A 108,322-nucleotide genomic window follows, 5' to 3' on the forward strand; every position below is an offset into this window, starting at 1 on the left:
GGTTGCTCGAGACCTCCGACCCAGCTGTCGCTCAGCCCTCGGCGGGCCGCGACCTCGTCGGGAAGGGGTCGTTCGGGCCGGGCGCCGGAGTGCCGTGCGTGTCCTCCTCGTCCTGCGAGTGGCCCGAGGCGGCGTCGACGAAGCGCGCCCCGCCCACGGCCGCGGTGCGCCGGACGAGCTCGGCCACGAGGGCGTCGTCCTCGGGCTGCAGGGCGTCCTCGGGGGCGACCTCGACCATGACCTGGCTCGCCGGGCCGAGCAGCAGCTCGGCCGTCACCGCCACGCCGTCCTCGTCCGCGGTCGGCACCTCGACGATGTCCGTCGTGCCGTTCTGGCCGAGGGCCGCCGCGTACGCGAGCACCGCCTCCGCGATCGCGTCGCCGGTCATGACGCGGTTCTCGCCGTAGACGATGTACTTCACGTGGGGGTCCTTTCGTAGACCACGCCACTCAACCCCCTCGACCCTGGCAGGGCTCGGCCGGCCGCCCGGCGACCTCCGAGGGGCGGAGGAGCAGTCTCGACCGATGACCGGCAGAGACGACACCTTCACCGCCCTCAGCGTCCAGCGCGCCCTCGAGAACGTCGAGGCCGGCGGCAAGCCGTTCGCGTGCCTCCTCGTCCGTGACGGCGAGGTCGTCGTCGAGGCCGTGAACCACGTCGCCCAGACCGGCGACCCCACCGCCCACGCCGAGATCCGCGCGATCCGGGCGGCCGCCGAGCAGGGCATCACCGACCTGCGCGGCGTCGTCGCCTACGTCACCGCCTACCCGTGCCCGATGTGCCTCGGTGCGCTCTACTACGCGCAGCCCGACCGTGTCGTCTACGCGGTGTCGCGCGAGGAGGAGGGCGAGCACTACGAGGACGGCAACCGCCTCATGTCGCTCGCGACGTTCTACGACGAGTACACGAAGGGCATCGAGGAGCGGGCCCTCCCCGCCGAGCACGGCACGGCCGACGACGCGACCGCCCCGTTCGTCGCGTGGACGGCGCGGCACGCGTCCTGAGCCCGCGCGGGCGCCGCCCGCCCCGCCGCCGTCAGCCCCAGTAGGCCTCGAGCTCGGCGGCCGTCAGCTCGACGGCGCCGACCAGCCGTGACGACACGGCACGGAGCAGCTCCTCGTGGCGGAGCGCGTCGAGGGCGGTGGTCACGAGAGGCCGAGGACGAACAGCACCCCGGCGACGAAGGTGCCGCACGTGGCGACGGCCGACGTGGCGACGACGAAGAGGGTGACCTGGCGGTCGCGGTCGCGGACCTCGGTGAAGGGGCTCCTGGCGGTGTGGAAGCTCATGAGCTTCTCGTCTCCGGCAGCCCTGCGGCGCTGCCTGTTCCTGCGGTGTCTGCCCGCCGTGAACCGGGCATGTGCCGGCGTCGCGGGCACGGCCACATCGTCGCATCGATGGGGGTCCGGATGGTTAACGACGTGAACTACTGCGTTCCGCGGACAGTCACAGCTCCCATTCACGCGCATCGATCGTTGACAGGCCCCTGACAACCTTGTCAGGATCGCTGTCGATCACCTCGCACTTCCCCTCACACCCCTCGGACGACGGAGTCCTGCATGCCCTCATCCCCCCGGCGCCGCACGGTCGCCACCACCTCGATCGTGACGGCGGGCCTCCTCGCCGCCCTCACCGGCCTGGGCACGGTCGCCCCGGCCGCCGCGGCGCCGACGGCCGGGGAGGTGGCCGCGGCGCAGACGGTCACCGAGGGCGACGCCCGCTTCCAGGTGCTGTCGCCCACCCTCATCCGCACCGAGTTCGCGCCGGGCGGCGCGTTCACCGACGCCGCGACCTTCAACGTCGTCGGCCGCGACTCCTTCGCGGCGACGCCGTTCACCACGACGCGCGACGACGGCTGGCTGACCATCGACACGGGGGAGGCGCGGGTCCGGTACGAGATCGGCTCCGGCTCGTTCGACCAGGGCAACCTGGAGCTCAGCCTCACGACGGGCTCGGGCCAGCAGGTCGTGGCCGCGCCCTGGCAGCAGGACGACCCCGCGCGCTGCGTCGTGGGCGTCCGCTGCGAGGCCGAGACCCTCGACCTCGTCGGGCTCGCCCCCGCCACGAACCACACCGGCGCGACCGGCGACGGCTTCGTCGCCGGCTTCGAGCGCGTCGGCGACGCCGCGAGCTTCTCGGTGGCCGCCGAGCAGGCCGGCCCCCACGACCTCGTCCTCCGCTACGCGAACTCGCAGGGCGGCGACGGCCAGGTCACGACGCGCACCCTCAGCGTCACCGTCGACGGCGGCGCCGCGCAGACCATCTCGCTGCCGCCGACCGCGGGCTGGGACGACTGGGCGCTGGCCCGGGCGACCCTCGACCTCGCCGAGGGCGAGCACGACGTCGTCGTCGAGCGCGCCTCCGGCGACTCGGGCAACCTCAACCTCGACGGCGTCGCCGTCGTCGAGCCCGGCGCGGCGTACCCCGCCGAGGCGCCCGCCGCCGTCGAGACCGTCGACTGCGCGTACGGTGCCCCGTGCGAGGCCGAGACGACGGCCCTGGCCGGCGGCGCGAGCGTCGGCGACGACCACGACGGCGCCTCCGCCGAGGCGTTCGCCGCCGGCCTCGGCCGTGGCGCGTCGTTCACGGCGCACGTCACGGGCGTGCCCGCGGGCGAGCACGTGCTGCAGATCCGCTACGCGAGCGCGCAGCCCGACGCGCGCACCGTCTCGGTCAGCACCGGTGCCGGCACCGTGACCACCGCCTCCCTCGAGCCCACCAGCGGCTGGGACCACTGGCGGACCGTCAGCGTGCCCGTCACCCTGTCGGAGGGCGAGGACGACGTCACCGTCGGCTGCCCCGACGACGCGAGCTGCCAGCTCAACGTCGACACCGTCGCCGTCGCCTCGGCCGCCGCGCCGCTGCTCGCCCCGCACGCCGCGCTCGGCGGCTACCGTCGCGACCTCGACACCGCGAACGGCACCGTCGACACGAACGCCGGCCTGCTCTACCAGGACGGCTGGTCGCTCGTCGACGACAGCGCCTCGGCGCAGTACGACGAGGCCACCGAGACCCTCACGCCGCGACCCGTCGCCGACGTCCAGGACGGCTACCTCTTCGCCGCGGGCGACGACCACGAGACGGCCCTCGGCGACCTGGCCACCCTCACCGGCCCCTCGGTGCTGCTGCCCCGCTGGGCCTACGGCGTCTGGTACTCCGAGTACTACGACCGCACGCAGTCCGACTTCACCGACACGATCGTGCCGCGCTTCGCCGAGGAGGGCGTGCCGCTCGACGTGCTCGCCGTCGACACCGACTACAAGGCGCCCGACAAGTGGAACGGCTGGGAGGTCGACGAGACGAGGTTCCCCGACATGGCGGGCTTCCTCGCCGGGCTCGAGGAGCAGGGCGTCCACAACACGCTGAACGTGCACCCGAGCATCACGCAGGGCGACCCGCAGCTGCCCGCGGCCCAGGCCACGGCGCAGGGGAACCTCATCCCGGACGGGGAGCGCTTCCTGTTCGACTGGTCGGACCCGGCGCAGCTGCAGGCGTACTTCGACCTGCACGACGAGATCGCCGACCAGGGCGTCGACGTCTTCTGGCTCGACTGGTGCTGCAGCGACGCGTCGCGGTACTCGCAGCCCGGCGTCACGCCCGACGCCTTCATCAACGAGCAGTACGCGCAGCGCACGGCCGACCGCATCGGCCGCGGCTTCGCCTTCTCGCGGGCCTACGGCGCCCTGACCGCGGGCGGCTACGGCAACCCTCAGCCGGTGCCGACCGGCCCCTGGGCCGACAAGCGCACCACGCTGCACTTCACCGGCGACACCACGTCGACGTGGCAGATGCTGCAGGCGCAGGTCGGCTACACCCCGGGCGAGTCGGCGGCGACCGGCCTCTCGGCGATCAGCCACGACATCGGCGGGCACACCGGCGGCACCACCTTCCCGGGCGCGGAGACCGAGAGCACGAAGCTCGCCGACGACCTCTACGCGCGGTGGGTGCAGTTCGGCACGTTCCAGCCGATCGACCGCCTGCACAGCAACCACAGCGACCGGCTGCCCTGGCAGTACGGCGCGGCGGCCGACGCCTCCGCGACCTCGTTCCTGGACCTGCGCGAGGCGCTGATGCCGCTCACCTACACGCTGTCGGCGGAGGCCACGCGCACCGGCGTGCCCGTCGTCCGGCCGCTCTACGTGCAGTACCCCGAGCAGCAGGAGGCCTACGCCATGGCCGGCAGCGAGTACCTGTTCGGCCCCGACGTGCTCGTCGCCCCGGCGGTGACGCCCGGCGAGACCGCCACGACCCGCGTGTGGTTCCCCGAGGGCAGCACCTGGACGGACTGGTTCACGGGCGAGACGCACGCCGGCGGCACCACCGCCGACGTCACGACCGGCCTCGACGCCATGCCCGTGTTCGTCCGCTCGGGCGGCGTCGTCGCGACGCGGAGCGCCGACGTCGCGAACGACGCGACCCCGCTGACCGAGCTCACGCTCACGGCGGCGACCGGCAGCGACGGCGCCTTCTCGCTCTACGAGGACGACGGCGTCAGCGCCGACCTCACCGCCTCGGCCCGCACGGCCGTGACGTACACGGAGCAGGCCGACGGCGGCGTGCTCGACGTCGCCGCGGTCGACGGCAGCTTCGACGGGCAGGTCTCCGACCGCGCCCTGACGGCGGTCTTCACCGACGCCGAGCGCCCCGCGGTCGTCCGGGTCGACGGCACGCCCGTCGCCGCCGAGGCCTGGAGCTACGACCAGGCCACGCGTCGCCTCACGGTGCCGGTCGCGAGCCGGCCCGTGGCGCAGGCCACGTCGGTGTCGTTCTCCACGACCGCGGTCGTCGACCCGGGCCAGCCGGGCGACCCCGGCGCCGGGCCGGGCGCCCCCGTCGACCCGGGCGCACCCGGGGCCGACCCGACGCCTGCGCCTCCCGTGGCGGCTCCCGGCGACGGGACCGCCCCCGGGCAGGGCGCCGGCACCGCGGGCGACCGCGGGCCCCTCGCCTTCACGGGCTCGGACGTCGCCGGGGTGCTCGCCCTGGTCGCGGCCGCCCTCGTGGGCACGGGCCTGCTGGTGACGCGGGCGTCGCGCCGACGGGCACGTCGGGAGGGCTGACAGGCGGAGGGACGACGGAGGCGCGGTGCAGGTCGACCTGCACCGCGCCTCCGTCGTGCGTGCCCCGGCCCGGCGACGTCGATGCCCCTCGGCACCGCCGGGCCCGGGTCACTCCTGCGTGCTCACCCAGTCGTCGATGTCGAAGTCGGCGCCCTCGGCGGGGAGCGCCGACGGCTGCACGTCGTGCGGGGCGATGCGCTGCGCGAGGCGCCCCTCGATGTAGGCGACCGTCTCGGCGTTGTCGGGCTCGGGCAGCGGGCTGTTCGTGCTCTCGGCGACGAGGGCGACCCCGGCCGACAGGAACAGAGTGGCCGAGACCACGTCGCCGTCGGCGCCGTAGGCGGTGAGGTCGATGGAGTCGGCGGAGCCCGTCTCGCCGAGCATCGCGGCGTACTCGAGCACGGCGTCGGCGATCGCGTCCCCCACGAGGAAGTCCTTGTCGGCGAAGGTGATGTGCTTCATGCGGCCCACGCTAGGCAGGCGAGGCCGGGCGCGACCGAGGGTTGACGGGGGCGGGGGGCAGGGGGTAGCCCGTCGGCGGAGGCTCGTCGGGTCGCGGGTCGCGGGGCGCGGTGCTGTGTCGTGCCGTGCCGTCCGGTGCAGTGTCCTGCTGTGCCGGCTCGGGCGCCGCGCGTCCCTCGCCGGGCGGGGGCGCCTCCCCGGGGTCGCCGCTCGCGTGTGCTGTGCTGGGCACATGGATCAGGAGACGACGACGTGGGTGCTGGTCGCCCTGCTGGTGCTGGCGCTCGTGGGGGTCGTGGTCGCGATCGTCGTGGGGCGTCGACGCAGCCGGGCCGCGGCCGCGGCGGCGACGGCGCGGGTCGAGGCGGCCGAGGCGGCCCACCGCCAGGAGCTCGAGCGAGTCTCGGCCTCGCACGACGAGGGCGTCAGCAGCCTCGAGGCCCAGCACGCCCGGGAGCGTGACGAGCTCGAGGCCCGCCGCCGCGACGCGGAGGAGCGCGCCGAGCAGAGCCAGGAGTTCGCCACCCGCAGCATGCGCTGGGACGAGCCCTCGCAGCGGGCCGTCGTCGACGCGTGCACCGAGCTCGGGCTCGACGGCGTGCTGATCACCAACGTCGTCTTCGTGCCCGTCGACGCACCGCGCACCCGTCGCTTCGTCGCGCAGGTCGACCACGTGCTGCTGCTGAGCTCCGCCGCGGTCGTCATCGAGAACAAGGGCTGGAAGGGCGTCGTGCTCGACGGCGTGCAGCCGCGCGACGTGCACTCGTCGATCGGCACCCTCTTCGGCGACGCGACCTTCGAGCCGCCGTTCGCGGTGCAGGTCTCGCGTGAGTCGCCGACGTCGTTCCGCATCACGAGCCACGAGGGCCGCGAGTCGCCGGCCGCGCAGGTGCGGCGGCAGGCGCAGCGCGTCTCCGACCTCGTCGGGGCCGAGACGAGCCGCACCCAGTGGTTCGACACCGCCGTCTTCTACTCGCACCCCGACGCGGAGGTGTGGGCGGCCGAGACCGACGCCACCGAGGCCGGAGTCACGACGACGATCGTCGCGGGCGGGCATCAGCTGCGCAGCTTCCTCGAGCGGGTCGGCGACCGGCCGCGCACCCTCGCGCCGACCCGGATCGACGAGCTCGCCGAGCTCTTCGCCCGGCACGGCGCCGACGTGCGTCGCTTCGGCGCGATGGCGGTGCTGGAGGGGCGCTAGCCGAGCCTCGGCTGGGCTGGGCTAGCCGAGCCTCGGCTGGGCTGGGCTGGGCTGGCCCTCGGCCCCAGCCTCTCGCCCGCGGCGCCCTTCCCCCTGCTCGCCGCCGCCGCCTCCTGACGCGATCACGCTCAAATTTGAGAGTGATCGGCTCGACACAGGCCATGAACTCGGGGAGTCGCGGGTCGGCAGCCCGGATCTCTCTCGCTTTCCCGAGACAGCCTGGCCCGGCGCCCGCCCGGGTCCCGGCAGGCACACCCCGCCGCCGCTAGCCGCGCTGCACCGCCTCGAACGCCGCCCGCGCCGCCGCCGCGACGAGCGCGTCGTCGTACGCCGCCGCGGGGTCGGTCCGCGTCGTCAGCACGGCGATCACCACGGGGTCACCACCCGGCCGCGTCACGACCGCGACGTCGTTCCGGACCGGCCCCGCGCCTCCGGACTTGTCGGCCACGGCCCAGCCCTCGGGCGCCCCGGCCCGGACGAGCGCGTCGCCCGTCGCGTTGCCCGTCATCCAGTCGAGCAGCTGGGCGCGGTCGTCGTCGCCGAGCCACTCGCCCGCGACGACCCGGGCCAGCAGGCCCCGGACGGCGGCGGGCGTGGTGGTGTCGGCCGTGCTCCCGGCCGTCGGGCGGTTGAGCTCGGGCTCGCCGTGCACCACGTCGGTGACGTCGTCGCCCTGGGCCGCGAGGGCCGCGTCGAGGGCGGCCGGCCCGCCGAGGTGCTCGACGACGAGGTTCAGCGCCGTGTTGTCGCTCTGCCGCACCGCGGCCTCGGCGAGCTGCCCGAGGGTCAGGCCGGTGCCCGTGGCGGCGCTCGTGGCGGGGGAGTACCCGGCGGCTGTCACGTCGCCCGCCGTCCAGGTCACGACCTCGTCGAGGTCGGCCGGCTCGGTCGCGTCGAGCAGCGCGGCGGCGGCCAGCGCCTTGAGGCTCGAGGCGTAGAGGAACCGTTCGTCGCCGCGGTGCTCGAGGGCCCGACCCGTGCCGGTGTCGACGACGCTGAGGCCGACGCGGGCTCCGTGCTCGGACTCGAGGGCGGCCAGGGCGGCGTCGAGCTCGGGGTCGTCGACCACCGTCGTGGCCGGTGAGGTCGGCGAGGGAGTCGCCCCCGCACTGGTCGACGTCGTCGAGGAGTCGCGGGTCGGCTCCCCGGGGCCGGCGCCCGAGCCGGCGTCGGCCGTCGTGCACCCGGCCAGCGCCACGACGAGGGCGAACCCGGCACCGCTCGCGGCGGAGAGGCGGCGGACGACGGGGCGGGGGAGGCGCGGTGACGGAGAGCGGATCATGCCTGCATGCTCGCATCCCGCCGGGGCTCGTCGGCGGGGGATCGTCCCCTGGTCGCCGGAGATCAGCCGAAGGGACGACGTCGCGGCCGCCGGGGCGCGAGAGGGTGAGGTCGACCCCGGTGCGACCCGGGGGTCAGCCCCCTGTCGCGGCACCGCGCGAGACGGTGTGCTGGAGGTCGACGCCGACGGGCGGCGTCGACGCCCGAGAGGAGACCACCGTGACCGACGGCCGTCCGCCCCTGCCCCGCCACTTCGTCGTCACGCTCGCCGTCGCGTCGCTGCTGCTCGGCGTCGTCGCCTGCACGCCGGGCCTGCACGACCTGCCGGGTGCGCGCGACGCACCCGATCGCCCGGCGGCGGAGCTCGTCCGCGACTGACGCGCGACGGAAGGGCTCGCCCTCACACCCTGTCGGCGAGCTCCCTGATCCAGTTCTCCGTGGGAACGCCCAGGCGCTCGTTGACCATCACGTGCACCTTGGCTGCCATGGCCCGCTGCTCCGGTGTGATCGGATCTGCTCGGCCCGCGGCGACACGGGCGTCGTACGAGACCACGAGGCGTCGCGGCCCTCCCTCTGACGTCTCATGCTCGATCGGCTCCATCGTCCTCACCTCGTTCGTCGTGCCCTGATCCTCCCGCGGCCGGCGGAGCCGCGTCCAGCCCGTCGGCGGTCGAGTTCTCGCCGCCGAAGAACGGATCGAGAACGGCTCGGACGATCGCCGCCTCGGAGTCCGTCGCCGACTGGACGAGCGCACTGCTCGCCTGGATGCCTGCACTCCGCTCCGTGACGTTGTCGGAGAGTGCGCGGCTGAGCGCCCATTCCGCCCGGTGCCACCATTCCTCCCGTTCTGACGCGCGTCGCTGTTCTCGGGCGTTGCGTTCGGCCGCCGAGTACGCCACAGCAGCCGCGAGGACGGCGAAAGCTCCCGCCACGGGCGGTCCCGTCAAGAAGTCGCGCCAGAACGATGCATCCACGACGAAGGGCGGCAGGAATCCTCGGACAGTAAACCCGGCGACGCCGGCGGCCGCGGTCGTCGCGACGGTGACACTCCGAGTGAGTGGCCTGCTCGGCAATCTCGTGCCCTTTCGTCGCATCGCACCGTCCTCCCGTCCTCGGCCGGGACATCGATGCGAGCCCCGTCCGACCAGCGTGAGCGTCGAAGAGGCCGAGAAGAGCCGTGCCCCGGCGATCTGTGGAGGGGACACCTTGTGGAGAACTCCACCCCGCCGACGTCGCCCCCCGGTGGACGTCTCCTGGGAGTCGCGACACGTGTCGTCCGCACGCCACTACCGTCCAGCCCATGAGCCAGACACGAGAACGACTCACCACAGCTCTCCTCGTCGCCGGCGTCCTCGGCCTCGCCGCCGGGTGCACCTCCGACGACCAGGTCAGCGCTGCCCCGGCGGCCACGGACGTGGCCCCGACACCGGGCGCGACGGCCTCACCGACGCCCGTCGAGGCCGCCAGCCCGGAGGAGGCGCTGGTCGCCGAGTACCTCGACGCCGCCGTCGCGGGAGACGCGGCTGCCGCCTGGCAGCTCCTGACCCCGCAGGCCCAGCAGTTCTACTCGACCGAGCAGACCTTCGCGGGGCTCTTCGGCCGCGACGGAACGGTCTCCGCCGACGAGGCCGGCCAGCTGCTCGCCGGCGACATGGTGTCGAGCGAGGGCCCCGAGGGCGCCTTCACCCTCGTCAGCGTGACCACCGACTCCGAGGCCGACGCCTGGGTCGTGCGGGCCGTCGACGGCGACCCCGCCGACCTGCGCATCGACGACGCGGGCGTGCCGCCGACGGGCGGGTCGCTGTACGAGTGGCGGAACCCCGCGGCGGGCGCGGAGGACGCTCGCTACGAGGCAGGCCCCGCCGCCCTCGACGCCAGCCGCCCCGCGACCCTCTCGTTCGCGAGCCCCGCGAGCACGGACAGCGACGTCCCGTCGACCATCGGCTACCCCGACGCCCTGTACGGCTGGGTCGACGGCGCCTCCGTGCCCGTCGAGCTCGGCGCCGCCGCGGGGTCGGAACGCCAGTTCACCGCCGACGTCGAGCCCGGCCAGGGGGCTCCGACGGCCCTCACCGTCGTCTGGGAGACCGGCCTCGGTGGCGGGACCCCCGCCTCCTGGCGCAGCAGCACCGTCCTGCTCTAGCACCGCCGACCGCGACCGCGACCACGACGCCGAGGCCGGCGCCGACGACCCTCAGCCGCGGGCGGCCGACTGCGCGACCGCGTGGTCGGCCTGCTCGCGGCTCAGCTCGGTGAGGCCGCCGCAGTTGCTGCACCGGTTCAGCCAGCGCTTCCGCAGCGTCACGAGCGGCACGAAGAAGAGCGTCGCCTTCGTGGCGTGCTCCTCGACCTGCTGCGGCACCGTCTTGTCGCAGAACCGGCAGGCGAAGACGACCACGGCGAGCACGCGGCTCTTCACGGTGGTGCCGAAGAGGATGAACATCGGTCGACCGTAGCCGCCCGGCCTGCGAGGCGGCGCGGTGGGGGGCAGGAGGCGCGGGCCCTTCCCTGGGACGCGCCCGCGCCTCCTGCGGTTCACTGTCAGGGGGAGGCAGCGATGAAGCACATCCACTACGACGGCAGCACCATCACCACCGGCGACGACATCGCCGAGGCGGTGGTCGAGTACGCGGCCGCGCTCGGCGCGAACGGCGGCACGGACACCGTCCACGTGCCCACCTTCGACGCGCACGGCACCGCGACGACGTCGACCATCCTGATCGGGCCGGCGAGCCAGATCGTGGTCTCCGACGCGGACGAGGACGAGCTCGAGCCCGAGGACGAGGGCTTCGTCGGGCGCCTGCGGGAGGCGTCGGCCGCCGCCGGGTCGGTCGAGGTCGTGCACGCCGACCGTGGGCCGTCGGCCTCGGAGCGCTGACGCCGGACTCGGCGCGAGGGCGGCCGGGAGGGCCGGAGCAGGCCCCGCGGGCGTGGCCCCCGAACGGGTGATCTGCACGATGCGTCACGGAATGGTCGGACGGGGGCGGATTGTCAGCTAAGCTCGCCGCTCTTGTGGCTCCGGCCGGAGTGGGCGTATAAACGACAGGTAACGGGGAACACGCGACGCAGTCACGCGGAGATCAGGTGCCTCCTCTTCTCAGTCAGGCGCCTCATGGCCCGTTCGACCTCCTCCCGTCCCCTCTTCTCCGCCCGTCCGGTGCTCGCCGGGGCCGTCGTCCTCGGCGTCGCCGCCGCGCTGGCCCTCTCCACGGCTCCCTCCGCCCGGGCCATCGGGCTGATCGACCTCGGCGACGCGACGAGCTTCGCGGTGCTCGGCGGCCAGACCGTCACGAACACCGGCGTCTCGGTGGTGCAGGGCGACGTCGGCCTCTCGCCCGGGACGTCGATCACCGGGTTCCAGGGCGGCCCCGGCGTCGTCACCGACGGGACCCTGCACGCCACGGACGCCCTCGCGGCCCGGGCGCAGGCGTCGCTGCAGCGCGCCTACGAGCAGTCGGCCAGCCTCAGCCCGCAGGCCAGCATCTCGCTCGCCGACCCCGCCGACCGCCTCCTCACGCCCGGCGTCTACGCGACCGACGGCGTCGACGCCCTGCTGCCCGACACCGCCGCGCTGACCTTCGCCGGCGACGCGGCCTCGACCTGGGTCATCCAGGTGCCCCAGGACCTCACCATCGGCAGCGGCACGTCGATGGTCTTCACCGGCGGCGCCAGCGGCTGCAACGTCTTCTGGCAGGTCGGGCGCTCCGCGACCATCGGCGGCGGCTCGGCGTTCGCCGGCACGGTCATGGCCCAGACCTCCATCTCGGTCGTCGCGACCTCGACCGTCGACGGGCGCCTCCTCGCCCGCACCGGCGCCGTCACCCTCGACACGACGCGCATCGTCCGCGACGCCTCCTGCAACGAGGCCCCGCAGATCACCTCGTCGGCCCCGACCGACGCCACCGCCGGCACGCCCTACGCCTTCACCGTGACCGCCACCGGCAGCCCCACGCCCACGTTCACGTCGACCACGCTGCCCGCCGGCCTCTCGCTCGACGCCACGACCGGGGTCATCTCGGGCACGCCCACGACGCCCGGCACCACCACGGTGACCGTCACGGCCACCAACGGCGTCGCTCCGGCCGACACCGCGACGTACACGCTCACCACCCTCGAGGCCGCCGTGGTGACCCCGCCGGTCGTGCCGGTCACCCCGCCCGTCGTGCCCGTCACGCCGCCCGTCACGCCGGTCACGCCGGTCGTGCCCGGGACGCCGACGACGCCGGGCGCCACCACGCCGCCGGTGACGACGACCCGCATCACGCCCGTCGCCGACCGCGGCCGCGTGGCCGCCCGTGACGGCGGAGCCCTCGCCTACACCGGCTCCGAGGCCACGCTGCCCCTGGCCGTCGGGGCCGCCGCGCTGCTCGCCGGGCTCGCCCTCGTGCTGGGCACGCGCCTCCGTCGTCGCGGGGAGCAGCAGCACCGCGGCTAGTCCCGTCCGCGGGCACGGAGCGTGCCGCGTGCGCCCGCCGGCTGTCAAGCCCCGGACGTCGCCCGGGCCGCCGGGTTCGGTGGGTCGTGACCGACACCACGACCACGGGAAGGCAGGTGACCTCGTGATCGAACGAGGGAACACGACGCACGATCCGGAGCAGGACGAGCAGCTGGCACACGAGGCGCAGGGCCTCGTGCAGGGCCGGGGAGGCGTGGGCCACGTCCAAGAGGCCCGCCAGACCGAGCCGCTGCCCGACGACACGGACTCCGCCGAGGTGCAGCAGGCTGCGGGCCTCGACGGCGAGCTCGTCGACGTCGAGACCGCGGTGACGCCCGAGCCGCCGAGCACCGGGGGCGACGGCACGGACACGCTCACGGAGACCGCCGCGGGGCTCAGCGCCGACCTCGTCGCGGTCAGCACGGAGACGCCCGAGGGAGCCGACGTCGAGCGCGCCGAGCCCGACGGCTCGGACCCGTCGGCGCCCGGCCAGCCCGTCACCGACGTGGCCGGGGCCGACGCACGAGCCTCCGAGGGGGCCTCCGCCGACGGAGCGGGCTCGTGACCGACACCGAGGTCGGCGACTCGCTCGCCCCGCTGCTGCGCGGCGACCGGCCGACGACCTGGGCCTACGCGGACGTCTCGGCCGACCGCGAGGACCCGCGCGGCTGGGCCGACAGCGTCGCCACGGCGACCCTCGACGCGCTCGTGCAGGCCGGCGCCCCGGTGGACGACGCCCGCGTGCTCGCCGAGGAGCTCGTCGCCCCGCCCGGAGTGCCCGCGCCGGTCAGCCGGTACGTGCTCGTGCAGGGCGGCGAGGTCGTGCTCAGCGAGGTGCTGCCCGGCCCGGCGAAGGCCGCCGACGCGCTCGGCCACGGCCCCGTGCCCGACGCGCTGCCGCTGCTGGCACACCGCCCGGTCGACCTGACCTTCCTCGTCGTCGAGGTGGGGCGCGACGGCGGCGGGTTCCGCGTGTACCGCTTCGGCCACGGCGAGGTGCAGCGCGAGCAGCAGGTGCGGGGCCGCACCGACACTCTCCACGAGATCCAGGGCGGTGGCTGGGCGCACAAGAGGATGCAGTCGCACACGGAGGAGCTGTGGCGACAGAACGTCGGCGAGCTCGGCGACGCGATCGACTCCGCCGTGCGACGTCACCGTGCCGGGCTGGTCGTGGTCGCGGGCGACATCCGGGCCCGTCAGCTGCTCGAGCTCGAGCTGTCGGAGGAGACCCGAGGCCTGCTGTCGGTGGTGCCGACCGACACCCGGGCGCCCGACGCCGCCGACGACGCCCTCGTCTCGCAGGTCGAGGTCGCCCTCGCCCGCGTCGTGGCCCAGCGGGTGCACGACGCCCTCGACCTGCTGCGCACCCACCTCGGGCGCGGCGACGGCACGGCGGTGAGCAGGGTCGGCGAGGTCTTCGCGGCGCTCGCCGCGGCGCAGGTCGACACGCTGCTGCTCGATCCGTCGGCGGTCGACGACCGCACGCTGCTCGCGCTCGGCGACGCCCCCTGGGTGGCGACCGCCCCCGAGGAGGCGCTCGGGGCCGAGGTGCTCGCGGAGCTGCCCGCCGCCTCGGCCCTGGCCCGGGCCGCGCTGCTGACCGACGCCCGCGTCGTCCTCGCGAGCGCCGGTGCCCTGCCCGGCGACACCGGCCTCGGCGCCCTGCTGCGCTGGCCCGTCGGGCCGGCGAGGCCCGGCACCGACGCGGGCTGAGCACCGGCCGGCTCGGACGGCGCCCGTCCGACCGACCGACCAGCACGCACCGCACGCAAGCACGCCCGAACCGACCGACCGCACGCACCGACCGACCGACCGCACCGAGGAGGACCCCCGTGAGCGACGACTCCGCCCTGCCCCTGCCCGACTACGACCACCTGCCGCTCGGCACGCTCGAGACCCGGCTGCACGCCCTCGACGAACCCGCCGTCGCGGCCCTGCTCGAGCACGAGCGGGCGCACGGCGACCGGCTGCCGGTCGTGCAGCTGCTCGAGGCGCGGCTGGACCGCCTCCGCGACGGTGCCGAGCCGTCGGGCGGCCTCCCGGCCACCGAGCCGTCGGTCGGCGGAGCGCCCGCGGGCGGCTCGCGCGTGAGCCCGGCGACGGCCGGCCCGGCGATGAACCCGCCGTCGCAGGGCGACCCGACCAACCCCGCCCAGCCTCGGTGAGCACGACCCGGCCTGGTGTCTCACACCGGCCCGGCGACGGCGTGCAGCCCGCCCGGCTGCGGGGAGGGGTGGAGGCGCCGGGCGCGTCTCGCTAGCCTGGGCCCGTGAGCAGAGACCGAGTCCTCGCCCCCGCGCCGCCCGCCGACGGGTCGAGGCCGAAGGGGCCGGCATCGTACTTCCCGAGCATCGAGGCCACCTACGGCCGGCCGGTGCAGGAGTGGCTCGACCTCGCCGCCGACCGGCTCGACGTCGAGCCGCACATGCAGGTCGTCGCCTGGCTGAAGGCCGAGCACGGCCTGGGCCACGGCCACGCGAACGCCGTCGTCGCGTACGTGAAGGCGGCCCGCGCCGCGCAGTAGCCGCCCCCGCCCCCCCCGTGCCGCGACGTGGAGCGCCGGGCTCAGCCGGCGTCGACGAGGCCGCGGCGGCGGTGCACGGCCCAGACGGTGCCGGCGACGCCGATCAGCACGGCCGAGAGCACCATCAGCGCGGGCCAGCCGCCCACCGGCCAGACGGCGCCCGCCAGCGCCGAGCCGATCGAGCCCCCGACGAAGTTGCCGACGACGTACGCGGTGTTGAGTCGGCTGCGCGCCGCGGGGTCGAGCGAGAGCAGCCGGGTCTGCAGCAGCACCTGCGACGACTGGATGCCGACCGACAGCAGCGCGACGGCGATCAGCACCACGACGAGCGAGTCGCCGCCGAGGCCGGCGACGACGAGGGAGACGAGCGTGACAGCGAGCCCGACCCCGATCGCGGGCAGCGAGAGGCCGCGGTCGAACAGGCGGCCCGCGCGCTGGGCCCCGACGGCGCCGGCGACGCCGACGATGCTGACGAGCCCGATCTGCGCCGGCGACCAGCCGTACGGCTCGGCCGAGAGCAGGAAGGTGAGGCCCGTCCAGAACATCGTGAAGACGGCCATGACGGAGGCGCCGATCACCAGCGAGACCCGCACCTGCCGTCGACGCGCCACGGTGGTCAGCACCGACCAGAGCAGCTGACGGTACGGGGCGGCCGCGCGGCGGGGCAGCGACGGCACTGACCGCGCCATGAGGGCGGCGAGCACGACCAGCAGCACCGCCGCGACGACGTAGACGGCCCGCCAGCCGAGGGCGTCCGCGACGAGGCCGCTGATCGCCCGCGACACGAGGATGCCGAGGATCAGCCCGCTCGCCACCGTGCCGACCACCCGCCCCCGGTCGGCGTCGGTGGCGAGGTCGCCCGCCAGCGGCGTCAGCATCTGCCCGGCCACCGTCGTGAGGCCCACCAGCGTCAGCGCCACGAGCAGCAGCGGGAAGCTCGGGGCCGCGGCGCTCGCCGCGAGCGCCAGGGCGGAGAGCAGCATGATGAGCGGCACGGCCCGCCGTCGGTCGACCCGGTCGCCGAGCGGCACGATGAAGAAGACCCCGAGGGCGTAGCCGACCTGGGTCACGGTGATCAACAGCCCGGTGGAGGCGGGGGAGACGTCGAGGTCGCCCCCGATGATGCCGAGCAGGGGCTGCGCCCAGTACAGGTTGCCGACCGCGGCGCCGCCCGCGACCGCGAAGAGCAGGGTGCGGCCCCGGGTCATCGTCGCCGTCGAGGGCGAGCCGGGCGAGGTGGGGGCAGGAGCGTCGTTCGTCACGCGGTCGACGCTACGCACTCCCGGGCAGCCGAGGGAGGCCCGGGCGGTGACCCCTCCAGGTGAGCGGCGTACGGTCGACGCCAGCAGGTGCGCCCCGCCTGCCGGGGCCGGCTCGCCGGCTCCTGGTCCCGACTCGTTTCCCGGAGCCGGGGCCGCCCCCGCCCTCCTCGCCGGCGTGCCCTTCCCTCCGGGCCCGGCCGGTGCCACGATGTGCACGAGCGCCGCCCGGCGGCCCGCCGGTGCCGACCTCGACGACGAGGAGTCGACCATGTCCGTGCAGCTCACCCCCTACCTCGCCTTCCGCTCGGAGGCGCGTGAGGCTCTCGACTTCTGGGCGTCCGTGCTCGGCGGCACGCCGACGACCACCCGCTTCGGCGACTTCGGCGTGGGCACGCCGGCCGAGGCCGACAAGGTCATGCACGGCCAGCTCGAGACCGACGCCGGGCTCGTGCTGATGGCGGCCGACCGTCCCGACGAGATCCCGCTCGAGTCGGAGAACGCCATCTCGTTGTCGCTCAGCGGCGGGGCCGACGACGAGGCGGCGCTGACGCGCTGGTTCGACGGCCTCGCCGAGGGCGGGCGCGTGCACGTGCCGCTCGCGAGGGCGCCGTGGGGCGACTCGTTCGGGATGGTCGACGACCGCTTCGGCATCCACTGGATGGTGAACAGCGCGGGCGCGGGCGCGTCCGACGCCTCCGACGCCTGATCCGAGTGGGCCCGCCCGGGCCCCCGGCGGCCTACTCCTCCGTGATCGCGACGAGGCTGATCGGCACGCCCGGCGAGATCAGCAGGTCGGCCCGCTGGTAGCGCCCCTCGCCGATGTTGACCTCGAGCCAGAACGCCTCGCCCCCGGCGACGGCGGCGAGCACGCGCTCGCGCACCGCGTCGAGCTGGTCGCCGGGCAGCGTGTAGAGCACCCCGTCGTAGTGCACGTCGACGCGCTTGGTCACGAGGCGACCCCGTTCGTGACGGGGGCGGCCCCCGGGGCCGAGCTCGCGCCTCCGGCCGGCCCGACGGGCTCGTCGACGACCTGCAGGCCGATGTTGGTGTTGGCCGTCATCTCGAGCGCCCGGACCCACTCGGGGTTGATGCGCGGCAGACGGCTGCCGTAGTACTTGTAGACGAGCGGGATGGACGGGTGCAGCCAGATGGCGGTGCGCCCGTCGCCGACGGCCTGGTCGTCCTTCCACGAGAAGTAGAACGACTCCCCGCGGCGCAGCTTCATGCCGATCACGATCTGCAGGTGCGCGAGGGTCCGGTCGTCGAAGTCGACGCTGAGCGCCTTGTCGTACGCGAACTTGCCCATGTCTGCCCCTCTGGCTGGCGGGGTGGGGGACGCCCGGCCGGTCGTCCCTCCACGAGCCCTGGCCCCCGGAGGGAACGAGGCTGCTCCCGAACGTATCGGCCCTGCTCCGGTGCCTGTCCAGGGCTTGCGCCGACCCCTGCTCGGGGGGTATCGGGCCTCGGCCCCGCACCGTCCGGGCGGCCCCCGCGTCAGCGCCGCGTGAGGATCGGGCCGTGCGGCGTGAGGAAGCCGTGAGGAGCCCTGGCCGGCCCCGTCGCCCGGTGTCTACTGGCTCGCTGTGCCCGCCACGGGCACCGGGCCCGAGCGGGCCCGCCCCGTCAGCCTCCCTGGGAGTCGTCGTGCTCGACATCGTCTACCTGCTCGCCGTCATCGCGGTCTTCGCCGTGATCGCCTTCGTCGCGAAGGGGGTCGAGAAGCTGTGATCGTCGTCGAGATCGGCGCCGCCGTGCTCGCCGTCGCCGCCCTGGTCTACCTCGTCTGGGCCCTCGTGCAGCCGGAGCGCTTCTGATGGACGCCCTCCTCGGCGTCCTCCAGGTCGCCACCGTCGCCGCGGTGCTCGTCGTGGCCTACCGCCCCCTCGGCGACCACATGGCCCGCCTCTACTCGAGCACCCGCCACCTCCGCGCCGAGCGCGTCGTGTACCGGCTGATCGGGGTCGACGGCTCGGCCGAGCAGAGCTGGCCCGCCTACCTCCGCGGCGTGCTGAGCTTCTCCGTCGCCGGCGTGCTCGCGCTCTACGCGATCCAGCGCCTGCAGGCCGTGCTGCCCCAGTCGCTCGGCTTCCCCGCCGTGCCCGAGGGCCTCGCCTTCAACACCGCCGCCTCGTTCGTCACGAACACGAACTGGCAGTCGTACTCGCCCGACCTCACGCTCGGCTACGCCGTGCAGCTCGGCGGCCTCGTCGTGCAGAACTTCGTCTCCGCCGCGGTCGGCATGGCCGTGGCCGTCGCGCTGATCCGCGGCTTCGCCCGCGTGCGCACCGGCACCCTCGGCAACTTCTGGGTCGACCTGACCCGCGGCGTCGTGCGCCTGCTGCTGCCCCTCGCGCTGCTGAGCGCCGTCGCGCTGATGATCGGCGGCGTCGTGCAGGACTTCACCGGGTTCACCGACGTCACCACGCTGACCGGCGGCACGGCCACGATCCCCGGCGGGCCGGTCGCCTCGCAGGAGGCGATCAAGATGCTGGGCACGAACGGCGGCGGGTTCTTCAACGCGAACTCCGCCCACCCGTTCGAGAACCCCACGCCGTGGACGAACGCGCTCCAGGTCGTGCTCATGCTCGTCATCCCGTTCTCGCTGCCGCGCACCTTCGGCACCATGGTCGGCTCGCCCCGTGAGGGCCGCGCGATCGCCCTGGTCATGGCGCTGTTCTTCGTCGTCTCGCTCACGGCGCTCACGATCTTCGAGCTCCGCGGTGCCGGCACGGCGCCCGAGCTGGCCGGCGGAGCGATGGAGGGCAAGGAGGCGCGGTTCGGCATCATCGGATCGGCCCTGTTCGGCACGACCTCCACCCTGACCTCGACCGGCGCCGTCGACTCGATGCACGACTCCTACACGGCGCTCGGCGGCATGATGCCGCTGCTGAACATGATGCTCGGCGAGATCGCCCCCGGCGGCGTCGGCTCGGGCCTCTACGGCATGCTCGTGCTCGCCGTCATCACGGTGTTCATCGCCGGGCTGCTGGTCGGCCGCACGCCGGAGTACCTCGGCAAGAAGCTCGGCCCGCGCGAGATCACGCTGGCCAGCCTGTACATCCTCGTGACGCCGACCCTGGTGCTCACCGGCACGGCGCTGAGCTTCGCGATCCCCGCCGTCCGGGCCGACGTCGAGGCGACGTCGATCTGGAACCCCGGGGTGCACGGCTTCACGGAGGTGCTCTACGCCTTCACCTCGGCGTCGAACAACAACGGCTCGGCCTTCGCCGGGCTCACCGCGAACACGCCCTGGTTCAACACCGCGCTCGGGGTCGCCATGCTCCTCGGCCGGTTCGTGCCGATCGTGCTGGTGCTCGCGCTCGCCGGGTCGCTCGCCGCCCAGGACAGGATCCCCGCCACCGCGGGCACCCTGCCCACCCACCGGCCGCTCTTCGTCGGCCTCCTCGCCGGTGTCTCCGTCGTCGTGACGGCGCTCACCTACTTCCCCGTCATCGCACTCGGGCCTCTCGCCGAAGGGCTGAACTAGACCATGCCGACACCATCCGACACCTCCACCGGGGCCTCGACCCGCGACTCCCGCACGACCGGCTCCGCCGGGGCCCCCGGCGACCCGACCGGCGAGGCCGGCACCGGCGCCCCCGCCGCGGGCCGCCCCGCGGCCTTCGGCCCGGCGCAGCTCGCCGCGGCCCTGCCCGGCGCCCTGCGCAAGCTCGACCCGCGCCGCATGTGGCACGACCCGGTGATGTTCATCGTCGAGGTGGGCGCCGCCTACACGACGCTGCTCGCCGTCGCCCAGCTCTTCGGCGTGGGCGACGCCACCTCCGGCGGCTCGCCGGTGCCCGGCTCGTTCACGGTCGCCATCGCCGTCTGGCTGTGGCTCACGGTCGTGTTCGCGAACCTCGCCGAGTCGGTCGCCGAGGGGCGCGGCAAGGCGCAGGCCGAGACGCTGCGCGCCACCCGGACGAGCACGACGGCACGACGCGTGGCCTCGTACGACGCCGACGGCGACGCCTCGGCCGAGCACGCCGCCGTCGACGACGTCTCGTCGGCCGACCTCGGGCTCGGCGACGTGGTCGTGGTGACGGCCGGTGAGCTCGTACCGGGCGACGGCGACGTCGTCTGGGGCATCGCCTCGGTCGACGAGTCGGCCATCACGGGCGAGTCGGCCCCGGTGATCCGGGAGTCGGGCGGCGACCGCAGCGCCGTGACCGGAGGCACCCGCGTGCTCTCCGACCGCGTGGTCGTGCGCATCACCAGCAAGCCGGGCGAGACCTTCGTCGACCGCATGATCGCGCTCGTCGAGGGCGCGAAGCGCCAGCGGACGCCGAACGAGATCGCCCTGAACATCCTGCTCGCGAGCCTCTCGATCGTCTTCGTGGTCGTCGTGCTGACCCTGAACCCGATCGCCGGCTACAGCGACGCGTCGGTGAGCGTGCCGGTGCTGATCGCGCTGCTCGTCTGCCTCATCCCGACGACGATCGGCGCGCTGCTCAGCGCGATCGGCATCGCCGGCATGGACCGCCTGGTGCAGCGCAACGTGCTCGCCATGTCGGGCCGTGCCGTCGAGGCGGCGGGCGACGTCACCACCCTGCTGCTCGACAAGACCGGCACCATCACCTACGGCAACCGCCGGGCGGTCGAGTTCACGCCGCTGGACGGCGTCGCCGAGGCCGAGCTGATGGAGGCGGCCGCCACGTCGTCGCTCAGCGACCCCACGCCCGAGGGCCGGTCGATCGTCGACCTCGCGCTCACCACCGGCTGGCACGAGCAGGGCGTCGACCGCTCGACGATCGTGCCGTTCACGGCGCAGACCCGCATGAGCGGGCTCGACCTGCCCGACGGCACCGAGATCCGCAAGGGCGCCGCCGGCTCGGTCATCGCGTGGGTGGAGGAGGGCGGCCGGCTGGCCAGCACCGAGCACGACGAGCTGACCGGCCGTGTCGAGGCCGTCTCGACGGCGGGCGGCACCCCGCTCGTCGTCGCGGTCAAGGACGCCGGAGGCGCGGCGCGCGTCCTCGGCGTCGTCCACCTGAAGGACGTGGTGAAGGAGGGCCTCCGAGAGCGCTTCGCCGAGCTGCGCGCCATGGGCATCCGCACCGTCATGGTCACGGGCGACAACCCGCTCACCGCGGCGGCGATCGCGCGCGAGGCCGGGGTCGACGACCACCTCGCCGAGGCCACCCCGGAGGACAAGCTCGCGCTGATCCGCCGCGAGCAGCAGGGCGGCGCCCTCGTCGCGATGACGGGCGACGGCACGAACGACGCCCCGGCGCTCGCCCAGGCCGACGTCGGCGTCGCGATGAACACCGGCACGTCGGCCGCGAAGGAGGCCGGCAACATGATCGACCTCGACAGCGACCCGACGAAGCTGATCGACGTCGTGCGCATCGGCAAGCAGCTGCTCATCACCCGGGGCGCGCTGACGACGTTCTCGATCGCCAACGACGTGGCGAAGTACTTCGCGATCATCCCCGCGATGTTCGCCGGCGTCTTCCCGGGGCTGGGGCTGCTCAACGTCATGCAGCTCAGCTCGCCGTCGTCGGCCATCCTCTCGGCGATCGTCTTCAACGCCCTCGTCATCGTCGCGCTCATCCCGCTCGCCCTCCGCGGCGTCCGGTACCGGGCCGCGTCGGCGTCGTCCATCCTCGGCCGCAACCTGCTCGTCTACGGGCTCGGCGGCGTCGTGGCGCCGTTCGTCGGCATCAAGCTGATCGACCTCGTCGTCAGCCTGCTGCCCGGGTTCTGAGCTCGCGCCTCCCGCAGCACCCCACCTCGCATCACCCATCTCGCAGCACCAGAGACAGACAGAAGGACTCACCATGAACGCACGCAGCACGCTGCGTCAGTACGGCACCGCCCTGCGGGCCGTCGTCGTCGCCACCCTCGTGCTCGGCGTCGCCTACACGCTCGTCGTGACGGCGGTCGGGCAGCTGGCCGTCGGGCACCGGGCGAACGGCTCCGAGGTCGAGGTCGACGGGCAGGTCGTCGGCTCGTCGCTGATCGGCCAGTCGTTCACCGACGACGACGGGGCCCCCCTGCCCGAGTGGTTCCAGTCGCGGCCCTCCGCCGCCGGCGACGGCCACGACGCCTCCGCGTCGAGCGGCAGCAACTGGGGGCCGGAGGCCCCTGACCTGATCGCGGCGATCGAGGAGCGCCGGGCGGCCGTGGCCGAGAGCGACGGGGTCGACCCGGCGAGCGTCCCGGTCGACGCGCTCACCGCCTCCGCGTCCGGCCTCGACCCGCACGTCAGCCCGGAGTACGCGCGCGAGCAGGTCGAGCGCGTCGCCGCCGCCCGCGAGCTGCCCGCGGCCGAGGTGCGCGAGCTCGTCGAGCAGCACGTGCAGGGGCGCGACCTCGGCTACCTCGGCGAGCCGACGGTGAACGTGCTCGAGCTGAACGTGGCCCTGGCCGAGCTCGGGCGCTGACGAGGGGCGGTGCCGGGGGCACTGACGAGGGGGCGCACGAGGGCCCGGGCACGTGATCGTGCCCGGGCCGTCGTGCTGACGCGAGGCGCCGCCGCGGGGCGGTCGCCGCGCGGCGGGAGCCTAGGAGGCGGGGGTCGCCGCGACGAGGAACTCCACCGTGCCGCTGTCCTCCACGCTGACGAAGCCGAGGTCGGGGGCCTGCACTCCATAGTCGGAGAAGGTGACCGGGATCGACCCGCTGATCTGCACCCCGTCGCCCGAGAGCGCGGCCTGCAGCGGAACGGTGACCTGCTGCGTGACGCCGTGCATCGTCAGCTCGCCGGTGGCCTCGGTCGTCGCCACCTCGTCGTCGGCGGGCACCGCGGCGTCGATCGGCTGCGTCAGGGTGAAGGTCGCGGTCGGGAACTGGTCGGTCTGGAGGGCCGTGCCGCGGAAGTACTCGTCGCGGTTGCCGCTGTCGGTCGCGATGCTCGCGACGTCGACGTCGATCGTGGCGGCCGAGACCGATGAGCCGTCGACGGTGATGGTGCCGGTGACCTGGTCGGTCGTGCCGACCACGGTGACGTCGGTGCCGTTGAGCACCTCGTCGACGCGGTAGCCGGCGGTGCTGCCGTCGCCGACCTGCCAGTCGCCGGTCAGCTGGCTGGCGTCGAGGGTGCTGCCGCCGGCGGTCGGCGCGACGGTCGGGGCGGCCTCGGGGGCGCCGACGACGACGTCGCGGTAGAAGGCGGGGCCGGCGAACGCGGCGGTGGCTCCGAGGCCCACGACGACGGCGGCACTGACTCCGATGATGATGCCGGTCTTCTTCTTCACGGTGTTCTCCTGCTGGTCGAGGGCGGCGACGACGGAGGTGCCGTCACTGGGAACGACGGGCGGCGGCTGTCCGGGGTTCAGCCTCCCAGCGCACTGTCAGGTCCGCCGCGACCGCGGAGCGGGCAGCCCGGGGTGCGAAGATGCCGCGACGGTGAACCATCCGGCCCCCCGTCTCGTCGTACAGGTGAGGAGGTGGCGATGGACGTCGACGGAGCAGCCCGGCTGCGCGCCCTGCACGACGCGCACGGCGACGTGCTCGTGCGCTACGTGCACCGCCTCACCGGCGACCACGGCCTCGCCGAGGACGTCGCGCAGGAGGCCCTGCTGCGCGCCTGGCGCAGCGCCGCCATCCTCGCGGAGGGCGACGAGCCCGCCCGCCGCTGGCTCTTCACCGTCGCCCGCAACCTCGTGATCGACGACCGCCGCAGCGCGCGCCGCGCCCACGAGTTCCCCACCGACGACCTGCCCGAGGGCGCTCCCGTGACCGACGCCTCCGACGCCGTCCTCGACCGCCTCCTCGTCGCGGACGCCCTGGGCTCGCTCTCGGGCGAGCACCGCCGCGTCGTGGTGAGCTGCTACTGGCTGGGTCGCACCGTCGCCGAGACCGCAGAGATCGAGGGGGTGCCGGCCGGGACGGTGAAGTCGCGGCTGCACTACGCCGCGAAGGCCCTGCGGCTCGCCCTGCAAGAACGAGGAGTCACCCGATGACCGACCGCGACGGCCGCCCCGACGCCCGCCGAGAGCCCGAGCTCCGGCGTGAGCACGACGCGGTCCACGAGTGGGACGCCGCCTACGTGCTCGGCGGCCTGAGCACCGACGAGCGCGCCCGCTTCGAGCGGCACCTCTGCGGTTGTGAGGCGTGCACCGCCTCCGTCGCCGACCTCGCCGGGCTCCCCGCCGTGCTCCGCCTGCTGCCCGTCGACGACGCCGTGGCGATCGCCGAGGAGGCGCGGGTCGCCTCCCCGGAGCCCGACCCCGTCGAGGCGAGGGTCGGTGCCGCCGAGCCCGACCCCGAGGAGTCGCGGGTCGGCACGCCCGCCCCCGTCGCCGACCCGTCGCGCGGCTCCCGCACGCCGGCCCGGCGTCGACCGGGGCGTCCTGGCCCTCGCGGCCGCGCCTCCGGCCGGCCCTCCTCCCCGCGTCGGCGCACCCTCGTCGGCGCGGCCGCGGTGCTCGCCGTCGTGCTGCTCGCCGGCGGCTACGCGCTGGGCTCGTCGTCGGGCCGGGTCGCGGAGCCCACGGCCTCGGTCACCACGCCGACGCCCGCCGTCCCCGTCGCGATGACGTCGCTGGTGGGGGGCGCGGTGACCGCCGACCTCTCCGTCACCGCGACTCCCTGGGGCACGCGGTTCGACTGGGAGTGCGCCTACGCCGCCGACCTCGAGGGCACCGGCGTGTACGACCTCGTCGTCGAGGAGGTCGACGGCACCCGCACCGTCGTCGCCACCTGGGACAGCGCTCCCGGCGGCGCGGCGGGGCTCGCGGCCTCGTCGAAGCTGCCGCTCGACCGGCTGCGCAGCGTCGAGATCACGGCCGCCGACTCGACCACCGTCCTCACCCGCACCACCCTCTGAGCCGCAGCGCCCTCTGCCCCCTCCTCCCGGGACGACGAGGGCCCCGCCCGGCCGGTGCCGGGCGGGGCCCTCGTGTCGCCGCTCAGTCGGCGTCGACGTCGTCCGCCGACGGGTCGTAGTACGCACGGTGCTCGCCGAGCGGCTCGGCGAGCGCCCGCGACAGGAACGTGCGGCGTTCGAGCATGGTGCACCTCCTCCGAGGTCGACGGGCGGGCAGGGGCGGCAGGTGCGGGTCGACGGCTACGCCGTCGCCGCCTCCGGCGAGGCCGACAGCTGCTGCGCCCCACCGTCGCCCGATCGGGCGCTGCCGACCTCGATCCGCCGCGGCTTCGCCCGCTGGCTGACCGGGATCACCACCGACAGCACGCCGTTGTCGTAGTTCGCCGTGATGCCCTCGGTGTCGACGCCGTCGCCCAGGCTGAACTGGCGCCGGTACGAGCCGTGCGGGCGCTCCTGTGCCAGCCAGGTCGCCCCGGCGTGGTCGCCGGCCGTGCGCCGGGCCGTGATCGTCAGCAGCTGGCCGTCGACGTCGACGTCGACGGACCCCGGGTCGATGCCGGGCAGGTCGGCGGCGAGCACGTACTGGTCGCCCTCGCGGTACAGGTCGACGGGCATGGCCTTCGGGCCCTGGCGCTGTGACAGCAGGGTGCCGGCGAGACGGTCGAGCTCGGTGAAGGGGTCGAAGGACAGGGCCATGGGTGCTTCCTCTCTCAGTCGTGGTCGAGACCTTGAGTCACCTCGACTCAAGGTCGATGACACGATGATAAGGACGCCGACGAGCTCGTGCCTCAACGGATGCTCCGAGCCCGCTCAGACCTCGCTGAGAACAGCTACGGCGAGGAACCACGTCCTCGCCCGCGAACCAGGCCGCGGCGTGGTTCCGGTGCGAGTTCGTGGTGCGTCGTGGGTGGTGCGCGAGACCCCGCGACCACGAGGAGGCGCCGAGCGCCACCCCCGGTCGGCTCCGACCCCGGCTCGGTACCGTCGAGGGCATGACCCTCGACCCCACCACAGGACAGTCGCTCCGCGAGTACATCGAGCAGCTCCGGCACGAGGGCTACCGCGTGTCGGGCGGCCACACCGTCGAGCCCGAGCTGATCGACCCGGCGGGGAACCCGGTCTACACCTGGCGCGAGGACTACCCGTACGACGAGCGCCTCGACCGGAGCGAGTACGAGCTGGAGAAGTACCGGCTGCAGGTCGAGCTGCTCAAGTGCCAGAACTGGCTGGGGGAGACGGGCCGCAAGGCCGTCGTGCTCTTCGAGGGGCGCGACGCCGCCGGCAAGGGCGGCACGATCAAGCGCTTCACCGAGCACCTCAACCCCCGCACGGCGAGGGTCGTCGCGCTCAGCACGCCGAGCGAGCGGGAGAAGGGCCAGTGGTACTTCCAGCGCTACGTGGCCGCCCTGCCGACCTCCGGCGAGCTCGTCCTCTTCGACCGCAGCTGGTACAACCGGGCCGGCGTCGAGCGGGTGATGGGATTCTGCACCGACGACGAGTACGAGACGTTCATGCAGCAGGCCCCCGTCTTCGAGAAGATGCTCGTCGACGCGGGCGTGCACGTCACGAAGTTCTGGTTCTCGGTGTCGCAGAAGGAGCAGCGCACGCGTTTCGCGATGCGGCAGCTCGACCCGGTGCGTCGCTGGAAGCTCTCGCCGATGGACCTCGAGTCGCTGGGTCGCTGGGACGACTACACCGCCGCGAAGGACGAGATGTTCCGCCGCACCGACAAGAAGCACGCGCCGTGGACGATCGTGCGGTCGAACGACAAGAAGCGGGCACGGCTGAACGCGATGCGGTTCTTCCTCGGCCAGTTCGACTACGACGGGCGCGACGACGCCGTCGTCGGACAGCCCGACCCGCTGATCGTGATGCGGGGCAAGCGGTCCGGCGACGGCGACTGACGGGCGGGCGGAGGAGCCGGGGGAGGCGCCCCCGCCCGCACCGGGACCCGTCCGGCCGGGCGGTCCGGCGGTCTGGTGACCTAGCGGCGCCAGCCGAGCAGCCCGGCGAGCGGGCGCTGCTGCTCCCCCTGCTGGGCGCCCATGACGAGCACGACCCCGGTCAGCACCGGGATGACGAACTGCAGCGCCTTCTGCTTCTTCTGCGCCGCGGCGAGGGTCTTGGAGGAGGTGGCGTCGGGCTCGGTGACGCCCTCCGCGCCCTGCTCCGCGTTCTTCGCCATGATGCCGCCCTCGATGCCCGACCACACGGTCGCGCCGACGGCGGCGAGGGTGACGACCGACTTCACGACCGTGTTGCGGCGCGACGACGGCTGGCCGCCGAGGCGGCTTTTGTTGCCGACGATCAGGCCGACCCCGCCGATGCCGTGGGCGATGATCGCGGCCCACTGCACGGGCGCCCACTTGGCCCAGCCGATCGACGAGAGGCGGAGGCGCTCGACGGGGTCCTTCGCCTCCGCCGTGCCGCCGTTGAGGCCGACGGCGCCCATGAGCGTGCCGCCGAACCAGGCGGCGGCGCCGAGGTCGTGCAGGCTGCGGACGAAGGTGTTGCGCTGAGACATGAGTTCTCCCCGAGGTCGATGGTGTGCGGTCCGGGGGACGGTAGGCCGCCTCCGCGGAGCCCGGAGGGCCTTGACGAACGGGCTCGGATGCGCTCCGCGCGGGCGACGGCTCAGCGGTCGACGGGCCGGTCGGCCTCCTCGGCGGCCCGACGCTCGCGGAACGCGACCATGTTCATCCGGTTGCCGCAGCGCACGCTGCAGAACCGCTTCGAGCCGTTGCGCGAGAGGTCGACCAACAGCCCGTCGCAGTCGTCGGCCGCGCAGGGGCGCAGCCGCGCCGTCTCGTCCGACCGGACCACGTCGACGAGGGCGAGCACCGCCTCCACCAGGATCCTGTCGGCGAGCGGCGCGCTCTGCGGGGTGGCGTGCAGGTGCCAGTCGAGGTCGTCGTGGCGGACGAGCCGGGGAACCGCGTGCAGGCGCTCGAGCAGCTCGTTGACCGGGCCGACCATCTCGTCTCGCGGCAGGAGCCAGAGCTCACGGAGGCGCGTGCGGGCCCGCCGCACCGCCTCGAGCTCGGCCTCGTCGCGGTCGCGCCGCCCCGAGAAGCCGAAGGTCGTCATGAGCGCGGCCAGCTGGGCGGGCGTCGCGAGCTCGTCGCCGCCGGAGCGCGACGCCCCGGCCGTCGTGTTGACCAGGGCCGCGTTGAACTCGAGGACGTCTTCCGTGTCAGGGGCGAAAAGCAATTTGACTCCTTGTCGGCTCCCGCTCTAGCGTCAGGATCAACAGGCCGAACGGCCCTGACTGGAGGGTACCCCGTGTCTCGTCGCCATCTCTCGACCGGCCTGCTCGTCGCGGTCGTGGCCGCCGCCTCCTTCGGGGTCTCCGGGCCCTTCGTGAAGCCGCTGCTCGAGAGCGGCTGGAGCCCCGTCGCCGCGGTCGCCCTGCGTGCCCTCGTCGGCGGTGTCGTGCTGGCGCCGATCGCTCTCGTCGCACTTCGAGGCCGCCTCGCCCCGGTCTGGCGCGCACGGCGACGGGTGCTCGGCATGGCCGTGATCGGGGTCGCCGGCACGCAGGTGTCCTACTTCGCCGCCATCCAGCACATCCCCGTCGGCACGGCGATCCTGCTCGAGTACACGGCGCCCCTGCTGCTCGTCGCCGTCGCGTGGGTCGCCACCCGGCGACGGCCCGCCGCCGTCGTGCTCGTCGGGTCGGCCGTCGCGGCGGCCGGCCTGCTGCTCGTCGTCTCGCCCGGCGGCGGGGGAGCGCTCGACCCCGTCGGCATCGCCCTCGGCGTCGCGGCGATGGTCTGCTGCGCCGGGTACTTCGTCATCGCGGCCCTGCCCTCCGACGGCCTGCCGCCCGTGGCGCTGGCCGCCTCGGGGCTGCTCGTCGGCTCGGCGCTGCTCGGCCTGCTGGGGCTCACCGGCCTCGTGCCCTTCACCGCCACGGCGGACGACGTCGTCGTGCTCGGCAGCACGGTGCCCTGGTGGGTGCCGATGCTCGTCGTCGGCCTCGTCGCGACCAGCCTCGCCTACGCCACGAGCATCACGGCCAGCTCGATGCTGGGGTCGCGCCTCGCCTCGTTCGTCGGCCTGCTCGAGGTGGCGGCGGCGGCGATCTGGGCGTGGGTGCTGCTCGACGAGCAGCTCACCGCGCTGCAGCTCGTCGGCGGGGCGCTGATCGTGGCGGGCATCGTCGCCGTGCGGGCCGACACGAGTGCCGAGCGCGACGAGTCGGCGGGCGTGCTCGTCGCGGCGGGTGTAGAGGAGCCGGAGCCTTCGGCGCCGTCCCCCACCTGACCGTCCGTCGTGCATCTGGCCCTCGTCGGGCGGACCTCCCTAGCGTCGAGGGAGAAGTCGGGGAGGCGCAGCAGCGCCGAGCCGACGACCACCCCATCGATCAAGGAGCACACCATGGCACAGGCCATCGAGACCGTCGACGTCAGCGTCCCTGTCTCCGTCGCGTACAACCAGTGGACCCAGTTCGAGGAGTTCCCCAAGTTCCTCGACGAGGTCGAGTCCATCACGCAGACCACCCCCACCCTCACGGTGTGGAAGGTCAAGGTCGGCCCCGTCGAGAAGACGTTCGAGGCGGAGATCACCGAGCAGCACCCCGACGAGCGCGTCGCCTGGAACAGCACGGGCGGCGAGGTCGACCACGCCGGCGTCGTGACCTTCCACAAGCTCAGCGACTCCGAGACTCGCATCACGGTGCAGATCGACTGGACGCCCGAGGGCTTCCTGGAGAAGGTCGGCTCGTCGCTCGGCCAGGACAACCGCGCGATCAAGAAGGACCTCCAGAACTTCAAGGAGTACATCGAGTCGCAGGGCCAGGCCGACGGCGCCTGGCGCGGTGACGTCCAAGCCTGATCAGGCCGGGCTCACCCCCGCACTCCCCGAGACGCCTCGCGGCGGACGACCACGGTCGCCCGCAGCGGGGCGTCTCGTCGTCGTCGGGGCAGCGGGGCGGGCCGCCGGGCGTCAGCCGATCGGGGCGGCGGCCGGGGGCGCGAGGCGCAGGCGCTCCTCGCGGGCGGTGTCCCAGACGGCGGGGGCGACGTCGTCGTCGCGGTACGACGGGCGGCGCGGGGCGTGGGCTGGGAGGGTCGCGGCGTCGGGGGCGGCGAGCTCGGGCGTCTGCGGGGCGACAGGCGTGGTCATGCGGTTCTCCTGGGTGTCACGGCGGGGTGCGTCAGACGATGGTGCGTCACGGAGCCCTCCGCGTGCTGCCCCCAGTAGGAGGCGGGAGGCGCGTCCGGCCCCGCCCCCGGGCGTCCGTCGTCGACGAGCGATCGTACCCCGTTCCCAGCGTGCTCGGAGACACGGCCGCGCCTCCCTCGGGTCGTCGGCCCGCGCCTCCTCGGGTCGTCGGCCAGCGCCTCCCCGGGCCGGCGCCGGTCGTCGCGCGGGCCGGCCCGGAGGCGCCGTCGCTCAGCCGCGGGCGAGCTGCGGGTAGAGCGCCTCCAGCGGTGCCGACAGCGCGGCCTTCACCTGGCGCGAGGTCTCGTCAGCGAGCACCTCGTGCTCACCGGCCTCGAGGGCGTCCAGCACGTCGGCCACGAGCACGGCCGGGTCGGTCTTCGCGTCGTCGACGCCGGCGGCCATCGCCGTGTCGACGTAGCCGACGTGCACGCCGACGACCTGCACGCCCGCGGGCTGCAGCTCGAGGCGGAGCGAGTTCGTCGCCGACCAGAGCGCGGCCTTCGTCGCCGAGTAGATGCCGGCGACCGCGAACCAGGAGAGGGCGGAGTGGATGTCGATGATCGCCGTGCCGCCGCCGTGGGCGCGGAGCAGGGGCGCGTAGGCGCGGGCCAGGAAGAGGGGGCCGAAGAAGTTCGTCTCGACGTTCTCGCGGATCTCGGCGTCGGTGTTCGCGAGGATGCCCGGCTCGGGGGCGTTCGCCCCGGCGTTGTTGACGAGCACCGTGACGTCGGGGGCCGCCTCGACGACGGCGGCGATCGACGCGGCGTCGGTGACGTCGAGGGTGAGCGGCACGACGCGCTCGTCGCTCCAGCTGCGCGGGGTGCGGGCCGTGGCGTAGACCTTCGCGGCGCCCCGGGCGAGGGCGGCCTCGACGAAGCGGGTGCCGATGCCGCCGTTGGCGCCGGTGACGAGGACGACGGAGTCGCGGATGGTGGTCATGGGGTTCCTTCCAGGGGGTCGGGGCGATGCGGTCGCGTCGCCCCGGGCGGGTCGTCGTCGCTCGTGAGTGGGATGATGCGGTGCGCGTACCCGATCGCCAACGACTGACCCTCGTCACAACTGAGCAGAGTCAGTTCTCATTCCAGGAGTTCCCATGTCGTCGACATCCGCCCCGCTCGGCCGTCGAGAGCGCAACAAGCAGGAGAAGCTCGAGCGCATCACCCGGGCCGCGTCCGACCTGTTCTCGCGGCACGGCGTCGACGAGGTCACCACGCAGCAGGTCGCCGAGGCCGCCGACGTCGGCGCGGGCACGCTCTTCCTCTACGCGCGCTCGAAGGGCGAGCTGCTGCTGCTGGCGCAGAACGCGGCCTACGAGCGCGCGCTCGAGCGGGGCCTCGCCGCGGCGGCCGGCGAGGCGGCGCTCGTCGACGCGGTGGTCGCCCTCGTCACGCCGATCGTCGAGTGCAACCGCAGCCACGTCGAGAACGGCCGCACCTACCTGCGCGAGATGGTCTTCGGCGACGCCGCCGAGCCGCACCACGCGGCGGCGCTCGCGATCGTGGCCAGGACGGAGGAGGCGCTGGCCGACATCGTCGCCGACCGTGCCGGTCGGAGCCCCGAGGAGGCCGCCGTGCTCGCCCGCGTCGTCTCGGCCGTGCTGATGGTCGCGATGGCCTCCGCGGTCGACGAGTCGCTCGAGGTGCCCGAGATCGTGGCAGCGCTGAGGGCTCAGCTGGAGGTCGTGCTCCGAGGGCAGTGACGAGCGGCGACGCGGGGGCGTCCGTGTCGGTGCACAGTGTGCAACTCGTTGGGCTGCGGTCACTCGGGCGACTCCGCGGCGACACCGGCCGTTCACCCTGCCCGACTGCACTGTGACGGTCCCCCGATCAGGGGGTGACGACCTCCCTCCGCACCACCGATCACCTGGAGCTGGACCAAACGATGTCATCCACCACCCGCCGCACCCGCGCGGCCCTCGCCACGGGAGCGATGGCGCTCGCCGCCTCCGTGGCCCTCCTCCCCGGAGCCGCGTTCGCGGCGACCCCCGCCGACGTCGCCGAGAACGGCGGCGCCGCCCGCAGCTCCGACGACAGCACGCAGGCCCTGCTCGACTCCGTGCAGGCCGGCCCCGCGAAGAACGTCATCCTGCTCATCGGCGACGGCATGGGCGACTCCGAGATCACCTCGGCCCGCAACTACCAGTACGGCGCCGGCGGCGAGCTGCCCGGCATCGACGCGCTGCCCCTCACCGGCCAGTACACGACCTACTCGTTGACGAAGGCGGGCAAGCCCGACTACGTGCCCGACTCCGCCGCCACCGGCTCGGCCTGGGCCACCGGCACCAAGACGTACGACAACGCCGTCTCGGTCGACATCGCGGGCACCCCGCAGGACACCCTGGTCGAGATCGCCAAGGCCAACGGCAAGAAGACCGGCAACGTGTCGACCGCCGAGATCCAGGACGCGACGCCGGCCGTGCAGGCCGCCCACGTCGCCGCCCGCAGCTGCTACGGCCCCGACTCGGTGACCCAGTGCGGCGCCGACGCCCTCGACCAGGGCGGTCTCGGCTCGATCAGCGAGCAGATCATCGGCACGCGTGCCGACCTCACCCTCGGCGGCGGCTCGGCGTCGTTCCGCCAGACCGCCCGTGCGGGCCAGTACCAGGGCGAGTCGCTCTTCGACCAGGCCGCCGACCGCGGCTACCAGGTCGTCGGCGACGCCGCCGGCCTCGGCGCCCTGACGGCGGCCGACCAGGCCTCGCCGGTGCTCGGCACCTTCACCGACGGCAACTTCCCGACCCGCTTCGCGCCCAGCACGGCGACGGTCGGCGGCGCCGACCTCGCGCCCCAGGCGTGCACGCCGAACCCCGCCCGTCTGTCGACGGACCTCTCGCTCCGCTCGCTGACCGAGAAGTCGATCGACCTGCTCGACGGCGACCAGGGCTTCTTCCTCCAGGTCGAGGGCGCCTCCATCGACAAGCGCGACCACAGCGCCGACGCCTGCGGCCAGATCGGCGAGGTGCTCGACCTCGACGAGGCCGTGCAGGCCGCGCTCGAGTTCGCGAAGGCCGACGGGAACACGATGGTCATCGTCACCGCCGACCACGCGCACACCAGCCAGATCGTCGACAGCACGCCCCCCGCGACCCTCAGCACCGCGCTCCTCACCACCGAGGGCAGCACGATGAAGATCGCCTACGGCACCGCCGCGGCCGGCGGCTCGCAGCAGCACACGGGCACGCAGCTCCGCGTCGCCGGCTACGGCCCCGGCGCCGCGAACGTCGTCGGCCTCATCGACCAGACCGACAACTTCTTCACCATCGTGAACGCGCTGGAGCTCGACCGTGACCTCGACGGCCTGAGCGCCGACGGCACCATCTCGGCCCCGGCCGAGGTCGCCCCCGGCACCGACTTCACCGTCACCGCCTCGGGCGTCGAGGGCGACCGCCAGGTCTCCGGGGTCTACACCCCGGCCTCGGGCGACCCCGTCGACCTCGGCTACGTCGACGTCGTCGACGGCGTCGCGACCTTCACCGTCACGGCCCCGACCGCCCTCGGCGCCGGCTCGGTGACGCTGATCGGCGTGCAGTCGGGCGTCGAGCTCCGTGCTGACGTGCTGGTCGCGGCGGGTGCGCCCACCCCGGCCCCCACGGCCTCGCCGACCCCCGCCGCCGTCCCCGGCGGCTCGGGCACGGGCGCCGGCGGCGCCGGCACGACGGCCTCCGGCTCCGGCCCGCTGGCCTTCACCGGCTCCGACATGGTCCCCGCGCTGCTCCTCGCGCTGATGCTCGCGGGCACCGGTGCGGTGCTGGTCGCGCGTCGTCGCCGCCGCGCCGTGCTCGACCACTCCGGCGCCCAGCTGTAGCGGACGGGCCGGGCGACCGGCAGACCACAGGAGGCGCGGTGCCCGACGGCACCGCGCCTCCCGTCTTCCTGCCCCGGGCCTCGCCGCCTCAGCCGACGCCGCCCGCGAAGGTGGCGGGGTCGACGGGGCGCCGGGCGCGGGGGAGCCCCTCGACGACGAGGAGGTACGACTCGGTGACGAGGTCGTCGAGCAGGTCGGCCTGCACGTCGTCGCCGGGCCGGACGGTGATCCAGTGCCGCTTGTTCATGTGCCAGCCGGGCGACACGTCGTCGTGCTGGGCGCACAGCGCGGCCGCGTCGTCGGGGGCGGCCTTGACCGTCACGACGGGCTGGCCGGCGACCTCGGCCATCAGCAGGAAGACCTTGCCGCGCACCTTCCAGACCTCCCAGTCGGGGCCGAAGGGGTGCTCGAGGCCGGCACCCGGCAGCTCCTCGGCGCGGGCGGCGGCGCGCTCCTGCAGCGAGTCGGCGTGCATGTCTCCTCCGGGGGTCGGGGGGCGGGGGCGGCGGCCGCGCGGGCGGAACGACGAGCACGAGCCTACGACGACGTCCGTGACGCAGCCCTACCCCGCGGAGCGCCTTATGTCCAGAACTACCTGGGCCGGTCACGCTCCGGCATCGTGAGGGAGTCTCGGCCGGGGTTCAGGCGGCCGAGGCGTGCTCTCACCGGTCGGGCCCGGGGGAGCGGCGGCAGGGCCCCGTTCGGGTCGGGTCCCTGCCGCCACGCCCCGCCGGGACCGCTAGCCTGATCCCCTGAGGAGGGCCGAGCGGGCGCGTCACCGACGTGGTCACGCCGCCGAGGGCGGCACCGCTGAACGGGCTGGCGCAGTGCGGGGTGCCCCGCACGGACACACCCCCACCGCAGCCCGGACCCCGCTGCCCAGCACGGTCCGCACGCCTCAGCAACGGAGCACCCCATGGGATACATCGTCTACGACGGCGAGCAGCTCGAGTTCAAGGTCGAGGACCGCCTCCTCGCCCACCTGCAGATCGTGATCGTCAACAAGTTCCGCGCCGGCGAGTCGTTCGTCTTCTCCTGGAAGGAGCCGATCGAGACCGGCGACGGCCGGTCGACCGTCTGGCTCGCGCCCACCATCGGCCTGCGCTTCAAGTTCGCCGGCAGCCGCTCGATCGACATCAACCCGACGTGGCTCGACGCCCTCTACGCGGGCGCCGCCTCCGGCCGGGGCCTGCGCCCGGAGCCCGAGCCCGAGCTCGACCCGAGCACGACGCTGCCGGGGTCGGCGGGCGCCCAGGTCGACTGGGCCAGCGACCGCCCGGAGCCCCCGAAGACACGTCGGGCACGGCCGCCCGTCGGGTAGCACCGTCGCTCGGTGAGGTGCCGGGGAGGCGTCAGCAGTCGCGGCCCTGCGTCGTCATCGACGTCCCGCACCGGTGGCACCGCCAGCGCACGACGTGGATGCCGTGCGGCACGACGCGGCCGCTCATCGTGCGGGGGCCGCCGCACGACGGGCAGTCGCGCGAGGGCAGCTCCCGGGCGCGGGCGGGGCCCGGGGCCGTGGTCGACGTGATGCGGTCCGTGGTGCTCATGCGCGCCTCCTCCGCCCTCGGGGGCGTCCTCGTCGACGCACCGGGGGGCTGACCTGGACGGTACGCCGACGAGCCTGACCGTCGTGGGGGCTTGCCGGAGGTGCGGTGCACGAGGTAGGCGCGCGCGCCGAGAGCCCCGGAGGTCGTGACCTCCGGGGCTCTCGGGCGCCCGTGCGGGCAGGTGGTGCGGGGTACGGCCGGCTCAGTCGGCGTCGACGACCACGGTCGTGATGACCGGGGTGCGGCGGTGGCGGCGGAGGAACCAGCGGCTGAGGCCGTCCTCGATGGCCTGCTCGGCGGCTTCGCCGTCGATCTTGCCGCGGGCCGTGGCCTGCTGCAGCGCCTTCTCGGCGACGTCCTCGGCCTGCTTCTCCCAGCCGGCGGCCTCGACGAAGCCGCGGGGGATGAACTCGACCGGGTCGACGAGCTTCTGGGCGCCCTCGTCGAAGATGCCGAGCACGGTGATGTGGCCCTCCTCGGCGAGCGAGAGGCGGTCCTTCAGGGCGTCCTCGGTCGCGACGCCGATCGTGGCGCCGTCGACGAACACGTAGGGGGCCGGGATGCGGCCGGCGATGCTGGCGCGGCCACGGTCGAGGTCGACGACGACGCCGTCCTCGACGACGAGCACGCGGTCCTCCGGCACGCCGGTCGCGATGGCGAGGTCGGCGTTGGCCGTGAGGTGGCGCCACTCGCCGTGCACGGGGAGCACGTTCTTCGGCTTGACGATGTTGTAGCAGTAGGTGAGCTCGCCGGCGCTGGCGTGGCCGGAGACGTGCACCTTCGCGTTGCCCTTGTGGACGACCGTCGCGCCCCAGCGGATCAGGCCGTTGATGACGCCGTAGATGGCGTTCTCGTTGCCGGGGATCAGCGAGCTGGCGAGCAGGATGGTGTCGCCCTCGCCGACCTTGATGATGTGCTCGCGGTTGGCCATGCGCGACAGCGCCGCCATCGGCTCGCCCTGCGAGCCGGTGCAGATGAGCACGATCTTCTTGTCGGGCATCTTGCTGAGCTGCTTGAGGTCGACGACGAGCCCCTGCGGGATGTTCAGGTAGCCGAGGTCGGACGCGATGCCCATGTTGCGCACCATCGAGCGACCGACGAAGGCGACCTTGCGGCCGTGCTTGTGGGCGGTGTCGAGCACCTGCTGGATGCGGTGCACGTGGCTGGCGAAGCTCGAGACGACGATGCGCTTGGGCGCCTCGCGGAAGACGCGGTCGATCGCGGCGCCGAGGTCCTTCTCGGCGGTCGTGAAGCCGGGCACCTCGGCGTTGGTCGAGTCGGTCATGAACAGGTCGACGCCCTCGTCGCCCAGGCGGGCGAAGTGGTTGAGGTCGGTGATGCGCTTGTCCATCGGGAACTGGTCCATCTTGAAGTCGCCCGTGTGGAGGACGAGCCCGGCGCTCGTGCGGAGCGCGACGGCGAGGCCGTCGGGGATGGAGTGGTTCACGGCCACGAACTCGAGGTCGAACGGGCCGGCCTGGTGGTGGTCGCCCGCGGCGACCTCGTGGGTGATCGGCGTGATCTTGTGCTCCTGCAGCTTCGCCGTGATGAAGGCGAGCGTCAGCTTCGAGCCGACCAGGGGGATGTCGGGGCGCTCCTTGAGGAGGTAGGGCACGCCTCCGATGTGGTCCTCGTGGCCGTGCGTCAGCACGATCGCCTCGACGTCCTTCAGGCGGTCGCGCAGCGCCGTGAAGTCGGGCAGGATCACGTCGATGCCGGGCTGGGTCTCTTCGGGGAAGAGCACGCCGCAGTCGACGACGACGAGCTTGCCCTTGTGCTCGAAGAGGGTCATGTTGCGGCCGACGTCGCCGAGGCCGCCCATCGGGGTGACGCGGAGCGCGCCGCGCTTCAGGGGCTGGGGCTTCTTGAGGTCGAGCTCGTGCTTGATCGTGGACATCGGTCTTCTTCCGTCGGAGGGGTGTCGCTGAGCGGAGCACGCGGTCGAGCGGGCCTCGCGGTCGGGAGCCGGCACGTTCTGCCGGTCTCCCTGATGTCGTGGAGGGCGTGGTCGCAGGCCGTGGAGGCAGGGCGACGACGCCGTGTGGTGCGGGTCGTGGGCGGCTCCCGTGAGGAGACCGGCACGGCCGTGAGGTGCAGGGCAGGTGTCGTACGGAGGCCCGGTCGTGACCGCGGCTCGCCGGCGAGACGGCGTCCTGCGGCCTCGTTCTCCCTTGAGCATGTCACGAGTCGGGCCCAAGTGGGAAAACGGGAGGCGCCGGCCGGCCGTGGGGGTCAGCGCGCGAGGCGCTCCATGTGCTCGGTCGTCTTCTCGGTGAGGAAGGCGCAGAGCCTCGCGACCGAGCCGACCTCGTGGGCGAGGGCGAGCACCTGGCCGGCGGTCGCCCGGGCGTCGCGCTCGCGGGCCTCGAAGGTGACCGTCCACTCGGGCGAGCCGCCGATCTCGCGACGGAGGAAGACCTCGGTGCCCGAGGTCTCGAGCCGCACGACGATGAGGGCGGTGTCGACCATCGACTCGTCCCACGAGGCGTCGACGGCCTGCGGCGACGAGGGGTGGGCCTGCTCGAGGGCGTGGAACTCACGGACCCAGCCGTCGAGCTCCTCCGAGGTCAGACGTGGCACGGGCTTCTCCTCGACGGTCGGGGCGGGGCCGCCGGGCGGGCGGACGACGACCATCCTGCCGTGTCCGGCCCGGGTGTGCCCGCTCCTCCGCGGCGTGCGTCGTCAGCGGCGACGGAAGAGGTCGGCGAAGGCTCCGGGGCCGGGAGCGAGGCGCACCGCCATCTCGTCGCGCACCCGCGCCTCCTGCTCCCGATCACGGGTCAGCTCGGTGATCTCGGCCGTGGCTGCCCACCAGGTCGCGAGACGGGCGCCGAGCCCGTGGCGGACGGGCCGGGGGGAGGCGGCGGTGCGGGCGTCGCCGCAGTCGGGCTCAGCGGGGCGGTCGGGGACGCTCAGCACGGCGTGCCTCCTCGGGGGCTCTGGTCGGGTGGGCGGGGTCAGGGGTGACGGTCGCGGGGCCCTCGTCGGCGTCGACGGTGGCCGCCCAGCTGGCGAGCAGGCGGAGGCGCTCCTCCGTGGGCGAGCCCGGCTCGGCCGCGTAGACGAGCAGGTTCAGCCCCGGCTGGCCCATGGGCTCCATGGCCTCGTAGACCATCTCGAGGTCGCCGACGACGGGGTGGGTGAAGCGCTTCTGCCCGGAGACGTGGTGGCGCACCTCGTGGGCTCCCCAACGGACGCGGAACTCGTCGCTGCGGGTCGAGAGCTCGCCCACGAGGTCGTGCAGGGCGCGGTCGTGCGGGTCGCGGCCCGCCTCGGTGCGGAGGATGGCGACGTTGATGTCGGCCGCGACCGACCAGGAGGGGTAGAAGCGCTCGGCGAGGTCGCGGTGCAGGAAGACGAAGCGGGCGAGGTTGACCGGGCGCTCGGGCAGCGCGTAGAGGTCGCTGTAGAGGGCGCGGAAGAGCGCGTTCTCGGCGAGGACGTCCATCCGGCCGTTCCGCAGGAAGGCCGGGCCCGCCGTCACCGAGTCGAGGGTGAGCTGCATCGCCCGCGAGACCCGGCTCGGCGGCCGGGGCCGACGCCGCGCCGCGAGGGGCGACTCCCGGGCGGCGCGCGCGAGGTCGGCGAGGTGCGCGCGCTCGGCGTCGTCGAGCAGGAGGGCCGTGCCGAGGGCGTCGAGCACCGCGGCGGAGGCGCCGCCGAGCCGGCCGCGCTCGAGGCGCGTGTAGTACTCGACGCTGACGCCGGCGAGCAGGGCGACCTCGCTGCGGCGGAGCCCGGGCACGCGGCGGCCGGGGCCGCCCGGCAGCTCGACCTGCTCGGGCCGCACGCGCGCGCGCCGGCTGGTGAGGAAGTCGCGGATCTCGGTCTCCGTGCTCGTCGCGTCGATGTCCATGCCCACGACGGTACGACGGGACGGCCCCCGGGAGGGCGCCCTGTCAGGGCCCCTCTCCGCCGGCTGGCCGCTCCCGGAGCGGCCGGGGCCGAGCCCGTACCCCGGCTGCGAGTTCTGTCGGGGGTCGTCCGTACTGTCAAGGGGCTTGTACTTCCCTCTCGCGACCCAGTAGGAGAACCCATGACGTCGACCGAGACGCGCCCCCTCCCGGTGGCCTTCTGCCTGCACGCCCTCGGGTCGAGCGCGCGCGAGTTCGACGGGGTGGCCGAGCGGCTCCGCGGCGTGGTCGACGTCGTCGCCCTCGACCTCCCCGGCTTCGGCGACGCCGACACCCGCGACGGCGTCACCGTCGACGACATGGTGCGGCTCGTGACCCGGCGCATCCGCGAGAGCGGCGCCTCGCGCTGGTTCCTGGTGGGCCACAGCATGGGCGGCAAGATCGCCTCGATCGTCGCGTCGCGCACCCTGGCCGGCAAGGGCGGGGTGTTCGGCCTCGCCGGCGTCGTGCTGCTCGCGGCCTCCCCGCCGTCGCCCGAGCCGATGGAGGAGGAGCGCCGGGAGGCGATGATCGGCTGGGTGACCGGCAGCGACGGCGAGGCCGTCGGCGGCGGCGCGGGCACGGGCGCCCTCGACGAGGCCGCCGCCCGCGGGTTCGTCGACGCCAACGTCGGTGCGCCCCTCGACCCCGCGGCCGACGCGGCCGCCGTCGCCGACGTACGCCGCGCCTCCGGCGAGGCCTGGCAGGCCTGGCTCGAGCAGGGCAGCCGCGAAGACTGGTCGGCCGAGGTCGGCGTGCTCGACCTCCCCGCCCTGATCGTCGCGGGCGGCGCCGACGGCGACCTCGGCCCGGACGCCCAGCGGCGGGTCAACGGCCCTGTCTACGCGCGGGCCCGGCACCTCGTGCTCGACGGCGCCGGCCACCTGCTGCCCCTCGAGCGGCCCGACGAGGTGGCCGACGCGGTCGCGACCTTCTGGCGTGAGCAGGCCGGCGTGGGCCCGGCGCCCTCGCCCGACTTCGTGGCCACCCTCGCCTCCGCCCGCACGACCGCCAAGACGCGCGGCATCCTCGCGCGCCGTGCCGTGGCCGACGACACCGACTACCGCCCGGTCGTCCTCGACGACCAGCAGCTGACCACGCTCCGCACCCTGGCCGACCTGGTCGTGCCGCAGCGCGGCGCGGCCATCGACCTGGCGGCCCGCGTCGACGCGCAGCTCGCCCGCGGCGAGGGCGACGGCTGGCGCAACGCCGACCTGCCGAGCGACCCCGAGGCGTACCGCACGGGCCTCGACGCCCTGGTCGGCGTCACCGCGATGACCGCCGAGCAGCGGTCCGACCTCGTCACGGCCATCGTGGCCGGCGACCCCGACCCCGAGCTGGTGGCCCACGGCGACAGCGGCGGTGGCAGCTCGCACCACGGCGCCGACGGCGACGACGGGCCGCCGCGTGAGGACGAGGCGCACCCGTTCACGGTCGCGCAGCTGACAGCCTGGTTCGAAGACGTCCGGGTCGACCTCGTGCGCCAGTGGCTCGCCCACCCGGCCACGATGGAGGAGATCGGCTTCGACGGCTTCGCCAACGGCGGCGACGGCCTCCGCATGCAAGGATTCCGCCGGCTCGCCGCCGGTGAACGAGAGGGCTGGGAGCCCCGGATGGAGGTGGTCCGATGAAGCTGGACGACATGACCAGGTACGCCGACGACGAGGTCGTCGACGCCGTGGTGATCGGCACGGGCGCGGGCGGAGCGCCGATCCTCGCCGAGCTGGCGGCGGCCGGGCTGCGGGTCGTGGCCCTCGAGGCCGGCTCGAACCTCGGCCCCGCCGACTACACGTCGGACGAGGCGGAGGCGGTGGTCATCAACTGGATGGACGAGCGCCTCAGCGGCGGCGAGACCCCCACGGCCTTCGGGCAGAACAACTCGGGCAAGGGCGTCGGCGGCTCGACCCTGCACTGGGGCGCGTTCACGCCCCGCCCCGACCCGCGCGACCTCACGCTGGGCTCGCTCACGGGCCAGGGCGTCGACTGGCCCGTCGACCACGACGAGCTGATCGGCTACGTCGAGCGGGTGGAGCGCTTCGTCGGGGTCTCCGGCCCCGCCGAGTACCCGTGGGACGCTTCGCGGTCGTACGAGCTCCCGCCGCCCGCGCGCAACGCGTCGAGCGACATGATGCTGCGCGGCTGCGAGGCCCTCGGGATCCGCGCGACCGACGCCCCCGCGGCGCTGGTCACCCGCGACTGGAGCCAGGAGGGCGGCGGCCTCCGCCAGGCCTGCGTGAACTGCGGCGGCTGCCACCAGGGCTGCCGCAACGGCGCCAAGGTCAGCATGGACACCACCTACCTGCCGAAGGCAGTCCGTGACGGCGCGGAGATCCGCGCCGACTCGGTGGTCACGGGCATCGAGCTCGACGACGCGGGCGAGGTCTCGGCCGTCGTCTACGTCCGCGACGGCGTCGAGCACCGCCAGCGGACGGCAGCCCTCTTCCTCTGCGCCGGCGGCGTCGAGACGCCCCGCCTCCTGCTGCACACGGGGCTCGCGAACAGCAGCGGCCAGGTCGGCAAGAACTTCATGGCGCACGGCGCCACGCAGGTCTGGGCGACCTTCGACGACGAGATGCGCGGCCACCGCGGCTACCCGTCGTCGATCATCTCGGAGGACTTCTACCGGCCCGAGGGCGCCGACTTCGTCGGCGGCTACCTCATCCAGAGCCTCGGCGTCATGCCCCTGACCCTCGCGACGACCCTCGCCCGCGGTGCGGGCCTCTGGGGCAGCGAGCTCGTCGACGCGATGCACTCGTACCGCTACATGGCGGGCGTGGGCATCAACGCGGAGTGCCTGCCGTACGAGCAGAACACCCTCGAGCTGACCGACGAGCTCGACGCCTTCGGCGTGCCCAAGGTCGTCGTGACCTTCACCCCCGGCGAGAACGAGAAGGCGCTCGACCGTCACGCCGTCCGCACCATGACGGCCATCGTCGAGGCCGCCGGCGGGCGCGACCTCCGGGTGCTCGCCCGCACGGCCCACACGATCGGCACCTGCCGCATGGGCACCGACCCGGCGGAGGCCGTGGTCGACGCCGAGGGGCGCAGCTTCGACGTGCCCAACCTGTGGGTCTGCGACAACTCGGTGTTCCCGAGCGCCGTCGTCGCGAACCCGGCGCTGACGATCATGGCTCTCGGCCTGCGGACGGCCGAGCGGTACCTCGCCTCGGTCGGCATCACCGCCTCCGCGGCGGAGACGACGAGCCACGAGGTCGTCGCGGCCTAGCCGCAGTCGCATCGAGGTGACTCGTCCTGGCCCCTCCGCCGCTGCGGAGGCCCAGGACGGGTCACCTCGATGTGCGACGCGCCGCGTTGCGCGCGCCGCCTCAGCGGCGCAGCCAGGCGTCGACGAGGAGGTCGCCGCGGATCTCGCGCAGCCGGTCGAGCAGCAGCGGCACCGTCGTGCGCCCCAGGCCGCCGACCTGCAGGTCGTACGGCCCGAGCGCGGGCAGCTTCCCGGTCCGCACGCGCACCACCTCCCAGCCGACGCCGCGCAGGGCGCGGTCCTTGCGACGATCGGCGTCCTCGCGCTTCCCCACGTGCTCGAGCCCGTGCCGCCCGGTGCTGTCGTACTCGATCGCCACCCGCAGCTCGGGCAGCACGATGTCGGGCCAGGCCTCGACGTGGTCGAAGAACGGCTTGCCGAGCCGGACGGCGTTCTGCCCCGGCGTGAACTCCAGCCGCTCGGTCAGATCGGCCCGCAGCTGGGCCTCGACGGCGGAGGCCGGGGGCGGTGCGCAGCTGCTGACGAACGGCTCGCCCGGCGGCAGGTCGGGCGTCGCGCGGCAGAGCCCGGGGGAGGCGCGGGGCGCGCGGGACCGCACCGGTCGCCCGCCCGAGGCGCCTGCCGTCGACCGCCGGTTCGCCCAGGTCGCCTCGAGCTCGCGGCCCCGCGTCGATGCTCCGCTCGGCTGGGCCACGGGCCCGGTGACGAGGGGGCTGTCGCCCGGCAGGCGCACCGTCGCCGCCATCGGCAGGCTCGGCGTGCGGGGCCGGGCGAGCTCGGTGCAGTCGGGGCACCACGACGACCGCCGTCGCTCGCGGCCCGGCCGCGAGCGCTGCTCGTCAGGCGTCGCCACGACGAGGTGGCCGGCGTCGCAGAGCCAGGTGAGCCACACGTCGGCGGCGGGCGGGATCTGCGTCAGCACGACGCCGCCGTTGAACTCGGGCCGGTACTGCCGGACCAGCACGGGGAACGACGCCCACGCCTCGCGGAACCGCCCGACCTCGTAGGGCACGTCGGTGCCGCGCGACCACTGGCGTCGCGCCCACCACCTCGCGATCGGTTCCGGCACGGCGTCACGCTAGCCGCGGCCTCCGACACCGGCCTCGCACCGGCCGGGCTCAGCGCCCCAGGTGGGGCAGCACCGCGCGGATCGTCGTCAGCACGCCGCCCTCGGTGTTCGCGGGGGCCCCGTGGCGGGCGCGCTCGCGCACGAGCGGGTGCGCGTTCTCGACGGCGTACGACCAGCCGGCCGCCTCGACGAGCTCGAGGTCGTTGAGGTAGTCGCCGAAGGCCATCGTCTGCTCGCGGGTCACGCCGAGCTCACGCTGCAGCCGCTCGAGGGCGCGGCCCTTGTTCACGCCGCGGCGCATGACGTCGACCCAGTTCGCACCGGAGACGACGACGTCGACGTCGAGCCCCAGGGCCCGGACCGCCGGCCCGGTGCGCTCCTCGGCGCGGCCGTGGTCGTAGACCGCGAGCTTCAGCACGTCGTCGTGGCGGGAGGCCTCGAGCACGTCGTCGACGACCTCGAGGGCCGCGTAGTAGCGCTGCACGTGCGAGACGAACTCGGGGTCGACCCGCTCGATGTACGCCGACCTGGCCCCGCAGACGACCAGCCCGGCGGCCGGCTGGGCGTCGCCCGCACCGCCGACGCCCGCCTCCCCGCGGGCCCAGGCCACGACCGGGGCGACGCTCTCGCGGTCGAGGGGCTCGATCGCGATCGTCACGCCCTCCCGCACGACGTTCGTGCCGTTCTCGGCGATGAAGACGAGGCCCGGACGCTCGCCGAAGACCTCGACGAGCGTCTGGTACTGGCGCCCGCTCGCGGGGGCGAACAGGACGCCGGCCCGCTCGAGGTCGTCGAGCAGCGGCCAGAAGGCGTCGGGCACGTTCCCGTCGCCGTCGAGCAGGGTGCCGTCCATGTCGCTGGCCACGAGTCGGATGTCGGGGATGTCGTCGGTCACGGTCACCCACTCTGCCGCACCGGGGCGGGTGGCCGGCACCGCGCCTCCTCGGGGCCGTCGAGGGGGCGCGGGGCCCGCCGCGCCTCCGGGACACCCCGTGCGCCCTGCGGACGAGCCAGGTCGGGGCTGGCGGGCCGCACGGGTGAAAGCGCGGGTGGACAGGGGCGTCCACGCCCGGAGAGCCCGGGGAGCGGGGCCGACCGTCGACAGACTGGAGGGATGGTCCTCGACATCCTCGTCCTCGCGACGCTCCAGGAGGGGCCCCTGCACGGCTACGAGCTCAAGCGCCGCGTGGTGCGGCCGAGCCTCTCGACGGTCAGCAACAACTCGCTGTACCCGGCGCTCCGCCGCTTCGAGGAGAGCGGTGCGGTCACCGTCGCGGTCGAGCAGCAGGAGGGGCGCCCGGCCCGTCGCACCTACAGCCTCACCGAGGTGGGCCGCCGCCAGCTGGTCGAGCGCATCTCGACGCTGCCGGCCGAGAAGGCCGCGAACGACGAGGAGTTCGCCGTCCGCTTCGGCCTCTTCGACCAGGTCGGGCCGGAGGCGCGGGTCGCCGTGCTGCGCGAGCGCCTGTCCGCCGTCGAGCACAAGCTGGCGACCGCCCGCGAGCTCGTCACCGCCCACGACGCGCACTCGCCCGCCAGCCACCGCGACCTCGCCGCGGCCCGCCTCGTGGCCGTCCTGGACGACGAGCGTCGGTGGACGGCGGAGCTCATCGCCGCCGAGGCCGGTCGGGCCGACCCGGACGCGCGGAGCGCGGAGAGCGGAGCCCCCGCCGTCGCCAGGCTCCTCGGCTAGTCCCTGGTAGACTAGGTGACCGTGGGCATCGTCCACAGGGCGCCTTCGGGTGGCGCCCGAGAGGAACGGTCATTCGGGTCTGTTCCTCTCCGCTCCTCCATGCCACGTCGGGTGTGCATGGAGGGGCGTCTCCGTCTGTGCTGAAGAGCTCTGGGCTGCCGCCGACTGCGTGGCCGACCGGGTCGTGGCCGACCGGGTCGTGGCCGACCGGGCCGCGGCCGGCAGCCGCAGCTCGAAGCGCGCGCCGCCGAGCCCCGGGTCGGCCCCGCCGCCCGCGGCCCGCGGCAGGCACACCACGTCGCCGCCGTGCGCCCGGGCGATCGCGCGCGCGATGGGCAGCCCGAGCCCCGACCCGCCGTCGCCGCGCGCGCGGGCCTCGTCGAGGCGCACGAGCCGGTCGAAGACGCGCTCGCGGTCGGCGTCGTCCACGCCCCGGCCGTCGTCGTCGACCCGCACGACCACCTCGGCCGTGTCGTCGACCCCGCGGCTCGCCACCGAGACCCGCACCGACGACCGCGCGTGGCGCACGGCGTTGTCGAGGAGGTTGCCGACGACCTGCCCGAGCCGGTCGGGGTCGCCGGCCACGGGCGGCACCGGCCCGCTCGTCACGACCTCGACGGCCACGTCGCCGCCGCGCACCCGCTGACGCTCGGCCGCCCCGCGCGCCACCCCGGCCACGTCGAGGGGGCGGGGGTCGAGCGCGAGACCCTCGTCGAGCCGGGCCATCAGCAGCATGTCGCCGATCAGCCGCCCGGCCCGCAGCGACTCCCGCACCACGTGCACCGTGAGGCGCTCCCGTTCGTCGTCGTCCAGCTGCGCCCGCACGAGCGTGTCAGCGGCGGCCTGGATGCCGGTGACCGGGGTGCGCAGCTCGTGGGCAGCGTCCGACACGAACGACCGCAGCCGCGCCTCCGCGGCCAGCGCCGCCCCCTCGGCCCGCTCCAGGTCGTCGAGCATCTCGTCGAAGGCGGCCGCCGTGCGCCCCAGCTCGGTGGTCGGGCGCGTGGGCCGCAGGCGACGACCGCGGTCGCCGCCGGAGATGGAGCGCGCGACGGCCGTCATGCGCTCGAGGGGCCGGAGCGTCCGCCGCACGACGAGCACGAGTGCTCCCGCCGCGAGCAACAGGAAGGCCGCCGACGCCCCGAGCAGCACCCCGCGCAGGGTGGCGAGCGTGTCGTCGATCGAGCTGGTGCCCGCGGTCAGCGCCAGCTCGGTGCCGTCGCTGAGCACGGCCTCGTAGTGGATGAGGTCGCCGTCGTCGGCGACCGAGCTCGAGGTCACCGACACCGTCGCGTCGCGGCTGGCGGGTTCCGTGCTGGTGGGGTCGGGCGGCGTCGTGCCCCCGGAGCCGGTCGTCCCGCCGGTGGCGCTGCCGGAGTCGCGGGGCCCGCCCGCCGGGCCCGGCAGCTCCCCGAGAGGGTCGGCACCCGGCCCCGCCCTCAGGTCGTCGGGGCTGGGCCCGGCCGTCACCGCGCCTCCGTCCGGGCTGGTGACGACGACGGAGACGCCCTGGGCCGAGAGCCGGTCGGCCAGGTCGTCGTCGTCGACCGTGCCGACGAGCGCGGCGGCCGCGGCGGCGCGGTCGCCGAGGCGCTCGACGACCTGGGCACGGAGCCGGTCGCCGACGAGGGCCTGGACGGTCAGCGCGAGGGCGAGCAGCAGGACGGCGAGGAGGGCGGTCACGGCGACGACCGTCCGGGTCCGCAGCGAGCCGGTGCGGAGCGGGGCCCCGGGCACCGGCCCCGGGCGGCCTCGCGGCGCGGGGGGCGTCACGCGCTCACCTGGTAGCCGAGGCCACGGACGGTGTGGACGAGCCGCGGGCCGTGAGCCTCCATCTTCTTGCGCAGGGCGCTGAGGTGGACCTCGACGAGGTTGGGGTCGACGTGGTCGTAGCCCCAGACCTGCGTGAGGATCTGCGTCTTCGACAGGGTGCGGCCCCGGCTCGCGGCGAGGTGGGCCAGCAGCCGGAACTCGGTCGCCGTCAGGTCGAGGTCGTGCCCGCCCCGCCGGGCGAGGCCGGCGTCGGGGTCGACGACGAGGTCGTCGATCTCGATGACGGCGGCGATCCGGCCGCGGCGGCGCAGCACGGCCGTCACGCGGGCGACGAGCTCGGCGACCACGAACGGCTTGACGACGTAGTCGTCGACGCCCTCGCCGAAGCCCCGCAGCCGGTCGTCGACGCCGTCGCGCGCGGTCATCATGATGACGCCGGCGTCGCTCGCCCGCCGCACGCGCTCGGCGAGCACGATGCCGCTCGGCCCCGGCAGCATCCAGTCGAGCACCACGAGGTCGGGCACGAAGGTGCGGAGCTCGTCCGCCAGCTGCTCGCCCGACACCAGGCCGCGGACGGCGAACCTCTCCGCGGCGAGGGCGGACACGACGGAGGCGCGGATCGCGTCGTCGTCGTCGACGACGAGCACGCGGGCGGGAGGCAGCATCCCTCGACCGTAGGCGGGCCGTCCATGGGCGAGCAGCCCGTCACCTGGGCGAACGCTGTTCTTAAGCACCGCTTCAGGACCGCTGATGAACCTGGTGGAGAACCGGTCGAGAGGCCCCGCCCCGAGGGCCCGCCGGACGAGGAGACGACATGACCCACGACGACACCCCCACCCAGCCCCTCCCGCCGGTGCCCGGCGACGGCCGCGCCGACGCCGGCCCCGGCAGCTCGCTCCGTCGGCGCCGACCGCGCCTCGTGATCGGGCTCGCCGTCGGCGTGCTCGGCGTCGCGGCGCTCGGGTCGACGGCGGCGTTCGCGGCGGGCCCCGGCTCGTCCGGCTCCGGGACGACGAGCGCGACGTCGGCGGCCACGTCGTCGCCGAGCCCGGGCAGCGCGACGCCGACCGCACCGTCGACGACCGGCCCCGACCAGGGCGGATCGGCGACGGGCGACGAGTCCGAGGGCGACGCGACGGGGGCGCCCACGCCGCCCGCGCCTCCGGTCGGGGACGACGCCGACGCGCCGACCCCGCCCGCGGCCGGGGAGTGCGGCCCCGGTGCGGCCGGCAGGCCCGAGGGCGGCCCGGCCGGTGCTGGCGGACCCGCCGGGCCGCTCGGCGAGGGCCGGCCCACGCCGCCCGCGCCGCCGACCGACGGCTCGGCACCCACGCCGCCGGCGGCTCCGACCGAGGGCTCGGCGCCCGGTGCGCCCGCGGCGCCCGGCGACGGCTCTGCGCCGACGCCGCCGACCGGTGCTCCCGAGGCGCCGGTCGACGACTCGTCCACCGGCAGCTGAGCGGGCCGGGCTCCCGGGGGCCCCGCCTCTGACGCCCCCGTCCAGGAAGTACGGCCCAGATCCGCTGATCCACTCCGGAGTGGATCAGCGGATCGATGTCGGCTCCACGGTGCGTGCCCTCGATCCACTCTGGAGTGGAGCGAGGGGCCGGGCCGGAGGCGTGTGTCGGGCGGGCTGCTCCACTCCGGAGTGGATCAGCGATCCTGGACGGCGTTCTCCCGGCGCCCCGGCGCCCCGGCGCCCCGGCGCCCCGATGCCCCGCCAGCACTTCGGCACCGCGCACCGCCGGTAAGCTCGCGCCCATGGTGACCGTCGTGATCCCGTGGCGTCCGCAGCCCAGTCGTGTGCCGGCCTTCGAGACCGTCGTCGCCTGGTGGCGGCGTGCCCTGCCCGACGCCGAGATCGTCCCCGTCGACACCGACGACGAGCTCTTCAACCTCGCGCGCTGCCGCAACGTCGGCGTCTCCCGCGTCGCCGCCGACGAGGTCGCCGTCATCGCCGACGCCGACACCCTGCCCCAGCTCGAGCCCCTGCTCGCCGCGGTCGCCGCGGCCCGCACCTCCGGCCGCGTGCACCTGCCCTACACGGCGTACCACTGGCTCGGGGCGACGGGCAGCGCCCAGTTCGCCGACGGCACCCCCCTCGAGGAGTGCGACCACGAGCTCGTCCGCGGCGCCTGCTCGGGCGTCTACGTGACGACCCCCGCCACCTGGCGCAGCCACGGCGGGCAGGACGAGCGCTTCCGCGGCTGGGGCTTCGAGGACGCCGCCTGGTACCTCGCGCACGAGACCCTGCTCGGCGAGGCCCCCGTGCGCCACGAGGGCGCCGTCTTCGCGCTGCACCACCAGGCGGAGTCGCGTGAGGGCCCCCAGTACGACGCCAACGCCGCGCTGATGCAGGCCTACCGCGAGGCCGCCGTCGACGAGGCCACGATGCGCGCCTTCCTGCAGGTCCCCGCCGCCTGAGCCGCGCCCCGCGCCCACCCCGCAGCGCCCCGCGTCCAGCGCCCATCCCGCCGCGCCCAGCCCGCAGCACTCAGCCCGTGGCGCCCAGCCCCAGGGCTCAGCGCAGACGGCCCGCCGCCGCGGCGTCCACCGCCGCGAGGGCACGGAGCCGGCCCGGCTCCCGCCGCAGCGACCCCGAGAGCGCGACCAGCGCCTCCCGGGGGCCCTCCGGCAGGTCGAGCACGTGCGCGACCGCGTCAGCCAGCTCGTCGACCGACGCCGTGTTGGGCGGCAGCACGACGCCCACGCCGGTGCGCTCGAGCGCCGCGGCGCCCGCGAACTGGTCGGTCGAGAACGGCAGCACCACGAGCGGCACCCCGTGCGTCATCGACTCCGTGACGCTGTTGTTGCCGCCGTGCGTCACCCCTGCGGCAGCGCGCGAGAGCAGCCGCACCTGGGGCAGGAACCCCCGCACCAGCCACGACTCGGGCAGCTCGCCGAGGTCGGCGGGCACCGCGGAGCCCGTCGCGATCGCGGCCCGCACCCCCAGCCGGCCGAGCGCCGCGGCGACGCGGGCGAGCACGTCCGACCGCACCGACAGGAAGCTGCCGAAGCTCACGTAGACGAACGGCTCGTCGCTCGACGCCAGCCACTCCTCCACCTCGGGGTCGAGCGGCTCCTCGCGCACCGCGGAGCCCAGGTGGGCGTGCGGCGGCAGCAGCGGCGTGCGCTCCGGGTCGGCGAGCTCCGCCGGGTAGTTGTAGAGCAGCAGGTCGCCGTGCTCCGAGAACGCCGACGCCGAGGGGGCCGCGGCGGGGTCGAGCTCGGCCAGGGCGGTGTTCCACTCCCGGGTGAAGGAGGCGCTGACCCGGTCGCAGAGGGAGCGCAGGTCGGCCAGCGCGGCCGGGTCGAGCCCCGCCTCCCAGCCCGCGGGCCACTCCGGCGGCAGGCCGTAGACCTCGTCGCCGAACGGCAGTGCCGAGGGGTGCCCGAGCACCACGTCGGTGTGCGGCACGTGCCCGGCGACGAGCGCCAGCCGGGCGCTGAAGGCCAGGTGGTCGACCATGACGGCGTCGGGCTGCACCTCCGCGACGACCGCCTGCACCGCGCGGGCGGTCTCGACGGGCTGCCACATGAGGTCGGTGAGCCGCTCGCGCGCCTGGTAGGCGAGGGTCTCGACGCCGCCGCGGCGGGTCGCGTCGAAGAAGCCGCGCAGCGAGTCGTCCTCGCCCGCAGGCTGCTCCTCGGCGCGGATCACGCCGGGGTTCGAGCCGCGCGCCAGCTGCAGGTGCGCCCGCTCGAACCCGAACGACGCCACGATGCCGGCCGTCGCCTCGCCGGTCGCGACGACGACGCGCTCGCCGCGGTCGCGCCAGGCCGTCGCGAACGTCGCCAGCGGCAGCAGGTGCGACGCGTAGTCGGGCGAGATCACCAGGAGCGTCATCGGAGCCACGCCGTGTCGAGGGCCGCGACCTCGTCGAGGTGGACCCCGCCGTAGACCGACGCCAGGGCCGAGGCCATCGCCTGGATGGTGAAGCTGCGCTCCACCGTGGCCCGCGACCGCGCCGCCCTCTGGTCGTCGGGCTCGCCCGCCGCCAGCCCGACCGCGCGGCCCATCGCGGCGGAGAGTGCGTCGACGTCCCAGGTGCTGGTCAGCACGCCGGTGACGTCGCGCTCGACGTAGGTCGAGGGGCCGCCTCCGTCGGGGGCGACGACGAACAGGCCCGAGCCCATCGCCTCGAGCAGGGCGATGCCGAACTCCTCCTTGAGGCTGCCGCAGACGTAGACGCCGCGCGGGGCGGCGAGGCCGGGCACGCCGAACCGGGCGGCGGCGACCCAGCGGGCGACGGTGTCGTTGGGGCGGTGCCCCGGCAGCAGCAGGCCGGAGGCGCGGTGCGTCTCCCGAGGGAGGGTCGCGTGGATGAGCTCGAGCTGCTCCCGCTCGTCCGGTGACGGGTCCGTCAGGTCACCGCCCACGAGCAGCAGGTTCGCCCGGTCGCGGAGCGGGCCGCGGGCCCAGGCGTCGACGATCGTCGCCATGCCCTTGACGCGGTGGAAGCGCCCCACGCTGACGACGAGCGGCAGGTCACGGCGCTCGGCGGGCAGCGTCTCGAGCAGCTCGCGCAGCTCCGCGAGGGGCGGGGTGGCCGGCTGTCCGGCGGCGTGGGCGGCGGCCTCGGCGACGGCCCGGTCGACCACCGCGAGGTCGATGCCCTCGGGCACGATCGTGTGGCGCTCGGGGTGCGACGTGATGTCGATGCCGACGAGGTCGCGCAGGTCGGCGGCGAGCTCGGGGCGGGGGAAGAGCACGGTGTGCGACGCGTTCGAGGCGAGCTGCTGCACGAGCCTCGCGCGGAACCAGAAGTGCTCCTTCACGTCGACGTCGCCGAAGTTCTCGCGGGTCAGGCCGCCCGCGAGGTCCATCGACTGGATGACCGCGTGCGGGTCGGGCGCGACCGTGAAGACCACGGGCACGTCGAGCTCGCGGGCGACGTCGGCGGCGGCGAGGCTGCCGACGTCGGCCATGCGCAGGTGCAGCACGTCGACGCCGCCGCTGGCGCGCAGCACGCGGCGGATGCCGCGGCGGGCCGCGACGCGCAGCGGCCAGGCGGCGGCGGAGGGCACCGGGCCGCTGAGCAGCGGCACCCGCCCGTAGACGTGGCCGCGGTCGTAGCCGGCGAGGTCGCTGACGCTCTCGAGCGCCCCGGCGGACGAGCCCCTCGAGAGGGTGACCACCCGACTGACGGTGAGCGGCGGGCCGTCGTGCACCGCGCCTCCTGCCGACGTCGGCAGCCGGGAGGCCGTCGAGGAGTCGCGGGTCGAGACCGCCTCCGGCCGCACGTCGACCGGGGGCTCGGCCGTGTCGGCCACGAGCGCGTCGCCGAGCCGCACCAGCAGGGTCGCGATGCCCCCGTTGTCGCCGCTCCCCGCCGCGGTGAGGTCGGCGTCGATGTCGGCGTGCAGGAAGAGCTGGGCGACCGTGAGGCCGCGCTCGGCGGCGTCGTCGGCGCCGGCGGCGGAGCCGGGGCCCGCGGCCAGGTCGACGAGGGCGAGCCGGGCGACGTCGGCGAGGTAGCCCTCGCCGTCGGCCCAGCGCTCGAGCGCGACGGCCACCCCGGGGGCGCCGCGGCGCTGGCCGAGGGCCGAGACGGCGGCGACGCGCACGTGCTCGCACTCGCCCTCGTCGCCGGCGACGGCGAGCAGCGGGCGCGTCGCGATCCGGTCGCGCACGAGGCCGAGCGTCTCGACCAGCCGGTAGCGCGCCTCCGCGTCCCGGACGCCGATCAGGCTGCCCTCGACCGACACGGCCACGAGGTCGGGGGCGGCGTCGGACCACTGCTCGAGGGTGCGCTGCGCGAGCATGCCGACGAAGCCGCCCTCGACGACGAGCGCCAGCAGGCGGCCGACGGTCTCGGGGCGGGGGAGGCGCGACGACAGCGCCCAGGCGGCGTGCTCACGGAGGAAGGCGCGCTCGCTCGAGAGCACGGCGCTGAGCGCGAGGTCGGCCTGCTCGTCGTGCACCTGCGCGAGCGCGTGCGTCGCGGCGATGGCGACGAGCTGGTCGCTGCTGCCGAGGGCGCCGGTGAGCAGGCGGATGGTGCGCGTGCCGCCCGTGCGCGCGGCCTCGAACGCGAGGTCGTCGGCGAGGCGCATGGACTCGACGAGGCCGGTCGCCTGGTGGACGGCGTCGAGCGAAGTCTGGATGCCCACGGGAGCCCCTCTCGCGGCCGGGGGTCGTCCGGCTCGCCGGCTCCGGGTGCGGGGCCGATCCGACGATAGCGGGGAGCGGGCGGTGCGTGGCCTGGGAACGCCGTGCGGGGCGCCCCGCCCCACCTGGTGCCCCGGTGCCCGGCACGGCAGACTCGGGCGGTGACCCGCACCCCCGACCGCGCCCCGACCGGTGCCCCGACCGGCGCCCGGACCCGGGCCGAGACCGTCCGGGACCACCTCGTCGCCGAGGTCGAGCACGCGGGCTTCCGCGCGCACGGGCTGCACGTGCTCGTCGGCGACGACGTCGCTGAGCACCGCTGGTCGCCCGACGTCCGGCGCGAGGTGCACTCGGTCGCCAAGGCCGTCTGCGCGCTCGCGACGGGGATCGCCGCCGACGAGGGCCGGCTCTCGCTCGACGAGCCCGTCGCGGCGTGGCTGCCCGGCGCCGAGCTCGGCGAGGGCGTCGACCGTGTCACGCTCCGCCACCTGCTCTCGATGACGAGCGGCGTCGACCTCCCGTGGTCGCCCACCCTGATGACCGACTGGCCCGACCTCGCGCTCGAGTTCGTCGGCCGACCGTCGCGGGGCCGCGTGTTCCAGTACTCGAACGCGAGCACGTACACCGCGATGCGGGTGCTGGCGACCCGGGTGGGCGACGTCGTCGACTTCCTCCGGCCGCGACTCCTCGGCCCCCTCGACCTCGGCGACGTGGCCTGGGAGCGCTGCCCGCTCGGCTTCGTCACCGCCGGCGACGGGCTCGCGCTCCGCACGGAGGAGGTGGCGCGGCTGGGCCGGCTGCTCCGCGACGGCGGGGCCTGGCGGGGGAGGCGCGTCGTGTCGGAGGGGACCGCCGCGGCCGTGCACTCGGGCTGGGTCGCCGCGGGCACGAGCCCGGGCTACGAGCGCTACGGCCTCGGCGCGTGGAGCGGACCGGGCTCGGCCTGGCGCCTGCACGGCGCGCTCGGCCAGCTGGTGCTCGTCGTCGACGACGCGGTCGTCACGCTCACCGCCGACGACCACGAGCGGGCCGACGCCGTCGCGGCCGCGGTCGTGCGCGAGCTCGAGGGGCTGCGGGAGGAGTCGTCCGCGGCGGAGCGCTAGGCCTCGACCGCGGGCACCGCGGCGACCGCGAGCTCGCCGTCGGCCCCGCGGATCTCCACCGACCGGACGTGGTCGCGCGTCACCGCCGCGTTGAGCTGGCAGTCGATCTCGACCTCCGTGCCGAGGAAGGCGCCCGAGGGGTGCTCCCCGCCCTCGTCGTCGATCACGACGACCGAGAACGCCGTGCCCACGGGCAGGCCCGTCACGGTCAGCAGCGTCTCGGTGCCCCAGGTGTGCGCGACGAGGTCGCCCTCGACGCGCACGCCGGTCGGCGCCCCCGCGAAGTCGATCGGCTCGACGGCCCCGAGCGTGCCGGCCGGCCCCTCGGGCGTCGTGTCGCGCGGGGCGGCCACGAGCGCGCCGACGCCCGCTCCCAGCGCGAGGCAGGCGGCAGCGCCGAGCACGGTGAGCAGCGGTCGGCGCCGCGACCGCAGCGGCGTCACCAGGGCCGAGGGCTCCGTGGGCGTGGGCGTGGGTGCGGGTGCGGGTGCGGGAGCGTGGCCGGGGGCCTGGGGTGCCGGAGGCGCGGTGCCGGCGACCGGGGCCGGCCCCGTGATCGAGGCGGTCGCTCCGGGCGCCTCCGCCCCCGCGACTCCCTCGACCCGGCGGCGCAGCTCCGCGCTCGGCTCGACGTCCTGCCACGATCCGAGGCCGGCGAGGGCGCCGGGCAGCCCGCCCAGCGCGGCGAGCTCGCGGTCGATGGTGGGGTCGGCCGCCCGCAGCCGCGCGAACTCGTCGGCCTCGGCCGGGCTGAGGTCGTCGCCGAGGGCCGCGGCGACGAGCTCGGCCCGTCGGTCGTCGGATGCAGGGGTCCCGGGCATCGGTTCAGGCATCGGTCTGGTCCCCTTCGTCGAGGTGCGAGCGGAGCGCGCGGAGCGCGTAGAAGACACGGGTGCGGAGCGTGGCGACCGGCACGCCGGTGGCGGCCGAGAACTCCTGGTAGCTGAGGCCGGTCAGGTGCACGGCGACCACCGCCTCCCGGTGCTCCGCGCTGAGGCGGGCGAGCCCCTCGACGATGCCGAGCCGGTCGAGCGGGTCCGCCCCGGTCTCGGCCGGCACGTCGAGCTGCTCGTCGTGTTCGACGAGCGCTGGCCGACGGGCCCGGGCGCGGAGGGCGTCGAGCACGACGCGTCGCTGAATGGTGAAGAGCCAGGTGCGCTCGCTGCCGAGCACCGGGTCGAAGGAGTCGCGCGACCGCCAGGCGCGGAGGAACGTCTCCTGCACGCAGTCCTCCGCCGCGCTGCGGTCGCGGAGCGCGTTGACCGCGAAGCCGAGCAGGGCCGAGCCGTGTTCGGCGAACGCCGACGGCACGTCGAAGGTCGGCAGGTCGACGGGGTGCACGTCGACGCCGGGCTCGGGCGTGCTCATCGGGCTCCACTCGGGTGCGGGTGCGGGTGCGGGACGCGTCAGCGTGAGCGTCATCGGGTGCCTCCCACTGTAGGGGCGCGCCGGTCGTCGCCCTCGAGGGGGATACGACGGCCCGGGCGGCTCCGTTCACCGGCCCCCAGGACGGTTCCGAGAATTCTCGCGACTCGGGTGAACGCGGCCGCCTCCTCCGGCGTACCTCCCTGCAGAAGCGCGCCCGACCGGGCGGCTCCCGTCGAGAGGCAGACGAATGTCGAAGAAGCGATCCATCCGCATCCTGACCATCGGAGGAGCCGCCGCGGCCGCCTTCACCCTGCTCGCCGCCGCGCCCGCGTCGGCGGAGACCGAGGTGCAGGCCCCGTCCACGTTCACCAGCGCGTTCACCGTCATGGCGACGCCCGACCAGGTCATCTCGACCGCGGGCGCCCCGGCGCCGGGCGAGGCCGGCGCGACGGGCACGTTCGACTTCCGGATCAACAGCGACCAGGAGATCATCTGCTACGACATCACCCTCACGGGCGTGACGGGCGACTACATGAGCCCGGCGAAGACGGCGACGCACCTCCACCAGGCCGCGGTGGGCAAGTCGGGCCCGCCGCGCATCGCCTTCCCGAACCCCGTCGACCAGGGCGACGGCACCCGCACCAGCAGCGGCTGCCTGCAGGGCCCCTTCACGACCGGCGTCATGAACGACGCGGGGGCCGACACCGGCACCGGCTTCACGCTGGCCCAGATCGAGGCCGACCCGGCGTCGTTCACCGGTGACTCGCACACCGCCGCGTTCACCTCGGGCGTCGTCCGCGGCCAGCTGACGCAGGTGCCCGTCGGCGGCGTCGACACCGGCTTCGGAGGCGCGGCGCAGGCCGGCATCGGCTCGGACCTCGCGCTCGGCGCGGGTGCGCTCGGGCTGGTCGGCGTCCTCGGCACGGCGGCGTGGATCGCCGTCCGCCGCCGTCACGCCCAGGAAGGCTGACCCGCGTGCGACGGCCGCTGCCGGCGCTCGCCGCGGCGGTCGTCGTGCTGGGCGTGCTGACCGGGTGCTCGGGCACGGGGGCCGGGGTCGCCGCTGACGCGACCGACGCCGGGGCCCGCACCGCGACTCCGTCGGCTCCCGCCCCTTCGCCCGACCCCGCCTCGTCGCCGAGCGCGGCGACGGCACCGCCCGCGCCGGCCGAGGCGGAGGCCGTGGCCGTGCCGGCCGTCGGCGTCGCGCCGGCGCGCGTCGACGTCGCCGCGATCGGGCTCTCCGAGCCGCTGATCGACCTGGGGCTCGACGCCTCGGGCGCGATGGAGGTGCCCGTCGACGCCGACGACGTGGGCTGGTTCACCGGGGGAGGGCGCCCCGGCGGGCGTGGTCCGACCGTCGTGGCCGGCCACGTCGACTCGGCCTCGGGGCCCGCCGTGTTCGCCCGGCTCGACGAGCTCGTCGTCGGCGACGAGGTCGTGCTGACCGACGTCGACGGCGGCGTCGCGCGCTACGTCGTGTCGGAGGTGGTGGACGTGCCGAAGGCCGAGTTCCCCACCGCCCGGGTGTTCGGGGCGCAGCCGACCGACGAGCTGCGGCTCATCACCTGCGGCGGGGTCTTCGACCGCGGATCGGGCCACTACGACCAGAACCGCGTCGTCTTCGCCGACCGCGCGGGGTAGCCGGCCGCGCAGCGCCCGCGGCCCGTGCGGCGGGCTGCCTGCGGTGCACTACCGTCGAGGAGGCGCGGGCCCGGTCCGCGCCTCCTTCCCCTTGTCCCTGGACGGCCCGCGGGCCCGGAGGTCAGCGTGCGCACACTCGCCATCGGAGACGTCGGCGTCGTCGACGACATGATCCACATCGGCGACGAGGCCATGACCGAGGAGCTCGTCGTCCAGCTGCGCCAGCGCCGCGTCGACGCCGTCACGCTGCTCTCGAGCGCCCCCGACGAGACCGCCGCGCGCTACGACGTCGACGCCGTCCGGCCGATCGGCTTCGCCCCCGGCCCGCTCGGCGGCCGCGACGGCCAGGTCGAGCGCCTCGAGCGCGTGCTCGCCGCGGCCGGGGGCAGCCGCACCGCGCTGCCCCACGACGACCCGGCGCTCGCCGTGATCGAGGCCGTCCGCGAGGCCGACGCGGTCGCCGTCGCCGGCGGCGGCAACATGGCCTCCCGCTGGTCGCTGCACGTCTTCGAGCGCGCCGCCCTCGGCGCCGTCGCCCGCGTGGTCGGGCGCCCGCTGGTCGTCACGGGCCAGACGATCGGGCCCGACCTCGTCGCCGACGATGAGCGGCTCGTGTCGGGGCTGCTCCGTGACGCGCGCCTCTTCGGGGTGCGCGAGAGCGCCTCGCACACGCTGATGCGGCGCGTCGCCGACGACACCGCGCCCGACCTCGCGCGCAAGGTGGTGCAGAACGTCGACGACGCGAGCTTCCTCGGGGCCGACGCCGCGCCTCCCGTGGTCACCGGCCTCGACGCGGGCGCCTCGGCCGGGCCCGGGTCGCTGCTCGTCGGAGCCGGCTCCTTCCCGTACTGCGCGGTCAGCCTCTCGACGCACGTCGGCGACGCCGACCGGAGGCAGGTCGTCACCGCCCTCGCGCGACTGCTCGACCGGGTCGCCGACGAGACGGGGCTCGAGATCGCGTTCCTCGCGCACTGGGCCTCGCTGAACGAGGGCGAGGAGCGGGGCGACGCCGTGCTGCACCGCCGGGTCATCGACGCGATGACGACCTCGACGGTGCGGATCGAGCCGACCACCGACTCCGTGGCCGCCGCGCGGTTCGCGCGGGGCGCCTCCCTGCACCTGACGAGCCGCTACCACCCGGCCGTGTTCGCGGTCGCCGGCGGGGTGCCGACGGTCGGCATCTCGGTCGACGAGTACACGCGCGTGAAGCTCACGGGGGCGCTCGGCGCCTTCGGCCAGACGAGCGTCGCCTCGGTCGAGGCGCTGGTGCTCGGCTCGGCGGCGCGGCTCGCGCTGGCGACCTGGGACGACGCGGCGCAGGTGCGGGCCCGGTGGGAGTCGCGGGTCGAGTCGGTGCGCACCGCCTCCGCCGGCTGGTGGGACCGCGTCGCGGAGGAGCTCGGGGCGTAGGTCGCGCCGGTCGCTCGCGCCGCGCGCTCGCGCCGCCCGGTCGCGCCGCGCGCTCGCGTCGCCCGGTCGACGAACCCCGTCTTCGCACCGGAACCCTGCCGCGGCGGGGTTCGGATGCGAGGACGGGGTTCGTCGTCAGGGTCTGCCGCCCTCCCGGCCGACGCGCAGCCTCTTTCTGGCACCGCGTGTCACAATGCTCGGGACCGGCACCGAGGCCGGTCCCGACGAAAGAGGCAGCCATGGCCGACCTGACCACCACCCCCGACCGTTTCCGCGGCAAGACCGTCATCGTCACCGGGGCGGGCAGCGGCATCGGCCGTGCGTCCGCCCTCCGCTTCGCGCGGGAGGGTGCCCGGGTCGTGGCCGCCGACGTCGTGGCCGAGCGCCTCGACGCGCTCGTGGCCGAGAACGCCGAGCTCGACCTCGTTCCCGTGACCGGCGACATCACGACGGAGGAGGGCGTGCAGGCGGTCGTCGCCGCCGCCGAGGGCCGGGTCGACGCGCTGGCGAACGTGGCCGGCATCATGGACGGCTTCCTGCCCGCCGCCGAGGTCGACGACCGCACGTGGGAGCTCGTCTTCGCGATCAACGTCACGGCCGTCGTGCGCCTGACGCGGGCCGTGCTGCCCCTCATGATCGAGGCCGGCTCGGGTGCGATCGTCAACGTCGCGTCGGAGGCGGCGCTGCGCGGCTCGGCCGCCGGCGTGGCCTACACGGCCTCGAAGCACGCTGTCGCGGGCATCACGAAGAACACGGCCGTCGTCTACGCGAAGCACGGCATCCGCACCAACGCCGTCGCACCCGGGGCCACCATCACCAACATCGAGGCGCCGATGAAGTCGCAGGTCGCCGCGGCGGCCCTCGGCCCGATCATGCAGACGACCGTGCCGACGCCCGTCGAGGCCGACGTGCTCGCCGCGTCGATCACCTGGCTCGCGAGCGACGACGCGACGAACGTCAACGGGGTCGTGCTGCCCTCCGACGGCGGCTGGTCGGCGATCTGACCCGGTCGGGCCGCCGGGGGATCGGCGGCGGCCCGAAGTGGGGGTACCGGAGAGGATGCAGGCGCATACAGTGGCCGCAGCGCCGGGGGGAGCATTCCTGTACTCCTCGCCCCCACGCCCAGACCGGACGGCCCCCGTGACCCTCACCTCAGAACTCCTGCTCCGGCAGGACCCGAGCGAGGACGACCTCGTCCTCGCGACGGCGCAGGGTGACCAGAGGGCCTTCGCCCAGCTCTACGACATGACGTCGTCACGGGTGCTGGGGCTCGTGAGGCGCATCCTCGTCGACCCGGCGCAGTCGGAGGAGGTCGCGCAGGAGGTCTTCCTCTCCGCCTGGCAGGAGGCGGCGCAGTTCGACCCCGCGAAGGGCAGGGCGGTGTCGTGGCTGCTCGTCCGTGCTCGTCGTCGTGCGATCGACCGGGTCCGCTCGGCCCAGGCGAGCCGGGTCCGTGACATGACCGTCGGCATCCGCGACCTCGACGACGTGCGCGACGACGTCGCCGAGACCGCTGCCGTGCACATCGAGCACGCGCGGGTGAGCCGGGCGATGAAGGGCCTCACCGCCGCCCAGAGGCAGGCGCTCGAGCTGACGTACTTCGGCGGCCTGAGCCACTCCGAGGCGGCCGGCGAGGCGGGTGTGCCGCTCGGGACGATGAAGACGCGCACGCGCGACGCCCTGATCGCGCTGCGGAAGCTCCTCGGCCCGGACGCCGTCGCGCGCGGCTGAGTGCCGGGTACCTGCTTCCGGGCCACCAGTGGTCGTCTTCCGCCGATGCCGAACGAGTACTGCCCCGGGGTGGCTGTTGCCGTTTCACTGAGCGGTCGTTCATCGGGACACCTGCTTGGGCCCGCTGTGGCGAGCTGAGGTCAAGTGGCGCCTGGCCTGCGGATTCGCGTATGCCTGTCCCGCAAAAATGCCCGGTGACGGGGGTTTGAACGCTACAGTCGTCGCATGCTCATCGGATACGCTCGCGTCTCGACCTCGGGACAAGACCTCGCAGCACAGCGCGACGGTCTCGCAGCACTGGGTGTTGACGATCAACACGTGCATGTTGACCACGGTCTGTCGGGCACGACTCGAGCACGACCCGGCCTCCGTGAGGCGCTGGCCGCGTGCCGTGCCGGCGACGTCCTGGTCGTGACGAAGCTCGACCGTCTCGCCCGGTCGTTGCGCGACGCGACGGACATCGCGGACGAGCTGACGAAGAAGGGCATTGCCCTGAACCTCGGGGGAGCGGTCTACGACCCCACCGACCCCGTCGGCCGGCTGCTCTTCAACGTGCTCGGCATGGTGGCCGAGTTCGAGGCCGACCTGATACGTGCCCGCACTCGTGAGGGCATGGCCATCGCCAAGGCCGCCGGCAAGCTCCGAGGCCGCAAGCCCAAGCTCACCGCCTCTCAGGAGAAGCACCTCGTGCAGCTGCACCGGACCGGCGCCCACACCACCAGCGACATCGCGGAGGTCTTCGGTGTCGCACGCTCAACGGTCTACCGGGCCATCCAGAGAGCCGAGCAAGCGTAGATGTCGGAGTCGGAGCGGCCCCTGCCGGAACGCCCTAGAGGCCGCGCGCGTCGTAGGCCGCAGCCCCGGACACGTGCCGAGCGCGCCCGGCGGCGCCGGGACCGCGCCAACAGTGGGGCGCCCGACTGGTGGCCTCGTCCGCTGCTCTGGCTCTGGCTCTGGCGATGGCTGGCCCGCCCCGTCCTGCGATTCCTGCACGCGCTGATCGGAAGTCTCTGAGACCTGACACCGCCCGGTCACCGATCGTCCTGCGGTCGCAGATGCTTCGAGATCGAGGAGGGGCGTTACGCTCGCGTCAAGGGGGAACAGTGAGAGGGAAACGAACAGGTCCGCTCCTGTTGGTGCTGGGTTTGACTCTGACGGGCTGCGCGTCTGAGGTGGTTGATCCCTCGCTGGCCGAGCATGTACGGCCAGAGGCAACAGAACTAGCGGACGACGCCTTGGCGTGGCCCGGTTCGGTATCGGCTCCCCGCATCACCATTGCGCGAGAAGACACCTGCACGTTCGCCGATGACCCGTCTGGCCTGTTCGACGACGCGAGTGGTACCCGTTGCCTGCAACAGGGCCGAGCTGTCTATGCCCTCCTCGACGCCGTCACTTCTGAGCAGGCGCTCGAGCAAGCTGCTGTCGCCCTCAAAGACTCGGATATCTCTCCGGTGGACCCGTTCGCAGACTCAGAAGATCTCCCTTTGCTTGCCGATCCTGCCTTCGGCGTTCTCACAGCACATCCCGCGTCCAGAGCTCACGGAACGGACGAGACGACCCTTGTCGTCGCGACACTTGACGCTTTCTTAGACCGCGCGTACTTCCACCCAACAGACGTCGTCGTTTCGTCTACGGCTGGGTTGGAAGGAGACGACCTAGCAACGGCGATAAGTGCCACGGGGGCCGCGTACGTGCTGGGGATCGAGTACAACCGTGAATACTTCGACAGCAGATCCGTCGGAGTGAACAAGGCGCCTCGCAACGATCAGCCTCCCTGCTTCGGCACGAGCGGCTACTGCCCCGGCGGGTAAGGCCCGTCGTGTCAGGTGAGTGGTGCTCGTTAGTCACTCAGCTCGGTGCTCAATGTGACTCACTGGGCGCCTTCTTGGGGCAGACCTCGGCAATGCCTTTCACGCTTACGGATCGATGACCCTAACTCTGCGCCGACGACGCCTGCTCTGAGGGTGCCCGATAGGGATCGGCTATCGGCGGGTCTCAGCGACAGATTCGTCGTCCCACGACTCCCCGGACTGATCACCTCCGCCGCTGAAGACACGCGCCGTTGTCGGTGCAGGTGCGTCAGGTGGGGCGCTGGTGGCCGATACGAGATCGATCTCCGGTCGGATACGTCTCCTCGCCGCGGGCGGGATCGATCGCCGTTGCCGGTCTTGGGGCGCGGATCGGAGAGGTGTCTTTCACGGCCTCCTTGACATGATCACCCGGGGTCAATAGGTTCATTACTGAACCAACTAACCAGTGAGGAGGGTCGCTGTGTTCGATGAGAGCAGCCCGATCTTTCAGCAGCTGGCCGATCGCATCGCTGACGACGTGCTCGCCGGCACCTACGCGGAAGAGGAGCAGGTGGCGTCGACGAACGAGTTCGCGGCGTTCTACCGCATCAACCCGGCTACGGCCGGCAAAGCAGTGAACCTGCTCGTCGACGGCGGGGTGCTCTACAAGCGACGGGGCATCGGCATGTTCGTGGCCCCTGGCGCGCGCGACCTGCTCGTCGAGCAGCGTCGTGCCCGTTTCGCCGAGCAGTACGTGCGCCCGCTCGTCCGCGAGGCCGCCGCCCTCGGCATCGACGCTTCAGCGCTCACGCGCATGATCAATCAGGAGGACCTTTCATGAGTACCGCCGTCGAGGTCGCCGAGGTGCACCGCGCCTACGGGTCGACCGCCGCCCTCGCGGGCGTCAGCACGACCGTCCGCGAGGGCGCCATCTGCGGCCTGCTCGGTCGCAATGGCGCGGGCAAGACCACCCTGCTCTCGGTGATCGCCGGGCAGGAACGTCCGAGCTCGGGCACTGTCCGCACCTTCGGGCGCGACCCGGTCGAGAGCGTCGAGGTCTTGTCGCGCACCTCGTTCGTGCGGGACAGCCAGCGCTGGCCCGACGACTTCCGCATCGGGCACGTGCTCTCGGTCGCTCCGGCCTTCCACGCCGGCTGGGACCCCGCGCTCGCCCGTGACCTCGTGGCCGACCTGCGCGTTCCGACGCGGACGCCGATCAAGAAGATGTCGCGAGGTCAGGCGTCGAGCGTCGCGATCGTGCTCGGACTTGCATCGCGGGCGCCGCTGACGATCTTCGACGAGCCCTACCTCGGCCTCGATGCCACCGCACGCCAGATCTTCTACGACCGCCTGCTCGTCGACTACGCCGAACACCCCCGCACCGTTCTGCTCTCGACCCACCTCGTCGACGAGTCGGAATCCCTGCTGGAGCAGGTCGTCGTGCTCGACGAGGGCCGGGTCGTCCTCGACACCGACGTCGATACGGCTCGCGCCTCGGCCTGGACGGCTGCAGGAGCCGCTAGTGCGGTCGACCGAGTCGTCGGCTCTCGACGGGTCCTCGCCCGGCACACGCTCGGCGGCCTCGCGAGCGTCACCGTCGCGGGGGCCCCCGACGACGTCGTCCGGCGCGAGGCCCGCGCGGCCGGGGTCGAGCTGGGTTCCGTGTCGCTCCAGCAGTTCGTCGCAGCCCTGGGCGCTGGTGCGCCGTCACCCGGCATGGACGACCGTGCTGTGTCCGTCACCATCGAAGGAGCCCTGTCGTGAACCGTGCCACCGCCGTCGTCCGACTTCAGCTCGTGCGCCGCACGACATGGTTCCTCGTGCCTCTCGCCATCATGCTCATCGCAGGCGTGGCGACCGTGATCATCCAGCTCGCGATCCAACGCGCGACCGGCATGTCTCCGACCTCGCCCGGTTACGCCGACAGCGCCCGGAACAATCCGGCCCTAGCGTGGTCCGTCTCTGGGTACCTCGTGGCGACCGGCGTGGCCAGCGTCTCGTCGGTGTTCCCGTTGGCGGCGTCGCTGGGCACCACGCGACGCGGGTTCGCGGCGGGCACGCTCCTCACCCACGCGCTCGTCTCCGCCTACCTCGCCGTCGTCGCAGCCTCGATGCTCGGCCTCGAGTTGCTCACCGGTCATTGGTTCGTCGGCATCTACGTCTTCGACAGCGCCGTCCTCGGCGCGGGGAACGTCGCGGTTCTGATGCTCGTCATGTTCCTCGGTTCGCTGACTGCGTTCACCGTCGGTGCGGTCTTCGGTGGGGTCTGGCTGCGCTTCGGCCCGCGCGGCCCTCTCTCAGTGGCCGTCGTCGCGGTGCTCGTGCTCGCAGGCCTTCTGCTGGTGCTCGCCCCGTCGCTCGTCGACATTGCTGGGGCATTCCAGGTCTGGTGGCTCGCCGTCGGGGGCGTTGCGCTGGTGCTCGTCGCTGCGGGGGGTACGACCCTGTCGCTGCGCGGAGCGAACGTCCGCTAGATGGAGGGGGAGGGGCTCCTGTCCGACGAGGTCCCCACCGGGATGGGTGTCCGGTCGACCTGCGATGCTCAGGTCACGTCGTGGCCGCGAGCTGAGGCCCTGCGAACGGATCGTCTCTCGCTGGAGCCGCTCGCCGTGAGGCACGCGAGGGAGATGGTGACGGCCCTGGCGCCCCGTGACCTGTACCGGTTCACCGGCGGGGAACCCCCTACATCTGACGAGCTGGAGGCGCGCTACCGTCGTCAGGCACGAGGCCAGTCCCAGGACGGGCGGGCCGGGTGGTTGAACTGGATCATCCGTCCTGCTGGCGGCGGGCTGGCTATCGGTTTCGTCCAAGCAACGCTTACACGCAGGGGCGTCGAGCTCGTGGCTGACCTCGCTTGGCTGGTCACCGTGTCGGAGCAGGGCCGTGGTCTGGCAGGGGAAGCAACATTGGCGGTCGCGGCGTGGTTACCGTCGATCGGTGTCAGGCGCTTGCAGGCCTACGTCCATCAAGACCATGCGGTGTCAGCACGTGTGGCCGAAAGGCTCGGGCTCGCACCGACGTCGACTCTCGTCGACGGAGAGATGCTCTGGGAAGCCATCACTGTTCTATGACTGAATGGTACGAACGTGCCCGATAGCCCATCCATCACCGGGATCTATTCCGTACCGGCCTATCGAGACGATCCGCGCCCCGCAACCACGGGGGGTAGCCGGCGCCCTCGAGCGTCCGGCGACCGATCGGCTATCGGACGGTTCGAGCGACGGCCCACTCGCGATCGAGCATGGCGTACTGGTAGCCGTCGACCCATCCCAGGTCGGCGTGCCAGGAATCCTCGACGCCGTGCTGCTCGCGTCGCATGCCGTTCTTTTCGAGGATGCGGGCAGAGGCGATGTTGTCTGCGTTGCAGCTCGCGATGACACGCCGGAGCCGGAGCGCGTCGAATGCTGCCGTGAGGAGCCCGCGGGCCAGGTCCGTTCCCAGTCCTCGTCCGGCGAGGTCGGGTTGGAGCATGTAGCCGATGACGCCTTGCGTGCCTGGGGGCATTCCTGGTTGCCCCAGGCCGTCGGTGACGTCGAGGAACCCCAGGCCGGCGAGCTGGCCGTTCAGCTCAGCGACGCACGAGAAGTCAGTGTCACTGTCGGGGATGCTCGCCCACTCTCTGGCGTAGGCGTCCGGGTCGACGTGTGTGCGAAGCATGAACCGGTTGACGACGGGGTTGTTCCGAAGGGCGACGACCTGGTCCGCTTCCTCGGGCCGAGGGTCGCGGAGGAGGAGAGCCCCGCTTTGAGCAGGCCAAGGAGAAAGGCGCACGCTGTCATCCTTCCAGGAGCCACGCCCGGTGACCGATCGTCTGGAGGGCGGCACGCTTCCGAGATCGACGTCTAGTCAGTCCTGATGGCGTCCCATACCTCGCCAAGAGACCTGCTGGCCTTGGCTGCTGATGTCCGCCAGGCGGCGTTTCGTTCGGATGCGGTGGCCTGGACTTCGTCGAGGAAAAGTTCCAGGCTCTGTCCTGTCACGTACTTGAACGGAAGTGCTCGCTTGCGCTCAATAGGGGCGTTCTGATGCCCGCTGATGTACTCCTTCTTAGCGAGGCCCGCGATCGCAAGCTGGTCGAGAAAGGCTCGTGGCAGGTCTCTGTTCAGGGCCAAGATGTCGTGTATTCGGTGATCGTCGACCTCGAGCAACGCACCGAATGTGCCTTCGTCAAGACCCTGACGTGACGCGAGCTCCCAGCGCTCCTCGTAGGTACCATTTTGCGCAACCCACAGGGCTGCCGCCGGCGGCAAGCTCGTATCGTCGAGCCGGTCTCGCCAGGCATCCCACATGGTGTTGCTTCCAGAGTCGTTGTTCCGTTGAGGCAGACGTTAGCTGGATCGGCATCTGTCGAGCGGTGCCATCCGCCCGATAAGCGATCGGTCAGGGGGCAAGTGGCAGAGCGTCAAGCGGGGCCGCAAGCAGACCCTTGCTTTCCGCTTGGTTAAGTGAATAACTTGTCCACATGGAAAGCAATCATGCTCAGAGTCCTGCCTCTGCCCGCGATGCCCTGCGTGGTCTCGAGGGTGACAGGCTCGAACTCGCGCGAAGAACGCGTTCACCACGCTGGTATTACCCGGGGTTGGCGCTGTTCACGGCGGCGATACCCCTGGCTCCCCTTGCTGGAGGCGTGTGGGTCTTCGTTGTCATTGCTTTCGCTTGTCTCGGGCTCGTCGGCCTCGAGCGGGCCTTCGTACTCACGACGGGCATCTCCACCAACAGGGTTCCTGGCCCCAGATCGTTGCTCGTCCTCGTCGCGATGGGCATCGTGGTGCTCACGATGGTCTTCGTGTCCGGCCTCGCCGTGCATGCGGACTCGACTGCATGGGCGTTGACGGCCGGCGCGGTGAGCTTCCTCACCATGTTCCCGGGCGGATACGTCTATGACCACTTCTACGGCCAGGAGCTGCGGCGTGGCGTCTAGAGCACGATTTGACGAATCGATCCATGCTCCGACGAGGCTCCGCCTGTGCGCTCTTCTCCGCCCCGTCGACCACATCGATTTCTCGGTCCTCGCCACAACTCTCGGGCTGAGCGACGCAAACCTGTCCAAGACCGTCCGCGCGCTCACGGAACTCGGGTACATGAGCACGACAAAAGAAGCCTCCACGACCAGGCGTGACGCGCGTCGAACCACCCGCATCGCACTCACACCCGCCGGCCGGGACGCAATCGACGGGCACCTCGCCGCCCTTCAAGACCTCGCATCAGCCAAGGACCTGAGCGCTACGGCAACCGACCGTTGACTGCCCGATAGCCGATCGTTGGCCGGCACATCGGCGCCGGTGCTGGGCAGACGCACTAGCGTCTGAGCATGTGCGCTGACTCGCTGTCGATCACCGTCGCATCGGTGTCCTCCGCGGAGGGACTGTGGTGCGCGCTTACGGACGAGCGCGACTCCTGGTGGCCTGAGCTGGTGCTGACTCCCGAGGTCGGCTCGGTCGTGCGCGAGACCTGGACCGAGGGCGGCCGCGAGCACTTCGCTGACGGTCGCGTGACGGAAGCAGTACCGCCGAGTCGGCTGGCCTTCGTGTGGCAGCAGCCGGAATGGCCGTCGCCACTTATGGTCCGCTTCAACATCCGTAGTGACGGCGAGCGGAGCACGGTCACGCTGACGGAACGAGGTTTTGGGCAGCTCGTAGATGGCGACGGACTTCGAGCCGCACACGAGGAGGGGTGGAACTACCATCTCGCAAACCTGCTCAGGGCGGCGTCCCGATAGACGATCGGCATCCGAACTCGACCGGTTCAGTGGACCGTGACGACGAGTTTGCCCGCCTGTGTGCCGTTCTCCATGTCACGGTGGGCTTGGACGATGTCCTCGAAGTCGTAGACCTTGGCGATGGGCACGCTTGCGGTGCCCGCGGCCACGGCGTCGAGGAAGGCCTGCAGTACGGGTGCCGGTAGGTCGCTGGCTTCACCGGAGTACGCGGTGAGACGGACGCCGTTCGGAATCACGGCCATCGGGTAGAAATCGGGGATCGTCCACACGTCAGCGAGCATCCCGCTGAAGGAGACGGTGCCGTGCACTGCGGTCGCCCGGAGCGTGTCGGGCAGGGTGTCGGTGCCGATGAGTTCCACGGCACCATCGACGCCGGCAGGCACGATCTCTCGTACCGCGTCCGCGATGCTGCCGGTGTCGATCACGACATGGTCGGCGCCGGTCCTTCGCAGGAACTCGGCGCGGTCGGGGTTGCGGCTGGTGGCGATGACGTTCATGCCTTGCTGCTTCGCCAGGACGATGCAGGCGAGACCGACCGATGACGTGCCTCCGCGGATCAGGAGCGTATCTCCCGGGCGGGCGTCGACACCGACGGTGAGCGAGCCGTGGGCGGTCTGCAGCATCTCGGGGACGGCGCCGAGCACGGACCACTCGAGGCTGCTGCGGAACGGGACGACGCTGCCGGCCGGGACGAGGGTGTATTCGGCATAGCCCCCGTCGAACTCGCGGCCCATTCCACCCATGAGCGCGGCGACCTGCGTGCTGGGTGCGAACTCCCCGCCGGGGGCTGCCTCGACGGTCCCGACGGCTTCGATCCCGGGGACCCGCGGGAAGCTCCCGAAGTGGCCCATGCCACGGCGGAAGTGCAGCTCCGACCGGTTCAGCCCGAACGCCTCCACCCGGACGAGGACCTGACCCGGCGCGGGGACCGGCACCGGCAGCTCGCGGATGCTCAGCACTTCGGGGTCGCCGGGTGCGTCGATGACGACAGCTCGCATGGTCGGGGTCATCGTCCTGTCTCCACTGCCGCCTGCAGCCGTTCGAGTGCCGCCAGGCCCTTCGAGATGGCCTCATCGTCTGCTTCTGTGAGCACCTCGTCAAGCGCTCGCCCGAACCGCTCGTCTGCGAGGGCGAGAGCATCCCGCCCCTGCGGCGAGAGCGTGCTGCGGACGCTCCTGCGGTCATCAGGGTCTGGTGCCCGCTCGAGGAGACCATCGGAGGCGAGACGATCGAGGAGGCGACTGGCCGCCGCGATCGAGGTCCCGACCCCGGTCGCGACGTCTTGCACGCGAGCGCCTGTGGGGGCGACGTCGACGATCCGCAGCACCTCCAAGCGCGCGAGGCTGAGGATGCCCTCACCCCGCATCCGCTTCTCGACCGAGTTCCAAACGTCGGTCTCGTGCCGCACGAGAGCCTCGAAGTACGCACGGGCACGAACCCCGCGGGTGCTGACGTCCCCTTGTGGGGCAGGGGTCTCGGAGGAAGCTGCGGCGTTCGTGTTCATGATCCGAGCCTACGCTCAATGCTTGCTATGTAAAGTAGTTTGGTCGCCAGCCTCAGAGATTGGAACACCATGACCACCGACCACCGCACCTCCTTCCACCGCTTCGTCGAGTTCATCAACAGCGGCGATGCCACCATCGGCGAGACCGTGATCTCCCCTGAGGCGACGTTCATGACACCGTTCTCGCCCGAGGCGCTCCGTGGTCTACCGGGGTACCTGCAGATCCTGACCATCATGCGAGGCGCGTTCTCCGACATCCAATGGAGCGTCGATCAGGTCGTCGTCGAGTACGACACCGTCGCTGCTCGGTTCACACTTCGCGGCACCCACGACGGCGAGTTCCTCGGGACGCCTGCCACGGGCAGGGCGGTCATCGCGCATGCCAGCAACTTCTACCGCTTCGTCGACGGTCGGATCGTTGATGAGGTCGGCCAGCCGGACCTGCTGAGCATCCTCGGCCAGATCGGCGCCCTGCCGCCGTCGCTCGGCTGAAGCCTCTCCGAGCGTCTCCGACAGGGCCCTCTCGGGTGCGCCTCGTTGGACCTGGATGCGGGCGTCCAGGCCTGGCCGGCATGGGCCCAGGAAGTTCGACGCCAGTGCCCGACAGACGATCGTCCAACGGCCGCGGCATGACGTGAGCGCACACGAGGCAGTCGGGTCCAGTGGCTGTCGGGATCGTCCCGTCCTCGAGGGTGCGGCATGGCTCGTGGACCCTCGTCAGGTCCGACCAAGACGGCGGGTGTGGGGGCCTGGTGCCATAGGGCTCTCTTAGCTGCGCCATCGGGTGCTGAGGGCAGTGTTTCCTACCGTGTTCCTCGTCCTGATCCCCGCACCGAGGAGAACCGTGTTCCTGACCTACCTGCTCAGAGAGCTGAGCAACAGACGCAAGCAGACCGTGATCATCGCGGCGGGCATGGCCCTGGCCATCGCCCTCGTGATGATCGTGAGCGGGGTGGCGGCCGGTGTGAAGAACGCCCAGTCGACCGTCCTCGAGTCGGTCTACGGCGTCGGCACCGACGTCACCATCACGCAGACCGCCGAGCCGGGCGCCGACGGGCCCGGCCAGCAGTTCGCCTTCGGCTCCGGCGACGGCACCACCACCGACGACGGCAGCACCGAGGTCGCCCAGAGCACCCTGTCCGCCGCGCGGGGCACCGCGACCTTCGACTCGTCGGCCCTGACCACGGTCGAGGGCGTGGACGGCGTCTCCGCCGCGACCGCGACCCTGAGCCTGCAGGCCTCCAGCTTCTCGGGCACGGTGCCCGACTTCTCCCAGGGGGGCGCGGGAGGCGCGGGTGCCGACGGTGCGACCGGTGACGGTACCGACGCGGGCACGCAGGCCGCGCCTCCCACCGGCGGGGCCGACGGCGCGGGCGGCAGCGCGTTCGACGTCGACCAGTTCTCGGTCACCGGCCTCGACCCCGCGACGAACGCGGTCGGACCGCTCAGCAGCGCCTCGATCGTCGACGGCCGCAGCTTGACCGCCGCCGACGCGGGGGCCGACGTCGTCGTGCTCGACCAGACGTACGCGACGAGCGCCGATCTCGCCGTCGGCGACACGCTCGCGATCGGCGGCACCGACTTCACGGTGGTCGGCATCGCGGCGTCCACGTCGTCGGACGCCGCCACCGCCTCCGACACGTACGTGCCCCTCGACACCGCTCAGGCCCTCAGCGGGCTGACGGACCAGATCAGCGACGTCTACGTCACGGCGTCGAGCGCCAGCGGCGTCGACGCCCTGAAGTCCGACCTGCAGGCGGCGTTGCCGGACGCCACGGTGAACACCCAGTCCGACCTGGCGTCGAGCGTGTCCGGCTCGCTCTCGACCGCGTCCGACCTGATCGGCAAGCTCGGCACGTGGCTCTCCGTGGCGGTGCTCGCCGCCGCGTTCCTCATGGCGATCCTCTTCACCGTCTCGGGCGTCGGTCGACGCACCCGCGAGTTCGGCACGCTCAAGGCCATCGGCTGGAGCGGCTCCCGCATCACCCGTCAGGTCGCGGGGGAATCTCTCGTGCAGGGCCTGATCGGCGGAGTCGTCGGAGTCGCGGTCGGCCTTCTCGGGATCCTGGTCGTGAACCTCGTGGCACCGACCCTGTCCGCCGCGGCCACCGCCCAGGCGGCAGGCCCCGGTGCCGGCGGCCCCGGATCAGCGGGTGGAGGCGGCGCCGGCCAGCAGGTGGTGCAGGCCACCACCGACGTCGCCCTGACCGTGCCCGTGACGGTGTCGATCGTCGTCCTCGCGGTGGGCCTGGCCGTCGTGGGCGGCCTGCTCGCCGGAGCCGCGGGGGGATGGCGTGCCTCGCGCCTGCGCCCCGCCGAGGCCCTGAGGAGCGTCGCGTGACCGACCTCCACGAAGCGACGGACCCGACCCCCCGGCCGGCTGCGGCCGGCGACACCACCACCATCGCCCCCGGAGGCACGCCGCCCATGTACACGCTCATCGCCGTCACCAAGACCTACCAGCAGAAGAAGCGCACGGTGACGGCCCTCGCCGGCGTCGACCTCGTCATCCCCGCAGGGCAGATGGTCGCGATCCAGGGGCCCACCGGCGGAGGCAAGTCCACCCTGCTCCAGATGCTCGGCGCGCTCGACCGGCCCACGAGCGGCACGGTCCGACTCGGTGACTCCGAGCTCTCGGCGGCTGGCGACCACGCCCTGGCGGCGGCACGGGCCCGCGAGATCGGCTTCGTCTTCCAGGGCTTCAACCTCATCCCGACCCTGACGGCCGCGGAGAACGTCGAGACGGCCTTCGCGGACGGCTCGACGCCCCGGGCGGAGCGCCGGGAGAAGGCGAGGGCGGCGCTGGCGTCCGTGGGGCTCGCCGAACGAGCCGACCACCTGCCGAGCGAGCTCTCGGGCGGGCAGCAGCAGCGGGTGGCCATCGCGAGGGCCCTCGTCAAGGAACCGAGCGTGCTGCTCGCGGACGAGCCGACGGGCTCGCTGGACGAGGCCACCCGCGACGAGATCATGGACCTGCTCGAGGGCGTCTGGCGTGACCGCGGGCTCACGGTGGTCATCGTCACGCACGACTCGGCCGTGGCCCGGCGCGCACAACGCCGCCTTCGCATCGCGGGCGGAGAGCTCACGGAGCTGGGGCCGGCTGCCTGACCTCACACCGTGGCCGACGGTCAGATGAACGGGTGGCAGGTCGATCACGGAGCGGGCTCACCTCGATGATCGCAGCTCAGGCCCGGGGGCGGTCGAGGGAGGCTGAGAGGTGCACCCCCGTGGAGCGTCCTCGCGGCGTCAATGGAACGGGCAGCGGGACGGCGCTCCGGCGGCTCGGATCCGCCCGCCGGACGACGGCTTCGTCGGCAGCCGCCGGCGGTCGACCGCGAGCCCCTCGTCGAGGATCGTCAGACGGGGGTCGCTGAGGGCCGTGACCGCGGCGGCGAGGCCCGCGATCGCGAGCTTCTCGCCGGGGCACCGGTGGCCGGCGGCCGGGTCTCCGCCACCGTGCGGGACGAACGTCGTGATCGCCTCGTAGTCGTCGACACCGGCGAAGCGCTCCGGATCGAACTCGGAGGCGCGGTCCCAGGACGCGTCGTCGGTGTCGGTGCCGAGGATGTCGAGCAGCACCCGCCCCCCGGCCGGCAGTCGCTGCCCGTCGAGCTCCACGTCGTCCCGCGCCCAGCCCGGCAGCATCGGCACGAACGGGGCGGTCCTCCGGACTTCCTGCGCGAAGGCGACGGCGAGCGGCCCGCCGGTCAGGGTCCTGCGCTCCGCGCCCTCCGCGGCGATCCGCCCCCGCCACTCGGGGCGGTCGTGCAGTTCCCCCGCCGCGAAGGCGACGAAGCGGGCCACGGCGATCATCGGGCGGATGCTGTTCTGCAGCTCGATCCCCGCCAGCTTCGCGGGCAGCAGCGCACCCTCTGGGTCCCGGTGCCAGGCCCACTCGTGCAGAGCCGTCCCCGCGTCGGGCTCGAGAGCGCCGGCTCGGACAGCCTCCACGAGGCGGCGAGCGTGACGGTCCGACCACGCGCGGTTCACAGCCGCGAGCAGGTACTCGGGGGAGTACGGCACGCCGAAGCCGTCGACGATCTGTGCGAGGCGCGCGGACCATCGGGTCCGTGCCGCCGCCGTCCCGGGCAGGCCCGCCCACGCCATGCTCGCTCGCCCGAACGCTCCGACGGCCGCGTCGTAGGCGGAGCGTCGACCGCCGGCCAGCCAGCCGTCGACCTCACGGCGCCACTCGCGATCGAACAGCGGCGTCAGCCGCGCGACCTGCTCGTCGTCGTAGGCGACGTCGAGGAAGGTCGCCTTCCGGTGCCGGTGCTCCGCCTCGTCGAGGCTGTGGACCGACCCCCGGCCGAACAGCGTCTGCTGGACGACCGCGGGCATGGCTCCGTGCCGTGCGATCCGCTGCTCGTCGTAGAACAGCTCGACGGCCTCGGCGCCGCGCACGAGCAACGCTGGCCGCCCGAGGAGCCGGAGAGGCACGGCACGCGCACCCGAGCGGGTGCGGCCCCACAGTCGGGCACCGAAGCCGTAGCCCCGGGTGAGCACGGAGAGGGAGTCGTCACGCAGCGGATTCGTCGTGGCAGTCGAGTCGGACATGCGGCCATCGTGCCCCCACTCGTGGATTCAGGACCGGCGAGGCGGCAGCGTGAGGATCTCGGCGCCGTCGTCGGTGACGAGCACCGTGTGCTCGCTGTGCGCCGTGGCGCACCCCGTGGCGCTGCGCAGCGTCCAGCCGTCGGGGTCGGTGACGAGCTGGTCGGTGTCTAACATCACCCACGGTTCGAGGGCGAGCAGCAGGCCTGGTCGGAGGCGGTAGCCGCGACCGGGGCGGCCGTCGTTGGCGACGTGCGGATCCTGGTGCATCGTCGATCCGATGCCGTGCCCGCCGAACTCGAGGTTGACGGCGTAGCCGGCGTCGGTCAGGACGGTGCCGATCGCGTGGGAGAGGTCGCCCACCCGGGCACCGGGGCGGACGGCCGCGATGCCGGCGGCGAGTGCCCGCTCGGTCGCCTCGATCAGCGCGGTGGCCTCGGGTGCGGCCTGGCCGACGACGAAGCTCACCGCGGAGTCGGCGGCGACGCCGTCGAGGGAGACCGCGAGGTCGAGGGTCACCAGGTCGCCGTCGACGAGCCGCTGCGCCCGGGGCTTGCCGTGCAGCACCGCGTCGCCGACGGAGGTGCAGAGGTGGTGCCCGAACGGGCCGCTGCCGAACGAGGGGGCGTAGTCGACGTAGCAGGAGTCGGCGCCGGCTCGGTCGATGAGCTCGCGAGCCCAGGCGTCGAGCTCGAGGAGGTCGGTGCCCACCTCGGCCCGGGAGCGGAGGGTGTCGAGGATGCTGCCGACCAGGGCCCCGCTCCGACGGGCTCGGTCGATCTCGGCCGGGGCGAGGATCTCGATCACGGAGGCTCCCAGGGGTCAGGCCGTCGAGGTGCGAAGGGCGCACCGTCCACGGCGGTATTGTTATCCCGGTAAGACTATCCCGTCCTGCAGCCCGTCGGCTACCATCGCCCCATGGTCCGTCTCCCGCTCACGCCCGCTGAGATCGAGCGTGGCCGCCGGCTCGGCGCCGTGCTGCGCTGCACGAGGGGCGAGCGCCCCCTCCTCGAGACCGCCCTGGCCGCGGGGATCTCGCCGGAGACCCTCCGCAAGATCGAGTCCGGTCGCGTCGCCACGCCGTCGTTCGCGACGATCGCCTCCGTCGCTCGGATCCTGGGGTTGTCACTCGACGCACTCTGGGCCGACGTCGAACTGCCGGACGCCGAGGCGCCAGGCAGCTTCCTCGGCAGCGAGACCCCCGGCGGTCACCCGGCCCTCGCCTCCTGACGTCGTCACGGCGCTCGGCGACGGAGAGGCTCGACCTCGACGTCACCGAGCTCGTCGTGCGCCCTGCCGTGCAGCGCTGAGCCGCTCGTCGACGCGGCGTCGACCCGCCGTCAGGGGAGGACGACCACCTTGCCCACGATGCGGCCCGTCTCCGCCTCCGCGTGCAGCGCGGGCAGGTCGGCCAGGGGGATGTGCCTGGTCACCTCGACCGTCAGCTCGCCCGCGTCGACGAGCGCGACGAGCTGCTCGAGGCGGTCGCGGTCAGGTCGCACGAACACCGTCGCGGCCCGGACGCGGCGGGACGCGTCGCCGGGCGTGGCGATGAAGGCGGTCGTGCTCACGACGACGCCGCCGTCGCGCACCGCGGCGACGTCGGCCTCGAACTGCGCGGGGTCGAGCGGCGCCAGGTTGAGCAGGACGTCGACCTGGCCCGCGAGAGCACCGAGCACGTCGGTCGCGGTGTGGTCGATGACCTGGTCGGCGCCGGCGGAACGGACGGCGTCGGCGCTGCGGGGGCTCGCGGTCGCGACGACGTGGGCGCCGAGTCGCTTCGCGAGCTGGATCGCGTACTTGCCGACGACGCCGCCCGCGCCGATGACGAGGAGACGCTGGCCGGCCCGCAGCTCGCCGTCGTCGATGAGGGCCTGCCACGCCGTCAACGCCACCGACGGCAGGGCCGCCGCGTCGGCCAGCGGGATGCTCGTCGGGGCGGCGACGAGGGCGTCGGCCGGGGCGACGACGAACTCCGCCGCGCCTCCGTCCCGTTCCATCGGCAGGAAGCCGACGACCTCGTCGCCGACGGCCAGGCCGTCGACGCCGTCGCCGAGCGCCTCGACCGTGCCCGAGACGTCGTAGCCGGGCACGTGCGGGAGCGCCACGGGGATCGGGAGGAAGCCGCCCCGCATGCCCGCGTCGGCCGCGCTGTAGGCGGACGCCGCGACGCGCACGAGGACCTCCCCCACCGCGGGGGTCGGTCGCTCGACGTCGCCGTACTCGAGGACCTCGGGTCCGCCTACCTGGTCGAAACGCACTGCCTTCATCGTGTTCTCCTCCGTCGTGTGCTTCGAGTTCGAAGCAATTCCCAGAACGTAACACTGCTTCGAAGTGGAAGCAACCAATAGGCTGGGAGCCATGACCGACTCTCCGACCGTTCTCACGCCGGCGCAGCTCGCCGCCTACTTCGCGTTCACCGAGGTCAGCGCTCTGCTCCGGCCGTCGGTCGAGGCGCAGCTGCGGGAGGCGGGCGGGCTGAGCTACGTCCAGTTCCAGCTCCTCGCCCGCCTCGGCGACGACCCGGACGGGCGACAGCGCATGACCGACCTCGCCGACGGGGTGGTCCACAGCCGGAGCGGACTGACCTACCAGGCGCAGCTGCTCGAGCACCGCGGCCTGGTCGTGCGCTCCCCGTCGCCCGACGACGAGCGCAGCACGGTCGTGACGATCACGGATGCGGGCCGAGACGTGCTCGCCGCTGTCTTCCCGGGGCACATCGAGACCGTTCGTGGCCTCCTCTTCGCCCCCGTGACGGACGACGACGCCGAGCAGCTCGCCCGCATCCTCGGCCTCGTCACCGCGCACCTGCGTGCGGCCCCGCCGCGTTCGGCGCGGAGGCGCGCGTCGAGCTGAGCCGCCGGACAGGGGTCACGCGAGCCGCGCGCTCCTCACCCAGGGCGGCCACCGGTCGATCACCAGGGAGACGACGTGCGACCGCCCCGCGTGGTGACCACTGACGTCGTGGTCGCCTCACGGGGCGGTCGGGTGTGCTGATCCGGTGCTACTCGGCGGAGGGGACCGCCAGGGTGCGGCGGTGACGGGCGGCGACCAGCAGGCCGCCTCCGACGAGGAGCAGGAGAGCGACAGTGACCGCGACCCCGGACGAGGTGACCGTCGAGGAGGCCACGACGACCGGGATCACGGTCGCCGCGACGGGCTTCAGCCCCGGCGAAGAGGTGCGGACGGTCGTCACGGACTCCGACGGAGCCGCCGTCGAGCTCGCCGATCTTGAGGAGACGAGTTCTGTCACCCGATCGCCGCACCTACCGGCGGCTCGTCAGCTCCACCCGGTCGTGCGTCTCGACGGCGAAGTGCTGCCCCGGGTAGCGGAGGCCGGCGAAGTACATGTTCGTGTGGGCGACGATCTGCTCGCCGGTGATGACGACGCCGTCGTGCTCCGCGTCGGTGGTCGTGTGGGCGTCCGAGACGAGGGTCACGTCGAAGCCCCGCACGGCCGCCGCCTGCGTCGTCGTGCGGACGCAGTAGTCGGTCTGGGCACCGGCGACGACGAGGTGCTCCGCGCCCAGGCGCTCGAGCACCTCGGCGAGGTCGGTGCCGACGAACGAGTCGCGGCGGTCCTTCCGGACGAGCGGCTCGTCGTCAGCCCGGGCGAGCGGCGGAGCCAGCTGCCAGTCGTCCGTGCCCTCGGGGAACTCGTCGTGGTCCTGCACCCAGACCACGGGCACGCCCTCCGCCCTCGCCCGGTCGACGAGACGGGCTGTCCGCTCGAGGACGGCGTCGGCGTCGACGCACCCGACGACGACGCCGCGCTGGAGGTCGATGACGAGCAGGGCCGTGGCGGAGGTCATGCCGCGAGCATCCCAGCGCGGGGCGGTCCGCCGCAACGTCACCGCGGGCGGCTCGCCAGGCCGACGGGCCTGCGAGACTGCACGCATGCACCCCGTCGTCGTCACCGACACCCGCTGGGGTCCTCTGGCGTGACCGACTACGTGCGTCCGGCGTTCGCCGAGACCGTCTTCTCCCCGCGGGCGTCCGACCCCGACCTCGGCGACGACCCGTCGTACGCCGATCCGGAGAGCTACCGCCCCGTCGCCACCGTCGCCCAGGCGCTCGTCGAGCACGTCGCCCGCGAGTACGACGTCGTCGTCGACGCGCCGCTGGAGGTCCCCTCGGTGCACGCACGGTGGCTGCCCGAGCCCGTGTCGCGCATCGTCCGGATCTCTCCCGTGCACCCCGGGGAGGTCACGGTGTGGATCGTCATCGGCACCGAGCCCGGTGTCGTCGGCGTGGCCGCCGGCACCGTCAGCTCCTGTCAGGTGGAGTGGTCGCTCTCGCGGTCGCGACACGGTTGGTCGGGCAGGACGCCGACGCGCGGCGTGCGTCGGGCCGAGCTCCGACGGTGGGCGGACGCGCTCGCCGGGCTGCCCGACGGTCGCTGGGCGGGCTGGACGCCTCGCGGGCACGACGACGGCTGACCGAGACCGCTTCGGGTCGCACCCGGCCGACCCGGCTTCCCCGTGCGGCTCCGCGCGAAGTGGGGCCGTCACGGAGCTCCGCCGTGCCCTATCTTCGTCACGGCCCACCTCGGGCCCAGCTCCCGACGAAGGACGACCGTGACCGGCCCTGCCCCCGCCCCCGACGCCGCTCCCGCTCCCGCCCCGGCTCCGTCAGCCGACGCGCTGACCGGCACCGCGCCTCCGCCCGTCCGTGGCCTGCGCCGGTTCGGCCGGCCGCCGCGCGTGATGGGCGTCGACGTCGCCCGCGGCGTCGCCGTGATCGGCATGATCGGGGCCCACGTCGGGGTCACCGAGGCGTTCCGCTGGGGCGACGTCAGCACCTGGACCGACCTCGTCCACGGCCGCTCCTCGCTCCTCTTCGCCCTCGTCGCGGGCATCTCGATCGCGCTGCTCACGGGCGGTCGCACCCTCCCGGCCCGGGAGCGCCTGCCGCGGCTGCGCCTCCTCCTCGTGGGCCGCGGCGCCGTTGTCTTCGCCCTCGGCGTCGCGCTCGAGCTGCTGGGCACCGGCATCGCGGTCATCCTCACCCTCTACGGCGTCCTGTTCGTCGCCGTCGTCCCGTTCCTCCGCTGGCGGCGTCGCCACCTCCTGGTCACCGCCGCGCTGCTCGCCCTCGTGGGGCCGTTCGCCCTGACCGTGCTCGGGTACGTGGCCGTCGACGCCTACGGGCCCGGGATCGACCTCGTGCTCTTCGGCAGCTACCCGGTCACCGTCTGGCTCGCCCTGCTGCTGACCGGCCTCGCGATCGGGCGCAGCCACCTGCTCTCGCGCCGCACGGCCGTGCGCCTGCTCGTCGTCGGCGTCGCCCTCTGCGCGGTCGGCTACGGCGTCGCGGGGCTGACCGGGAGGTCCGCCGCGTCGTCGTCCGGCTCCAGCTCGTCGTCGTCGTACGAGGAGGGCGTCACCGTGCCGGGCGGCGACCTCGACCTCACCGACTGGACCTGCTGGTCGTCGCCCGACTACGTCGACTGCTACCCCGACAGCGCCGACGTCTCCGGCAGCAGCGAGTCGACCGTGTCGTTCACGCCGACCGACGCCGGCACGGGCGCCGTCGAGCAGCTCGGCGTGCTGGCGGAGATCCTGCACGACAGCGGTGTCGTCGACGCCGTCGTCGACGCGTCGCCGCACTCCGGCGGGTCGGCCGAGATCGTGGGCAGCGGCGGCTTCGCCATGGCGATCGTGGGAGGCGCGCTGCTGCTGAGCAGGCCGCTGCGGTGGGTCCTGCTGCCGGTCGCCGCGCTCGGCTCGATGCCGCTGAGCGCCTACGCGGCGCACGTCGTCGTGATCGCGGTGACGCTGGGAGCGGCCGGCACCGCGCCGGACGACACGCTCTGGGTCGTCCTCTCCCTGTCGCTCCTCGTGGCCAGCACGCTGTGGGTGCAGGTCGTCGGGCGAGGCCCGCTCGAACGGCTGGCGGCCGCCGGCGCCCGGGCCATGGCGGGCGACCCCCGCCGACCTACTCCGCGGGCGGAGCCGCCTCGAGAGGCGCCTCGACCAGACGCGCCGTGACGCTGACGACGACCTCGTCGGCGTCGGCGCCGAGCTCCGCCACCGTCTGACGGACCACGTCGGCGGCCCGCGCGAGGGTCTGCGGGGTGGGCACCGCCACGTCGGTGGCGACGTGCGCGGCGACGGAGAGCAGGCCGCCGGAGCGGTCGACGTCGACGAGGCCGGTGGGCTCCGCGAGCTCGAGCCCCTCGGCGACCAGGGTGACGGCCGCCTCGACGACGGGGTGCGCGTCGAAGACGTCGACGACGCCGGGTGCACCGCGCAGCGCCCGGGTCAGGGCGCGCGACAGGGCCTGGTCGGTCTCGGCCGTCTCGGGGGCGTCCAGCATCTCGTCGGTCATCTCCGCGCCTCCTCGGTGCCTGTGTCGGTGGGGCCGCCGTCGGGGCCCCCGCCGGAGCCGGTGCCCGTGCCGCGGTCGCCCGGCAGCCACACGTCGTCGACCGTCACGTCGACCGCGGTCACGGCGAGCTCGGTGTGCAGCCCGAGCGTCGCGGCCACGCGGTCGCGCAGCTGGTCGGCCACGGCGTTGAGGTCGAGCCCGTAGCGCACCGCCGCGGTCACGCGCACCACGACGGGCGCTCCCGCCGTGTCGACGTCGCCGTCGAACGAGGTCGAGCTGAGCAGGACCCCGTCGAGGTCGTCGCCCGCGCGGCGCACGAGCCCGCGCGCCGCGGCCTCGGTGACGCTGAGCTTCGTCGCCGGGTCGGGGTGCCCGACCGGGATGTCGCGGCCGCCCACGACCTCGTGGCGGATCGTCTCGAGCAGGCCGGTGATCCAGGTGTCGTCGCGGTCGGGCTCACGCTCGGCCTCGCGCTCGAGGGAGGCGTGCGAGAGTCGCGTCACCCGGTCGAGCGCCTGCAGGTACAGACGGCACTCGGCGGACCCCTCGATGCGCGGGTCGCGCGGCGTCCGGCCTCGGTCGAGGTAGTCGGCGAGCTCGTCGACGGGCACGCCGTCCACCAGCTCTGCCGCGTCGAGGGGCGCGGAGTCGTCGATCGGTGTCATCGCCATGCCTCCATCTCGCCCATCAGGAAGACCCGTGCCCGGGCGATCTGCCCGCGCACGGTCGAGGTCGGCAGGTCGAGGGCCTGCGCGATCTCGGCGTACGAGTAGCCCGCGGTCTCGCGCAGCAACCAGCAGCGTCGCTGGTCGAGGGGGAGCTTGTCGAGGGCCGACCACATCGCGTCGAGCTGGAGGCGCGTCTCGACCTGTCGGTCGGGGGCCTCCGAGCGCGGCGCGGGGCGCTCGTACGCGTCGACGTCGTCGTGGTCGCGGCGCACCCGCAGCCGGTCGATGCTCCGGTTGCCGACGATGCGCATCAGCCAGGCCCGGAGGGTGCCCGGGTCGTCGAGGTCGCCGAGCCGCCGCCAGGCGACGAGGAACGCCTCCTGCACGACGTCGTCGGTCTCGACGTCGGAGCCGAGCAGCCGGCCGGCGAGCACGCGCATCAGGGGGCCGTGACGCCGGGCGATCACCTCGAAGGCGTGCACGTCGCCGTCCCGGGCACGCGTCGCCAGCGTGCCGTCCGAGGCGTCGAGGAGCGGGTCGTCGGCGATGGTGTCGACCTCCCGGGCGATCGGGCGGGGTGCGGCGCACCTCGCCGGGCGGGGCGTCGTGCCCGCGGCGGAGCGCGGGTGGGTGACCCGCACTGCTGTCGTTGCTACCACGGCGGGCTGGGCGGGCGGCGCGTCCTGGCCGCTGGTCGAGTCCGGGGGCCTCGCGATCCGCGCCTCCCGGCCCATGCTCCCCGGACCGCGCTCCCGCGCCGCGCCTCCTCACCGGGTGCGGGGCGCGTCGGGGCGGACGGCCCTGTCGGCCCGTCTTCTGGGGTGTCGGCGCGACCCGTCGATCCCGTCCACAGACACGAATCATCCTCACTGCACGACAGATCCGTGACGAACCTGCCACGTCGCACGTCCTGTCAGTGGTGCCCGCCCGAGGGCGTGCGCACCGGAGAGGAACCGAGCATGACCACGTACCAGACGCTCGCCGTCGCCCCTGCACCCGCCGACGGCCCGGGCGCCTCCGACCGACCCCGCCGGGCCAGCGCCTCCGGCACCGACCCCGACGAGGCCTGCCTGCACTACGAGCAGGTCTGGGGCGGACGCGACTTCCGGGCCGAGGCCGTCGACGGTGCGTTCACGTACCGCTGCTCGTCCGTCGACGACGGGCGCGTCACCCTCCTCACGTCGACCTTCGGCGGGCGGCTGCACGGCGAGGTGCCGTGGCCCGACCGCTACGCCGTCGGCTGGTTCCGCGAGGGGGCCGGGTCCGTCGACCACCGCCGGGGCGGCCACCGCAGCCGCGCCTCCGACCCGTTCCCCCTGCCCACCGAGCTGCCCTACGAGCTGCGGCTGTCGCCGCACGTGCAGCACGTGGTGCAGGTCGAGCCCGGCTTCCTGGAGGAGACCGCCCGCGAGCGACACGGCGGCCCGGCCCAGCTCGTCGTGCTCGACGGCTCGGCGACCCCCGCGCCCGAGGCGGTGCAGGGATGGAGGCGCGCCCTGGCCGCCGTCACCGGCCCGCTCGTCGAGGTGGGCACGTCGCCCCTCCTCCGCGCCGAGGCGCAGCTCGTGCTCGTCCACGCGATCCTCGACCTCTTCCCCTGGAGCGTCTCGGACGTGCCCGCGACCGTCCGCTCCGTCGGCCCGGGCCGCCTGCGCGACGCCGTGGACTTCGTCCACGAGCACGCCCACGAGCCCATCACGCCGTCCGACGTCGCGGCCGCCGCGGGGCTGCACCCCCGCACCCTGCAGCAGTCGATGAGCCGCCAGCTCGGGGCCTCGCCCGCGGCCTACGTGCGGCAGGTCCGCCTCGACCGCGTCCACGCCGAGCTCCTCCGCGCCGCTCCGCGGGAGGTCCACGTCGCCGACGTCGCGACCCGCTGGGGCTTCGGCAACCTGGGCCGGTTCTCGGCCTCCTACGCCCGCCGGTTCGGCGAGCAGCCGCGGGAGACCCTGCGTCGATGACGGATGCGCGGGCGGGATGTCCGCGAAGTGAGTGTCCTCACCTCGCTTCCTGACAGCCGCCTGAACCGCCGTGACACCTGACAACGTCGATGCGTCTGAATGATGAGTCCCACCGACGGGAACACCGCACCACCACCCGGTGGGGCGCCACCAGCACGAGAAGGAGACAGACCATGACCAACGTCACCCCCGCCACCAGCACCGCTGCCGCCAAGCACACCGGCGACGCCGCCGGCAAGAACACCATCGCCGAGGGCGTCGTCTCGAAGGTCGCCGGCATCGCGGCCCGCGAGGTCCCCGGCGTGCACGACCTGGGCAACGGCGCCGCCCGTGCCATCGGCGCGATCCGCAACGCCATCAACCAGCAGGACCGCGGCCAGGGCGTCTCGGTCGAGGTCGGCGAGAAGCAGGTCGCGGCCGACATCGTCATCGTCGCCGAGTACCCCGTCGAGCTCCAGAAGGTCGCCGACGACGTCCGCAAGTCGGTCACCGACGCCATCTCGCAGGTCGTCGGCATGGAGGTCACCGAGGTCAACGTGACCGTCTCCGACGTCTACATCCCGTCGGACGACGCCGACGACGCCGACGACAGCCGCGTCCAGTGACCGCCACCGCCCGAGGCATGCTCGTCGGCGCGGTCCTCGCGCTGACGGCCCTGCAGTTCGGCTTCGGAGGTCTCCTCCTGGTCGCCCTGGCACTCGTGATCGGCTACTTCGTCGGTCGCTTCACCGAGGGCAAGCTGGACGTCCGCGGTGTCGCGGACGCCCTCCGCGGGCGGCGGTCCTCGTGACCGCGGCGGTGACGGCCGACCAGGCCCCCCACGGCCGCACCGTGATCACGTCGCGCGCCGTGCGCCGTGTGGTGTCGGCCGTCACCGCGGAGGCACTGGACGCGAAGGCGTCCGACGTGTCCGTGGAGCTGTCCGACCGTGACGGCGGGCTCACCCTCGTCGCCAAGGCACCGGTGCGGCTCTCCCCGCTCGGCGTGCCGAACCGCACGGCGGGCACCCTGCTGGACCGGCTCACGTCGGCCCAGTCCACCATCCGGCAGCGCGTCCTGCAGCTGACCGGCACCGAAGTCGAACGCGTCGACCTGCAGATCACCGGCGCCGAGCTCAGCCAGAGGAGGCGGGTCTCATGAGCACCAGCAGCACCTACCGCCGCGTCCTCCGTCGCGAGACGCACTCGTCGAGGTCGGGCGTCGCCGTGACCCTGGCCGTCCTGCTCGTCCTGGTGTTCGCCTGGATCGGCACGGAGTCCGTGCTCGCGGCCCTCGGCACCGCGCCCCTGCTCGTCGCCCCGGCGGACGCCGCCTCGGCCGTGCTCGGCGCGGCCGGCGCCCCGGTCGGAGCGCTCACCGCGATCGGTGCCGTCGTCGCGATCGTCGGCCTCGTGCTGATCGTCGTGTCGCTCGCCCCCGGCCGTCGCGGTCGCCGCGCCGCCACGGCGGACCGCACCGCCGCCGTGGTCGACGACCGGGTCATCGCCCGGTCGCTCGCCCGCACGGCGAGCTTCGCCGGCGACGTCCACCCCGACCGGGTGAGCGTCAGCGTGGGCAAGAAGGTCGCGCTCGTCGAGATCGACCCCGTGTCGGGCCGCACCGCCGACCTGCGCAGCATCGAGGAGGCCGTCCGCGGCGAGATCTCGAGCTACGACTACTCGCCGACGCTCCGCCCCCGCGTGAAGCTGTCCAAGAAGAAGGGGAAGGTCGGTCGATGAACGACACCAACCGCGCTCTGAACCGCATCGTCGTCTTCGTCGTCGGCCTCGTGCTCCTCCTCGCCGGTGCCGCCGTCGCGGTCGGCGCGCTGTGGCCCGACGTGCAGCAGACGGTCTCCGACGGCGCGTCCGACGCGACCGGCCCGGTCACGGACGCCCTCTCGGGCGGCCAGGCCTGGATCCTCTGGGTGACGGCCGCGGCCTGCCTCGTGCTGGCACTCCTGCTCGTCGTGTTCATCGTCCGTCAGGGCGGCGGGCGCACCAGCACCCTGCTCGACCTCTCCGAGGCCGAGGGCAGCCACTCGCCGACCGGTGGCCACGTCGTCGTCGACGCGCGGGTCGCTGCCGACGTCCTGGAGGAGGCGCTGTCCAGCACGCCCGGCGTCCTCGCCGCCGACGTCGTCGCCTTCCGCGTCAAGGGCGAGAACGTGCTCCGCGTGACCGTCGACGCCCGCCGCGGCGCCTCGCCGGTCGACCTCCGTCGCGCCGTCGACGAGGCCGTGGCCCGCTGGGACGAGCTGCTCGGCACGGTCACCCCCGTCGTCGTGCAGATCAACGGCGGGCTCCGCACGCAGATGTCCGGAGCGACGCGGCTCGACTGAGCACCGCCCGGCACGACGCACCCGCACCACCGACGCGGCCCTCGACCTCGACCGAGGGCGAGGGCCGCTCTCGGTCCCACGACCTCCCCACCCGCACTCCACTCCGAGCCGCCCGCGCGGCCGACCGCCCGAGAAGGGGCCGCACCATGAGCACCAGCACCAGCACCAGCACCAGCACCAGCACCAGCGCCACCCACCACGTCACCCGGATCGACCTCGACTCCCTCGGGCCCGTCGACGCCTCGTCGCCCGAGGCCGCCCTCGAGCGCACCATCGCGCTCACCGTGCTCGGCACGACGGGCGTCCACGCGCTCGGCACCCCCTCGGCGCGCCTCGTCGGCGTCGTCCGGTCGCGCCTCGGCACGGGCGGCGTGACCGGCGTGACCGTGACGCAGGCCTCGACCGGCCTGCAGGTCGACGTCGCCCTCGTGGCGGAGTACCCGACCAACGTCACGGAGCTCGCCGAGGCGGTGCGCACGCAGGTCGGCCACGCGGTCGGCCAGCTCGACGGCGAGCCCGTCACGGTCGACGTGTCGGTGGTCGACGTGCACGGCCCGTTCGACGACGTCGCCCCCGCCGACGACGCGTCGTCCGACGCTGACGACGAGGAGCCGCGTCGTGGGGGCGACCCCGAGGAGTCGCGGGTCGAGGACGGCGCACCGGCCGACGACCCGAGATCGCTCGGTGAGCGCGCCTCCGATCTCGCCGACTCGGCGAGGACCGCGATCGCGGACGCCATCGACGGCACGGCCGACGCGGTGGACGACGCGTCCGGCGTGGCCCGCGACGCCGCGGCCCGTGACGCTTCCGCCCGTGACCCGAAGGCGGAGCCGGTCACGCACGACGCCGCCGCCGCCGTCGAGTGGGAGCGCGCGGCCGACGGCCACGGCGACGACGGTGACCGCACCGGACCCGTCGACGCCGAGCGCGACGCCGCGGACGCGGCCGTCGACGCCGCCGAGGCCGCTGCTCGCGCCGCGGAGGCCGCGGCCGACGCCGCCCGGGCCGCGGCCGCCGCCGACGACGACGCCCGCCGGGCCTGACCCGGCCCCCGCCCTGACCGACCCGCCCTGACCGACCCGCCCTGACCCGACCGCACGCAGGAGGAACGACGATGTTCGGACGACGCACCACGACCAGCCGCCGACCGCACCGCCCCCGGGCGGTCTGGTGGGCCCTCGCCACCGGGCTGGTGGTCTGCCTGCTCGTGGTCGGCGGGGTCTTCGTGCCCGTGCTCGCCCTGATCGGCGCGGCCGACGGCGGCACCGCCGGTGCGCTCGACGTGCCCGTCGGGTCGATCGCGGGCGCGGCGGCGGTGGGCTTCCTGCTCGCGCTGGCGCTGCTCGGCCTGGTGTTCCTCTCCCGGCACGGCGCCCTGGCGTGGGTGCTGGCGGTCGCGGCGGTCGTCTCGACGCTGCTCGTGTCGCTCTGGCCGCTCTTCGCCACGGCCCTCGCCGGGGTCGACCAGGCCCGCGACGTGTGGCCCTTCATCCAGGACCTCGTGGCGCGGGCGGGCGTCGGCGGCTGACCCGCGCCTCCCGCACCGTCCTCGAGTGGTCACGATCTGCTCCTCCCCGCCTCGGGGGAGAGCAGATCGCGACCACTCGGTCGTGGGGCGGGGGTCAGGTCGTGAGGCGGAGGAGGACGACCACGACGACGACGAGTGCACCGGCGCCCGCGACCGCGGCGACGACCCGCGCGCGCACGACGCCGGCGGCGGCCGCCGGTACCGTCCACAGCATCGGGACGAGCAGCCAGTCGAGCAGGCGGAGATCGGCGGCCGGCCCGGTGAGCAGCCCCGACCCCGCCCCGGCGATCAGGGCCGCCTGGGCGACGAGGAGCACGGCGAGGGCGGCGGAGAAGGCCCCGGAGAAGCGGCTGCCCCGCCGGCGCGTCCGGACGAACGCCCTGACGACGAGGGCGGCGACCAGGCAGGCGACGAGGATGCCGCCGGCGAGGGCCAGCAGCACGGCGCCCAGCCCCTCCCAGCCGCTCGGCGCCGCGACGACGGCCACGAGGAGCACGACGACGACGGTCGCGAGGCCGGCGAGGACGCCCGAGGCCACGGCGGCGAGCGACCGCCCGACGGTCAGCGGCACGGCGTCGACGGTGCCGCGCCAGCCGCCGCCGCGGAGGGCGGGCGGGAGGGTCGAGAGGTCGGGGAGGCCCTCCGGCCCCCGGTCGTCGTCGGTCATCTGCTGCTCCCCGCTGTCGGGCCCCCGGCCCGTCGCCCCGACGCTAGCGCAGCGGCGCCGAGTGGTCACGATCTGCTCCGCCCCGCCCCGGATCGGAGCAGATCGTGACCACTCGATCGTCGGCGGGTCAGGAGTCGCGGGGCGGCCGGGCGAGGTCGGCCAGCGCCTCGAGCGCCTCGCGGATCGCGGCGTCGGGTCGTTCGTCGTCGCTCTCGACGGCCCACCAGCGGAGGGCCGCGTACGTGGCGGCGCTCAGCGCGTCGGCGAGGACGACGATCCGGACCGTCCCGACGAGGTCGGGGCGGCGCTCGGCGATGAACGCCGCGAGCGTCGTCGAGCGGCTGCCCATCTGCGAGCCCACCTGCGTCAACAGCTCGGGGTGCGCCGCGATGATGCGCAGCCGGGCCCGCGTCGCGGCGAGGTCGAGCGCCGGCACCGCGAGGCCCGCGACGAACGCGTCGCCGTAGGCCCGGAGGAGGTCGCCGCCGGGCGGGCTCGACCGGAGCCTGCGCTGCATCTCGTCGCCGACCGGCTCGGCGCCGTCCCAGACGAGGTCGGCCTTCGTGGGGAAGTAGCGGAACAGGCTGCGGCGCCCGATGCCGGCCGCCTCGGCGACGTCGGCCATGCTGACCGCGTCGTAGCCGCGCTCCTCGAAGAGGGCGACGGCGGTGCGGGCGAGCGCCGCGGGGTCGATCTCGGCGGGGCGGCCCCGGGGCGGCCGGTCGCCCGCGGAGGCGGGGGCGTCGGCGTCGGCGGTCGGGGGCACGGTCCGAGGGTACCGGCGGTGCCGACGGTCCCGGTCAACAGCTCGCGGAAAGTACTTGCCAAAGTGGAAAGTACTTGCCTAGTATGGAGGCAGACGGACGGGCACCGAGGCCCGGCCACCACCGAAGGAGCCCCGTCATGACCACCGAGACCCCCGCCTCCGCCCCCAGCCCCGACGAGGCCCGCCGCCTGCTCGCCGAGGCCCACGCGACCGGCCGGCTCACGACCGCCGCGGCCGGCTGGCCCGCCGTCGCCGTCATGCTCTCGCTCGGCACCGCCGTCTCGATGGGCACCCTCGCGATGGGCCTGACGGCCGGCGCGAACTACCTCGTCGCCCTCGTCGGCCTCCTCGCGTGGGTGCTCGTGGTCATCGTCTTCCAGCTCGCGGTGATGCGCTCGACCGCCGCCGGCGCCTCCCGCCGCTGGATCGGCTTCATCGTCGCCCTCTTCGTCGTCTACGTGCCGGCGATGATCGTCGTCGCGGGCTCCCAGGGGGAGGCGGTCGTCGCGACGTGCCTGCTGGCCGCGGCCCTCATGGCGGTCACGGTGGGCTTCGCGGCCGTCGAGGCCCGGGAGGCCCGGCGATGAGCGATCCGCACCCGCGACTCCGCCTCTCCGAGGTGCTGCACCAGCCGGTGCGCTTCTCGATCACCGCCGCGCTGGCGGCCGCCGACCAGCTCGACTTCGGCGACCTGCGCGACGCCGTGCAGGTGACCGACTCCGCCCTCAGCAAGCAGATCAGCACGCTCGAGACGGCCGGTTTCGTCAGGGTCAAGAAGGGCTTCGTCGGCAAGCGGCCGCGCACGACGCTGTCGCTCACCCCGTCGGGGCGGACGGCGTGGGCCGAGCACCTGGCGACCCTCCGCGAGATCGCCGCCGGCTGAGCCGACCGCCCGACCGCCCGACCGCCCGCCCGCCCGCGCCTCGACCGCCCGCGGGTGCACGATGGGGCGGCGGCGCCCTCGCCGCCCCGACGGAAGGACCACCCCCGTGCAGATCGACCTCACCGGCAAGACCGCCCTCGTGACGGGCTCGACCCAGGGCATCGGCCGCGCGATCGCGCTCGGCCTCGCCCGCGCGGGCGCGACCGTCGCGGTGAACGGGCGCACCGCCTCCCGCGTCGACGACGCGATCGCGGGGCTCCTCGACGACGCACCGGGCGCCTCCTTCACGGCCGCCCCCGGCGACGTCTCGACGGCGGAGGGCGCGCTCGCGGTGCAGGGCCTCGTGCCCGAGGTCGACGTGCTCGTCAACAACCTCGGCGTCTTCGGCTCGGCCGACCCCCTCGCGATCGACGACGACGAGTGGCGGCGCTACTTCGACGTGAACGTGCTCTCGGCCGTGCGCTTGATCCGCCAGTACCTGCCCGGCATGACGGGCACCGGCTGGGGTCGCGTGCTGAACATCGCGAGCGACTCGGCGATCGTGACGCCGGCCGAGATGATCCACTACGGCATGTCGAAGACGTCGCTCCTCGCCGTGTCACGCGGCTTCGCGAAGGCGGCGGCGGGCACCGGCGTCACCGTCAACTCGGTCATCGCCGGGCCGACCCACACCGACGGCGTCGAGGACTTCGTCTACGAGCTCGTGCCCCGCGACCTGCCGTGGGAGGAGGCGCAGCACCGCTTCATGGTCGAGCACCGGCCGCAGTCGCTGCTGCAGCGGCTGATCGAGCCGGAGGAGATCGCGAACATGGTGGTGTACCTCGCCTCGCCGCTCGCCTCGGCCACGACGGGCGGGGCGCTGCGGGTCGACGGCGGGTACGTCGACTCGATCCTGCCCTGACGCGCGGCGCGCAGGCGCGGGCGCGGCGCGCGGGCGCGGCGCCGAGGTGACCCGTCCCGGGGCCTCGACGAGCGCCAGTGCCCAGGACGAGTCACCTCGACGCCAGGGCGCCGCCGCGGCTCAGTGCACGCGCCGCCCGTCGACCAGGTGCACCACGGCCACGTCGGGCCCGCGCAGCGACGCGTCGTGCGTCGCCTCGACGACCGTCGCCCCTCGCGCCAGCTCCGCGGCGACCGCCCGCCGGATCGCCGCCGTCGCCGCCGCGTCGACCCCCGCGGTCGGCTCGTCGAGCAGCAGCAGCTCGGCCCGCCGCGCCAGCCCCTGCGCGACCAGCGCGCGCTGTCGCTGACCGCCCGAGAGGCTCGCGAGCGGACGCCCGGCGAGCCCGACGATGTCGAGCGCCTCGAGGCTCTCGTCGACGATCGCGCGGTCGCTCCGGCGCAGCGGGCGCCACGCGCCGCGGTCGGCCCAGCGCCCCATCGACACGGTCTCGCGCACCGTGATCGGCAGCCGGTCGGTGACGGCGCTCCGCTGCACGACGACCGCCGTCGTCCGCCCGCGGGGCCGTACGACGGTGCCCGAGAGGTCGTCGTGCGTCCCGGCCAGCACGCTCAGCAGCGTCGACTTGCCCGAGCCGTTCGGCCCGACGAGCACGGTCAGCCGACCCCGTGGCACGTCGACCGACACGTCGTCGAGCGCCACCGCCCCGTCGTGGCGGGCCGTCACGCCGGCCAGGCGGGCCAGGGGAGGGGCGTCGGGGCCGAGGGAGGCGCGGGTCGGGTCGAGCGGGGCGGCGGCGAGATCGGAGACGGTCACATGAGAATCATAACGAGAATCGTTTTCATGTAGGGTCGCCGAGTGATGTTCCTCCTCGAGCCCTTCTCCACGGCCTTCCTGCTGCGCGCCCTCGTCGGCGGCGTGCTGGTCGCCGCGCTGTGCGGAGTCGTGGGCACCTGGGTCGTCGTCCGCGGCGCGGCCTTCCTCGGCGAGGCCATGGCCCACGGGGTGCTGCCCGGCGTCGCGGCCGCCGCCCTGCTCGGCCTGCCGCCGGTGCTCGGCGCCGCCGTCAGCGCGAGCGTCATGACCGCCGGGGTGAGCATCGCCTCCCGCCGCTCGCGGGTCTCGTCCGACACAGCCATCGGCCTGCTCTACGTCGCCCTGCTCAGCCTCGGCGTCGTGATCGTCTCGCGCTCCCGGTCGTTCGCCACCGACCTCACCGCCGTGCTCTTCGGCGACGTGCTCGCGATCGACGCCGGCGACCTGGGCTTCCTGGCCGTCGCCCTCGTCGTCGCGGTCGCGGTCGCGGTCGCCTTCCACCGCCCGTTCGTCGCCCTCGCCTTCGACCCCCGCGTGGCGCGCACCTCGGGCCTCCGGCCCCAGCTCGCCCAGGTGGTGCTGATCGGGCTCGTCACGCTCGTCGTGGTGGCGTCGTACCAGGCCGTCGGCAGCCTCCTCGTCGTCGGCCTGCTGCTCGGCCCCGCGGTCGCGGCCGGGCACTGGATGCGCCGCATCCCGACGACGATGCTGCTCGCCGCCGCCCTCGGCGCCGGCGCCGTCGTCGTGGGTCTCCTCGTCTCGTGGCACGCCTCCACGGCGGCCGGCGCGAGCATCGCGTTCGTCGCGGTGGCCCTCACGGCCGTGTCGGCGGCGGTCCGCGCGACGGCCACGCGCCTCCGGCGCCCCTCCACCTCCGACGCGCCCGGCGCGTCGACCGCCCTGCCCGCCCCGACCCCGAAGGAGACGGTCCACCCGTGACCTCGCGCCCCGCCCGCCCCTCCCGCCGCCCCGCCCGCCCCTCCCGCCGCCCCGCCCGCTCGTCGACCGCCGGTCGCCGTGCCCTCCTCCTGCCCGTGGCCGTCGCGTCCGCGCTCGCGCTCGCGCTCGCCGCGTGCGGCAGCGACCCGGCGGCCGACACCGACACCGCCGCCGCCGACCCCGACGCGACCGCCACCACGGGGGCAGGCCACGGCTTCGTCGAGGGGGCCGACGAGCTCCAGGAGCCGCAGCTCCGCCTCGTCGCCCTCGCCGACGGCGCCCTGACCGCCCTCGACCCGGCGACCGAGCAGAGCGTCACCCTCGCCGAGGGGCTCGACGCGACCCGGCTCGGCACCGACGGCCGGTACGTCCTGGCGTCGACCGACGACGGCGCCGTGACCCTCCTCGACGGCGGCGCCTGGACGGTGCCCCACGGCGACCACTCCCACTACTACCTGGCCGACCCGCGCGTCGTCGCGGAGCCGGGCGAGATCGACGGCGGCGACGGAGCGGGGGAGGCGCGGATCGCCTCGAGCGCCTCGCTCACGGCCGTCGCCTTCGAGGGCTCGGGGACGGGCGTCGTGCTCGACGGCGAGGCGCTGGCCGACGGCGAGCTCGACGAGCGGGCGCGCGTCGAGGGCCTCGGGGCCGAGGGCGTGCTCGTGCCGCTCGGCGGCCTGCTGGTCGCGAGCACCGCGACGGGCGCCGCCGGCGAGGGCGTGGCCGACGCCGTCCGGGTCCTCACGGCCGGGGGCGACGAGGTCGACGGTGCCCTCGCCCCCTGCCCCGACCTGCGCGGCGCCGCCGCGACCCGGGTCGGCGTCGTCGTGGGCTGCTCCGACGGCGCCGTGCTGGTGACCGAGGGCGACGACGGGTCGTCCGCCGTGGTCGAGCGCATCCCGTACCCCGCGGGCACCGCCCCCGCCGACGTCGCGACCGCGTTCGAGCAGCGCCCCGGGCGACCCGCCCTCGCGGCCGTCGCCGGCACCCGCGGTGCCTGGCTGCTCGACGCCCGGACCCGTGCCTGGACCCTGATCGAGACCCCCGAGCCGCTGCTGCGCGCGACCGCGGTCGGCGACTCCGACGACACGGTCGTCGGAGTCGACGCCTCCGGGCGCGTGGTCGTCCTGTCGCCCGACGGGCTCGTGGCGCAGACCGAGCCGCTGCTCGCCGGCGACCTCGTCGACGGCGCCCTGCCCGAGGGCGTGCGGCTCGAGGTCGACGCCTCGCGCAGCTACGTGGCCTCGCCCTCGACCGGCCAGGTGCACGAGATCGACCACGCCGACGCGGCCCGCGTCGCGCGCAGCTTCGCCCTGCCGGCGAGCCTCCTGGTGGAGACGGGCCGATGAGCGCCGTGCGCACCGCCCTCGCCGCCGCCGTCGCGGCGGGCGCCCTGCTCGCCGCCGCCGGCTGCACGGCCGCCGGCATGGGCCCCGGCACGGGCGCCGCCGGCACCGCCGACCGGCCGCGCGTCGTCGTGACGACGAACATCCTCGGCGACGTCGTCGGCGAGCTCGTCGGCGACCAGGTCGACGTCGTCACCCTGATGCCCCCGGGCGCCGACCCGCACTCCGTCGAGATCTCCGCCCGCGAGGCGGCCGAGATGCTCGACGCCGACCTCGTCGTCTCGAACGGCCTGGGCCTCGAGGAGGGGCTGCAGCAGCACGTCGACGCGGCCGGGGCGGCGGGCGTGCCGGTCGTCGAGGCGGGCGACCTGATCGAGCCGCTCGCCTACGTCGACGGCGACGCGGAGGGCGAGCCCGACCCGCACCTCTGGACCGACACGGGGCGCGTGCTCGACGTCGTCGACGGGCTCGAGCCCGTGCTGGCGACCGAGGTCGACGGGATCGACGTCGACCGCCTGACCGCCGCCACCGCCTCCTACCGGGCCCAGCTCGAGACGCTCGACGCCGAGCTGACCGCGACCTTCGCGGCGATCCCGGCCGAGCGCCGCGCGCTCGTGACGAACCACCACGTCTTCGGCTACCTCGCCGAGCGCTGGGGCTTCCGGGTCGTCGGCGCGGTGCTGCCGAGCGGCACGACCCTGGCGGCACCGAGCGCCTCCGACCTCGCCGACCTCACCGACGCGATCGAGGAGGCGGGGGTCGCCACGATCTTCGCCGACTCGTCCCAGCCCGACCGGCTGGTGCAGGTGCTCGCCGACGAGGCCGACGTCGACGTCGAGGTCGTCGCCCTGCACACCGAGTCGCTCAGCGCCCCCGGCGGGGGCGCCGCCACGTACCTCGAGATGATGCGCTCGAACGAGCAGCTCATCTCGCACGGCCTGTCTCCCTGACCGGCCGCCACCCCGAAGGAAGGACCCCATGACCCAGCGACACCAGCGACACCCGCGACGCCGTCGAGGCCTGGCCGGGCTCGCGCTCACGGCCGGCGCGGCCCTCGCCCTCACCGCCTGCTCGGGAGGCGCGGGCACCGACGCCGAGGCCGGCGCGGGCTCCGAGGCCGGCGGCACCACCGCCTCCGCCGCGCAGCCCCGCGTGGCCCTCACCTACGACGGCGGGCTGCTCGTGCTCGACGCCGACACCCTGGAGCAGCAGGCGGACATCGAGCTGGCCGGCTTCAACCGCGTCAACTCGTCCGGCGACGGGCGCCACGTGCTCGTCTCCACCACCGACGGCTTCCAGGTGCTCGACACGGGCGCCTGGACCACGGCCGACGGCGAGCACCGCGTCGCCGAGCCCGAGCTGACCGACCTCGTCTTCGACGCTCCGACCCCCGGCCACGTGGTGCGCCACGGTGACAAGACGATCCTCTTCTCCGACGGCACGGGCGAGACGACGGTCTTCGACACCGCCGACCTGCTCGACGCCTCGTCGACCGGCGAGCTGCCCGAGACGGAGCAGATCCCGGCGCCCGAGGCCCACCACGGCGTCTCGATCGAGCTCGAGGACGGCACCCTGCTGACCACCATCGGCGACAGCGAGGGCCGCACCGGCGTGCGGGCGCTCGACGCCGACCGCGACGAGGTCGCGCGCAGCGAGGAGTGCCCGTCGGTGCACGGCGAGGGGACGACGGCCGACGAGGTGGCCGTGTTCGGCTGCAGCGACGGCGTGCTGGTCTACGACGACGGCACGTTCACCAAGCTGCCCGCCGCGGACGCCTACGGCCGCACGGGCAACGCGTACGTCACCGACTCGTCGCCGGTGATGTTCGGCGACTACAACTCGGACCCCGACTCCGAGGGCTACGAGCTCACGCAGCTGACGATGGTCGACACCGCGGCGAAGTCGTCGAGCGTGGTCGACCTGCCCGAGGGCGTCGCCTACACCTGGAAGGGCGTCGCCCGCACCGCCGACGACGACGTGCTCGTGCTCGGCACCGACGGGGCGCTGCACCGCCTCGACGGCCAGACCGGCGAGGCCACCGACTCGTGGCCGGTCATCGACCCGTGGACGGGCCCGGCCGAGTGGCAGGACTCGCACCCGAGCCTGACCGTGGTCGGCGACTCGGCGTGGGTCACCGACGCGGCGACGCGCTCGATCCACCGCGTCGACGCGGCGACCGGCGAGGTGCTGGCCTCGGCCGAGCTGCCGGCCGCGCCGAACGAGATCGCCGTCGTCACGGGCTGACGCCCGAGCGACGAGCCGACGCCCCGGGGAGGCGCGGTGCCGGTGCGACCGGCAGCGCGCCTCCCCGGGGTTCGTCCGTCCCGGAGCGCCCGCGCCTCAGGCCGTCGGCTCGGTGACGACGTGGTGCCGTCCGAGCGGGAGCATCATCGGCGCGCCCGTCGTGGGGTCGGCGACCACACGGCTGTCGAGGCCGAACACGGCTCGGACGCAGTCCTCCGTCAGCACCTCGGCGGGGGCGCCCGCGGCGTGCACCCGGCCCGCCGCCAGGGCGACGAGGTGGTCGGCGTAGCGCGCCGCGAGGTTGAGGTCGTGCAGCACCATGACGATCGTCGTGCCGCGGCGACGGTTGAGGTCGGTCAGCAGGTCGAGCACCTCGACCTGGTGGCTGACGTCGAGGAAGGTCGTCGGCTCGTCGAGCAGCAGCACGTCGGTCTGCTGGGCGAGCGCCATGGCGATCCAGACGCGCTGGCGCTGGCCGCCCGAGAGCTCGTCGACCGACCGGTCGGCGAGGGCGGTCGTCTCAGTGGCCTCGAGGGCCTCGGCGACGGCGCGGTCGTCGTCGCTGCTCCAGCGCGAGAGGAGGCCCTGGTGCGGGTGGCGACCCCGGCCGACGAGGTCGGCGACCGTGATGCCCTCCGGCGCGACGGGCGACTGCGGCAGCAGGCCGAGGGTGCGGGCGAGCTGCCGGGCGGGGGTGCGGTGCACCTCGCGCCCGTCGAGCACGACCTGCCCCGACCGGGGCTTGAGGAGGCGCGACATCGACCGCAGGAGCGTCGACTTGCCGCAGGCGTTGGCCCCGACGATGGCGGTGATCCGCCCGGGCGGCACGACGAGGCTGAGGTCGTCGACGACGGTGAGCTCGCCGTAGCCGAGGGTGAGGTGCTCGGCGTCGAGCGTGTGGTCGGCGGTCACAGGGAGCCTCCCGATCGGTTGGTGCGGACGATGAGCCAGATCAGGTACGGAGCGCCGAGCACGCCGGTGACGACCCCGACCGGGAAGCGTGTGCCGAGCGCGTACTGCCCGACGACGTCGGCGACGAGCACGAGCAGGGCGCCGACGAGCGCCGAGGGCACGAGCAGCGACCCGCTCGGCCCCACGAGGCGCGCCGCGATGGGGCCGCTGAGGAAGGCCACGAACGCGATCGGCCCGCAGGCGGCCGTCGCGAACGAGATGAGCCCGACCGCGGCGACGATGACCACGAGGCGGGTGCGGTCGACCCGCACCCCGAGCGCCGACGCGGCGTCGTCGCCGAGCTGCGTCGCAGCGAGGTCGCGCGAGCGGCTGAGCAGCAGCGGCGTCAGCACGACGAGGGCCACGAGCACGGGCACGACCTGGGGCCAGCTGCTGCCGTTGAGGCTGCCGGTGAGCCAGCGGGTCGCCTCCTGCAGGTCCCACTGTGCGGCGTTCGACAGCACGTACGCCGTCAGGCTGTCGAGCATCGCGGCGACGCCGATGCCGACGAGCACGAGCCGAGTGCCGGCGACCCCGCCGGGCTTCGACAGCAGGTAGACGAGCACCGCGACCGCGAGGCCGGCGGCGATGGCGAAGGCCGAGACCTGGCCGTCGTCGAGCGACAGCGTCACGATGGCGAAGGCGGCGGCGGCGCTGGCCCCCGAGCTGATGCCGATGATGTCGGGGCTCGCGAGCGGGTTGCGGAGCATCGTCTGGAAGGTCACGCCGCCGAGGCCGAAGCAGAGGCCCGCGGCCACGGCGAGCACCGCGCGGGGGAGGCGGAGGCGGCCGACCGTGAAGGTCGCGCCGGGCACGTCCTGCCCGAGCACCACGCCCAGCACCTCGCCGGGCCCGTAGAAGGTGCGGCCGACCATGAGGCTCAGCACGAAGAAGACGACGAGGGCGGCGACGAGCACGCCGACCACGGCGCGGCGTCGGCGGCCCCGCCGGGCACGGCCCGCGGCGACCGAGGCGGCGACGGCGTCGAGGCGGCTCGAGCCGGGGCGGGCGGGCTCGCCGCCGGGGCCGCGGGGCGGCACGGGCGTCGCCGCCCGGAGGTCGGTCGGCGCGCTCACAGGGCCTTCACCTTCGAGCGTCGGACGATCCAGATGAACACGGGCGCTCCGATCAGGGCGGTGACGATCCCGACGTCGATCTCGGCCGGGCGGGCCACGACGCGGCCGACGACGTCGGCGCCCGTGAGCAGCACGGCGCCGGCGACGGCCGAGAAGGGCAGCAGCCAGCGGTGGTCGACGCCGGTGAGCAGCCGGCAGGCGTGCGGCACGACGAGGCCGACGAAGCCGATCGGGCCGGTGACGGCGGTGGCCGCCCCGCAGAGCACGACGGCGCCGAGGGCGGCGGCCCCGCGGGCGACGGCGACGCGCTCGCCGAGGCCGGCTGCGAGGTCGTCGCCGAGGGCGAGGGAGTTGAGGGCCTTGGCCGAGAGCAGGCAGACGACGACGCCCACGACGAGGAAGGGCGCGACCTGCTCGAGGCTCGCCCAGGTGCCGCCGCCGACCCCGCCGATCTGCCACGAGCGGATGCTCGACGCGATGTCGCCGCGGGGCAGCGCGATCGCGGTGATGAACGACGCCAGGGCGGCCGAGGTGGCCGCGCCGGCGAGCGCGAGCTTGAGCGGCGTCGCCCCGCCCCGGCCGAGCGAGCCGATCGCGTAGACGACCAGCGCCGTGGCGCCGGCGCCCGCGACGGCGACCCAGATCGTCGTGGTCGAGGCGCTGAGGCCGAAGAACGCGATGCCCGCGACGACGGCGAGGGAGGCGCCGGTGTTGACCCCGAGGATCCCCGGGTCGGCCAGGGGGTTGCGTGTCACGCCCTGCATCACGGCGCCGGAGACGGCGAGGGCCGCGCCCGCCGCGACGGCGAGCACGGTGCGCGGCACCCGTTTCGCGACCGACGCGCGGTCGAAGCCGTCGGTCGCGCCGCCGAGGGCGGCCCACACGTCGGCGAGCGACACGTCGCGCGAGCCGACCGTCACGCTGAGCAGCACCACGCCGACCAGCACGGCCACCAGCACGAGCAGCCAGACGGCGCGCAGACGCCGCGGGCGTCGCACGACGGCGACGCCCGCGGCGGGCAGCGGGGGGGCTGTGGTCACTACGACTTCGCGGCGGCCTGCGAGAGGAGGTCGACGTAGTCGTCGAGGATCCACGAGATCGACAGCGGCGTCGGGTTGGCGGCCGTGCCGAGCGGGGTGGTGCCGGGCAGGGCGACGATGGCGCCGTTCTTCACCGCGGGCATCTGCGAGAGCACGGGGTCGGCCTCGAGGGCGTCGACGAGGGTCTCGTCGCCGTAGGTGACGATCACGTCGACGTCGTCGAACGCGTCGGCCTGCTCGGCGCTCTGCGTCAGCGAGAACAGCTCGGTCGCGTCGCTCGCCTCGGTGATGCTGCCGGGCTGCTCGAGGCCGAGGTCGTCGAAGAACTGCACGCGGGTGTCGTGCGTCGTGTAGAAGCTGACCTCGCTGAGGTCGCCGGTGTCGACGTGGGTGAGGAACATCGCCGAGGTGCCGGCGAGCTCGGGGTGGGCGTCGGCGGTGTCGCTGATCTCGGACTCGAGGTCGCTGACCAGCTGCTCGCCCTCGTCGGCCATGCCCATGGCCTCGCTGTTGAGCTCGATCATGTCGCGCCAGGCGGTGCCCCACGCGGTCTCGGGGTAGGCGACGACGGGCGCGATCTCGCTGAGGGTGTCGTAGTCCTCCTGCGTCAGGCCCGAGTACGCGGCGAGGATGACGTCGGGGTCGGTGTCGGCCACGGCCTCGAAGTCGATGCCGTCGGTCTCGTCGAAGAGCACGGGGGTCTCGGCGTCGAGCTCGGTGAGCTTCTCCTCGACCCAGGGCAGCAGGCCGTCGCCGTCGTCGTCGCCGAAGTTCGCGGCGGCCATCCCGACGGGCACGACGCCGAGGGCCAGCGGCACCTCGTGGTTCGCCCAGGCGACCGTGGCGACGCGCTCGGGCTTCGTCTCGATCGTCGTCGTGCCGAGGGCGTGCTCGATCGTGATCGGCGTGAACCCGGACGACCCCGAGGAGGCGTCGGTCGAGTCGCCGGCGTCGGCGGAGCACCCGGCGAGGCCGAGGGCGAGGGCGGATGCTGCGCTGATCGCGAGCAGGCGCGTGGTGCGGGGCATGGGTGTCCTTCCGGGACGGGTGCTGGGGCCCGGCTCGACGCTCCGGGAGGGCGTGCTCGGGAGCACGCCGCGTCGGAGGGGTGCTCGTGATCGGAGCGACCCGTGGTCGGCCTTAGGTGAGCCTTACCTTAGCAGTGGCCCCGCCGCGATCGGCAAGCCGGTCGTTCGGCGTCGAGTGATCGTCACCCTCTGCTGTCGGGGGTGCCGGGTAGACAAGGGGGCGATGACTCCCTCGCCGCTGCTCGACGTCCGTCGCATCTACGCCGAGCCCGAGGCGGCGGCGTCGCCCCGCGGGCAGGAGATCATCGGGCGCTGGCCCGAGGCCACCGTCGTGCCGGTCGAGTCGCACTGGCGGATCCCCGAGGTGCACGGCGACGAGGCGAACGTGCGCCGGTGGGTGCGCATCAAGACCGAGGCCCTCGTGCTCGGCGTCAAGAAGAGCGTCGTCACCCGGCCGAACGGGCGCTCGGCCGACTTCATCGCCCCGTCGCTGGCGAACGGCTGCGCGATGGCCTGCGTCTACTGCTACGTGCCGCGGCGCAAGGGCTACAGCAACCCGGTCACGCTCTTCACGAACGTCGAGCAGATCTCGCGGCACCTCGCGCGCCACGTGCAGAAGCAGGGCCCGAAGACCGAGCCGAACCAGTGCGACCCCGAGGCGTGGGTCTACGACATCGGCGAGAACAGCGACTGCTCGGTCGACGCGCTGCTCGCCGAGAACGTGCGCGACGTCTGCGAGCTCTTCCGCATGACGCCGACGGCCAAGGCGTCGTTCGCCACCAAGTACGTCAACCGCGACCTGCTCGACTGGGACCCCCAGGGCCGGTCGCGCATCCGCTTCTCGCTGATGCCGGCGGAGGTCGCCAAGGTCACCGACCTCCGGACGAGCCCGATGAGCGAGCGGATCGCGGCGGTGAACGACTTCGTCGCGGCGGGGTGGGAGGTGCACCTCAACTTCTCGCCGGTCATCATGACGCCGGGGTGGCTCGACGACTGGCGCGAGCTGCTGCGGGAGGTCGACGACGTGCTGTCGCCGGCGGCGAAGGAGCAGGCCGCGGCGGAGATGATCTTCCTGACGCACAACGCCGCCCTGCACGAGGTGAACGAGCGCTGGCACCCGAAGGGCGAGGAGCTGATCTGGCGCCCCGACCTCCAGGAGGTCAAGACCTCCGAGAACGGGGCGGAGAACCTGCGCTACCGGTACGACCTCAAGGCGCAGGGGGTCGCCGCCCTCACGGCGCTCGTCGCCGAGGTCGCGCCGTGGTGCCGCATCCGGTACGCCTTCTGACGGGGGAGGTACCCTTGTCGTCGTGTCCGCCTCCTTGTGCTCCTCGTCGTGCCGTCGTGCGCGCGTGCGGGCGCAGGCGTTCCCCAACCGCCTGGTGCTGACGAAGCGCACGTGTGGCACGAACGGATGGATGAGCCTCTGGGGCAGCAACGCCCACGGCGAGATCGCCGGCTGCCCGCCGCCAGCGGCGTAGACCTGCGGGCCCCGAGCCCGGCAGGTCGCCCCCGACCCGTCACCGCTCGACTCGACCCCTCTAGGACACCGTGCCCGACTCCGCCACGCCCGCCCCCGCCTCCTCGACGCCGCCCTCGCCCTCGGCCGCGCCCGCCTCCCGGGCCCAGCGCCTCTCGCGCTTCGTCAGCCGTGACACCACGGGCGGCCTGCTGCTGCTCGGGGCGACCGTGCTCGCCCTGGTCATCGCGAACAGCCCGGCCGGCTCGTTCTACGCGCAGGTCCGTGACACCACCTTCGGCCCGGAGGCGCTGCACCTCCACCTCAGCGTCGGCACCTGGGCCGCCGACGGCCTGCTCGCGATCTTCTTCTTCGTCGTCGGCCTCGAGCTCAAGCAGGAGTTCGTCGCCGGCTCGCTGCGCGACCCCCGCGTCGCCACCCTGCCGATCGCCGCGGCCGTGGGCGGGGTCGCCCTGCCGGCGCTGATCTTCACCGCCATCAACATCGGGGCGGGGCCCGACGCGCTGCAGGGCTGGGCCATCCCCGCCGCCACCGACATCGCCTTCGCGGTGGCCGTCGTCGCGGTCGTGGGCAAGCGGCTGCCGCCGGCGCTCCGCACCTTCCTGCTCACCCTGGCCGTGGTGGACGACCTCATCGCCATCACGATCATCGCGATCTTCTACACGGCGGGCATCGCGGTCGTGCCGCTCCTGCTCGCCCTGCTGCCGCTCGCCGCGTTCGCCGTGCTCGTGCGCCGCGGGGTCCGCTCGTGGTGGCTGCTCATCCCGCTCGGCGTCGTCGCGTGGGCCCTCGTGCACGCGTCGGGCATCCACGCCACGATCGCGGGCGTCGCGCTGGGCCTCCTGGTGCCGGCGATCGCCACCCGGCGGGCCGGCGTGACGCACGTCGACGCCGACGGCCACGAGGAGCGCCACGCGCTCACGCACCACTTCGCCGAGCGCTGGAGCCCGATCTCGTCGGGCGTCGCCGTGCCGATCTTCGCGTTCTTCTCGGCGGGCGTCTCGGTGGGCGGCTTCTCGGGCCTCACCGAGTCGCTCGGCGACAGCGTCGCGATCGGCATCGTGGTCGCCCTCGTGGTGGGCAAGTCGGTCGGCATCACCGGGGCCTCGCTGCTGGTGACGCGCCTGCCCGGCATCAAGCTCGACCCGAGCCTCCGCTGGCCCGACGTCGTCGGCCTGTCGCTCGTCGCGGGCATCGGGTTCACCGTCTCGCTGCTCGTCGGCGAGCTGGCCTACGGCACCGGCAGCGAGCAGGACGACGTGGTCAAGGTCGGCGTGCTCGTCGGCTCGCTCATCTCGGCCGTGCTCGGCGGCGTCGTGCTGTCGGCGCGCGGCCGCTGGCACGAGCGCCACCGGACCGAGCAGGGCGTCACCGCCCCGTAGCCTGGCCCGATGAACGAGCGCGACGACGACGTCCGCCGCCGGATGGCGGCCCACGAGCTGTACACCGACGGGGGCCCGGGCCTGGAGGGCCTCGCCGAGCGGCGCGTGCGCGGCAAGGAGCTCGCGCACGACTACAACGCGACGCGGCCGCGGGAGACCGAGCGCCGCCGCGAGATCCTCCACGAGATGCTCGGCTCGGTCGGCGCCGGCGTCTGGGTCGAGCCCCCGCTGCACGTGGCCTACGGCGACAACGTCGTGCTCGGCGACGAGGTCTACGTGAACTTCGGCCTGACCGTGGTCGACGACGTGGCCGTCGTGGTCGGCGACCGGGTGATGATCGCGCCGAACGTGACCATCAGCACCACCGGGCACCCGGTGCACCCCGAGGTGCGGCGCGACGGCAGCCAGTTCTCGGCGCCGGTCCACCTCGGCGACGACGTCTGGGTCGGCGCGGGCGCGGTCATCCTGCCCGGCGTGACGGTCGGCGCCGGCTCGGTCGTCGCGGCCGGGGCCGTCGTGACGGCCCACGTGCCGCCGATGGTCGTCGTCGGGGGAGTGCCGGCGCGGGTCCTCCGTGAGGTCACCGACGCCGACCGCGACCACCGCTGGCGCGAGCCGCGCTCGCTCTGAGGCCGGCAGCCCTGGGGAGCAGGGCTGCCGAGGAGTCGCGGGTCGGGCCTCAGGCGCCGGCCGGCAGCGGGGCGCGGAACCAGTCGAGCAGCGACCGGACCGACGGCTCGAGGTCCGGGCGCGAGCGCGCGACGTCGAGCGAGGCGCCCGACACGTCGGCGTAGCCCGGGATCTCGTCGACGAGGGTGTCGGTCGTGGCGCGGTAGCCCATCGTCCACGCGCCGAAGCGGCGCTCGTCGATGGTCTCGCGGAGCAGGACGTCGAGGTCGGTGTGGCGGGGGTCGGCGGCGATGAGCGCGTAGCGCTGCTGGACGGCCTCCTCGGGCCCCTCGAGCACCTGGACGAACCGGCCCTGCTTGTGCATGAGGAAGCCGGAGAGACCCAGGCGACGGTTGTTGGCGCGGCTGTTCATCAGCAGGGTGGCGAGGTCGCCGTCCGAGAACGGGGTGCGGGCGGCACTGGTGTAGACGAGCGAGAGCACGGGGTCCTTCCGAGAGAGGTGCTCACCGAGCCTGCCCCATCCCGGCACCCGGTGCCACACCCCGATCTGGGGCGTGCCAGGGGGCGTGAGGACCGGTGTTCCCCGCCGTTCCGCGGCCCTACTCGTGCTAGCTTCGCGGAACCTGGGAGCACGACCGTCGTACGACAGCGCCGGCGGGGCCCCTGATGAAGGACCCGACCCGATGCACCCGTCGTCACCCCGATCTGCGCGCCTGCGTGCCCTCGTGGCCGCCACGGCGCTGACCGCCGCCGCGGCGGCCGTCCTCCTCGGCGCCCCCGTGCCGGCGAGCGCCGCCGAGCCCACGGGGACGCTGCGGGGCAGCATCTCCTTCGTGGGTGCGCCAGCCCCGCCGGAGGGCTCGATCATCGTGACCCTCTCCTCCGACGAGGCGGGGACGAGGACGGTGAGGGCCGACGCGCGGGGCGAGTGGGCAGCCAGTGGCCTGACCCTGTCGAAGCTGGGTGCGCGGATCAAGGTCGGCTACGCCGACACGTCGGGGGTCTTCGCCCCGGTGTGGTGGAACGGCCCCGGTGCCGTCGACCCCTGGGCCCTGACCCAGGAGGCGGGGTGGGGGGTGCACGTGACGGCGGACGACCCCGAGGAGGCCGTGCACGTCGACCTCCCGGCGGGTGCCTTCGTCACCGGCAGGGTCGTCCGGGCCACGCCCGACCCGCCCGCCGCGCCGGGCACGGTCCCCCCGCTGCGCCCCAACGAGCTGACGGTCGCGTACGGCACCTACTGGCGACAGAACCCCTCGGACGTCGGCACGTCCTACCACGACTTCGAGCGCGACACCGCCGCCGACGGCACCTTCACCCTGGGGCCGCTGCCCCCGGTCAAGTACCAGATCTCGGCCCGCGGTGGCTTCGTCGGAGCGTCGGCGAGCGACCCGAACCGCCGGGTGTCGTTGCAGCTCGCTCCGGGCGAGCACCGAGACACCGGCACGACCACGACGTTCCGCGCCGCCTCGGTGTCGGCGGCGACGGCGTGCGCGGCGTGTGACGACGTGTTCATGAAGCTGGTCACCGACGAGGGCACCGTCATCCCCCAGGCGGTGCAGGGGGCCTGGTCCCCGCTGCCCGACCGGGTGCACCTCGAGGCCTGGCGCCAGCCGGGTGAGCGAGCGTCGCAGCTGATCTGGTCCGGCGACGCGACCGAGCTCCGGGAGGGGCAGACGGTCGTGCTGCCCGCCGACTACGGCGGGACGAGGGCCGGTGAGCTGATCAAGAAGCCCGGTCGACCGGACGTCTCCGTGGTCGTCGGCCGGGAGCAGTTCCTGCCCCTCTCGTCCTTCGGTGCGGCCGTCGACCTCGGGCTCGGCCGCAGCGTGCGGACGGTGAGCCAGGAGGCGCGGCTCGTGCCCGACAACGGGCAGCCCGGACCGCCTCCGCTCCAGCAGCGCATCGACTGCGGCGACGAGACCTACTTCGCGGGCTCCGGGGCGGCCTGGCCGATCGAGCGCTCCCTCGTCGCTGGCCTGCCCGCCACCGTGCTGCGGGCCGACGACGCGCTCTGTGCCGTGCTGCCCCGTGCCACCGGCAACACGACCCGTGCGCTCTTCGTCAAGTCGGCCTCGGACGCGACCATCTGGCAGATCGACGCAGCGGGCGCCAAGCACGCCGTCAGGTCGCTGTCGACCGTCACCCAGCTCAGCGCCCCGGGAGAGGCGCGCTGGCTCGTCGTCGACCCTGCCTTCATCGCCGCCAGGCCGACCGGGACGGACGTCGTGCCGGCCGGTGCACTCGTCAGGACGTCCTCGTCGCCCCGCGTGTACCTCGCGGACGGACAGGGCGGCCTCGTGCCGATCTCCTCGTTCGCCCAGGTCGCCGCCATGGGCCTGTCGACGTCGTGGACGACGGTGCCCGACTCCGTGGTGGCCGCGTCGACGGTCGCGGCCGAGCCGCTGGCCAGCGTCGTCCGCTGCGGCGCCGCCAGCTACCTCGCGGGCTCACGGACCCTCACTCCCGTGGCGTCTGCCCTGGTCGCGGGCCTGGCGTCGACGACGCTGCCGGAGGCGACCTGCGCGCTCCTGCCGCGGGCCGCCTCGGGCCCGACCACCGCCTTGTTCGTCAAGACCGCGGGCTCGCCGGCGCTGTGGATGATCGACGCGACCGGAGCGAGGCGCGCCGTGTCGTCGATGAGCACCGTGACGCAGCGGAACGCCCCCGCGGCCCCGCAGTGGCTGGTCGTCGACGACGCCTTCCTCGACTCCCTGCGGATGGGCCCGGAGGTCCTGCCCGTCGGGGCCTTGGTCAAGACGGCGTCGTCCCCCGTGATCTGGTGGTCCGACGGCGCCGACGGACTCGTCGCGCTGCCGTCGTTCGGGGTCGCGGCCGATCTCGGCTCCTCGTCTTCCTGGCGGGTGGTGCCCGATGCCCTCGTGTCGGCGGCGACGAAGGCCGCCGCGCCGCTCTCCACCGTCCTGCGATGCGGATCGACCACGTCCGCCCCGACGCTGCTCGCCGGCAGCGGCACCTTCTGGTCGGTGTCGCCCGGCCTGCTCACGGGACTGGCCGCGACCACCGTGCCGACCTCGACGTGCGCCGTGCTGCCGCAGCCGGCCGGCCGCTTCGACACCGGCGTCGTCGTGGGGACGCGGACGAGCCCCGTCCTCTGGTCGATCGACGCGGCGGGGACGAAGCACGCCCTGCTCGACATGCGCTCCGTCACGCAGCTCGGCGGTGGCCGCTGGGCGACGGTCGACGCCGGCCTCGTCGCGTCGCTGCCGACGGGGGCCGACGTGCTGCCGCCGGCGGTCCTCGTCAAGACGGCGTCCGAGCCGGCCGTGTACGTGACCGACGGCCTCGGCGGCCTCGTGCCCCTCGCCTCCTTCGACACCGCGGTCGACATGGGGATCCTCCTCGGCCTGCGCACCGTCACGCCTGAGGTCGTGGCAGGAGCGAGCGTGGCCTCGGCGCCCCTGGCCCAGGTGATCAGCTGCGGGAAGGGCGGTGCGTACGCGCTCGCCGGGTCGGGTGGTCTGTCGCAGGTGCCCGCGCCCATGGTGGCGGGGCTGCCGGTCACCGTCCTGCCCGTCTCCACCTGCACCGTGCTGCCGCGGGTGGCGGGCATGAGCCGCGCCGTCCTGGTGAAGGGGGTCACGGACCCGGTCATCTGGTCCCTCGACGCGGCGGGTGCGAAGCACGCTGTCCCGGACGGCGCCGCGCTGGCCCGTGTCACGAGCCCCGACGCACCCGCCTGGGTCACGGTCTCGCGCGGGTTCCTGGAATCCCGACCCACGGGCACGCCCCTCCGGTGACGCGCCGCGGAGGGGAACGGGGGGCGTGACCTCCGACGTCGAGCACGCGTACTCGCGCCGGGCCGCAGAGTACGCCGAGCACCTGGGGTCGATGGCGTCCGTGCACCCGTCCGACCGCCAGCTGGTGGAGGCCTGGGCCGCCGACGTCGACGGGCCCCTGCTCGACGCCGGGTGCGGGCCCGGGCACTGGACCGCCCACCTCGCCGGGCTCGGCGCCGACGCCCGGGGCGTGGACCGGGTGCCGGCCTTCGTCGAGCACGCCCGCGCCGCCCACCCCGCGGTGCCCTTCTCGGTCGGGAGCGTCGACGCCCTGCCCGACGGGGCGGGGACGCTCGGGGGAGTCCTGGCCTGGTACTCGCTGATCCACCACGAGCCCGCGGCGGTCGGTCGCGCGCTCGCCGAGTTCGCCCGGGCCCTCCGCCCCGGCGGGCGGCTGCTCGTCGGCTTCTTCGTCGGCGCCGACCTGGAGTCGTTCGACCACGCCGTCGTGACCGCCTGGCGCTGGCCGGTCGGCTGGCTCGCCGACGAGCTCAGCGGGGCGGGCTTCGAGGTCGTCGAGACGCACACCCGGACGGGCTCGCCGGAGGGTCCGCGGCCCCACGGCGCGGTGCTGGCCCGCTCGCGGGGCTGAGGCGTCAAGCCGGCGCTCGCCGCGCCTCCCTCACGCTCCGACGGCGGCGACGAACTCGATCTCGACCCGGGCTCCGCGGGGCAGGGCCGCGACCTGGTAGGCGGCCCGGGCCGGCAGGACGCCCCCGGAGAAGACCTCGGCGTACGCCTCGTTCACCGTGGCGAAGTCGGCGATGTCGGCCAGCAGCACCGTGGTCTTGACGACGAGCCGCACGCTCGACCCGGCGGCCTGCAGCACCGCGGCTCCGTTGCGGAGCGCCTGCGCCGCCTCCTCGCGGACCCCGGGCCCGGCGAAGTCGCCGGTCGACGGGTCGATCGGTAGCTGGCCGGAGACGAAGACGAGGTCGCCGACGCGGACGGCCTGTGAGTAAGGACCGATCGCGGCCGGGGCGGCGTCGGTGTGCACGACGTGGAGGGGGTCGGGGCCGAGGGTCATCGTCGTCCTCCCAGGACGCTCAGGGCCGCGTCGAGGGCGGCGGGGGTGGTGGTGGCGTGGACGCTGAAGCGCACGCGGTCGGGACCGTGCACGGTGGCGGTGACGCCGGCGGCGTCGAGCCGCGCTCCGACCGCCGGTGCCTCACCGGGGGCGACGCCCGCGACGACGAGGCCGGCCCGCCGCTCGCGGTCCGTGGGGGACAGGACGGCCACCCCGGCGGCCGTCAGCCGGTCGATCAGGTCGCCGGCCGTGTCGGCCACGAGCGACGCGACCGCCCCGACCCCGACGGACTCGAGCTGCTCCAGTGCCGTGGCCAGGGCTCCCGACGCGAAGGGCGAGCCGTTCGTGACCGAGAGGCGCTGGGCTCCCGGCAGCGGGGCGTGGGGCACGCCGTCGTACCGCGACGCTCCCTCGACGCCCGTCCAGCCG

General features: G+C 74.2%; 123 protein-coding genes (1 of these 123 cut by a window edge). 71 read left to right on the forward strand and 52 right to left on the reverse strand.

Features of this window, described 5'->3' with window-relative positions; all coding sequences use genetic code 11:
• Window positions 1-31: 31 nt before the first annotated feature.
• Complete coding sequence (locus tag FHR77_RS00525; protein WP_056052206.1) at window positions 32-421, reverse strand: hypothetical protein; 390 nt, start codon at window positions 419-421, stop codon at window positions 32-34.
• 103 nt (window positions 422-524) lie between these two features.
• Here FHR77_RS00525 and FHR77_RS00530 point away from each other — a divergent pair, with 103 nt between their 5' ends.
• Window positions 525-1,004, forward strand: coding sequence for a nucleoside deaminase (locus FHR77_RS00530; protein WP_167257972.1), 480 nt, complete (start codon window positions 525-527; stop codon window positions 1,002-1,004).
• A gap of 141 nt (window positions 1,005-1,145) precedes the next feature.
• On the opposite strand, the gene FHR77_RS00535 is transcribed toward FHR77_RS00530, so the two are convergent.
• Window positions 1,146-1,289: a hypothetical protein gene (locus FHR77_RS00535; protein WP_156369870.1), complete on the reverse strand. Its 144-nt coding sequence runs from the start codon at window positions 1,287-1,289 to the stop codon at window positions 1,146-1,148.
• 270 nt (window positions 1,290-1,559) lie between these two features.
• Between FHR77_RS00535 and FHR77_RS00540 the strand changes: the two genes are divergently transcribed.
• Window positions 1,560-5,060 carry a TIM-barrel domain-containing protein gene (locus FHR77_RS00540; protein ID WP_208380379.1) on the forward strand — a complete coding sequence of 1,167 codons (3,501 nt, stop codon included), beginning with the start codon at window positions 1,560-1,562 and terminating at the stop codon, window positions 5,058-5,060.
• 108 nt (window positions 5,061-5,168) lie between these two features.
• Here FHR77_RS00540 and FHR77_RS00545 read toward each other — a convergent pair whose 3' ends face one another.
• Window positions 5,169-5,522, reverse strand: coding sequence for a hypothetical protein (locus FHR77_RS00545; RefSeq protein WP_167257974.1), 354 nt, complete (start codon window positions 5,520-5,522; stop codon window positions 5,169-5,171).
• Window positions 5,523-5,754: 232 nt separating this feature from the next.
• Between FHR77_RS00545 and FHR77_RS00550 the strand changes: the two genes are divergently transcribed.
• Window positions 5,755-6,723, forward strand: a complete 969-nt coding sequence (locus FHR77_RS00550; RefSeq protein WP_167257976.1) for a nuclease-related domain-containing protein — start codon at window positions 5,755-5,757, stop codon at window positions 6,721-6,723.
• 265 nt (window positions 6,724-6,988) lie between these two features.
• Here the strand turns inward: FHR77_RS00550 and bla are convergent, their stop codons facing one another.
• Window positions 6,989-8,005 carry a class A beta-lactamase gene (bla, locus tag FHR77_RS00555; protein ID WP_167257978.1) on the reverse strand — a complete coding sequence of 339 codons (1,017 nt, stop codon included), beginning with the start codon at window positions 8,003-8,005 and terminating at the stop codon, window positions 6,989-6,991.
• 218 nt (window positions 8,006-8,223) lie between these two features.
• On the opposite strand from bla, the gene FHR77_RS00560 reads away from it, so the two are divergent.
• Window positions 8,224-8,382, forward strand: a complete 159-nt coding sequence (locus FHR77_RS00560; RefSeq protein WP_167257980.1) for a hypothetical protein — start codon at window positions 8,224-8,226, stop codon at window positions 8,380-8,382.
• 22 nt (window positions 8,383-8,404) lie between these two features.
• Here the strand turns inward: FHR77_RS00560 and FHR77_RS00565 are convergent, their stop codons facing one another.
• Together FHR77_RS00565 and FHR77_RS00570 are read right to left on the reverse strand one after the other, a co-directional pair.
• Window positions 8,405-8,605 carry a hypothetical protein gene (locus tag FHR77_RS00565; RefSeq protein ID WP_156369873.1) on the reverse strand — a complete coding sequence of 67 codons (201 nt, stop codon included), beginning with the start codon at window positions 8,603-8,605 and terminating at the stop codon, window positions 8,405-8,407.
• A complete protein-coding gene (locus FHR77_RS00570; RefSeq protein WP_167257982.1) occupies window positions 8,586-9,098 on the reverse strand; it encodes a hypothetical protein in 513 nt (170 codons plus the stop codon). Before FHR77_RS00570 ends, FHR77_RS00565 begins: the two co-directional genes overlap by 20 nt.
• A 206-nt stretch (window positions 9,099-9,304) precedes the next feature.
• On the opposite strand from FHR77_RS00570, the gene FHR77_RS00575 reads away from it, so the two are divergent.
• Entirely contained in the window at window positions 9,305-10,147 is an 843-nt protein-coding gene (locus FHR77_RS00575; protein ID WP_167257984.1) for a hypothetical protein, read from the forward strand.
• A gap of 51 nt (window positions 10,148-10,198) precedes the next feature.
• Here FHR77_RS00575 and FHR77_RS00580 read toward each other — a convergent pair whose 3' ends face one another.
• A complete protein-coding gene (locus FHR77_RS00580) occupies window positions 10,199-10,447 on the reverse strand; it encodes a zinc-ribbon domain-containing protein (RefSeq protein WP_056052225.1) in 249 nt (82 codons plus the stop codon).
• Window positions 10,448-10,561: 114 nt separating this feature from the next.
• Between FHR77_RS00580 and FHR77_RS00585 the strand changes: the two genes are divergently transcribed.
• The 6 genes from FHR77_RS00585 (at window position 10,562) to FHR77_RS00610 (ending at window position 14,963) form a co-directional block, all read left to right on the forward strand.
• Window positions 10,562-10,882, forward strand: a complete 321-nt coding sequence (locus tag FHR77_RS00585) for a hypothetical protein (RefSeq protein ID WP_167257986.1) — start codon at window positions 10,562-10,564, stop codon at window positions 10,880-10,882.
• 234 nt (window positions 10,883-11,116) lie between these two features.
• A complete protein-coding gene (locus tag FHR77_RS00590; protein WP_167257989.1) occupies window positions 11,117-12,439 on the forward strand; it encodes an ice-binding family protein in 1,323 nt (440 codons plus the stop codon).
• Window positions 12,440-12,563: 124 nt separating this feature from the next.
• On the forward strand, window positions 12,564-13,004 hold the full coding sequence (locus FHR77_RS00595; protein WP_167257817.1) for a hypothetical protein: 441 nt from the start codon (window positions 12,564-12,566) through the stop codon (window positions 13,002-13,004).
• A complete protein-coding gene (locus FHR77_RS00600; RefSeq protein WP_167257991.1) occupies window positions 13,001-14,152 on the forward strand; it encodes a baeRF2 domain-containing protein in 1,152 nt (383 codons plus the stop codon). Before FHR77_RS00595 ends, FHR77_RS00600 begins: the two co-directional genes overlap by 4 nt.
• A 119-nt stretch (window positions 14,153-14,271) precedes the next feature.
• Window positions 14,272-14,604, forward strand: a complete 333-nt coding sequence (locus FHR77_RS00605) for a DUF8129 domain-containing protein (RefSeq protein ID WP_167257993.1) — start codon at window positions 14,272-14,274, stop codon at window positions 14,602-14,604.
• A gap of 104 nt (window positions 14,605-14,708) precedes the next feature.
• Window positions 14,709-14,963 (forward strand): DUF4287 domain-containing protein, encoded by a 255-nt coding sequence (locus FHR77_RS00610; RefSeq protein WP_167257995.1) that lies wholly within the window; start codon window positions 14,709-14,711, stop codon window positions 14,961-14,963.
• A 41-nt stretch (window positions 14,964-15,004) separates the two neighbouring features.
• On the opposite strand, the gene FHR77_RS00615 is transcribed toward FHR77_RS00610, so the two are convergent.
• Window positions 15,005-16,225 (reverse strand): MFS transporter, encoded by a 1,221-nt coding sequence (locus FHR77_RS00615; RefSeq protein ID WP_341777161.1) that lies wholly within the window; start codon window positions 16,223-16,225, stop codon window positions 15,005-15,007.
• A 175-nt stretch (window positions 16,226-16,400) separates the two neighbouring features.
• On the opposite strand from FHR77_RS00615, the gene FHR77_RS00620 reads away from it, so the two are divergent.
• Window positions 16,401-16,931 (forward strand): VOC family protein, encoded by a 531-nt coding sequence (locus FHR77_RS00620; RefSeq protein WP_341777162.1) that lies wholly within the window; start codon window positions 16,401-16,403, stop codon window positions 16,929-16,931.
• 31 nt (window positions 16,932-16,962) lie between these two features.
• Here FHR77_RS00620 and FHR77_RS00625 read toward each other — a convergent pair whose 3' ends face one another.
• Complete coding sequence (locus FHR77_RS00625) at window positions 16,963-17,175, reverse strand: hypothetical protein (protein WP_167257997.1); 213 nt, start codon at window positions 17,173-17,175, stop codon at window positions 16,963-16,965.
• Window positions 17,172-17,531, reverse strand: a complete 360-nt coding sequence (locus tag FHR77_RS00630) for a DUF7882 family protein (protein WP_167257999.1) — start codon at window positions 17,529-17,531, stop codon at window positions 17,172-17,174. Before FHR77_RS00630 ends, FHR77_RS00625 begins: the two co-directional genes overlap by 4 nt.
• Window positions 17,532-17,791: 260 nt before the next feature.
• Between FHR77_RS00630 and FHR77_RS00635 the strand changes: the two genes are divergently transcribed.
• The 5 genes from FHR77_RS00635 (at window position 17,792) to kdpC (ending at window position 22,611) form a co-directional block, all read left to right on the forward strand.
• A complete protein-coding gene (locus FHR77_RS00635; RefSeq protein ID WP_167257819.1) occupies window positions 17,792-17,953 on the forward strand; it encodes a hypothetical protein in 162 nt (53 codons plus the stop codon).
• Window positions 17,950-18,039, forward strand: a complete 90-nt coding sequence (locus FHR77_RS16500; RefSeq protein WP_167258001.1) for a potassium-transporting ATPase subunit F — start codon at window positions 17,950-17,952, stop codon at window positions 18,037-18,039. The genes FHR77_RS00635 and FHR77_RS16500 overlap by 4 nt, the downstream gene beginning before the upstream one ends.
• Window positions 18,039-19,712 (forward strand): potassium-transporting ATPase subunit KdpA, encoded by a 1,674-nt coding sequence (gene kdpA, locus FHR77_RS00645; protein ID WP_167258003.1) that lies wholly within the window; start codon window positions 18,039-18,041, stop codon window positions 19,710-19,712. The genes FHR77_RS16500 and kdpA overlap by 1 nt, the downstream gene beginning before the upstream one ends.
• A 3-nt stretch (window positions 19,713-19,715) precedes the next feature.
• Window positions 19,716-21,932 (forward strand): potassium-transporting ATPase subunit KdpB, encoded by a 2,217-nt coding sequence (kdpB, locus tag FHR77_RS00650; protein ID WP_167258005.1) that lies wholly within the window; start codon window positions 19,716-19,718, stop codon window positions 21,930-21,932.
• Between the two features lie 73 nt (window positions 21,933-22,005).
• Window positions 22,006-22,611, forward strand: coding sequence for a potassium-transporting ATPase subunit KdpC (kdpC, locus tag FHR77_RS00655; RefSeq protein ID WP_167258007.1), 606 nt, complete (start codon window positions 22,006-22,008; stop codon window positions 22,609-22,611).
• A 120-nt stretch (window positions 22,612-22,731) separates the two neighbouring features.
• On the opposite strand, the gene FHR77_RS00660 is transcribed toward kdpC, so the two are convergent.
• On the reverse strand, window positions 22,732-23,424 hold the full coding sequence (locus tag FHR77_RS00660; protein WP_167258009.1) for a YceI family protein: 693 nt from the start codon (window positions 23,422-23,424) through the stop codon (window positions 22,732-22,734).
• 198 nt (window positions 23,425-23,622) lie between these two features.
• Here FHR77_RS00660 and FHR77_RS00665 point away from each other — a divergent pair, with 198 nt between their 5' ends.
• A complete protein-coding gene (locus FHR77_RS00665) occupies window positions 23,623-24,132 on the forward strand; it encodes a sigma-70 family RNA polymerase sigma factor (protein ID WP_167258011.1) in 510 nt (169 codons plus the stop codon).
• Window positions 24,129-24,998: an anti-sigma factor family protein gene (locus FHR77_RS00670; RefSeq protein WP_167258013.1), complete on the forward strand. Its 870-nt coding sequence runs from the start codon at window positions 24,129-24,131 to the stop codon at window positions 24,996-24,998. The genes FHR77_RS00665 and FHR77_RS00670 overlap by 4 nt, the downstream gene beginning before the upstream one ends.
• Before the next feature lie 240 nt (window positions 24,999-25,238).
• Here FHR77_RS00670 and FHR77_RS00675 read toward each other — a convergent pair whose 3' ends face one another.
• Complete coding sequence (locus tag FHR77_RS00675; RefSeq protein ID WP_056052267.1) at window positions 25,239-25,694, reverse strand: Hsp20/alpha crystallin family protein; 456 nt, start codon at window positions 25,692-25,694, stop codon at window positions 25,239-25,241.
• Window positions 25,695-25,990: 296 nt separating this feature from the next.
• On the opposite strand from FHR77_RS00675, the gene ppk2 reads away from it, so the two are divergent.
• A complete protein-coding gene (ppk2, locus tag FHR77_RS00680; protein ID WP_167258015.1) occupies window positions 25,991-26,902 on the forward strand; it encodes a polyphosphate kinase 2 in 912 nt (303 codons plus the stop codon).
• An 80-nt stretch (window positions 26,903-26,982) separates the two neighbouring features.
• Here the strand turns inward: ppk2 and FHR77_RS00685 are convergent, their stop codons facing one another.
• Window positions 26,983-27,522, reverse strand: coding sequence for a hypothetical protein (locus FHR77_RS00685; protein WP_167258017.1), 540 nt, complete (start codon window positions 27,520-27,522; stop codon window positions 26,983-26,985).
• Between the two features lie 110 nt (window positions 27,523-27,632).
• Entirely contained in the window at window positions 27,633-28,208 is a 576-nt protein-coding gene (locus tag FHR77_RS00690; protein WP_167258019.1) for a CGNR zinc finger domain-containing protein, read from the reverse strand.
• A gap of 72 nt (window positions 28,209-28,280) precedes the next feature.
• Between FHR77_RS00690 and FHR77_RS00695 the strand changes: the two genes are divergently transcribed.
• Window positions 28,281-29,264 carry an EamA family transporter gene (locus FHR77_RS00695; protein ID WP_167258021.1) on the forward strand — a complete coding sequence of 328 codons (984 nt, stop codon included), beginning with the start codon at window positions 28,281-28,283 and terminating at the stop codon, window positions 29,262-29,264.
• A 114-nt stretch (window positions 29,265-29,378) separates the two neighbouring features.
• Window positions 29,379-29,834 (forward strand): SRPBCC family protein, encoded by a 456-nt coding sequence (locus FHR77_RS00700; protein ID WP_056052276.1) that lies wholly within the window; start codon window positions 29,379-29,381, stop codon window positions 29,832-29,834.
• A 111-nt stretch (window positions 29,835-29,945) separates the two neighbouring features.
• Here FHR77_RS00700 and FHR77_RS00705 read toward each other — a convergent pair whose 3' ends face one another.
• Entirely contained in the window at window positions 29,946-30,125 is a 180-nt protein-coding gene (locus tag FHR77_RS00705) for a hypothetical protein (protein WP_167258023.1), read from the reverse strand.
• A 270-nt stretch (window positions 30,126-30,395) separates the two neighbouring features.
• Window positions 30,396-31,106: an SDR family oxidoreductase gene (locus tag FHR77_RS00710; RefSeq protein WP_056052281.1), complete on the reverse strand. Its 711-nt coding sequence runs from the start codon at window positions 31,104-31,106 to the stop codon at window positions 30,396-30,398.
• A 154-nt stretch (window positions 31,107-31,260) separates the two neighbouring features.
• On the opposite strand from FHR77_RS00710, the gene FHR77_RS00715 reads away from it, so the two are divergent.
• Entirely contained in the window at window positions 31,261-31,866 is a 606-nt protein-coding gene (locus FHR77_RS00715) for a TetR/AcrR family transcriptional regulator (RefSeq protein WP_167258025.1), read from the forward strand.
• Window positions 31,867-32,048: 182 nt separating this feature from the next.
• Entirely contained in the window at window positions 32,049-33,971 is a 1,923-nt protein-coding gene (gene phoA / locus FHR77_RS00720; protein ID WP_167258027.1) for an alkaline phosphatase, read from the forward strand.
• Between the two features lie 88 nt (window positions 33,972-34,059).
• Here phoA and FHR77_RS00725 read toward each other — a convergent pair whose 3' ends face one another.
• Window positions 34,060-34,446 carry an MmcQ/YjbR family DNA-binding protein gene (locus FHR77_RS00725; protein ID WP_167258029.1) on the reverse strand — a complete coding sequence of 129 codons (387 nt, stop codon included), beginning with the start codon at window positions 34,444-34,446 and terminating at the stop codon, window positions 34,060-34,062.
• Window positions 34,447-34,887: 441 nt separating this feature from the next.
• On the opposite strand from FHR77_RS00725, the gene FHR77_RS00730 reads away from it, so the two are divergent.
• Complete coding sequence (locus FHR77_RS00730; RefSeq protein ID WP_208380380.1) at window positions 34,888-35,292, forward strand: DUF7882 family protein; 405 nt, start codon at window positions 34,888-34,890, stop codon at window positions 35,290-35,292.
• Between the two features lie 31 nt (window positions 35,293-35,323).
• On the opposite strand, the gene FHR77_RS00735 is transcribed toward FHR77_RS00730, so the two are convergent.
• From FHR77_RS00735 to FHR77_RS00755, 5 genes are all read right to left on the reverse strand, one after another.
• On the reverse strand, window positions 35,324-35,521 hold the full coding sequence (locus FHR77_RS00735) for a hypothetical protein (RefSeq protein ID WP_167258031.1): 198 nt from the start codon (window positions 35,519-35,521) through the stop codon (window positions 35,324-35,326).
• A 202-nt stretch (window positions 35,522-35,723) separates the two neighbouring features.
• Window positions 35,724-37,418 (reverse strand): ribonuclease J, encoded by a 1,695-nt coding sequence (locus FHR77_RS00740; RefSeq protein ID WP_056052293.1) that lies wholly within the window; start codon window positions 37,416-37,418, stop codon window positions 35,724-35,726.
• Between the two features lie 335 nt (window positions 37,419-37,753).
• Complete coding sequence (locus tag FHR77_RS00745) at window positions 37,754-38,101, reverse strand: hypothetical protein (protein ID WP_167258033.1); 348 nt, start codon at window positions 38,099-38,101, stop codon at window positions 37,754-37,756.
• Window positions 38,102-38,203: 102 nt separating this feature from the next.
• The gene (locus tag FHR77_RS00750; RefSeq protein WP_167258035.1) at window positions 38,204-38,440 is read right to left on the reverse strand and encodes a hypothetical protein; all 237 of its coding nucleotides are present in this window, start codon (window positions 38,438-38,440) and stop codon (window positions 38,204-38,206) included.
• Window positions 38,412-39,377: a helix-turn-helix transcriptional regulator gene (locus FHR77_RS00755; RefSeq protein ID WP_056052302.1), complete on the reverse strand. Its 966-nt coding sequence runs from the start codon at window positions 39,375-39,377 to the stop codon at window positions 38,412-38,414. Before FHR77_RS00755 ends, FHR77_RS00750 begins: the two co-directional genes overlap by 29 nt.
• A 180-nt stretch (window positions 39,378-39,557) precedes the next feature.
• Between FHR77_RS00755 and FHR77_RS00760 the strand changes: the two genes are divergently transcribed.
• On the forward strand, window positions 39,558-41,045 hold the full coding sequence (locus FHR77_RS00760; RefSeq protein WP_167258037.1) for an alpha/beta fold hydrolase: 1,488 nt from the start codon (window positions 39,558-39,560) through the stop codon (window positions 41,043-41,045).
• 11 nt (window positions 41,046-41,056) lie between these two features.
• The gene (locus tag FHR77_RS00765) at window positions 41,057-42,640 is read left to right on the forward strand and encodes a GMC family oxidoreductase (RefSeq protein ID WP_243861354.1); all 1,584 of its coding nucleotides are present in this window, start codon (window positions 41,057-41,059) and stop codon (window positions 42,638-42,640) included.
• A gap of 100 nt (window positions 42,641-42,740) precedes the next feature.
• Here FHR77_RS00765 and FHR77_RS00770 read toward each other — a convergent pair whose 3' ends face one another.
• Window positions 42,741-43,709 carry a hypothetical protein gene (locus FHR77_RS00770; RefSeq protein WP_167258041.1) on the reverse strand — a complete coding sequence of 323 codons (969 nt, stop codon included), beginning with the start codon at window positions 43,707-43,709 and terminating at the stop codon, window positions 42,741-42,743.
• 49 nt (window positions 43,710-43,758) lie between these two features.
• Entirely contained in the window at window positions 43,759-44,604 is an 846-nt protein-coding gene (locus FHR77_RS00775) for a Cof-type HAD-IIB family hydrolase (protein ID WP_341777163.1), read from the reverse strand.
• A 219-nt stretch (window positions 44,605-44,823) separates the two neighbouring features.
• Here FHR77_RS00775 and FHR77_RS00780 point away from each other — a divergent pair, with 219 nt between their 5' ends.
• Window positions 44,824-45,402, forward strand: a complete 579-nt coding sequence (locus FHR77_RS00780; protein WP_167258043.1) for a PadR family transcriptional regulator — start codon at window positions 44,824-44,826, stop codon at window positions 45,400-45,402.
• Between the two features lie 69 nt (window positions 45,403-45,471).
• On the opposite strand, the gene FHR77_RS00785 is transcribed toward FHR77_RS00780, so the two are convergent.
• Both FHR77_RS00785 and FHR77_RS00790 read right to left on the reverse strand, forming a co-directional pair.
• Window positions 45,472-47,085, reverse strand: a complete 1,614-nt coding sequence (locus FHR77_RS00785; RefSeq protein ID WP_341777164.1) for a HAMP domain-containing sensor histidine kinase — start codon at window positions 47,083-47,085, stop codon at window positions 45,472-45,474.
• An 86-nt stretch (window positions 47,086-47,171) separates the two neighbouring features.
• Entirely contained in the window at window positions 47,172-47,840 is a 669-nt protein-coding gene (locus FHR77_RS00790) for a response regulator transcription factor (protein WP_056052315.1), read from the reverse strand.
• A gap of 149 nt (window positions 47,841-47,989) precedes the next feature.
• On the opposite strand from FHR77_RS00790, the gene FHR77_RS00795 reads away from it, so the two are divergent.
• Together FHR77_RS00795 and FHR77_RS00800 are read left to right on the forward strand one after the other, a co-directional pair.
• The gene (locus FHR77_RS00795; protein WP_167258045.1) at window positions 47,990-48,634 is read left to right on the forward strand and encodes a hypothetical protein; all 645 of its coding nucleotides are present in this window, start codon (window positions 47,990-47,992) and stop codon (window positions 48,632-48,634) included.
• Between the two features lie 302 nt (window positions 48,635-48,936).
• A complete protein-coding gene (locus FHR77_RS00800; RefSeq protein WP_167258047.1) occupies window positions 48,937-49,599 on the forward strand; it encodes a hypothetical protein in 663 nt (220 codons plus the stop codon).
• Window positions 49,600-49,696: 97 nt separating this feature from the next.
• Here FHR77_RS00800 and FHR77_RS00805 read toward each other — a convergent pair whose 3' ends face one another.
• Window positions 49,697-51,022 carry a nucleotide disphospho-sugar-binding domain-containing protein gene (locus FHR77_RS00805; protein ID WP_167258049.1) on the reverse strand — a complete coding sequence of 442 codons (1,326 nt, stop codon included), beginning with the start codon at window positions 51,020-51,022 and terminating at the stop codon, window positions 49,697-49,699.
• Entirely contained in the window at window positions 51,019-53,289 is a 2,271-nt protein-coding gene (locus tag FHR77_RS00810) for a glycosyltransferase (protein WP_167258051.1), read from the reverse strand. The genes FHR77_RS00805 and FHR77_RS00810 overlap by 4 nt, the downstream gene beginning before the upstream one ends.
• A 159-nt stretch (window positions 53,290-53,448) precedes the next feature.
• Between FHR77_RS00810 and FHR77_RS00815 the strand changes: the two genes are divergently transcribed.
• Window positions 53,449-54,390: a serine hydrolase gene (locus FHR77_RS00815; RefSeq protein ID WP_167258054.1), complete on the forward strand. Its 942-nt coding sequence runs from the start codon at window positions 53,449-53,451 to the stop codon at window positions 54,388-54,390.
• Here FHR77_RS00815 and FHR77_RS00820 read toward each other — a convergent pair.
• Window positions 54,387-55,223 (reverse strand): hypothetical protein, encoded by an 837-nt coding sequence (locus FHR77_RS00820; RefSeq protein ID WP_167258056.1) that lies wholly within the window; start codon window positions 55,221-55,223, stop codon window positions 54,387-54,389. The two genes, FHR77_RS00815 and FHR77_RS00820, sit on opposite strands and share 4 nt — an antisense overlap.
• Window positions 55,216-55,812, reverse strand: a complete 597-nt coding sequence (locus tag FHR77_RS00825) for a sigma-70 family RNA polymerase sigma factor (RefSeq protein ID WP_167258058.1) — start codon at window positions 55,810-55,812, stop codon at window positions 55,216-55,218. Before FHR77_RS00825 ends, FHR77_RS00820 begins: the two co-directional genes overlap by 8 nt.
• Before the next feature lie 193 nt (window positions 55,813-56,005).
• Here FHR77_RS00825 and FHR77_RS00830 point away from each other — a divergent pair, with 193 nt between their 5' ends.
• The 10 genes from FHR77_RS00830 to FHR77_RS00875 all read left to right on the forward strand — a co-directional run bounded on the left by FHR77_RS00830 (window position 56,006) and on the right by FHR77_RS00875 (window position 65,404).
• Window positions 56,006-56,728, forward strand: a complete 723-nt coding sequence (locus tag FHR77_RS00830) for a CHRD domain-containing protein (RefSeq protein ID WP_167258061.1) — start codon at window positions 56,006-56,008, stop codon at window positions 56,726-56,728.
• A gap of 5 nt (window positions 56,729-56,733) precedes the next feature.
• Window positions 56,734-57,402: a class F sortase gene (locus FHR77_RS15730; protein WP_341777165.1), complete on the forward strand. Its 669-nt coding sequence runs from the start codon at window positions 56,734-56,736 to the stop codon at window positions 57,400-57,402.
• A 126-nt stretch (window positions 57,403-57,528) separates the two neighbouring features.
• Window positions 57,529-58,812: a polysaccharide pyruvyl transferase family protein gene (locus FHR77_RS00840; protein WP_167258062.1), complete on the forward strand. Its 1,284-nt coding sequence runs from the start codon at window positions 57,529-57,531 to the stop codon at window positions 58,810-58,812.
• A 239-nt stretch (window positions 58,813-59,051) separates the two neighbouring features.
• Window positions 59,052-59,816, forward strand: a complete 765-nt coding sequence (locus FHR77_RS00845) for an SDR family NAD(P)-dependent oxidoreductase (RefSeq protein WP_167258063.1) — start codon at window positions 59,052-59,054, stop codon at window positions 59,814-59,816.
• 136 nt (window positions 59,817-59,952) lie between these two features.
• The gene (locus FHR77_RS00850) at window positions 59,953-60,543 is read left to right on the forward strand and encodes a sigma-70 family RNA polymerase sigma factor (protein WP_307803258.1); all 591 of its coding nucleotides are present in this window, start codon (window positions 59,953-59,955) and stop codon (window positions 60,541-60,543) included.
• A gap of 225 nt (window positions 60,544-60,768) precedes the next feature.
• Window positions 60,769-61,338 (forward strand): recombinase family protein, encoded by a 570-nt coding sequence (locus FHR77_RS00855; RefSeq protein ID WP_167258065.1) that lies wholly within the window; start codon window positions 60,769-60,771, stop codon window positions 61,336-61,338.
• A 1,476-nt stretch (window positions 61,339-62,814) separates the two neighbouring features.
• Window positions 62,815-63,174, forward strand: coding sequence for a GntR family transcriptional regulator (locus tag FHR77_RS00860; RefSeq protein WP_167258067.1), 360 nt, complete (start codon window positions 62,815-62,817; stop codon window positions 63,172-63,174).
• Window positions 63,171-64,097, forward strand: a complete 927-nt coding sequence (locus tag FHR77_RS00865; RefSeq protein WP_167258069.1) for an ATP-binding cassette domain-containing protein — start codon at window positions 63,171-63,173, stop codon at window positions 64,095-64,097. The genes FHR77_RS00860 and FHR77_RS00865 overlap by 4 nt, the downstream gene beginning before the upstream one ends.
• A gap of 95 nt (window positions 64,098-64,192) precedes the next feature.
• On the forward strand, window positions 64,193-64,807 hold the full coding sequence (locus FHR77_RS00870) for a hypothetical protein (RefSeq protein ID WP_167258071.1): 615 nt from the start codon (window positions 64,193-64,195) through the stop codon (window positions 64,805-64,807).
• Between the two features lie 42 nt (window positions 64,808-64,849).
• On the forward strand, window positions 64,850-65,404 hold the full coding sequence (locus tag FHR77_RS00875; protein ID WP_167259390.1) for a GNAT family N-acetyltransferase: 555 nt from the start codon (window positions 64,850-64,852) through the stop codon (window positions 65,402-65,404).
• 130 nt (window positions 65,405-65,534) lie between these two features.
• Here the strand turns inward: FHR77_RS00875 and FHR77_RS00880 are convergent, their stop codons facing one another.
• Both FHR77_RS00880 and FHR77_RS00885 read right to left on the reverse strand, forming a co-directional pair.
• Window positions 65,535-66,104, reverse strand: a complete 570-nt coding sequence (locus tag FHR77_RS00880; RefSeq protein ID WP_167258073.1) for a GNAT family N-acetyltransferase — start codon at window positions 66,102-66,104, stop codon at window positions 65,535-65,537.
• Window positions 66,105-66,175: 71 nt separating this feature from the next.
• Complete coding sequence (locus tag FHR77_RS00885) at window positions 66,176-66,622, reverse strand: hypothetical protein (RefSeq protein WP_167258075.1); 447 nt, start codon at window positions 66,620-66,622, stop codon at window positions 66,176-66,178.
• Between the two features lie 173 nt (window positions 66,623-66,795).
• On the opposite strand from FHR77_RS00885, the gene FHR77_RS00890 reads away from it, so the two are divergent.
• The 3 genes from FHR77_RS00890 to FHR77_RS00900 all read left to right on the forward strand — a co-directional run bounded on the left by FHR77_RS00890 (window position 66,796) and on the right by FHR77_RS00900 (window position 68,052).
• Window positions 66,796-67,254, forward strand: a complete 459-nt coding sequence (locus FHR77_RS00890) for a hypothetical protein (RefSeq protein ID WP_167258077.1) — start codon at window positions 66,796-66,798, stop codon at window positions 67,252-67,254.
• Complete coding sequence (locus FHR77_RS00895) at window positions 67,214-67,576, forward strand: transcriptional regulator (RefSeq protein ID WP_167258079.1); 363 nt, start codon at window positions 67,214-67,216, stop codon at window positions 67,574-67,576. The genes FHR77_RS00890 and FHR77_RS00895 overlap by 41 nt, the downstream gene beginning before the upstream one ends.
• Window positions 67,577-67,644: 68 nt before the next feature.
• Window positions 67,645-68,052 (forward strand): SRPBCC family protein, encoded by a 408-nt coding sequence (locus tag FHR77_RS00900; protein ID WP_167258081.1) that lies wholly within the window; start codon window positions 67,645-67,647, stop codon window positions 68,050-68,052.
• 26 nt (window positions 68,053-68,078) lie between these two features.
• On the opposite strand, the gene FHR77_RS00905 is transcribed toward FHR77_RS00900, so the two are convergent.
• Both FHR77_RS00905 and FHR77_RS00910 read right to left on the reverse strand, forming a co-directional pair.
• Window positions 68,079-69,062, reverse strand: coding sequence for a zinc-binding alcohol dehydrogenase family protein (locus FHR77_RS00905; protein WP_167258083.1), 984 nt, complete (start codon window positions 69,060-69,062; stop codon window positions 68,079-68,081).
• The gene (locus FHR77_RS00910; RefSeq protein ID WP_167258085.1) at window positions 69,059-69,556 is read right to left on the reverse strand and encodes a MarR family transcriptional regulator; all 498 of its coding nucleotides are present in this window, start codon (window positions 69,554-69,556) and stop codon (window positions 69,059-69,061) included. The genes FHR77_RS00905 and FHR77_RS00910 overlap by 4 nt, the downstream gene beginning before the upstream one ends.
• A gap of 69 nt (window positions 69,557-69,625) precedes the next feature.
• On the opposite strand from FHR77_RS00910, the gene FHR77_RS00915 reads away from it, so the two are divergent.
• From FHR77_RS00915 to FHR77_RS00925, 3 genes are all read left to right on the forward strand, one after another.
• Window positions 69,626-70,048, forward strand: a complete 423-nt coding sequence (locus FHR77_RS00915) for an ester cyclase (RefSeq protein WP_167258087.1) — start codon at window positions 69,626-69,628, stop codon at window positions 70,046-70,048.
• A 352-nt stretch (window positions 70,049-70,400) separates the two neighbouring features.
• Window positions 70,401-71,897, forward strand: a complete 1,497-nt coding sequence (locus FHR77_RS00920) for an ABC transporter permease (protein ID WP_167258089.1) — start codon at window positions 70,401-70,403, stop codon at window positions 71,895-71,897.
• Between the two features lie 86 nt (window positions 71,898-71,983).
• Complete coding sequence (locus FHR77_RS00925) at window positions 71,984-72,664, forward strand: ABC transporter ATP-binding protein (protein WP_167259391.1); 681 nt, start codon at window positions 71,984-71,986, stop codon at window positions 72,662-72,664.
• A gap of 138 nt (window positions 72,665-72,802) precedes the next feature.
• Here FHR77_RS00925 and FHR77_RS00930 read toward each other — a convergent pair whose 3' ends face one another.
• A complete protein-coding gene (locus FHR77_RS00930) occupies window positions 72,803-74,113 on the reverse strand; it encodes a cytochrome P450 (RefSeq protein ID WP_167258091.1) in 1,311 nt (436 codons plus the stop codon).
• Between the two features lie 27 nt (window positions 74,114-74,140).
• Window positions 74,141-74,917, reverse strand: a complete 777-nt coding sequence (gene map / locus FHR77_RS00935; RefSeq protein WP_167258093.1) for a type I methionyl aminopeptidase — start codon at window positions 74,915-74,917, stop codon at window positions 74,141-74,143.
• A gap of 111 nt (window positions 74,918-75,028) precedes the next feature.
• On the opposite strand from map, the gene FHR77_RS00940 reads away from it, so the two are divergent.
• Window positions 75,029-75,340, forward strand: coding sequence for a helix-turn-helix domain-containing protein (locus tag FHR77_RS00940; RefSeq protein ID WP_167258095.1), 312 nt, complete (start codon window positions 75,029-75,031; stop codon window positions 75,338-75,340).
• Between the two features lie 110 nt (window positions 75,341-75,450).
• Here the strand turns inward: FHR77_RS00940 and FHR77_RS00945 are convergent, their stop codons facing one another.
• Window positions 75,451-76,380 carry an NADP-dependent oxidoreductase gene (locus FHR77_RS00945; RefSeq protein WP_167258097.1) on the reverse strand — a complete coding sequence of 310 codons (930 nt, stop codon included), beginning with the start codon at window positions 76,378-76,380 and terminating at the stop codon, window positions 75,451-75,453.
• Between the two features lie 91 nt (window positions 76,381-76,471).
• On the opposite strand from FHR77_RS00945, the gene FHR77_RS00950 reads away from it, so the two are divergent.
• Window positions 76,472-76,966, forward strand: a complete 495-nt coding sequence (locus tag FHR77_RS00950; protein WP_167258099.1) for a MarR family winged helix-turn-helix transcriptional regulator — start codon at window positions 76,472-76,474, stop codon at window positions 76,964-76,966.
• Window positions 76,967-77,114: 148 nt separating this feature from the next.
• Here FHR77_RS00950 and FHR77_RS00955 read toward each other — a convergent pair whose 3' ends face one another.
• Both FHR77_RS00955 and FHR77_RS00960 read right to left on the reverse strand, forming a co-directional pair.
• Window positions 77,115-77,306: a hypothetical protein gene (locus tag FHR77_RS00955; protein WP_167258101.1), complete on the reverse strand. Its 192-nt coding sequence runs from the start codon at window positions 77,304-77,306 to the stop codon at window positions 77,115-77,117.
• Window positions 77,307-77,376: 70 nt separating this feature from the next.
• Entirely contained in the window at window positions 77,377-77,922 is a 546-nt protein-coding gene (locus tag FHR77_RS00960) for a cysteine hydrolase family protein (RefSeq protein ID WP_167258103.1), read from the reverse strand.
• A 129-nt stretch (window positions 77,923-78,051) separates the two neighbouring features.
• Between FHR77_RS00960 and FHR77_RS00965 the strand changes: the two genes are divergently transcribed.
• Window positions 78,052-78,549 (forward strand): DUF6226 family protein, encoded by a 498-nt coding sequence (locus FHR77_RS00965; RefSeq protein WP_167258105.1) that lies wholly within the window; start codon window positions 78,052-78,054, stop codon window positions 78,547-78,549.
• A 138-nt stretch (window positions 78,550-78,687) separates the two neighbouring features.
• The gene (locus tag FHR77_RS00970; RefSeq protein ID WP_341777166.1) at window positions 78,688-80,100 is read left to right on the forward strand and encodes a heparan-alpha-glucosaminide N-acetyltransferase domain-containing protein; all 1,413 of its coding nucleotides are present in this window, start codon (window positions 78,688-78,690) and stop codon (window positions 80,098-80,100) included.
• On the opposite strand, the gene FHR77_RS00975 is transcribed toward FHR77_RS00970, so the two are convergent.
• Genes FHR77_RS00975 through FHR77_RS00985 form a run of 3 tightly spaced genes read right to left on the reverse strand, consistent with a single transcriptional unit; the run spans window position 80,048 to window position 81,749 of the window.
• Complete coding sequence (locus tag FHR77_RS00975; protein WP_167258107.1) at window positions 80,048-80,440, reverse strand: hypothetical protein; 393 nt, start codon at window positions 80,438-80,440, stop codon at window positions 80,048-80,050. The genes FHR77_RS00970 and FHR77_RS00975 overlap by 53 nt on opposite strands.
• On the reverse strand, window positions 80,437-81,105 hold the full coding sequence (locus FHR77_RS00980; RefSeq protein WP_167258109.1) for an Asp23/Gls24 family envelope stress response protein: 669 nt from the start codon (window positions 81,103-81,105) through the stop codon (window positions 80,437-80,439). Before FHR77_RS00980 ends, FHR77_RS00975 begins: the two co-directional genes overlap by 4 nt.
• Window positions 81,102-81,749 (reverse strand): RNA polymerase sigma factor, encoded by a 648-nt coding sequence (locus FHR77_RS00985; RefSeq protein WP_341777167.1) that lies wholly within the window; start codon window positions 81,747-81,749, stop codon window positions 81,102-81,104. Before FHR77_RS00985 ends, FHR77_RS00980 begins: the two co-directional genes overlap by 4 nt.
• A gap of 318 nt (window positions 81,750-82,067) precedes the next feature.
• On the opposite strand from FHR77_RS00985, the gene FHR77_RS00990 reads away from it, so the two are divergent.
• The 8 genes from FHR77_RS00990 (at window position 82,068) to FHR77_RS01025 (ending at window position 86,917) form a co-directional block, all read left to right on the forward strand.
• Window positions 82,068-83,069, forward strand: a complete 1,002-nt coding sequence (locus FHR77_RS00990) for a helix-turn-helix transcriptional regulator (protein WP_167258113.1) — start codon at window positions 82,068-82,070, stop codon at window positions 83,067-83,069.
• Between the two features lie 173 nt (window positions 83,070-83,242).
• Window positions 83,243-83,674, forward strand: coding sequence for an Asp23/Gls24 family envelope stress response protein (locus FHR77_RS00995; protein ID WP_167258115.1), 432 nt, complete (start codon window positions 83,243-83,245; stop codon window positions 83,672-83,674).
• Complete coding sequence (locus FHR77_RS01000; RefSeq protein WP_167258117.1) at window positions 83,671-83,859, forward strand: DUF2273 domain-containing protein; 189 nt, start codon at window positions 83,671-83,673, stop codon at window positions 83,857-83,859. Before FHR77_RS00995 ends, FHR77_RS01000 begins: the two co-directional genes overlap by 4 nt.
• A complete protein-coding gene (locus FHR77_RS01005) occupies window positions 83,856-84,209 on the forward strand; it encodes a hypothetical protein (RefSeq protein WP_167258119.1) in 354 nt (117 codons plus the stop codon). The genes FHR77_RS01000 and FHR77_RS01005 overlap by 4 nt, the downstream gene beginning before the upstream one ends.
• Window positions 84,206-84,787: an Asp23/Gls24 family envelope stress response protein gene (locus tag FHR77_RS01010; protein ID WP_056052398.1), complete on the forward strand. Its 582-nt coding sequence runs from the start codon at window positions 84,206-84,208 to the stop codon at window positions 84,785-84,787. Before FHR77_RS01005 ends, FHR77_RS01010 begins: the two co-directional genes overlap by 4 nt.
• Complete coding sequence (locus FHR77_RS01015) at window positions 84,784-85,389, forward strand: hypothetical protein (RefSeq protein ID WP_167258121.1); 606 nt, start codon at window positions 84,784-84,786, stop codon at window positions 85,387-85,389. The genes FHR77_RS01010 and FHR77_RS01015 overlap by 4 nt, the downstream gene beginning before the upstream one ends.
• Window positions 85,390-85,535: 146 nt before the next feature.
• A complete protein-coding gene (locus FHR77_RS01020) occupies window positions 85,536-86,432 on the forward strand; it encodes an Asp23/Gls24 family envelope stress response protein (RefSeq protein ID WP_167258132.1) in 897 nt (298 codons plus the stop codon).
• 71 nt (window positions 86,433-86,503) lie between these two features.
• A complete protein-coding gene (locus FHR77_RS01025; RefSeq protein ID WP_056052408.1) occupies window positions 86,504-86,917 on the forward strand; it encodes a hypothetical protein in 414 nt (137 codons plus the stop codon).
• A gap of 94 nt (window positions 86,918-87,011) precedes the next feature.
• On the opposite strand, the gene FHR77_RS01030 is transcribed toward FHR77_RS01025, so the two are convergent.
• Together FHR77_RS01030 and FHR77_RS16505 are read right to left on the reverse strand one after the other, a co-directional pair.
• Window positions 87,012-87,584 (reverse strand): hypothetical protein, encoded by a 573-nt coding sequence (locus tag FHR77_RS01030; protein WP_167258134.1) that lies wholly within the window; start codon window positions 87,582-87,584, stop codon window positions 87,012-87,014.
• Between the two features lie 127 nt (window positions 87,585-87,711).
• A complete protein-coding gene (locus FHR77_RS16505; RefSeq protein WP_167258136.1) occupies window positions 87,712-88,350 on the reverse strand; it encodes a TetR family transcriptional regulator in 639 nt (212 codons plus the stop codon).
• Between the two features lie 137 nt (window positions 88,351-88,487).
• Here FHR77_RS16505 and FHR77_RS01040 point away from each other — a divergent pair, with 137 nt between their 5' ends.
• From FHR77_RS01040 to FHR77_RS01050, 3 genes are all read left to right on the forward strand, one after another.
• Window positions 88,488-88,937, forward strand: coding sequence for a hypothetical protein (locus FHR77_RS01040; RefSeq protein WP_167258138.1), 450 nt, complete (start codon window positions 88,488-88,490; stop codon window positions 88,935-88,937).
• A complete protein-coding gene (locus tag FHR77_RS01045) occupies window positions 88,934-89,233 on the forward strand; it encodes a winged helix-turn-helix domain-containing protein (RefSeq protein ID WP_167258140.1) in 300 nt (99 codons plus the stop codon). Before FHR77_RS01040 ends, FHR77_RS01045 begins: the two co-directional genes overlap by 4 nt.
• Window positions 89,234-89,339: 106 nt before the next feature.
• Window positions 89,340-90,134: an SDR family oxidoreductase gene (locus tag FHR77_RS01050; protein WP_167258142.1), complete on the forward strand. Its 795-nt coding sequence runs from the start codon at window positions 89,340-89,342 to the stop codon at window positions 90,132-90,134.
• Window positions 90,135-90,254: 120 nt separating this feature from the next.
• Here FHR77_RS01050 and aztA read toward each other — a convergent pair whose 3' ends face one another.
• Window positions 90,255-90,950, reverse strand: coding sequence for a zinc ABC transporter ATP-binding protein AztA (aztA, locus tag FHR77_RS01055; protein ID WP_341777168.1), 696 nt, complete (start codon window positions 90,948-90,950; stop codon window positions 90,255-90,257).
• Window positions 90,951-90,995: 45 nt separating this feature from the next.
• On the opposite strand from aztA, the gene aztB reads away from it, so the two are divergent.
• The 4 genes from aztB to aztD are packed head-to-tail and all read left to right on the forward strand — an operon-like array spanning window position 90,996 to window position 95,479.
• Entirely contained in the window at window positions 90,996-91,889 is an 894-nt protein-coding gene (gene aztB / locus FHR77_RS01060) for a zinc ABC transporter permease AztB (RefSeq protein WP_208380449.1), read from the forward strand.
• Window positions 91,886-93,238, forward strand: coding sequence for an ABC transporter (locus FHR77_RS01065; protein WP_167258146.1), 1,353 nt, complete (start codon window positions 91,886-91,888; stop codon window positions 93,236-93,238). Before aztB ends, FHR77_RS01065 begins: the two co-directional genes overlap by 4 nt.
• A gap of 5 nt (window positions 93,239-93,243) precedes the next feature.
• Complete coding sequence (aztC, locus tag FHR77_RS01070; RefSeq protein ID WP_167259394.1) at window positions 93,244-94,185, forward strand: zinc ABC transporter substrate-binding protein AztC; 942 nt, start codon at window positions 93,244-93,246, stop codon at window positions 94,183-94,185.
• Between the two features lie 28 nt (window positions 94,186-94,213).
• Complete coding sequence (gene aztD / locus FHR77_RS01075) at window positions 94,214-95,479, forward strand: zinc metallochaperone AztD (RefSeq protein WP_167258147.1); 1,266 nt, start codon at window positions 94,214-94,216, stop codon at window positions 95,477-95,479.
• 96 nt (window positions 95,480-95,575) lie between these two features.
• Here the strand turns inward: aztD and FHR77_RS01080 are convergent, their stop codons facing one another.
• The 4 genes from FHR77_RS01080 to FHR77_RS01095 are packed head-to-tail and all read right to left on the reverse strand — an operon-like array spanning window position 95,576 to window position 99,574.
• Window positions 95,576-96,391 carry an ATP-binding cassette domain-containing protein gene (locus FHR77_RS01080; protein WP_167258149.1) on the reverse strand — a complete coding sequence of 272 codons (816 nt, stop codon included), beginning with the start codon at window positions 96,389-96,391 and terminating at the stop codon, window positions 95,576-95,578.
• Window positions 96,388-97,506: a FecCD family ABC transporter permease gene (locus tag FHR77_RS01085; RefSeq protein WP_341777169.1), complete on the reverse strand. Its 1,119-nt coding sequence runs from the start codon at window positions 97,504-97,506 to the stop codon at window positions 96,388-96,390. The genes FHR77_RS01080 and FHR77_RS01085 overlap by 4 nt, the downstream gene beginning before the upstream one ends.
• Complete coding sequence (locus FHR77_RS01090; protein ID WP_200931959.1) at window positions 97,503-98,546, reverse strand: FecCD family ABC transporter permease; 1,044 nt, start codon at window positions 98,544-98,546, stop codon at window positions 97,503-97,505. Before FHR77_RS01090 ends, FHR77_RS01085 begins: the two co-directional genes overlap by 4 nt.
• Window positions 98,546-99,574 (reverse strand): iron-siderophore ABC transporter substrate-binding protein, encoded by a 1,029-nt coding sequence (locus FHR77_RS01095; RefSeq protein ID WP_056052442.1) that lies wholly within the window; start codon window positions 99,572-99,574, stop codon window positions 98,546-98,548. The genes FHR77_RS01090 and FHR77_RS01095 overlap by 1 nt, the downstream gene beginning before the upstream one ends.
• A gap of 223 nt (window positions 99,575-99,797) precedes the next feature.
• Between FHR77_RS01095 and FHR77_RS01100 the strand changes: the two genes are divergently transcribed.
• The 3 genes from FHR77_RS01100 (at window position 99,798) to FHR77_RS01110 (ending at window position 103,066) form a co-directional block, all read left to right on the forward strand.
• Window positions 99,798-100,862: a spore photoproduct lyase family protein gene (locus FHR77_RS01100; protein ID WP_167258151.1), complete on the forward strand. Its 1,065-nt coding sequence runs from the start codon at window positions 99,798-99,800 to the stop codon at window positions 100,860-100,862.
• Between the two features lie 263 nt (window positions 100,863-101,125).
• Window positions 101,126-102,436, forward strand: a complete 1,311-nt coding sequence (gene nhaA / locus FHR77_RS01105; RefSeq protein WP_167258153.1) for a Na+/H+ antiporter NhaA — start codon at window positions 101,126-101,128, stop codon at window positions 102,434-102,436.
• A 9-nt stretch (window positions 102,437-102,445) separates the two neighbouring features.
• Window positions 102,446-103,066: a maltose acetyltransferase domain-containing protein gene (locus tag FHR77_RS01110; RefSeq protein WP_167258155.1), complete on the forward strand. Its 621-nt coding sequence runs from the start codon at window positions 102,446-102,448 to the stop codon at window positions 103,064-103,066.
• Between the two features lie 49 nt (window positions 103,067-103,115).
• Here the strand turns inward: FHR77_RS01110 and FHR77_RS15740 are convergent, their stop codons facing one another.
• The gene (locus FHR77_RS15740) at window positions 103,116-103,547 is read right to left on the reverse strand and encodes a BLUF domain-containing protein (protein WP_056052452.1); all 432 of its coding nucleotides are present in this window, start codon (window positions 103,545-103,547) and stop codon (window positions 103,116-103,118) included.
• Window positions 103,548-103,749: 202 nt separating this feature from the next.
• Between FHR77_RS15740 and FHR77_RS01120 the strand changes: the two genes are divergently transcribed.
• Window positions 103,750-106,827, forward strand: a complete 3,078-nt coding sequence (locus tag FHR77_RS01120) for a hypothetical protein (RefSeq protein ID WP_167258157.1) — start codon at window positions 103,750-103,752, stop codon at window positions 106,825-106,827.
• 25 nt (window positions 106,828-106,852) lie between these two features.
• Window positions 106,853-107,458 carry a class I SAM-dependent methyltransferase gene (locus tag FHR77_RS01125; protein ID WP_341777170.1) on the forward strand — a complete coding sequence of 202 codons (606 nt, stop codon included), beginning with the start codon at window positions 106,853-106,855 and terminating at the stop codon, window positions 107,456-107,458.
• A gap of 30 nt (window positions 107,459-107,488) precedes the next feature.
• On the opposite strand, the gene FHR77_RS01130 is transcribed toward FHR77_RS01125, so the two are convergent.
• Both FHR77_RS01130 and FHR77_RS01135 read right to left on the reverse strand, forming a co-directional pair.
• On the reverse strand, window positions 107,489-107,893 hold the full coding sequence (locus FHR77_RS01130; RefSeq protein ID WP_167258159.1) for a Rid family detoxifying hydrolase: 405 nt from the start codon (window positions 107,891-107,893) through the stop codon (window positions 107,489-107,491).
• Window positions 107,890-108,322, reverse strand: partial view of an aminotransferase class V-fold PLP-dependent enzyme gene (locus tag FHR77_RS01135; RefSeq protein WP_167258161.1) — the final stretch only. Its footprint extends 719 nt past the window's final position; 433 of the gene's 1,152 nt are visible here — the last part of the coding sequence; the start codon falls outside the window, past its right edge — the gene reads right to left on this strand; it ends in the stop codon at window positions 107,890-107,892. The genes FHR77_RS01130 and FHR77_RS01135 overlap by 4 nt, the downstream gene beginning before the upstream one ends.

Source organism: Frigoribacterium endophyticum (assembly GCF_011759585.1).
In the GTDB taxonomy this organism is placed as follows: domain Bacteria; phylum Actinomycetota; class Actinomycetes; order Actinomycetales; family Microbacteriaceae; genus Frigoribacterium; species Frigoribacterium endophyticum.

Coding starts and splice junctions, on each gene's coding strand:
- FHR77_RS00890 (WP_167258077.1), top strand. CDS start 66,796: ATGGAAAGCAATCATGCTCAGAGTCCTGCCTCTGCCCGCGATGCCCTG.
- FHR77_RS00790 (WP_056052315.1), bottom strand. CDS start 47,840: ATGCTGCCTCCCGCCCGCGTGCTCGTCGTCGACGACGACGACGCGATC.
- FHR77_RS01040 (WP_167258138.1), top strand. CDS start 88,488: ATGACCACCGAGACCCCCGCCTCCGCCCCCAGCCCCGACGAGGCCCGC.
- FHR77_RS01120 (WP_167258157.1), top strand. CDS start 103,750: ATGCACCCGTCGTCACCCCGATCTGCGCGCCTGCGTGCCCTCGTGGCC.
- FHR77_RS01100 (WP_167258151.1), top strand. CDS start 99,798: ATGACTCCCTCGCCGCTGCTCGACGTCCGTCGCATCTACGCCGAGCCC.
- FHR77_RS00550 (WP_167257976.1), top strand. CDS start 5,755: ATGGATCAGGAGACGACGACGTGGGTGCTGGTCGCCCTGCTGGTGCTG.
- FHR77_RS00725 (WP_167258029.1), bottom strand. CDS start 34,446: ATGCACGCCGACTCGCTGCAGGAGCGCGCCGCCGCCCGCGCCGAGGAG.
- phoA (WP_167258027.1), top strand. CDS start 32,049: ATGTCATCCACCACCCGCCGCACCCGCGCGGCCCTCGCCACGGGAGCG.
- FHR77_RS00590 (WP_167257989.1), top strand. CDS start 11,117: ATGGCCCGTTCGACCTCCTCCCGTCCCCTCTTCTCCGCCCGTCCGGTG.
- FHR77_RS00535 (WP_156369870.1), bottom strand. CDS start 1,289: ATGAGCTTCCACACCGCCAGGAGCCCCTTCACCGAGGTCCGCGACCGC.
- FHR77_RS00950 (WP_167258099.1), top strand. CDS start 76,472: ATGACCGACTCTCCGACCGTTCTCACGCCGGCGCAGCTCGCCGCCTAC.
- FHR77_RS00630 (WP_167257999.1), bottom strand. CDS start 17,531: ATGGGCAAGTTCGCGTACGACAAGGCGCTCAGCGTCGACTTCGACGAC.
- FHR77_RS01025 (WP_056052408.1), top strand. CDS start 86,504: ATGTTCGGACGACGCACCACGACCAGCCGCCGACCGCACCGCCCCCGG.
- FHR77_RS00665 (WP_167258011.1), top strand. CDS start 23,623: ATGGACGTCGACGGAGCAGCCCGGCTGCGCGCCCTGCACGACGCGCAC.
- FHR77_RS00915 (WP_167258087.1), top strand. CDS start 69,626: ATGACCACCGACCACCGCACCTCCTTCCACCGCTTCGTCGAGTTCATC.
- kdpC (WP_167258007.1), top strand. CDS start 22,006: ATGAACGCACGCAGCACGCTGCGTCAGTACGGCACCGCCCTGCGGGCC.
- FHR77_RS01110 (WP_167258155.1), top strand. CDS start 102,446: ATGAACGAGCGCGACGACGACGTCCGCCGCCGGATGGCGGCCCACGAG.
- FHR77_RS00585 (WP_167257986.1), top strand. CDS start 10,562: ATGAAGCACATCCACTACGACGGCAGCACCATCACCACCGGCGACGAC.
- FHR77_RS00875 (WP_167259390.1), top strand. CDS start 64,850: ATGGGTGTCCGGTCGACCTGCGATGCTCAGGTCACGTCGTGGCCGCGA.
- FHR77_RS00940 (WP_167258095.1), top strand. CDS start 75,029: ATGGTCCGTCTCCCGCTCACGCCCGCTGAGATCGAGCGTGGCCGCCGG.
- FHR77_RS00735 (WP_167258031.1), bottom strand. CDS start 35,521: ATGAGCACCACGGACCGCATCACGTCGACCACGGCCCCGGGCCCCGCC.
- FHR77_RS00910 (WP_167258085.1), bottom strand. CDS start 69,556: ATGAACACGAACGCCGCAGCTTCCTCCGAGACCCCTGCCCCACAAGGG.
- FHR77_RS00945 (WP_167258097.1), bottom strand. CDS start 76,380: ATGAAGGCAGTGCGTTTCGACCAGGTAGGCGGACCCGAGGTCCTCGAG.
- FHR77_RS00995 (WP_167258115.1), top strand. CDS start 83,243: ATGACCAACGTCACCCCCGCCACCAGCACCGCTGCCGCCAAGCACACC.
- FHR77_RS00670 (WP_167258013.1), top strand. CDS start 24,129: ATGACCGACCGCGACGGCCGCCCCGACGCCCGCCGAGAGCCCGAGCTC.
- FHR77_RS00575 (WP_167257984.1), top strand. CDS start 9,305: ATGAGCCAGACACGAGAACGACTCACCACAGCTCTCCTCGTCGCCGGC.
- kdpB (WP_167258005.1), top strand. CDS start 19,716: ATGCCGACACCATCCGACACCTCCACCGGGGCCTCGACCCGCGACTCC.
- FHR77_RS01030 (WP_167258134.1), bottom strand. CDS start 87,584: ATGACCGACGACGACCGGGGGCCGGAGGGCCTCCCCGACCTCTCGACC.
- aztD (WP_167258147.1), top strand. CDS start 94,214: ATGACCCAGCGACACCAGCGACACCCGCGACGCCGTCGAGGCCTGGCC.
- FHR77_RS00765 (WP_243861354.1), top strand. CDS start 41,057: ATGACCAGGTACGCCGACGACGAGGTCGTCGACGCCGTGGTGATCGGC.
- FHR77_RS00930 (WP_167258091.1), bottom strand. CDS start 74,113: ATGTCCGACTCGACTGCCACGACGAATCCGCTGCGTGACGACTCCCTC.
- FHR77_RS00830 (WP_167258061.1), top strand. CDS start 56,006: ATGTCGAAGAAGCGATCCATCCGCATCCTGACCATCGGAGGAGCCGCC.
- kdpA (WP_167258003.1), top strand. CDS start 18,039: ATGGACGCCCTCCTCGGCGTCCTCCAGGTCGCCACCGTCGCCGCGGTG.
- FHR77_RS00755 (WP_056052302.1), bottom strand. CDS start 39,377: ATGGACATCGACGCGACGAGCACGGAGACCGAGATCCGCGACTTCCTC.
- FHR77_RS00800 (WP_167258047.1), top strand. CDS start 48,937: ATGGTGACCGTCGTGATCCCGTGGCGTCCGCAGCCCAGTCGTGTGCCG.
- aztB (WP_208380449.1), top strand. CDS start 90,996: ATGTTCCTCCTCGAGCCCTTCTCCACGGCCTTCCTGCTGCGCGCCCTC.
- FHR77_RS01010 (WP_056052398.1), top strand. CDS start 84,206: ATGAGCACCAGCAGCACCTACCGCCGCGTCCTCCGTCGCGAGACGCAC.
- FHR77_RS00895 (WP_167258079.1), top strand. CDS start 67,214: ATGACCACTTCTACGGCCAGGAGCTGCGGCGTGGCGTCTAGAGCACGA.
- FHR77_RS00780 (WP_167258043.1), top strand. CDS start 44,824: ATGGTCCTCGACATCCTCGTCCTCGCGACGCTCCAGGAGGGGCCCCTG.
- bla (WP_167257978.1), bottom strand. CDS start 8,005: ATGATCCGCTCTCCGTCACCGCGCCTCCCCCGCCCCGTCGTCCGCCGC.
- FHR77_RS00675 (WP_056052267.1), bottom strand. CDS start 25,694: ATGGCCCTGTCCTTCGACCCCTTCACCGAGCTCGACCGTCTCGCCGGC.
- FHR77_RS00855 (WP_167258065.1), top strand. CDS start 60,769: ATGCTCATCGGATACGCTCGCGTCTCGACCTCGGGACAAGACCTCGCA.
- FHR77_RS00715 (WP_167258025.1), top strand. CDS start 31,261: ATGTCGTCGACATCCGCCCCGCTCGGCCGTCGAGAGCGCAACAAGCAG.
- FHR77_RS00705 (WP_167258023.1), bottom strand. CDS start 30,125: ATGACCACGCCTGTCGCCCCGCAGACGCCCGAGCTCGCCGCCCCCGAC.
- FHR77_RS00925 (WP_167259391.1), top strand. CDS start 71,984: ATGTACACGCTCATCGCCGTCACCAAGACCTACCAGCAGAAGAAGCGC.
- FHR77_RS00825 (WP_167258058.1), bottom strand. CDS start 55,812: ATGACGCTCACGCTGACGCGTCCCGCACCCGCACCCGCACCCGAGTGG.
- FHR77_RS00820 (WP_167258056.1), bottom strand. CDS start 55,223: ATGCCTGAACCGATGCCCGGGACCCCTGCATCCGACGACCGACGGGCC.
- ppk2 (WP_167258015.1), top strand. CDS start 25,991: ATGACCCTCGACCCCACCACAGGACAGTCGCTCCGCGAGTACATCGAG.
- FHR77_RS00990 (WP_167258113.1), top strand. CDS start 82,068: ATGACCACGTACCAGACGCTCGCCGTCGCCCCTGCACCCGCCGACGGC.
- FHR77_RS00540 (WP_208380379.1), top strand. CDS start 1,560: ATGCCCTCATCCCCCCGGCGCCGCACGGTCGCCACCACCTCGATCGTG.
- FHR77_RS00565 (WP_156369873.1), bottom strand. CDS start 8,605: ATGGAGCCGATCGAGCATGAGACGTCAGAGGGAGGGCCGCGACGCCTC.
- FHR77_RS00975 (WP_167258107.1), bottom strand. CDS start 80,440: ATGACCGACGAGATGCTGGACGCCCCCGAGACGGCCGAGACCGACCAG.
- FHR77_RS00865 (WP_167258069.1), top strand. CDS start 63,171: ATGAGTACCGCCGTCGAGGTCGCCGAGGTGCACCGCGCCTACGGGTCG.
- FHR77_RS00845 (WP_167258063.1), top strand. CDS start 59,052: ATGGCCGACCTGACCACCACCCCCGACCGTTTCCGCGGCAAGACCGTC.
- FHR77_RS00760 (WP_167258037.1), top strand. CDS start 39,558: ATGACGTCGACCGAGACGCGCCCCCTCCCGGTGGCCTTCTGCCTGCAC.
- FHR77_RS00580 (WP_056052225.1), bottom strand. CDS start 10,447: ATGTTCATCCTCTTCGGCACCACCGTGAAGAGCCGCGTGCTCGCCGTG.
- FHR77_RS00795 (WP_167258045.1), top strand. CDS start 47,990: ATGACCCACGACGACACCCCCACCCAGCCCCTCCCGCCGGTGCCCGGC.
- FHR77_RS00685 (WP_167258017.1), bottom strand. CDS start 27,522: ATGTCTCAGCGCAACACCTTCGTCCGCAGCCTGCACGACCTCGGCGCC.
- FHR77_RS01095 (WP_056052442.1), bottom strand. CDS start 99,574: ATGCCCCGCACCACGCGCCTGCTCGCGATCAGCGCAGCATCCGCCCTC.
- FHR77_RS00905 (WP_167258083.1), bottom strand. CDS start 69,062: ATGACCCCGACCATGCGAGCTGTCGTCATCGACGCACCCGGCGACCCC.
- FHR77_RS01130 (WP_167258159.1), bottom strand. CDS start 107,893: ATGACCCTCGGCCCCGACCCCCTCCACGTCGTGCACACCGACGCCGCC.
- FHR77_RS00960 (WP_167258103.1), bottom strand. CDS start 77,922: ATGACCTCCGCCACGGCCCTGCTCGTCATCGACCTCCAGCGCGGCGTC.
- FHR77_RS00805 (WP_167258049.1), bottom strand. CDS start 51,022: ATGACGCTCCTGGTGATCTCGCCCGACTACGCGTCGCACCTGCTGCCG.
- FHR77_RS00530 (WP_167257972.1), top strand. CDS start 525: ATGACCGGCAGAGACGACACCTTCACCGCCCTCAGCGTCCAGCGCGCC.
- FHR77_RS00700 (WP_056052276.1), top strand. CDS start 29,379: ATGGCACAGGCCATCGAGACCGTCGACGTCAGCGTCCCTGTCTCCGTC.
- FHR77_RS01045 (WP_167258140.1), top strand. CDS start 88,934: ATGAGCGATCCGCACCCGCGACTCCGCCTCTCCGAGGTGCTGCACCAG.
- FHR77_RS00570 (WP_167257982.1), bottom strand. CDS start 9,098: ATGCGACGAAAGGGCACGAGATTGCCGAGCAGGCCACTCACTCGGAGT.
- FHR77_RS00885 (WP_167258075.1), bottom strand. CDS start 66,622: ATGTGGGATGCCTGGCGAGACCGGCTCGACGATACGAGCTTGCCGCCG.
- FHR77_RS00710 (WP_056052281.1), bottom strand. CDS start 31,106: ATGACCACCATCCGCGACTCCGTCGTCCTCGTCACCGGCGCCAACGGC.
- FHR77_RS00980 (WP_167258109.1), bottom strand. CDS start 81,105: ATGACACCGATCGACGACTCCGCGCCCCTCGACGCGGCAGAGCTGGTG.
- FHR77_RS01015 (WP_167258121.1), top strand. CDS start 84,784: ATGAACGACACCAACCGCGCTCTGAACCGCATCGTCGTCTTCGTCGTC.
- FHR77_RS00740 (WP_056052293.1), bottom strand. CDS start 37,418: ATGTCCACGATCAAGCACGAGCTCGACCTCAAGAAGCCCCAGCCCCTG.
- FHR77_RS00730 (WP_208380380.1), top strand. CDS start 34,888: ATGGGATACATCGTCTACGACGGCGAGCAGCTCGAGTTCAAGGTCGAG.
- FHR77_RS00900 (WP_167258081.1), top strand. CDS start 67,645: ATGTGCGCTGACTCGCTGTCGATCACCGTCGCATCGGTGTCCTCCGCG.
- FHR77_RS01020 (WP_167258132.1), top strand. CDS start 85,536: ATGAGCACCAGCACCAGCACCAGCACCAGCACCAGCACCAGCGCCACC.
- FHR77_RS00545 (WP_167257974.1), bottom strand. CDS start 5,522: ATGAAGCACATCACCTTCGCCGACAAGGACTTCCTCGTGGGGGACGCG.